The sequence below is a fragment of the Hymenobacter aranciens genome (genome assembly GCF_030580865.1).
Taxonomy (GTDB): domain Bacteria; phylum Bacteroidota; class Bacteroidia; order Cytophagales; family Hymenobacteraceae; genus Hymenobacter; species Hymenobacter aranciens.
In genome coordinates this window covers 1-111,379 of the sequence record NZ_JAUQSY010000009.1, presented here as the reverse complement: position 1 = coordinate 111,379, position 111,379 = coordinate 1, and the positions used below count along the sequence as shown (strand labels likewise).

The 111,379-nt window shown below is 61.2% G+C and carries 111 protein-coding genes (1 of these 111 cut by a window edge); 54 read left to right on the top strand and 57 right to left on the bottom strand.

The genetic code is table 11. The features are described 5' to 3' along the window. From Q5H93_RS14635 to Q5H93_RS14625, 3 genes are all read left to right on the top strand, one after another. Positions 1-178 carry the 3' portion of a patatin-like phospholipase family protein gene (locus Q5H93_RS14635; RefSeq protein ID WP_305007313.1) on the top strand. The gene continues 608 nt to the left of window position 1, outside the view, so the window shows 178 of its 786 coding nt (coding positions 609-786); its start codon lies off the left edge, out of view; it ends in the stop codon at positions 176-178. Positions 179-256: 78 nt separating this feature from the next. Next, positions 257-832: a 1-acyl-sn-glycerol-3-phosphate acyltransferase gene (locus Q5H93_RS14630; protein WP_305007312.1), complete on the top strand. Its 576-nt coding sequence runs from the start codon at positions 257-259 to the stop codon at positions 830-832. Positions 833-979: 147 nt separating this feature from the next. Next, positions 980-1,537, top strand: coding sequence for a hypothetical protein (locus tag Q5H93_RS14625; RefSeq protein ID WP_305007311.1), 558 nt, complete (start codon positions 980-982; stop codon positions 1,535-1,537). Between the two features lie 33 nt (positions 1,538-1,570). Here the strand turns inward: Q5H93_RS14625 and Q5H93_RS14620 are convergent, their stop codons facing one another. Further along, the gene (locus tag Q5H93_RS14620) at positions 1,571-2,230 is read right to left on the bottom strand and encodes a DUF4159 domain-containing protein (RefSeq protein ID WP_305007310.1); all 660 of its coding nucleotides are present in this window, start codon (positions 2,228-2,230) and stop codon (positions 1,571-1,573) included. Positions 2,231-2,374: 144 nt separating this feature from the next. Here Q5H93_RS14620 and Q5H93_RS14615 point away from each other — a divergent pair, with 144 nt between their 5' ends. The 5 genes from Q5H93_RS14615 to Q5H93_RS14595 all read left to right on the top strand — a co-directional run bounded on the left by Q5H93_RS14615 (position 2,375) and on the right by Q5H93_RS14595 (position 6,051). Beyond that, entirely contained in the window at positions 2,375-2,824 is a 450-nt protein-coding gene (locus Q5H93_RS14615) for a DUF4395 domain-containing protein (protein ID WP_305007309.1), read from the top strand. Further along, a complete protein-coding gene (locus tag Q5H93_RS14610) occupies positions 2,825-3,409 on the top strand; it encodes a Crp/Fnr family transcriptional regulator (protein WP_305007308.1) in 585 nt (194 codons plus the stop codon). Positions 3,410-3,488: 79 nt separating this feature from the next. Further along, positions 3,489-4,181 carry a DUF8737 domain-containing protein gene (locus Q5H93_RS14605; RefSeq protein WP_305007307.1) on the top strand — a complete coding sequence of 231 codons (693 nt, stop codon included), beginning with the start codon at positions 3,489-3,491 and terminating at the stop codon, positions 4,179-4,181. A gap of 40 nt (positions 4,182-4,221) precedes the next feature. Further along, positions 4,222-5,652, top strand: coding sequence for an RtcB family protein (locus Q5H93_RS14600; protein WP_305007306.1), 1,431 nt, complete (start codon positions 4,222-4,224; stop codon positions 5,650-5,652). Between the two features lie 39 nt (positions 5,653-5,691). After that, entirely contained in the window at positions 5,692-6,051 is a 360-nt protein-coding gene (locus Q5H93_RS14595) for a hypothetical protein (protein WP_305007305.1), read from the top strand. A gap of 7 nt (positions 6,052-6,058) precedes the next feature. Here Q5H93_RS14595 and Q5H93_RS14590 read toward each other — a convergent pair whose 3' ends face one another. Next, entirely contained in the window at positions 6,059-6,754 is a 696-nt protein-coding gene (locus tag Q5H93_RS14590) for a 16S rRNA (uracil(1498)-N(3))-methyltransferase (RefSeq protein ID WP_305007304.1), read from the bottom strand. Positions 6,755-6,894: 140 nt separating this feature from the next. Here Q5H93_RS14590 and Q5H93_RS14585 point away from each other — a divergent pair, with 140 nt between their 5' ends. Both Q5H93_RS14585 and Q5H93_RS14580 read left to right on the top strand, forming a co-directional pair. After that, complete coding sequence (locus Q5H93_RS14585; RefSeq protein WP_305007303.1) at positions 6,895-7,953, top strand: SDR family oxidoreductase; 1,059 nt, start codon at positions 6,895-6,897, stop codon at positions 7,951-7,953. A 132-nt stretch (positions 7,954-8,085) separates the two neighbouring features. Further along, positions 8,086-8,439: a hypothetical protein gene (locus Q5H93_RS14580; RefSeq protein ID WP_305007302.1), complete on the top strand. Its 354-nt coding sequence runs from the start codon at positions 8,086-8,088 to the stop codon at positions 8,437-8,439. A gap of 73 nt (positions 8,440-8,512) precedes the next feature. Here Q5H93_RS14580 and pckA read toward each other — a convergent pair whose 3' ends face one another. Continuing rightward, a complete protein-coding gene (gene pckA / locus Q5H93_RS14575; RefSeq protein ID WP_305007301.1) occupies positions 8,513-10,138 on the bottom strand; it encodes a phosphoenolpyruvate carboxykinase (ATP) in 1,626 nt (541 codons plus the stop codon). Between the two features lie 226 nt (positions 10,139-10,364). Between pckA and Q5H93_RS14570 the strand changes: the two genes are divergently transcribed. Both Q5H93_RS14570 and Q5H93_RS14565 read left to right on the top strand, forming a co-directional pair. Continuing rightward, positions 10,365-11,273, top strand: a complete 909-nt coding sequence (locus Q5H93_RS14570; RefSeq protein WP_305007300.1) for an AraC family transcriptional regulator — start codon at positions 10,365-10,367, stop codon at positions 11,271-11,273. Between the two features lie 297 nt (positions 11,274-11,570). Continuing rightward, on the top strand, positions 11,571-13,301 hold the full coding sequence (locus tag Q5H93_RS14565; protein ID WP_305007299.1) for a peptide MFS transporter: 1,731 nt from the start codon (positions 11,571-11,573) through the stop codon (positions 13,299-13,301). Between the two features lie 401 nt (positions 13,302-13,702). Here Q5H93_RS14565 and groL read toward each other — a convergent pair whose 3' ends face one another. From groL to Q5H93_RS14495, 14 genes are all read right to left on the bottom strand, one after another. Next, a complete protein-coding gene (gene groL / locus Q5H93_RS14560; protein ID WP_305007298.1) occupies positions 13,703-15,349 on the bottom strand; it encodes a chaperonin GroEL in 1,647 nt (548 codons plus the stop codon). A gap of 51 nt (positions 15,350-15,400) precedes the next feature. Then, positions 15,401-15,697 (bottom strand): co-chaperone GroES, encoded by a 297-nt coding sequence (locus tag Q5H93_RS14555; protein WP_305007297.1) that lies wholly within the window; start codon positions 15,695-15,697, stop codon positions 15,401-15,403. Between the two features lie 294 nt (positions 15,698-15,991). Beyond that, positions 15,992-16,375 (bottom strand): preprotein translocase subunit SecG, encoded by a 384-nt coding sequence (gene secG, locus Q5H93_RS14550; protein ID WP_305007296.1) that lies wholly within the window; start codon positions 16,373-16,375, stop codon positions 15,992-15,994. A gap of 24 nt (positions 16,376-16,399) precedes the next feature. Beyond that, entirely contained in the window at positions 16,400-18,058 is a 1,659-nt protein-coding gene (locus Q5H93_RS14545; RefSeq protein WP_305007295.1) for a DUF8458 domain-containing protein, read from the bottom strand. 53 nt (positions 18,059-18,111) lie between these two features. Continuing rightward, on the bottom strand, positions 18,112-18,624 hold the full coding sequence (lptE, locus tag Q5H93_RS14540; protein WP_305007486.1) for an LPS assembly lipoprotein LptE: 513 nt from the start codon (positions 18,622-18,624) through the stop codon (positions 18,112-18,114). Positions 18,625-18,628: 4 nt separating this feature from the next. Continuing rightward, positions 18,629-19,924, bottom strand: coding sequence for a sigma-54 interaction domain-containing protein (locus Q5H93_RS14535; protein ID WP_305007294.1), 1,296 nt, complete (start codon positions 19,922-19,924; stop codon positions 18,629-18,631). 21 nt (positions 19,925-19,945) lie between these two features. Then, positions 19,946-20,167, bottom strand: a complete 222-nt coding sequence (locus Q5H93_RS14530; RefSeq protein ID WP_305007293.1) for a type II toxin-antitoxin system HicB family antitoxin — start codon at positions 20,165-20,167, stop codon at positions 19,946-19,948. Then, the gene (locus tag Q5H93_RS14525) at positions 20,160-20,444 is read right to left on the bottom strand and encodes a type II toxin-antitoxin system HicA family toxin (RefSeq protein WP_305007292.1); all 285 of its coding nucleotides are present in this window, start codon (positions 20,442-20,444) and stop codon (positions 20,160-20,162) included. Before Q5H93_RS14525 ends, Q5H93_RS14530 begins: the two co-directional genes overlap by 8 nt. Next, on the bottom strand, positions 20,441-21,877 hold the full coding sequence (gene miaB / locus Q5H93_RS14520; protein WP_305007291.1) for a tRNA (N6-isopentenyl adenosine(37)-C2)-methylthiotransferase MiaB: 1,437 nt from the start codon (positions 21,875-21,877) through the stop codon (positions 20,441-20,443). The genes Q5H93_RS14525 and miaB overlap by 4 nt, the downstream gene beginning before the upstream one ends. 290 nt (positions 21,878-22,167) lie before the next feature. Next, positions 22,168-23,454 carry an anthranilate synthase component I family protein gene (locus Q5H93_RS14515; protein ID WP_305007290.1) on the bottom strand — a complete coding sequence of 429 codons (1,287 nt, stop codon included), beginning with the start codon at positions 23,452-23,454 and terminating at the stop codon, positions 22,168-22,170. Between the two features lie 10 nt (positions 23,455-23,464). Continuing rightward, positions 23,465-24,997, bottom strand: coding sequence for a hypothetical protein (locus Q5H93_RS14510; protein ID WP_305007289.1), 1,533 nt, complete (start codon positions 24,995-24,997; stop codon positions 23,465-23,467). A 69-nt stretch (positions 24,998-25,066) separates the two neighbouring features. Next, positions 25,067-25,834 (bottom strand): zinc ribbon domain-containing protein, encoded by a 768-nt coding sequence (locus tag Q5H93_RS14505; RefSeq protein WP_305007288.1) that lies wholly within the window; start codon positions 25,832-25,834, stop codon positions 25,067-25,069. Further along, complete coding sequence (locus Q5H93_RS14500; protein WP_305007287.1) at positions 25,824-26,945, bottom strand: Nif3-like dinuclear metal center hexameric protein; 1,122 nt, start codon at positions 26,943-26,945, stop codon at positions 25,824-25,826. The genes Q5H93_RS14505 and Q5H93_RS14500 overlap by 11 nt, the downstream gene beginning before the upstream one ends. A 24-nt stretch (positions 26,946-26,969) precedes the next feature. Further along, on the bottom strand, positions 26,970-27,653 hold the full coding sequence (locus Q5H93_RS14495) for a uracil-DNA glycosylase family protein (protein ID WP_305007286.1): 684 nt from the start codon (positions 27,651-27,653) through the stop codon (positions 26,970-26,972). 92 nt (positions 27,654-27,745) lie between these two features. Between Q5H93_RS14495 and lpxK the strand changes: the two genes are divergently transcribed. The 3 genes from lpxK (at position 27,746) to Q5H93_RS14480 (ending at position 31,727) form a co-directional block, all read left to right on the top strand. Beyond that, positions 27,746-28,804, top strand: coding sequence for a tetraacyldisaccharide 4'-kinase (gene lpxK / locus Q5H93_RS14490; RefSeq protein ID WP_305007285.1), 1,059 nt, complete (start codon positions 27,746-27,748; stop codon positions 28,802-28,804). A gap of 96 nt (positions 28,805-28,900) precedes the next feature. Next, positions 28,901-30,814 (top strand): putative porin, encoded by a 1,914-nt coding sequence (locus Q5H93_RS14485; protein ID WP_305007284.1) that lies wholly within the window; start codon positions 28,901-28,903, stop codon positions 30,812-30,814. A 322-nt stretch (positions 30,815-31,136) separates the two neighbouring features. Further along, entirely contained in the window at positions 31,137-31,727 is a 591-nt protein-coding gene (locus Q5H93_RS14480; RefSeq protein ID WP_305007283.1) for a MiaE family protein, read from the top strand. Between the two features lie 54 nt (positions 31,728-31,781). Here the strand turns inward: Q5H93_RS14480 and Q5H93_RS14475 are convergent, their stop codons facing one another. From Q5H93_RS14475 to Q5H93_RS14440, 8 genes are all read right to left on the bottom strand, one after another. Next, on the bottom strand, positions 31,782-32,294 hold the full coding sequence (locus Q5H93_RS14475; protein ID WP_305007282.1) for a hypothetical protein: 513 nt from the start codon (positions 32,292-32,294) through the stop codon (positions 31,782-31,784). Between the two features lie 56 nt (positions 32,295-32,350). Continuing rightward, positions 32,351-33,637, bottom strand: coding sequence for a fumarylacetoacetase (gene fahA / locus Q5H93_RS14470; protein WP_305007281.1), 1,287 nt, complete (start codon positions 33,635-33,637; stop codon positions 32,351-32,353). 197 nt (positions 33,638-33,834) lie between these two features. Then, positions 33,835-34,071 carry a NifU family protein gene (locus Q5H93_RS14465; RefSeq protein WP_305007280.1) on the bottom strand — a complete coding sequence of 79 codons (237 nt, stop codon included), beginning with the start codon at positions 34,069-34,071 and terminating at the stop codon, positions 33,835-33,837. A gap of 89 nt (positions 34,072-34,160) precedes the next feature. Next, positions 34,161-35,261 (bottom strand): Mrp/NBP35 family ATP-binding protein, encoded by a 1,101-nt coding sequence (locus Q5H93_RS14460; protein ID WP_305007278.1) that lies wholly within the window; start codon positions 35,259-35,261, stop codon positions 34,161-34,163. 197 nt (positions 35,262-35,458) lie between these two features. Next, a complete protein-coding gene (locus Q5H93_RS14455) occupies positions 35,459-36,238 on the bottom strand; it encodes a hypothetical protein (RefSeq protein ID WP_305007277.1) in 780 nt (259 codons plus the stop codon). Positions 36,239-36,313: 75 nt separating this feature from the next. Beyond that, a complete protein-coding gene (locus Q5H93_RS14450; RefSeq protein ID WP_305007276.1) occupies positions 36,314-38,176 on the bottom strand; it encodes a glycoside hydrolase family 2 protein in 1,863 nt (620 codons plus the stop codon). Between the two features lie 41 nt (positions 38,177-38,217). Next, positions 38,218-39,336: a glycoside hydrolase family 53 protein gene (locus tag Q5H93_RS14445; protein ID WP_305007275.1), complete on the bottom strand. Its 1,119-nt coding sequence runs from the start codon at positions 39,334-39,336 to the stop codon at positions 38,218-38,220. A 74-nt stretch (positions 39,337-39,410) separates the two neighbouring features. Next, positions 39,411-40,688 carry an asparagine synthetase B gene (locus Q5H93_RS14440; protein ID WP_305007274.1) on the bottom strand — a complete coding sequence of 426 codons (1,278 nt, stop codon included), beginning with the start codon at positions 40,686-40,688 and terminating at the stop codon, positions 39,411-39,413. A 233-nt stretch (positions 40,689-40,921) separates the two neighbouring features. Here Q5H93_RS14440 and Q5H93_RS14435 point away from each other — a divergent pair, with 233 nt between their 5' ends. The 4 genes from Q5H93_RS14435 to Q5H93_RS14420 are packed head-to-tail and all read left to right on the top strand — an operon-like array spanning position 40,922 to position 44,212. Continuing rightward, on the top strand, positions 40,922-41,365 hold the full coding sequence (locus Q5H93_RS14435) for a hypothetical protein (protein ID WP_305007273.1): 444 nt from the start codon (positions 40,922-40,924) through the stop codon (positions 41,363-41,365). A 58-nt stretch (positions 41,366-41,423) separates the two neighbouring features. After that, positions 41,424-42,662 carry an ABC transporter permease gene (locus Q5H93_RS14430; RefSeq protein WP_305007272.1) on the top strand — a complete coding sequence of 413 codons (1,239 nt, stop codon included), beginning with the start codon at positions 41,424-41,426 and terminating at the stop codon, positions 42,660-42,662. Between the two features lie 28 nt (positions 42,663-42,690). Then, positions 42,691-43,566 (top strand): hypothetical protein, encoded by an 876-nt coding sequence (locus tag Q5H93_RS14425; RefSeq protein ID WP_305007271.1) that lies wholly within the window; start codon positions 42,691-42,693, stop codon positions 43,564-43,566. Positions 43,567-43,612: 46 nt separating this feature from the next. Then, complete coding sequence (locus Q5H93_RS14420) at positions 43,613-44,212, top strand: hypothetical protein (protein WP_305007270.1); 600 nt, start codon at positions 43,613-43,615, stop codon at positions 44,210-44,212. A gap of 144 nt (positions 44,213-44,356) precedes the next feature. Here Q5H93_RS14420 and mtaB read toward each other — a convergent pair whose 3' ends face one another. Both mtaB and Q5H93_RS14410 read right to left on the bottom strand, forming a co-directional pair. Then, positions 44,357-45,691, bottom strand: a complete 1,335-nt coding sequence (gene mtaB, locus Q5H93_RS14415) for a tRNA (N(6)-L-threonylcarbamoyladenosine(37)-C(2))-methylthiotransferase MtaB (RefSeq protein WP_305007269.1) — start codon at positions 45,689-45,691, stop codon at positions 44,357-44,359. Positions 45,692-45,788: 97 nt separating this feature from the next. Beyond that, the gene (locus Q5H93_RS14410) at positions 45,789-47,654 is read right to left on the bottom strand and encodes an LTA synthase family protein (RefSeq protein WP_305007268.1); all 1,866 of its coding nucleotides are present in this window, start codon (positions 47,652-47,654) and stop codon (positions 45,789-45,791) included. Between the two features lie 394 nt (positions 47,655-48,048). On the opposite strand from Q5H93_RS14410, the gene Q5H93_RS14405 reads away from it, so the two are divergent. Together Q5H93_RS14405 and Q5H93_RS14400 are read left to right on the top strand one after the other, a co-directional pair. Continuing rightward, a complete protein-coding gene (locus Q5H93_RS14405) occupies positions 48,049-50,238 on the top strand; it encodes a glutamine synthetase III family protein (RefSeq protein ID WP_305007265.1) in 2,190 nt (729 codons plus the stop codon). Positions 50,239-50,454: 216 nt separating this feature from the next. Continuing rightward, complete coding sequence (locus Q5H93_RS14400) at positions 50,455-50,748, top strand: hypothetical protein (protein WP_305007264.1); 294 nt, start codon at positions 50,455-50,457, stop codon at positions 50,746-50,748. Between the two features lie 71 nt (positions 50,749-50,819). Here the strand turns inward: Q5H93_RS14400 and Q5H93_RS14395 are convergent, their stop codons facing one another. Beyond that, entirely contained in the window at positions 50,820-51,338 is a 519-nt protein-coding gene (locus tag Q5H93_RS14395) for a hypothetical protein (RefSeq protein ID WP_305007263.1), read from the bottom strand. 187 nt (positions 51,339-51,525) lie between these two features. Here Q5H93_RS14395 and Q5H93_RS14390 point away from each other — a divergent pair, with 187 nt between their 5' ends. From Q5H93_RS14390 to Q5H93_RS14380, 3 genes are all read left to right on the top strand, one after another. After that, positions 51,526-51,891 carry a hypothetical protein gene (locus tag Q5H93_RS14390; RefSeq protein WP_305007262.1) on the top strand — a complete coding sequence of 122 codons (366 nt, stop codon included), beginning with the start codon at positions 51,526-51,528 and terminating at the stop codon, positions 51,889-51,891. 159 nt (positions 51,892-52,050) lie between these two features. Next, positions 52,051-52,479 (top strand): PAS domain-containing protein, encoded by a 429-nt coding sequence (locus tag Q5H93_RS14385; RefSeq protein ID WP_305007261.1) that lies wholly within the window; start codon positions 52,051-52,053, stop codon positions 52,477-52,479. Between the two features lie 78 nt (positions 52,480-52,557). Then, complete coding sequence (locus Q5H93_RS14380; protein WP_305007260.1) at positions 52,558-53,526, top strand: NAD(P)H-quinone oxidoreductase; 969 nt, start codon at positions 52,558-52,560, stop codon at positions 53,524-53,526. Between the two features lie 101 nt (positions 53,527-53,627). On the opposite strand, the gene Q5H93_RS14375 is transcribed toward Q5H93_RS14380, so the two are convergent. The 3 genes from Q5H93_RS14375 to Q5H93_RS14365 all read right to left on the bottom strand — a co-directional run bounded on the left by Q5H93_RS14375 (position 53,628) and on the right by Q5H93_RS14365 (position 54,740). Then, on the bottom strand, positions 53,628-54,248 hold the full coding sequence (locus Q5H93_RS14375) for a thioredoxin family protein (protein ID WP_369811025.1): 621 nt from the start codon (positions 54,246-54,248) through the stop codon (positions 53,628-53,630). 12 nt (positions 54,249-54,260) lie between these two features. After that, positions 54,261-54,464: a hypothetical protein gene (locus tag Q5H93_RS14370; protein ID WP_305007259.1), complete on the bottom strand. Its 204-nt coding sequence runs from the start codon at positions 54,462-54,464 to the stop codon at positions 54,261-54,263. A 108-nt stretch (positions 54,465-54,572) separates the two neighbouring features. Then, positions 54,573-54,740, bottom strand: a complete 168-nt coding sequence (locus Q5H93_RS14365; RefSeq protein ID WP_305007258.1) for a thioredoxin domain-containing protein — start codon at positions 54,738-54,740, stop codon at positions 54,573-54,575. A 234-nt stretch (positions 54,741-54,974) separates the two neighbouring features. On the opposite strand from Q5H93_RS14365, the gene ispG reads away from it, so the two are divergent. Together ispG and Q5H93_RS14355 are read left to right on the top strand one after the other, a co-directional pair. Continuing rightward, on the top strand, positions 54,975-56,957 hold the full coding sequence (ispG, locus tag Q5H93_RS14360; RefSeq protein ID WP_305007257.1) for a (E)-4-hydroxy-3-methylbut-2-enyl-diphosphate synthase: 1,983 nt from the start codon (positions 54,975-54,977) through the stop codon (positions 56,955-56,957). 4 nt (positions 56,958-56,961) lie between these two features. Next, positions 56,962-57,246, top strand: coding sequence for a hypothetical protein (locus Q5H93_RS14355; RefSeq protein ID WP_305007256.1), 285 nt, complete (start codon positions 56,962-56,964; stop codon positions 57,244-57,246). A 2-nt stretch (positions 57,247-57,248) separates the two neighbouring features. Here Q5H93_RS14355 and Q5H93_RS14350 read toward each other — a convergent pair whose 3' ends face one another. After that, positions 57,249-57,776, bottom strand: a complete 528-nt coding sequence (locus Q5H93_RS14350) for a hypothetical protein (RefSeq protein ID WP_305007255.1) — start codon at positions 57,774-57,776, stop codon at positions 57,249-57,251. 390 nt (positions 57,777-58,166) lie between these two features. On the opposite strand from Q5H93_RS14350, the gene Q5H93_RS14345 reads away from it, so the two are divergent. From Q5H93_RS14345 to Q5H93_RS14325, 5 genes are all read left to right on the top strand, one after another. Continuing rightward, the gene (locus Q5H93_RS14345; RefSeq protein ID WP_305007254.1) at positions 58,167-59,048 is read left to right on the top strand and encodes an ABC transporter ATP-binding protein; all 882 of its coding nucleotides are present in this window, start codon (positions 58,167-58,169) and stop codon (positions 59,046-59,048) included. Positions 59,049-59,160: 112 nt separating this feature from the next. Then, positions 59,161-62,835 (top strand): M1 family aminopeptidase, encoded by a 3,675-nt coding sequence (locus Q5H93_RS14340; protein ID WP_305007253.1) that lies wholly within the window; start codon positions 59,161-59,163, stop codon positions 62,833-62,835. A 222-nt stretch (positions 62,836-63,057) separates the two neighbouring features. Continuing rightward, a complete protein-coding gene (locus Q5H93_RS14335) occupies positions 63,058-63,231 on the top strand; it encodes a DUF6728 family protein (RefSeq protein ID WP_305007252.1) in 174 nt (57 codons plus the stop codon). 12 nt (positions 63,232-63,243) lie between these two features. Continuing rightward, entirely contained in the window at positions 63,244-63,597 is a 354-nt protein-coding gene (locus tag Q5H93_RS14330; protein ID WP_305007251.1) for an MmcQ/YjbR family DNA-binding protein, read from the top strand. Positions 63,598-63,861: 264 nt separating this feature from the next. Next, on the top strand, positions 63,862-64,452 hold the full coding sequence (locus tag Q5H93_RS14325) for an RNA polymerase sigma factor (protein ID WP_305007250.1): 591 nt from the start codon (positions 63,862-63,864) through the stop codon (positions 64,450-64,452). An 8-nt stretch (positions 64,453-64,460) separates the two neighbouring features. On the opposite strand, the gene Q5H93_RS14320 is transcribed toward Q5H93_RS14325, so the two are convergent. Next, a complete protein-coding gene (locus Q5H93_RS14320) occupies positions 64,461-65,183 on the bottom strand; it encodes a DUF92 domain-containing protein (RefSeq protein WP_305007249.1) in 723 nt (240 codons plus the stop codon). A 17-nt stretch (positions 65,184-65,200) separates the two neighbouring features. Next, a complete protein-coding gene (locus Q5H93_RS14315) occupies positions 65,201-65,932 on the bottom strand; it encodes an alpha/beta fold hydrolase (protein WP_305007247.1) in 732 nt (243 codons plus the stop codon). 86 nt (positions 65,933-66,018) lie between these two features. On the opposite strand from Q5H93_RS14315, the gene Q5H93_RS14310 reads away from it, so the two are divergent. Together Q5H93_RS14310 and Q5H93_RS14305 are read left to right on the top strand one after the other, a co-directional pair. Continuing rightward, on the top strand, positions 66,019-66,696 hold the full coding sequence (locus Q5H93_RS14310) for a cytochrome b/b6 domain-containing protein (protein WP_305007246.1): 678 nt from the start codon (positions 66,019-66,021) through the stop codon (positions 66,694-66,696). Positions 66,697-66,700: 4 nt separating this feature from the next. Beyond that, positions 66,701-67,471 (top strand): molybdopterin-dependent oxidoreductase, encoded by a 771-nt coding sequence (locus tag Q5H93_RS14305; protein WP_305007244.1) that lies wholly within the window; start codon positions 66,701-66,703, stop codon positions 67,469-67,471. A 71-nt stretch (positions 67,472-67,542) separates the two neighbouring features. On the opposite strand, the gene Q5H93_RS14300 is transcribed toward Q5H93_RS14305, so the two are convergent. After that, positions 67,543-67,935: a hypothetical protein gene (locus tag Q5H93_RS14300; protein WP_305007243.1), complete on the bottom strand. Its 393-nt coding sequence runs from the start codon at positions 67,933-67,935 to the stop codon at positions 67,543-67,545. Positions 67,936-68,036: 101 nt separating this feature from the next. Continuing rightward, positions 68,037-68,195, bottom strand: a complete 159-nt coding sequence (locus Q5H93_RS14295) for a DUF2256 domain-containing protein (RefSeq protein WP_305007242.1) — start codon at positions 68,193-68,195, stop codon at positions 68,037-68,039. Between the two features lie 70 nt (positions 68,196-68,265). Between Q5H93_RS14295 and Q5H93_RS14290 the strand changes: the two genes are divergently transcribed. Together Q5H93_RS14290 and Q5H93_RS14285 are read left to right on the top strand one after the other, a co-directional pair. Continuing rightward, positions 68,266-68,997, top strand: a complete 732-nt coding sequence (locus Q5H93_RS14290) for a class I SAM-dependent methyltransferase (RefSeq protein ID WP_305007241.1) — start codon at positions 68,266-68,268, stop codon at positions 68,995-68,997. Positions 68,998-69,157: 160 nt separating this feature from the next. Then, positions 69,158-69,601, top strand: a complete 444-nt coding sequence (locus tag Q5H93_RS14285; protein ID WP_305007240.1) for an acyl-CoA thioesterase — start codon at positions 69,158-69,160, stop codon at positions 69,599-69,601. A 162-nt stretch (positions 69,602-69,763) separates the two neighbouring features. Here Q5H93_RS14285 and Q5H93_RS14280 read toward each other — a convergent pair whose 3' ends face one another. Then, on the bottom strand, positions 69,764-70,321 hold the full coding sequence (locus Q5H93_RS14280; RefSeq protein WP_305007239.1) for a DinB family protein: 558 nt from the start codon (positions 70,319-70,321) through the stop codon (positions 69,764-69,766). A gap of 51 nt (positions 70,322-70,372) precedes the next feature. Here Q5H93_RS14280 and Q5H93_RS14275 point away from each other — a divergent pair, with 51 nt between their 5' ends. Beyond that, positions 70,373-71,776, top strand: coding sequence for a hypothetical protein (locus Q5H93_RS14275; protein ID WP_305007238.1), 1,404 nt, complete (start codon positions 70,373-70,375; stop codon positions 71,774-71,776). Positions 71,777-71,860: 84 nt separating this feature from the next. Here the strand turns inward: Q5H93_RS14275 and Q5H93_RS14270 are convergent, their stop codons facing one another. The 5 genes from Q5H93_RS14270 to Q5H93_RS14250 all read right to left on the bottom strand — a co-directional run bounded on the left by Q5H93_RS14270 (position 71,861) and on the right by Q5H93_RS14250 (position 77,191). Continuing rightward, the gene (locus Q5H93_RS14270) at positions 71,861-72,361 is read right to left on the bottom strand and encodes a YfbM family protein (protein WP_305007237.1); all 501 of its coding nucleotides are present in this window, start codon (positions 72,359-72,361) and stop codon (positions 71,861-71,863) included. Next, positions 72,362-72,721, bottom strand: coding sequence for a nuclear transport factor 2 family protein (locus Q5H93_RS14265; RefSeq protein ID WP_305007236.1), 360 nt, complete (start codon positions 72,719-72,721; stop codon positions 72,362-72,364). It lies immediately after the preceding gene. A 21-nt stretch (positions 72,722-72,742) separates the two neighbouring features. Then, positions 72,743-73,774, bottom strand: coding sequence for an LLM class flavin-dependent oxidoreductase (locus tag Q5H93_RS14260; protein WP_305007235.1), 1,032 nt, complete (start codon positions 73,772-73,774; stop codon positions 72,743-72,745). Between the two features lie 198 nt (positions 73,775-73,972). Continuing rightward, a complete protein-coding gene (locus tag Q5H93_RS14255; protein WP_305007234.1) occupies positions 73,973-74,956 on the bottom strand; it encodes a pyruvate dehydrogenase complex E1 component subunit beta in 984 nt (327 codons plus the stop codon). Positions 74,957-75,376: 420 nt separating this feature from the next. Then, the gene (locus tag Q5H93_RS14250) at positions 75,377-77,191 is read right to left on the bottom strand and encodes a tetratricopeptide repeat protein (protein ID WP_305007233.1); all 1,815 of its coding nucleotides are present in this window, start codon (positions 77,189-77,191) and stop codon (positions 75,377-75,379) included. Between the two features lie 151 nt (positions 77,192-77,342). On the opposite strand from Q5H93_RS14250, the gene Q5H93_RS14245 reads away from it, so the two are divergent. The 5 genes from Q5H93_RS14245 (at position 77,343) to Q5H93_RS14225 (ending at position 80,686) form a co-directional block, all read left to right on the top strand. Then, positions 77,343-77,561 carry a PspC domain-containing protein gene (locus tag Q5H93_RS14245; RefSeq protein WP_305007232.1) on the top strand — a complete coding sequence of 73 codons (219 nt, stop codon included), beginning with the start codon at positions 77,343-77,345 and terminating at the stop codon, positions 77,559-77,561. A 363-nt stretch (positions 77,562-77,924) separates the two neighbouring features. Further along, positions 77,925-78,485, top strand: coding sequence for an RNA polymerase sigma factor (locus Q5H93_RS14240; protein WP_305007231.1), 561 nt, complete (start codon positions 77,925-77,927; stop codon positions 78,483-78,485). A 5-nt stretch (positions 78,486-78,490) separates the two neighbouring features. Beyond that, the gene (locus Q5H93_RS14235) at positions 78,491-79,411 is read left to right on the top strand and encodes an anti-sigma factor (protein WP_305007230.1); all 921 of its coding nucleotides are present in this window, start codon (positions 78,491-78,493) and stop codon (positions 79,409-79,411) included. A 105-nt stretch (positions 79,412-79,516) separates the two neighbouring features. Next, the gene (locus tag Q5H93_RS14230; RefSeq protein WP_305007229.1) at positions 79,517-80,056 is read left to right on the top strand and encodes a heme NO-binding domain-containing protein; all 540 of its coding nucleotides are present in this window, start codon (positions 79,517-79,519) and stop codon (positions 80,054-80,056) included. Continuing rightward, complete coding sequence (locus Q5H93_RS14225; RefSeq protein ID WP_369811023.1) at positions 80,057-80,686, top strand: TIGR04282 family arsenosugar biosynthesis glycosyltransferase; 630 nt, start codon at positions 80,057-80,059, stop codon at positions 80,684-80,686. Here the strand turns inward: Q5H93_RS14225 and Q5H93_RS14220 are convergent. The 3 genes from Q5H93_RS14220 to Q5H93_RS14210 form a co-directional block, all read right to left on the bottom strand. Beyond that, positions 80,663-82,003: an MptA/MptB family glycosyltransferase gene (locus Q5H93_RS14220; RefSeq protein ID WP_305007227.1), complete on the bottom strand. Its 1,341-nt coding sequence runs from the start codon at positions 82,001-82,003 to the stop codon at positions 80,663-80,665. The genes Q5H93_RS14225 and Q5H93_RS14220 overlap by 24 nt on opposite strands. A 13-nt stretch (positions 82,004-82,016) precedes the next feature. Further along, positions 82,017-83,468 carry a cellulose synthase family protein gene (locus tag Q5H93_RS14215; protein ID WP_305007226.1) on the bottom strand — a complete coding sequence of 484 codons (1,452 nt, stop codon included), beginning with the start codon at positions 83,466-83,468 and terminating at the stop codon, positions 82,017-82,019. A gap of 79 nt (positions 83,469-83,547) precedes the next feature. Next, on the bottom strand, positions 83,548-84,258 hold the full coding sequence (locus Q5H93_RS14210; protein WP_305007225.1) for a glycosyltransferase family 2 protein: 711 nt from the start codon (positions 84,256-84,258) through the stop codon (positions 83,548-83,550). A gap of 129 nt (positions 84,259-84,387) precedes the next feature. Between Q5H93_RS14210 and Q5H93_RS14205 the strand changes: the two genes are divergently transcribed. Next, positions 84,388-84,843, top strand: coding sequence for a peroxiredoxin (locus tag Q5H93_RS14205; RefSeq protein ID WP_305007224.1), 456 nt, complete (start codon positions 84,388-84,390; stop codon positions 84,841-84,843). A gap of 10 nt (positions 84,844-84,853) precedes the next feature. Next, a complete protein-coding gene (locus Q5H93_RS14200; protein ID WP_369811022.1) occupies positions 84,854-85,330 on the top strand; it encodes an SRPBCC family protein in 477 nt (158 codons plus the stop codon). Here Q5H93_RS14200 and Q5H93_RS14195 read toward each other — a convergent pair. The 4 genes from Q5H93_RS14195 to Q5H93_RS14180 all read right to left on the bottom strand — a co-directional run bounded on the left by Q5H93_RS14195 (position 85,305) and on the right by Q5H93_RS14180 (position 89,533). Next, positions 85,305-86,498 (bottom strand): formylglycine-generating enzyme family protein, encoded by a 1,194-nt coding sequence (locus tag Q5H93_RS14195; RefSeq protein ID WP_305007222.1) that lies wholly within the window; start codon positions 86,496-86,498, stop codon positions 85,305-85,307. The genes Q5H93_RS14200 and Q5H93_RS14195 overlap by 26 nt on opposite strands. Positions 86,499-86,500: 2 nt before the next feature. After that, a complete protein-coding gene (locus Q5H93_RS14190) occupies positions 86,501-87,844 on the bottom strand; it encodes a 4Fe-4S binding protein (protein ID WP_305007221.1) in 1,344 nt (447 codons plus the stop codon). An 11-nt stretch (positions 87,845-87,855) separates the two neighbouring features. Next, positions 87,856-88,089 carry a hypothetical protein gene (locus Q5H93_RS14185; RefSeq protein WP_305007220.1) on the bottom strand — a complete coding sequence of 78 codons (234 nt, stop codon included), beginning with the start codon at positions 88,087-88,089 and terminating at the stop codon, positions 87,856-87,858. 100 nt (positions 88,090-88,189) lie between these two features. Next, positions 88,190-89,533 carry an NAD(P)/FAD-dependent oxidoreductase gene (locus Q5H93_RS14180; RefSeq protein WP_305007219.1) on the bottom strand — a complete coding sequence of 448 codons (1,344 nt, stop codon included), beginning with the start codon at positions 89,531-89,533 and terminating at the stop codon, positions 88,190-88,192. 111 nt (positions 89,534-89,644) lie between these two features. Between Q5H93_RS14180 and Q5H93_RS14175 the strand changes: the two genes are divergently transcribed. The 3 genes from Q5H93_RS14175 (at position 89,645) to Q5H93_RS14165 (ending at position 91,869) form a co-directional block, all read left to right on the top strand. Next, positions 89,645-90,415 carry a DUF547 domain-containing protein gene (locus Q5H93_RS14175; RefSeq protein WP_305007218.1) on the top strand — a complete coding sequence of 257 codons (771 nt, stop codon included), beginning with the start codon at positions 89,645-89,647 and terminating at the stop codon, positions 90,413-90,415. A gap of 104 nt (positions 90,416-90,519) precedes the next feature. Continuing rightward, on the top strand, positions 90,520-90,942 hold the full coding sequence (locus Q5H93_RS14170) for a hypothetical protein (RefSeq protein WP_305007217.1): 423 nt from the start codon (positions 90,520-90,522) through the stop codon (positions 90,940-90,942). Between the two features lie 207 nt (positions 90,943-91,149). Continuing rightward, complete coding sequence (locus Q5H93_RS14165) at positions 91,150-91,869, top strand: carboxypeptidase-like regulatory domain-containing protein (RefSeq protein WP_305007216.1); 720 nt, start codon at positions 91,150-91,152, stop codon at positions 91,867-91,869. Between the two features lie 86 nt (positions 91,870-91,955). Here Q5H93_RS14165 and Q5H93_RS14160 read toward each other — a convergent pair whose 3' ends face one another. From Q5H93_RS14160 to Q5H93_RS14140, 5 genes are all read right to left on the bottom strand, one after another. Further along, positions 91,956-93,419 (bottom strand): APC family permease, encoded by a 1,464-nt coding sequence (locus tag Q5H93_RS14160; RefSeq protein ID WP_305007215.1) that lies wholly within the window; start codon positions 93,417-93,419, stop codon positions 91,956-91,958. Positions 93,420-93,524: 105 nt separating this feature from the next. Continuing rightward, on the bottom strand, positions 93,525-94,037 hold the full coding sequence (locus Q5H93_RS14155; protein ID WP_305007214.1) for a hypothetical protein: 513 nt from the start codon (positions 94,035-94,037) through the stop codon (positions 93,525-93,527). Between the two features lie 293 nt (positions 94,038-94,330). Beyond that, positions 94,331-94,714, bottom strand: coding sequence for a hypothetical protein (locus Q5H93_RS14150; RefSeq protein WP_305007213.1), 384 nt, complete (start codon positions 94,712-94,714; stop codon positions 94,331-94,333). A gap of 154 nt (positions 94,715-94,868) precedes the next feature. Further along, positions 94,869-95,414, bottom strand: coding sequence for a hypothetical protein (locus tag Q5H93_RS14145; protein ID WP_305007212.1), 546 nt, complete (start codon positions 95,412-95,414; stop codon positions 94,869-94,871). Positions 95,415-95,485: 71 nt separating this feature from the next. Beyond that, the gene (locus tag Q5H93_RS14140; protein ID WP_305007211.1) at positions 95,486-95,794 is read right to left on the bottom strand and encodes a GIY-YIG nuclease family protein; all 309 of its coding nucleotides are present in this window, start codon (positions 95,792-95,794) and stop codon (positions 95,486-95,488) included. Between the two features lie 243 nt (positions 95,795-96,037). On the opposite strand from Q5H93_RS14140, the gene Q5H93_RS14135 reads away from it, so the two are divergent. From Q5H93_RS14135 to Q5H93_RS14120, 4 genes are all read left to right on the top strand, one after another. Beyond that, positions 96,038-98,764 carry a hypothetical protein gene (locus Q5H93_RS14135; RefSeq protein WP_305007210.1) on the top strand — a complete coding sequence of 909 codons (2,727 nt, stop codon included), beginning with the start codon at positions 96,038-96,040 and terminating at the stop codon, positions 98,762-98,764. A 362-nt stretch (positions 98,765-99,126) separates the two neighbouring features. Further along, positions 99,127-100,071 carry a hypothetical protein gene (locus Q5H93_RS14130; RefSeq protein ID WP_305007209.1) on the top strand — a complete coding sequence of 315 codons (945 nt, stop codon included), beginning with the start codon at positions 99,127-99,129 and terminating at the stop codon, positions 100,069-100,071. A 125-nt stretch (positions 100,072-100,196) separates the two neighbouring features. Then, positions 100,197-101,681: an AAA family ATPase gene (locus Q5H93_RS14125; RefSeq protein ID WP_305007208.1), complete on the top strand. Its 1,485-nt coding sequence runs from the start codon at positions 100,197-100,199 to the stop codon at positions 101,679-101,681. A gap of 74 nt (positions 101,682-101,755) precedes the next feature. Then, a complete protein-coding gene (locus Q5H93_RS14120) occupies positions 101,756-102,310 on the top strand; it encodes a hypothetical protein (RefSeq protein WP_305007207.1) in 555 nt (184 codons plus the stop codon). Positions 102,311-102,317: 7 nt separating this feature from the next. Here the strand turns inward: Q5H93_RS14120 and Q5H93_RS14115 are convergent, their stop codons facing one another. Together Q5H93_RS14115 and Q5H93_RS14110 are read right to left on the bottom strand one after the other, a co-directional pair. Continuing rightward, on the bottom strand, positions 102,318-104,177 hold the full coding sequence (locus Q5H93_RS14115; RefSeq protein WP_305007205.1) for a PAS domain-containing protein: 1,860 nt from the start codon (positions 104,175-104,177) through the stop codon (positions 102,318-102,320). Between the two features lie 111 nt (positions 104,178-104,288). Further along, positions 104,289-104,750, bottom strand: coding sequence for a BLUF domain-containing protein (locus Q5H93_RS14110; protein WP_305007204.1), 462 nt, complete (start codon positions 104,748-104,750; stop codon positions 104,289-104,291). 114 nt (positions 104,751-104,864) lie between these two features. Here Q5H93_RS14110 and Q5H93_RS14105 point away from each other — a divergent pair, with 114 nt between their 5' ends. Next, positions 104,865-106,025, top strand: a complete 1,161-nt coding sequence (locus Q5H93_RS14105; RefSeq protein WP_305007203.1) for an acyltransferase family protein — start codon at positions 104,865-104,867, stop codon at positions 106,023-106,025. 317 nt (positions 106,026-106,342) lie between these two features. On the opposite strand, the gene corA is transcribed toward Q5H93_RS14105, so the two are convergent. Then, a complete protein-coding gene (corA, locus tag Q5H93_RS14100) occupies positions 106,343-107,539 on the bottom strand; it encodes a magnesium/cobalt transporter CorA (RefSeq protein ID WP_305007202.1) in 1,197 nt (398 codons plus the stop codon). A gap of 265 nt (positions 107,540-107,804) precedes the next feature. Between corA and Q5H93_RS14095 the strand changes: the two genes are divergently transcribed. The 3 genes from Q5H93_RS14095 (at position 107,805) to Q5H93_RS14085 (ending at position 111,293) form a co-directional block, all read left to right on the top strand. Further along, complete coding sequence (locus Q5H93_RS14095; protein WP_305007201.1) at positions 107,805-108,749, top strand: GNAT family N-acetyltransferase; 945 nt, start codon at positions 107,805-107,807, stop codon at positions 108,747-108,749. Positions 108,750-109,037: 288 nt separating this feature from the next. Then, the gene (locus Q5H93_RS14090) at positions 109,038-110,297 is read left to right on the top strand and encodes an MATE family efflux transporter (protein WP_305007200.1); all 1,260 of its coding nucleotides are present in this window, start codon (positions 109,038-109,040) and stop codon (positions 110,295-110,297) included. Positions 110,298-110,342: 45 nt separating this feature from the next. Then, complete coding sequence (locus Q5H93_RS14085) at positions 110,343-111,293, top strand: glycosyltransferase family 2 protein (RefSeq protein ID WP_305007199.1); 951 nt, start codon at positions 110,343-110,345, stop codon at positions 111,291-111,293. Positions 111,294-111,379 lie beyond the last annotated feature (86 nt).

The window sequence follows — 111,379 nt, the reverse complement described above, 5'->3', positions numbered from 1 at the left end:
TCACCTGGCGCTGCACGGCAACACCCGGCCCAGTATGGCGCGCTGCCACCTGCTGCTGGAGCCGCCGGGGCTGGCGCAGTTGCGCGTGTTCGATTACCGCCGGGCGCCCCAACTGTTTGAGCTGGGCTACCGTTACACGCTGAGCCGGGCGGCCGAGCTGCATGCCCTGCTGGCGTAGCGCCGCCCGTTTCCCGGTATTTTCCTAGTTTTGACCCTCCGCTGTGGTCTGCTGACGGCGGTTGTCTTCGTTTTCTACATGTCCACTCCCCGTAAAACTTCCACGTTCTGGTATCTTTTCTCGCGCTTCTGGTTTTGGATAACCGGCTGGCACCTGGGCACGCGCGTGGCGCCCGGCGTCAAGAAAAGCATAATGATTGCCGCACCACACACCAGCAACTGGGATTTTATGTACGCCCGCGCCGCGTTTTTTCTGATGGACGTGGATGTGAAGCTGACCATCAAAAAAGAGTGGACTACCATCCCGCTGCTGGGCCGGCTGGTGCAGTCGCTGGGTGGCATCGCCGTCGACCGTAGCAAGAACAACAGCCTCGTCGATGGCATGGTGCGCCTGTTTGAGTTGCACGATGAACTGGTGATTCTCATCACGCCCGAAGGCACCCGCAAGTACCAGCCGAAGTGGCGCAAAGGCTTTTACCACGCGGCTATGCAGGCGGGCGTCCCCATTCAGCTAGGCTACCTCGACTATAAAAACAAGGAAGCCGGCGTGGGGCCCTGCATCTATCCGACGGGGGATTACGAGGCTGATTTGGAAACAATCAAAGCCTTCTACCGCACCAAGCCGGGCCGCTTCCCCGACCAGGGTGTGCGGTAAGGGCTGTAATGCGGAGTTTTATCACGCGCCGGGCTCAGGCATTGATTTGCCCGCGGTTCGCTACCTTGCCGAAGTAGCCCCGGGTGCCGCTTAGGGCAGCTACTGCATATTCACCATTCACGGAATGTAATTCCGCGTTACAGCACTATGGAAAAGGTCTTCACGTTGCTTTGGGTGCTGTTTGCCGTCGTAGCTTTCGTGGTGCGAATGGTGAAGAAAATGCGCGACAATGCGGCCCGCGAAACGCAGGAACGGCCTGCGCGCCCATCCGTGCCGGAACTGCCCGCCGCCAGCTTCCAGGAAATGCTGAAGCAGATGCAGGCGCGCAACGTGGCACCTGCCAGCAGCGAAGCGTCAAGGTCTGAGCAGCAGTCTCGTCCAGCCGTTTCCAATACCCGACGCACGCCGGGCGGGCGGCCCATGCCGCAGGCCAAAGCCCAGCCCGCCCGCTCGCAGGAGCGCACCGACATTCGCCCAAAATCGCAGGAGCGCCCGGCGCTGACGCCGGTTTTTGCCGCCGCGCTGCCCCGCGCTTCCCGCGAGGTGCCGATAGAAGACTACTGGCAGCAGCGCGCCCGCCAGCAAGCCGAGCTGCCGCCGCCAAGTGTGCCGACGGTAGTAGCGGTGCGCCAACTGCTGGCCCGGCCCGAAAGCGTACGGGCGGCGTTCGTGCTGAGCGAGATTTTACAGCGGCGACATTTTTAAGGTACTGACGGCAAGCTAAGGCTTGCTACATAATTAGTTTTGCGTCAGGGCGTAGCTCATCAGATTAGCGCCCATGCGCAGGGCGGCCTCGTGCGTGGCGGGCGAGTCTTCGGGGTAGGTGCCCACGTCTTCCCAGCCGTTGCCAAGGTCACACTCGAAGCTATAGAAGCACACCAGGCGGCCTTTGTAAAGCATGCCGAAGCCCTGCGGGCGCTTGCCATCGTGCTCATGCACTTTAGGCAGGCCGGTCGGGAACTGGTATTTCTGGTGGTAGATGGGGTGGGAATAGGGCAGCTCCAGAAAGTCCAGCTCGGGGAATACCTTCTTCATCTCGGGCCGGATGAACTTGTCGAGGCCGTAATTATCGTCGATGTGCAGGAAGCCGCCGCCAGTGAGGTAGCGGCGCAGGTTACGGGCCTCGGCGGCGGTGAAGCTCACGTTGCCGTGCCCGGTCATGTGCACGAAGGGGTAGGTGAGGAGCTCGGGCGCGTCGAGTTCCACGGTAGCTTCTTCGGGCGCGATGTTGGTTTTCAGGCTCTGGTTGCAGAAGCTGATGAGGTTGGGCAGCGAGGTTTTGTTGGCGTACCAGTCGCCGCCGCCGCCGTAGTGCAGCTTGGCCACGCGAAAGCTGTAGGCCGAGGGACCGGCAGCGGTGAGCAGCAGCGCCGCCGAGAGAAGCAATGATTTCAGCATATTGAGAAGCAGGCGGCCCGGCCGGGAATTAAGCGGGGCGCGGCTGGTAAATAAAGTCGGATTGGCGCAAAGTTCGTTCCCGCCGGGCTAGCGCGCGGCATCCGGAGTTTTAAACAAAGGCGGCTCGTTGACGATTTCAAACGCATGGAGACAGTCAATCAACTGGTCTGCCCGGTTTCGGAGGAGCGGGTCGATGAAAATGCAGCGCGGGTAGCGGCGGGTATCACGGTACTGTGGGTAAGCAGTGCGCTATTTTTCAATAGCTTCTGGCTAATGGCTGTATTGGCGGCGGATTTTGCCATTCGGGCTTTCACGGCGGGCGATTGGAGCTTGGTGCGGTGGCTGGCGCGGCGTATCGTGCGTCTGATTGGCCTGCGGGCCCGGCCCACGCTCGCTGCGCCGAAGAAGTTTGCGGCGCTGCTGGGGACTGTTTTTTGCACGCTGATTGGGCTGGGAATCGCGCTGCAATTCACTTATCTGACCACTGCGCTGGTGGCAGCATTGCTGGTATGCGCTCTGCTGGAAGGGCTCGCGGGCTTCTGCGTCGGCTGCTACGTGTATACGTACGCTATATTGCCCTTCAAAAAGCAGTAAATGGCCGACCGCGCCCAACTTATTCAATTCCTGCAAACCGGCGGCCGTATCACGCAGCCGCAAGCCGAAGAAATAGCCCAGGAATTCACGGCCAAAACCATCGGCAAAAACGAGTTTCTGCTACGCGCCGGGCAGGTGAGCGACGATTACGTTTTTCTTGACCAGGGCTTTTTGCGCGCCTTTGCCTATGATATCGACGGGCAGGATATTACTACCGGCTTCTACGGTCCCGGGCAGGTGGCTTTGGAAGTAGCTTCCTTTTTCCAGCGCACACCCTCGCTCGAATACCTGCAGGCCCTCAACGAGTGCCAGGGTTGGCGCATCAGCTTCACGCAGCTGAACGAGCTGTTTCACAGTCGAAACGATTTTCGCGATTTCGGCCGCTCGGTCCTCGTGCGCGGCTTTGCGGCCCTCAAAAACCGCATGCTGGCCACCATTACCGAGCCCGCCGCTGTCCGCTACGAGCAGCTGCTGCGCAGCCAGCCCGCGCTATTCCAGCACACGCCGCTGAAGTACGTGGCGTCGTACCTGGGCATCACCGATACCTCGCTGAGTCGCATTCGCAAAGGCGGAGGCAAAAGGTAGGCGGGCGTTTCTTGTCATTTGGTAAGTGATGGGGGAGGAGTGGTAACGTCCTTTGCAGCACATTTATCCCGTTCTGCTCATGAAAACGCTGCCACTTATTCTCCCCCTTACTTTTGGGGCCACCACCTCCCTCGCCATTGGCATATTTTATCTGGCCGCCCGACGTTCGGGGCGCACGCTGGCGGTGCTACTGGTGTGGCTGCTGCTGCAGGCGGGCGTGGGCTTGAGCGGATTTTATACCGTTACGGACAGCCTGCCGCCTCGCCTAGCACTGCTGCTGGGGCCGCCGCTACTGCTGATTCTCGGTTTGTTGCTGACGGCCGCCGGTCGGTGCTACCTCGACAGCCTGCGCCTGGAGGTGCTGACCTTATTGCACATCGTGCGCATCCCGGTCGAACTGGTGCTGTTTGGGCTGTACCTCCACCATGCCATTCCGCAGCTGATGACGTTTGAGGGCCGCAACTACGACATCCTGGCCGGACTCACAGCCCCGGTGGTGTTTTATTTCGCTTTTCGGAAAAAGCAAGTGGGCACTACCGGGTTGCTGGTCTGGAATTTCCTCTGCCTGGGCTTGCTGCTCAATATCGTCATCAACGCGCTGCTTTCGGCCCCCACGCCCTTGCAGCGCTTTGCCTTCGAGCAGCCCAACGTGGCCATTCTGCACTTTCCCTTCGTGTGGCTGCCGGGCTGCGTGGTGCCGCTGGTGCTGTTGGCGCACCTGGCAGCGTTGCGCCAGTTATTTATCTCGCATGGTACTCGGCAAGTAAAGTAGCGCCGGCTTAACTTGCCGGCTTTACCTCAATTCCCCTGTTATGGTAACCGGCAAAGACCTCCTCGACCTCGGCTATAAATCCGGCAAGTGGTTCAAAGAAGCCCTGGAGCACATCAACGCCCACGAGCTGAGCGGCGACGAACTCCGCGCCTACCTCGACCAGGTGGGGCCGCCCCCGGCCGTGCCGCTGCTACCCCAGCCGCTGCCTTTTCATGAGAATATCCGCGCCGAAACGGCCGTGGAGCAGGATAACATCGACTGCGTGCGCCTCTCGATGCAGCAGCTTATGCGCACGCCCACGGTGGTGGCCGGCGCCGTGATGCCCGACGCTTGCCCGGCCGGGCCGGTGGGTACCATTCCGGTGGGCGGCGTGGTGGCCACGCGCGGGGCCATCCACCCCGGCATGCATTCGGCCGACATCTGCTGTTCGGTGATGCTGACTAATTTGGGCCAGGCCGACCCGAAAACGGTGCTCGACATTGCCCAGCAAATTACCCACTTCGGCCCCGGTGGGCGCGAGCGGGAGCACCAGTTCGAGCTGCCCGCCGAAATCGAGCAGGAAATGAAATCCAACCCGTTCCTGAGCTCGCTGCGCAGCCTGAATTTTGCCCGCGAGCACCTCGGCACGCAGGGCGACGGCAACCATTTCCTCTACGTGGGCACCTCGCGCAACACCGGCGACACGGTGCTCGTGACGCACCACGGCTCGCGCGGCGTGGGCGCGCTGCTCTACAAGAATGGTATGGTGGTGGCCGAGCGTTTCCGCCAGGTGCTGTCGCCCGAAACCGCCCCCGCCAACGCCTGGATTCCCATTGATTCGGAAGAAGGCCAGAATTATTGGCGCGCCCTGCAAACGGTGCGCAAGTGGACCAAGCAGAACCACTTGGTGCTGCACGATACCATTGCCGAGCGGCTGGGCGCGCCGGTGCAGCAACGCTTCTGGAACGAGCACAACTTCGTCTTCCGCGACGGCGACGTGTTCTACCACGCCAAAGGCGCCACCCCGCTTGACCCCAAATTCCTGCCCGACATTACCGGCCCGCGCATCATTCCACTGAATATGGCCCAGCCCATCCTCATCGTGGAAGGCCACACCACGGCCAATAATCTGGGCTTCGCCCCTCACGGCGCCGGCCGCAACCTCAGCCGCACCCGCCACAAGCGCAGCATCGTGGGCAAAACCGACGAGCAGGTATTTGCCGAAGAAACCCAGGGCATCGACGCCCGCTTTTTCTTCAACCGCATCGACGTATCGGAGCTACCCAGTGCCTACAAAAACGCCGAGGAAGTAAAGCGCCAAATCGTTGAATTTGACCTCGCCACGACGGTGGATGAAATCCAGCCCTACGGCTGCATCATGGCCGGCGACTGGGAGCAGGACGCGCCTTGGCGCAAGAAGAAGCTAGCCAAAGCGGAGGCGAAGCGGCTGGCGGAGCAGGACGCACAGGCGGATGAGTCGGCGCTACAATAGACCACTAAAACGTTCATAAAACCTGCGGTTTCCTATAATATGGCTTTAGCGAAGAAAGGTCTGCGTACTATTCAGGTTGGTGGAGAGAACTTTGTTTGGAAAGTAAGAAGAAGGGTTTCGCATGAAGAAAGGCATGAAGCACAGCTCAATATTCCAATTCAACATGCGAATGGCGGCCAGCTTTTTATTGCTCACATCGGCTATTCACGCACTGGTTATGAGTCTTATGAAATAGAAAGCCTTGGCTATCTGAAGGAAATTACTCCGGCAATTATAGAGCACTGCATCATGCGAGCAATCAGTCTGGGGTGGCAATATAAGTGCAGTGGTAAACCCGTAAGCATAATTGATGGCAGGTTAACCGATAATACATTAGTTGCCAGGCTGCTTGCGGAATAAGCTGTTGTCAGCGGCACAATTGCGCCGCAAACACCGCCGCCAGCGCGGCAGTCTCCGTGCGGAGCCGCGACGCGCCCAGCGACACCGGCCGGATGCCCCGGCCCAGCGCCAGCGCAATTTCGGCGGGCGTAAAATCTCCCTCCGGCCCAATCAGCACGCAGCAGCGTGGCGCGTTGCCGACCACCTGCTTCAATTCGGTGCGCTCGCCTTCTTCCAAGTGGGCAATAAAGGCCGTTTCCGGCTCCACTTCCGCCACGAAGGCGGCGAAATCCGTCATATCATCCAGCTGCGGCAGCCAGGTCTGGCCGCTCTGCTTGAGCGCACTGATGGCAATTTTTTCCAGCCGCTCTAGCTTCAGCTCGCGGCGCTCGGAGCGGGCGCAACGCAGGAAGGTGAGGCGCTCAATGCCCACTTCCACGGCTTTTTCGACCAGCCACTCCATGCGGTCGAGGTTTTTGGTGGGGGCCACGGCTACGTGGGTGTAGGTGGCCCGGGGCGGGCTGGTTTCGTGGGCGGTGATGCGCAGCTGGCAGCGCTTGGGGTTGGCATCGGCTACTTCGGCTTGGTAGCGGCCGCCACGCCCGTCGAGCAGCTCCACGGCGTCGCCGGGGCCGAGGCGCAGCACGCGCACGGCGTGCTTGCTTTCGTCTTCGGGCAGGGTGTGGGTGGGGCCGGCGAGGTCGGGGGCGAAGAAGGTGTGCATGGGCGCAAAGAACGGGATTACGGCCAACAAACGGGCGCCAAAAACCGGGCGCCGAACTCAATCTCGGCCATAACAAGCGCGGGCGGCTGGTCGTACCTCCAGGCATACGTTCCATTTCCCGTTTCCTTTCTTACATGAAAATGAAGCTTAAAAAACTCAATGAGCAGGTTGTGGTCATCACCGGCGCCTCGTCGGGCATCGGCCTCGTCACGGCCCGCCTAGCCGCCAAAGAAGGCGCCCGGCTGGTGCTGGCCGCCCGCAGCGAAGACGCCCTGCGCCAGCTTACCGACGAAATCACCCAGGCGGGCGGCCGGGCCACTTACGTGGTGGCCGACGTGAGCAGCCAAGACGACGTGCGCCGCATTGCCGCTGCCGCCCAGGCCACGTTCGGCGGCTACGACACCTGGGTCAACAATGCTGGGGCTTCCATCTACGGCAAGCTGGAGCAGGTGCCCATCGAAGACATGCGCAAGGTGTTCGAAACCAACTTCTGGGGCCTGGTGTACGGCTCGCTGGAAGCCGCGAAGCACCTGAGAAGCAAGGGCGGCGCCATCATCAACGTGGGCAGCATCCTGTCCGACGTCACGGCCATCCTACAAACCATCTACTCGGCCAGCAAGCACGCCGTGAAGGGCTTCAACGACGGCCTGCGCATGGAGCTGGAAATGGACGGCGCGCCCGTGTCGGTGACGCTCATCCAGCCCTCGTCCATCGATACGCCCTACACCATCCACGCCAAAAACTACATGGAGCGTGAGGCCAAGCACGGCCCGCCCGCCTATGCCCCCGACACTGTGGCCCGCGCCATCATCCACGCCTGCACCACGCCCGAACGCGACATCGTGGTGGGCGGCGGCGGCCGCGCCTTCATCGGCATGAAGCGCTGGACGCCCGTACTCTTCGACCAGTACATGGAAAAAGCCTTCGTGCATCAGGAAAAGGCCGATTACGCCCCGCGCCCCCTCAACCAAAACGGCCTCGACCACGCCGCCGGCAAGCTCAAGGAGCGCGGCAACTACCCCGGCCACACCCGCGAAACCAGCTTCTACACCGAGGCCATCACCACCGGCAGCCCCGCCCTGCGCACCGCGCTACTGGCCGGGGCCGGCGTAGCCCTGGCCGCCTGGCTGGGCCGCGCCGCCACCAAAAAGCCGGCCCAGCCTGGGCCGGATAACCGCCGCTACGGACGCTACTCGTAGCAACTAAATTGCATCTATTGCCAAGAAATGCCGGGCAGCAACTGGGTTAATACTCGGTAGCTGCCCGGCATTAGTGCAATTGAAGTTTTTACATTTGCTGGCAATCATGAATTACAATCCCAATTTGCCAGTATGAAATACCGCGAATCTTACGCTAAGAAAAAGGCAGTCCAGATGTATTGGCTCAATCAAAGCCGGGAAGCAGTTATGGCCATGCTTGTGGAAGAAGGCGCGGGTGAGCAAGCGCCTGCATTAGCGGATGACTATTACCGCAGTTACCAGTTTATTAAGTCAGAGCAAGCGAAGCAGAAACGCAAAGCGGCTGGTATGTACCTGACCGTTGGCATCGTCATTTTAGTGCTAGGTTTGGGATTTATGGTAATTACTTACATTGAGTTAAACCAAACTAGTTTTACTGCGCCTATTGGTATCCTGATGGTTGGTATAGTTGCAATTATCAAAGGATTAAGGGACCGCATGGGATAAGAAGCAAAAAAGCCCCGCCAGCTGCAACTGGCGGGGCTTTCGCATTTGGTGAGTGCCTGAAGCACGGCAGCCTTTACGCTTCGACGGCTACTTTGGGTGCGCCGGCCAGAATTTCTTCGTTGGCGAAGTCGGCGTATTTCTTGAAGTTGGCTACGAATTTATCGGCCAGCTCGCTGGCGGTCTGGTCGTAGGCGTCTTTATCGGCCCAGGTGTTGCGCGGGTCCAGAATTTCGGCGGGTACGCCGGGCACGGCCTTGGGCACCTGCACGCCGAAGATGGGGTGGGCCTGGAACTTCACCTCGTTGAGCTTGCCTTCGAGGGCGGCCGTAATCATGGCGCGGGTGTGGTCGAGCTTCATGCGGTGGCCGGTGCCGTAGGCGCCGCCGGTCCAGCCGGTGTTGATGAGCCACACGTTCACGTCGGGGTTCTCGTCCATCTTGTGGCCCAGCATCTCGGCGTATTTGGTGGGGTGCAGGGGCAGGAACACGGCGCCGAAGCAGGCCGAGAACGTGGTCTGCGGCTCGGTCACGCCCATTTCGGTACCGGCCACTTTGGCGGTGTAGCCGCTCATGAAGTGGTACATGGCGTGCGACTTATCGAGCTTGCTGATGGGCGGAATCACCCCAAACGCATCAGCCGTGAGGAAGAAAATATTCTTCGGCGCGTCGGCCACGCTGGGCTCCACGGCGTTCGGAATGAAATTTAGTGGGTAGGCCGTGCGGGTGTTTTCGGTTACGCTCTTGTTGGCGTAGTCCACGGTGTGGGTGCCGGGCACGAAGCGCGTGTTTTCCACGATGGCGCCAAACTTAATGGCATTCCAGATTTCGGGCTCTTTCTTCGCGCTCAGGTCAATCACCTTAGCGTAGCAGCCGCCTTCGAAGTTGAAGATGCCGGCGTCGGGCGTCCAGCCGTGCTCGTCGTCGCCGATGAGGCCGCGGTTGGGGTCGGCCGAAAGGGTCGTTTTGCCGGTGCCCGAGAGGCCGAAGAAGATGGCCGTGTCGCCGTCCTTGCCCTTGTTGGCCGAGCAGTGCATGCTGAGCGTGTTGTGCTCGTGGGGCAGCAGGTAGTTCAGCACCCCGAAAATGCCTTTTTTCATCTCGCCGGCGTAGCCCGTGCCGCCGATGAGAATCATCTTCTTGATGAAGTTGATGATGGCGAAGTTGGGCTGGCGAGTGCCGTCCACTTCGGGGTCAGCCTCGAAGCCGGGGGCGCAGATGATGCTGAAGTCGGGCGTCCACGACGTATCCGCGCCTTCTTCGGGGCGGATAAACATGTTGTAGCAAAACAAATTGTGCCAGGCCAACTCGTTTACCACGCGCAGCTTCAGGCGGTAGTCGGGGTTGGCGCCGGCGTAGGCTTCGCGCACGTACAGCTCCTTGTCGGCCAGGTAGGCCAGCATTTTCTCGTGCAGCTGGTCAAATTTCGCGGGGTCGAAGGCGATGTTGATGTCGCCCCACCACACGCTGTCGGCGGTGTTTTCGTCTTTCACGACGAAGCGGTCCTTGGGCGAGCGGCCGGTGAACTTGCCGGTGTCGCACATCAGGGCGCCGGTGTCGGTGAGGTGACCTTCGCCGTGGCACAGGGCGCGCTCAACGAGCTCGGCCGGCGTGAGGTTGAGATGCACGGTACCAGCCTGGGAAAAACCCAACGGCCGCAGACGGTCGAGGGCGTTCGGTAGGGGAGCAGTGGGCTCGGACATGAGAGTGAAATGGATGGGTGGGAATGGAAAATAGACGATACAAAGGTACGAAACGCCGGGAGTGGAGTTCGTGAAACATTTTGCACCTTTACTGGGACAAATCAAACATGCCGCCTCCTGTCATGCTGAACGCAGTGAAGCATCCTCTCACGCCGGAACGACTTTTTGTGAGAAGGAATAAATTACTGCTCGTTCGAGCCTGACAAGATGCTTCACTGCGTTCAGCATGACAGGCGAAAAAATAGCCCACTACAACGGCCTCTACGGCGACGACAAAGCCCTCGTCCGCCACGATTACCTCCAGAGCGAGCTAATCCTGCCGCGCAACCGCCTCACCGACTGGGGCCTCAAGCCGCACCTGCACCCCAACCTGTTCCAGCTCTTTTTCCTAGAAGCGGGCCGGGCCATTTTCCACGCCGCCGCCACGCCCATCGAGCTGCGCACGCCCTGCATCGTGCTTATTCCGGCCGGGGCGGTGCACGGCTTCACTTTCAGCCCGCAGGTGCAGGGCCGCACCCTCACGCTGGCCGAGAGCCTGATGGACACCATCCTACAGGCCACGCCCGCCGTGCTGCTCGAAGTAAATACCCTCCAGATTCTCGCCGATTTCAATGCCGAAGTACGCTTTGCCGACCTGCTCGACCTGGAGCAAAGCATTCACACCGAGCTACACTCCGAGCAGCCCGGCAAGCAACTGGCCCTGAATGCCTATTTCAAGCTCCTGTTCCTGAAAATCTACCGCCTGCTGCACCACCAGCAGCGCCAGGAAGCCGACAGCTCCAACCGGGCTCTGCACTATTTCCGGGAGTTTCAGCGGGCCATCGGGGCCGCGCCTTCAGGCAAGAAAATCGCCGAGTTTGCCCAGGAGCTGAAAATTACGCCCGTGCATCTCAACCGCATCTGCCAGGCGGTGAAGGGTAAGACGGCTCAGCAAATCGTGCACGCCAACACGACGCGCAAGGCCCACAACTACCTTATCTATACCTCGCTGTCGGTGTCAGAAATTGCCTATGCCCTGCAGTTTGCCGATGCCGGCTACTTCACCCGCTTTTTCCGCAAGCAAACGGGGCTGTCGCCGGGGGCTTACCGGGCCAAAGCCTACCGGAATGAGGGAGCCGTAGCGCGGACGTTGTAGTCCAGGTTGCAATTCAGCCGCAAAGCGGCGACACGTTGGTAGTATGTAGCAGCCAGAACGACCAGAGCCGCAAAGCGGCGGCACTTGGCGCCGGGTAGGTGCCGCCGCTTTGCGGCTCTGGCTCATTGACTACATCTTCTATCTACCAACGTGTCGCCGCTTTGCGGCTAGTTCGCATAGTCATCGCCGCGAGTTACTGCCAAAACTTTCCTAGATTTACCAACCCCAATTGCATTTTCGGCAACCCCGGGCCCTTTTCTCCACCTTTCACTCCTTATTCACCCCACCATTTCCACTATGGCAACTGCTACCGCCCAGAGCGAGCAACTTCCTTCCGCCAGTACCAGTCACCCCAAGGGCCTGTACGTGCTGTTCACCACCGAAATGTGGGAACGGTTTGCCTACTATGGCATGCGGGCCCTGCTGGCCCTCTACATGGGCAAGGCCCTGATGATGAGCAAAGAAACTTCGTCGCTCATTTACGGCAACTACACTTCGCTCGTGTACCTGACGCCGCTGCTGGGCGGCTACATGGCCGACCGCTACTGGGGCAACCGCCGCTCCATCCTCACCGGCGGCCTCATGATGGCCGCCGGGCAATTCGCCCTCTTCGGCTCGGCCAGCATGTACATGGCGGGCCAAACCGCGCCCTCCTCGGCGCAGATGGGTTTGTTCATCCTCGGCCTCACGCTGATGATTTTCGGCAACGGCTTCTTCAAGCCCAATATCTCCTCGATGGTGGGCTCCCTCTACCCCAAGGGCGATACCCGCGTCGACGCGGCCTACACCATCTTCTACATGGGCATCAACCTGGGCGCATTCTTCTCGCCCTTGGTGTGCGGCACGCTCGGCGATACCGGCAATGCGGCCGACTTTAAGTGGGGCTTCCTGGCCGCCGGCATCGGCATGCTCATCGGCAGCGCCACCTTCGAGCTGTTGAAAAACAAGTATGTACTCACGCCCACTGGCGCACCGCTCGGCGCTAAGCCGGAGCGCGCCGTGGCTGCCTCGCCGGTAGTGCCTGTGGGCACCGATGCCCCCGTGCGCGCCGAAACCATCGCCCAGCCCGCCAAAACCGGCGGCATGAGCATGGGCGTCATCGCCATCGTGGGGGTGCTGATTTACGCCGCCATTGCCTGGTTCATGAACTACGACTGGATTGGGGCCCTGGTATTCTCGTCGATGATTGTCATGCCGATGATTGTGCTCTCCGACGCTTCGCTCACCGGCCGCGAAAAGGAAAAAATCTACGTCATTCTCATCCTGAGCTTCTTCGTGATTTTCTTTTGGGGGGCGTTTGAGCAGGCCGGTGCCTCGCTCACCTTCTTCGCCGATGAGCAAACCGACCGCAACCTGGGCTCGACCGTTGTGCCTGCGTCCTACTTCCAGTCGGCCAACGCCTTGTTCATCATCGCCTTCGCGCCCATCTTCGCCGTGCTCTGGACGGCCCTCGGCAAGAAGGGGCTGGAGCCCTCGTCACCCCTCAAAATGTCCATCGGCCTGATGCTGCTGGCCATCAGCTACCTCGTCATTGCCTTCGGCGTGAAGGGCGTCGATGCCAGCACCAAGGTGAGCATGTTCTGGCTTATCACCATGTACCTGCTCCAGACTTTCGGCGAGCTCTGCCTGTCGCCCATCGGCCTGGCGCTGGTGAATAAGCTGGCCCCCGCCCGCCTGGCCTCGCTGCTAATGGCCGTGTGGTTCCTGGCTACCGCCGCCGGCAACAAGCTGGCCGGCGTGCTCTCGGGCCTCTATCCTCCCGGCCCCGGCGAGTTCAAGAAAGCCGCCGATGCCGGCATCAACCTGCCCGCCATCCTCAACAACGCCGGCCAGGCCTCGGCCGACGTCGTCACCAAGCTCAAGGAGCTGGAAATTCCCTACCAGTGGCCCACCTTCCTGGGCATCCAAATCAACGACCTCTACAGCTTCTTCATGATTTTCGTGGTGCTCTCGGCCGCCTCGTCCATCCTGCTGTTCTTCATCTACCGCCGCCTCACGCGCATGATGGATGAGCCCGTAGCGGCGTAAGCTGTTCCGAACTGACCCTGTAGCAAAGCCCCCGACACGCGTAGTGTCGGGGGCTTTTTGCTTTTCATCATTGTCTTCAGGTTGGTTAGATGTGTCTTTGGCCTAGTCACAACTGTCCCAAGGCAAATCGCAAGCGTCCTTGGGTCGGTCGTAAACGTCCCAAGACAGGTCGCATGCTTCTTTGGGCCGGTCGTATGCTTCTTTGGACAAGTCGCATGCTTCTTTGGGTTGGTCGCATGCTTCTTTGACGAGGTCGCATGTTTCTTTGGACAAGTCGCACACTTCTTTGAGCGGGTCGCATATTCGACACTTGCTCCGTTTTCTAGCATTAAAAAGCCCCGCCGGACCAGGTCCAGCGGGGCTTTTTAATGATAACTGCAAGCGAGCAGCTAAGGGGCTGATTACATCATGCCGCCCATGCCACCCATGCCGCCCATCCCGGCAGCACCGGCGCCAGCGCCGCCTTTATCATCCTCGGGCTCGTCCGAAATCACGGCTTCCGTGGTCAGGAGCAGGCCGGCGATGCTAGCAGCGTTCTCCAGGGCCAGACGGGTCACCTTGGTAGGGTCGATGATACCGGCGGCCACCAGATTTTCGTAGCGGTCCTCGCGGGCGTTGTAGCCGTAGTCGCCTTTGCCGTCGCGCACTTTCTGCACCACCACCGAGCCTTCGCCGCCAGCATTGGCCACGATGGTGCGGAGCGGCGACTCCAGCGCCGTGCGGATGATGTTGACGCCCGTGCGCTCGTCGGCGTTGTGGGTGTCCACGGCCGCCAGGGCCTCAATGGCGCGCACCAGGGCCACGCCACCGCCGGGTACCACGCCTTCCTCAACAGCGGCGCGGGTGGCGTGCAGGGCATCGTCCACGCGGTCTTTCTTCTCTTTCATTTCCACCTCGGTGCTGGCGCCGATGTAGAGAATAGCAACACCGCCCGACAGCTTGGCCAGACGCTCCTGCAGTTTCTCCTTGTCGTAGTCCGACGTGGTCGACTCCATCTGCGACTTAATCTGCGCCACGCGGCCGGCGATGGCGTCTTTCGAGCCCTTGCCGTTCACGATGGTCGTGTTGTCCTTGTCGATGATGATTTTCTCAGCCGTGCCGAGGTACTCCAGGGTAGCGTTTTCGAGCTTGTAGCCCTGCTCTTCGCTGATAACCGTACCGCCCGTGAGGGTGGCAATGTCTTCCAGCATGGCCTTGCGGCGGTCGCCGAAGCCAGGAGCCTTCACGGCCGCAATTTTCAGCGAGCCGCGCAGCTTGTTCACCACGAGGGTAGCGAGGGCTTCGCCGTCCACATCCTCCGAGATGATAACGAGGGGTTTGCCAGTCTGCAGCACTTGCTCCAGCACGGGCAACAGCTCCTTCATGGTGCTCACTTTCTTGTCGTAGATGAGCACGAAGGGGTTGTCGAACTCCACCTCCATTTTCTCGGGGTTGGTCACGAAGTAGGGCGACAGGTAGCCGCGGTCGAACTGCATGCCTTCCACCGTTTTCACTTCGGTTTCGGTGCCGCGGGCTTCTTCCACGGTAATCACGCCTTCCTTGCCCACTTTATCCATGGCATCGGCAATCATTTTGCCGATTTCCATGTCGTTGTTGGCCGAAATAGCACCCACCTGGGCAATTTCTGAGGAGTTCTCGATTTTCTTCGACTGCGCCTTCAGGTTGGCCACCACGGCCTGCACGGCCTTGTCGATGCCGCGCTTCAGGTCCATCGGGTTAGCCCCGGCAGCCACGTTCTTCGAGCCTGCCACGTAGATGGCCTGGGCTAGCACGGTAGCGGTGGTGGTGCCGTCGCCGGCCTGGTCAGCGGTTTTCGAAGCCACTTCCTTCACGAGCTGGGCGCCCATGTTTTCCACGGCGTCTTTCAGCTCGATTTCCTTGGCTACCGATACACCATCCTTGGTGATGCTCGGCGCGCCGAATTTCTTGTCAATAATGACGTTGCGGCCTTTGGGGCCGAGGGTTACTTTAACGGCGTTAGCCAGTTTGTTCACGCCGGCTTGCAGCTTGGCGCGGCCTTCAACGTCGAAGAGAATGTTCTTAGCCATGGGGGCTGAATGTTTAGATTGTTATTAGGTTAGAAGGGCTGTAGGAGGAATCTACAGAACAACAACGAGAAGGTCTTTCTCTGCCAGAACTATGTAATCTTCGCCTTCAAAAGGCATCTCTAAGCCGGTGTATTTTTTGTAGATAACTACGTCACCTACTTTAACACGAGGTGCGATAACGTTGCCAGTATACTCAGATACTTTGCCGTCGCCGACAGCTACAACTTCTCCGCGTTGAGGTTTTTCTTTGGCAGTATCAGGAATGATAATGCCCGATTTGGTTTTTTCCTCGGCAACAGCAGGTTTAATGATTACCTGGTCGGCCAGCGGTTTGATGCTAAGTGCCATTTTGGGTGTGTTTAGGTTAGGTTAAAAGAAGAATTTAACGTTGCCGGCCCTGCGGCACTTCTTGTGCCAAGCCCGAAATCTGCCACAATTGGCAGACTCGGCCCGGGTCGAAGTGACAGAAGCGGGAAAATTTGTCGGGATAGAAGTAGCGCGAACTTTGTAGTTCGCGTCCCCGCGCCGTTTGAAAGTCGTTTGAACGGAGCGGGGACGCGAACTACAAAGTTCGCGCTACAGCAAAAAGCCGGCAGCCCCGCGTTGGGAGCTGCCGGCTTTTCAGAGGTAACAGAGCTAAAATTACTGAGCCGGGGTGGTTGGAGCAACCGGAGTAGCCGCCGGCTCACCAGCCGGAGCAACCGGAGCCGGAGCCGTGGGGGCAGGTGCAACCGGAGCCGGCAGCTTGGTTTCGGCAGCCTTAATCTGGTTGATGCTGCGCGTGGCCCCCCCCGAGGTGTTGCCGATAACTACGTACGAGCCGAGCGACAGCACTACCAGGCCGATAGCGAAGCCCCAGGTCAGCTTTTCGAGCAGGTCGCCGGTGCGCTTCACGCCCATGAGGTTAGCTGCGCCGCCGGCGCCAAACTGGCTCGACAGCCCACCACCTTTGGGGTTCTGCGCCAGCACTACCAAAGCCAGCAGAAAGCACACGAAAATAATCAGGCAAACGAGAGCGTAAAACATGAGTGGGAAAAGGATGCCCGTAAATCAGGCAGAAGGTTGCAATTGTTGAATTTGAGCCGCAAAGTACGCCATTTTTTCCGGCTGTTTCACCATCAGGCGCTCATAAATCTCAATGGCGCGCTCGATTTTTCCCTGCCGGGCCAGGATGCGGGCCAGGCCCTCCGAAATCAGCTCGGGTTCGGGCCGGGTGCTTTTCACGCTCAGGTCGGCCTGCGCGGTGGGCGAAGGTGGCAGCATGGCCGGCCGCGTAAGGCGCGGCTGACGGCGCAGGAAGCTGTTTATCAGCTCCGATGAGCTGGGCGTGGGCGGCACTATCGGCCGGTGCGTGGCCCAGTGCTCCAGCAGTAGCACGTCGGGCTCGAAGAACACGGCGGTGGGGGGCAGCGGGGCGGGGCGGGGCGCGGCCACAATTTCGTGCGCCAGGGTGCCCTCACTTTCCGTTTCGATTTTGGCCAGGAGCGCCTCCGTCAGCAGGCCCAGGCCGAAGCCCAGGCGGCTGCCTTCGTCGAGGGCGTAGCCCAGGTCGGTATCGCCGGTGAAGGCGGCGGCAGTCCATTTCAGGGTGGCCGGTGCGGCCGGGGGAGTGCCCGGCAGCTCAAAGTTCAAATCGTCGGCCCCGGGCAGGGCCAGGGGCGTGGCCGCCGCGGCCCATTCATCCACCAATGGCAGCTCATAATGCGTCGCGGCGGGTTTCGGCTCGTCCTGCAGGCCAAACTCGAAGCGGGCGCTGCCCACTTCCTCCGGCGGCCGGATAGGCGGCGCAACGGGTGGAATCTCTGGCTCAGGGATTTCGAGGGGCGGCTCTTCGGACGCAGTTGGCGTTGGCGTAGCAGGTTGGGCCAAATCGAGGGAAGGTTCCTCCGTTGCGGCGGCGTCATCCACGCTGGTAACCGGACTCTCTTTTTCTGTAGTTATGGCTGGTTCCGGAATTATAACCTTATCCGGAGCAGTCGAGTCTATTTGAATTGCTTCTGAAATAACCGGTTCGGGCTCAGGAACCATTGCAGCCTGCTCAGGCTCTGCATCTTCGGTTACTGCGGGCTCTACAACTGGTGTTTCGGCGAGGGCAGCAGCTTCTGGCTGGGCTTCCGTCTCGCTGTCCTCCGTGCTGTCAGCCTCCGCTACTGCTGGTTGGTTGATGTTGAATTTCTGAATCTTACTAACAATTGGCTCTGCCGCTGCTAGGATTGCCGCCAGCGGCTCCAGCAGGACCGGTGCCTCTATCACCGCTTCCGGCACTGTTGCTACTGTTGCCACTGTTGGCAGCACCACTTCAGGCAGGGGGACGGGTGCTAGCCGGGGCGCTACTTCCGGCGCCGGGCTGGCAGTTTCGGCTACCGCAGGCGCGGGCTCAGGTTGCATTTCCGGCGGCGCAATCTGTTGGGGAGCAACTGTTTCGACTGGTTGAACAACTGGGGCTTGCTCAACCAGCTCAGGCTCGGGCTCCGCCACCGTCTGCTCAATCAGCTGGCGCAGCAGAGTGCGGTCGGCGGCGTAGGTGGCGGCGCGACGCAGGCGCTGGCTGGCCAGCATAGTGCCTTGGTCGTGAGCGGCTTTGGCCAGTAGAAGGTGGGCCGTCTGGCAATAGGGGAAGGCCCGGGCCAGCTGTTCCAGCTCCTGCACCTCGGCCGGGGCAATGGCCGTAGGATGGTCGAGCAGCTGAAGCAGAGCGGTGCGGGTCATTGACTAAAAAACGCGATAGCGGGGCGCAAACTTACGGCAGACCGTCGGCTCGGCTACCAGTTGGCAACCGATTTATTGAAAATGTCGGTGATGATGTTGGTCGTGATTCGGCGCACGGCCGTCTGGTCGTTGTTCACCGTGGCCACATCCTGAGTGGCCGGAAAATCACCGAAGCTCTGGAAGGTCTGGTCGAAGCTCTGCAGCTCGTCCTTGGTGTTGGTGAAGCGAATCTTTACCTGGATGGTCAGGCGGTTGGTGCCGGCCTGCGCCACGCCGTCAACCTGCTGAATGGCAGTAGGAGAGAAGTCGTAGGCAATGATGCTGCCGTCGAATTGCAGGTCGCCGTCGCGCGGTACCAGCGTCAGGTTAGTGTTGCGCTGGAAGTAGTCCTTCAAATCCTCCGTAAACCGCTGGGTCAGAAAGGCCGGCCCCGTCGGCGAGTTGTTCTGAATGGTTTGAATGGAAATCGTCCGCACCGCCGGGTCGATGTTCGTCCCGTTGAACGAATACACCCCGCAGCCACTCAACGCCACCATGCCAAGCACCAGGCACCAGGCACTAAGCACCAATTTACACTTGCTCCAAATCATACTGTTTCAGCTTGCGGTAGAGGGTGCGCTCCGAGATGCCCAGGTCGTGGGCCGCGTATTTACGCTTGTTGTTGTGCTTCTTGAGGGCCTTGAGAATCATTTCCTTTTCCTTCACGTCGAGGGAAAGCGTTTCCTCCTCCGTTTCGTGCGGAATGTCCTCCACCGGCTGGCTGTCATCGTCGTAGTCCAACACCGGCTCCACGTTGAGCGGCGTGCCGGCGGGCTTGGGTAGGAAGTATTCCGCCGCCTGAACGTTGTCGAAGGCCGAATTATTAGCAGCCGGGGCAAATAAATGACTGTTCTGCCGCAGCAGCTCCTGCGCCTCGTGCGGACGCTGCCCGGCCGCCAGCTCCAGCACCAGCTTCTTGAGGTCGGTCATGTCGCGGCGCATGTCGAAGAGGATTTTGTACATCAAATCCCGCTCCGAGTAGCCCGCGGCGGATGCTTCCTGGCCCGCGCCCAGTAGCATCGGCAGCTGGCTGCTCTGCTGCTGCGGCAGGTACTTGGCCAGTTGTCGGGCGTCGAGCTCCCGCTCCAGCTCCAGCACCGAGATTTGCTCGGCGATGTTCTTGAGCTGGCGGATGTTGCCGGGGAAACGGAACCGCTGCAAGGTCTGCACCGCATCGGGCAGCAGCGAGATGGGCCGCACGCGGTGCTTTTCCGAAAAATCAGAAGTGAACTTGCGGAATAGCAGGTAGATATCGTCGCCCCGCTCGCGCAGCGGCGGCACCGTGATGGGCACCGTGCTGAGGCGGTAGTAGAGGTCTTCGCGGAACTTGCCGTTGCGCACGTTCTCCATCAGGTTCACGTTGGTGGCGGCCACCACGCGCACGTCGGTTTTCTGTACCTTGCTACTACCCACGCGAATAAACTCGCCATTCTCCAGCACGCGCAGCAGGCGGGCCTGGGTGCCCAGCGGCATCTCGCCGATTTCGTCCAGGAAAATGGTGCCGCCGTTGGTAACCTCGAAATAGCCCTTGCGGGCTTCATTGGCGCCGGTAAAGGAGCCTTTTTCGTGGCCAAACAGCTCAGAATCAATGGTTCCTTCGGGGATGGCACCGCAGTTGATGGCGATGAACTGCCCGTGCTTGCGCGGCGACAAGGCGTGGATAATCTTGGAAAACGACTCCTTGCCCGACCCGCTTTCGCCGGTGATGAGCACGGTCATATCCGTCGGGGCCACCTGCGCGGCCACCTGGATGGCGTAGTTCAGCGCCGGCGCGTTGCCGATGATGCCGAACCTTAATTTTATACTCTGGATTTCTTGCGGTGTCAAGGTCAGGTAATTTAGTGCTGGTTAAGCGGCTACTTGTAGCCGTTCACGAGGAGCTGGAATGTCTCGGCCCAACTCTTTAGCAGTTTCAATCCACTCCTGGATGATGATGTGCACGTTATGTAGTGCTTCTGCCTGCGTCGCGCCATCGGCCATGCAGCCGGGTAGGTCAGGCACCTCTGCGATAAAAGCATTGTCCTCGGCACTCCAAAACAGGATGATGGGGTAGTGGCTGGTATCAGACATGGGCATCAGGAGTTGACTTGTCAATAAACACGGTCAGATTGTAACGGACCAGTAATTCACGCACCTGTTTGGCTTGGTAAGGTTTAACCATATTTCCCGCAGCTGGTTGCAGATTACTAATTTCTGATACACCGTCTTTGGTAAAAATGTGGTGGCTACCACGAATGCGTTGTTCGAAGCCAAGAAACAGCAGCAGATTCACTAACGCATCAAAATGGAGGTTTGCTGAATTACCAGCAGCCATCAACTGCGCCAGAAATTTCTGCCGCTGACTCATACGGCTTCGCCAATAAGCGCGGCACCGGTTGTGCTGGTGGCCAATACGTTCACATAATCACCCTTCTGGAAATCCCCCTTCGGAAAAATCACCACTTGATTCTGGCTATTGCGCCCGCTTAAATGCTCGGCCGAGCGTTTCGAGGGCCCTTCCACCAGCACCTGGTGCACCTTGCCCACCATGCGGGCGTAGCGGGCACGGGAGTGCAGCTGCTGGCGGTCGATGATTTCCTGCAGGCGGCGCTTTTTCACCTCCAGCGGGATATCATCTTCCAGCTTGCGGGCAGCCAGAGTGCCGGGGCGCTCCGAGTAGAAGAAGTTGTAACCCATGTCGTACTGCGCGAAATCGAGCAGACTCAGGCTGTCCTGGTGTTCCTCCTCGGTTTCGGTGCAGAAGCCCGAAATCATGTCGGTCGAGATGGCGCAGTCGTCGCCCAGGATTTGGCGGATGGCCGTCACACGATTCTCGTACCAGGGGCGGTCGTAGGTGCGGTTCATCAGCTCCAGCACGCGGGTGTTGCCACTCTGAGCGGGCAGGTGGATGTACTTGCAGATATTGTCGTAGCGCGCCATCGTGTGCAGCACCTCGTCGGTGATGTCCTTGGGGTGCGAGGTGGAGAAGCGCACCCGCAGCGCGGGGCTCACCAGGGCCACGCGCTCCAGCAGCTGGGCAAAATTGACGTGCTCGGCGCCGTCGGCCGAGGCCCATTTGTAGCTGTCCACGTTCTGGCCCAGCAGGGTTACTTCCTTGTAGCCCTGGGCCACGAGGTCGGCGGCTTCGCGCACGATGCTGTGGGCATCGCGGCTGCGCTCGCGGCCGCGGGTGAAGGGCACCACGCAGAACGAGCACATATTATCACAGCCGCGCATGATGCTGATAAAGGCCGTGATACCGTTCGAGTTGAGGCGTACGGGCGTGATGTCGGCGTAGGTTTCCTCGCGGCTCAGCAGTACGTTCACTGCCTTCTGGCCACCATCGACCTGGTGGATGAGCTGGGGCAGGTCGCGGTAGGCGTCGGGGCCCACTACCAAGTCCACAATCTTTTCTTCTTCCAGGAATTTGCTTTTCAGGCGCTCAGCCATGCAGCCGAGCACGCCCACCAGCATGCCGGGCTTGCGCTTCTTGTGCGAGTTAATTTGCTTGAGGCGCATGCGTACCGTCTGCTCGGCCTTTTCGCGGATGGAGCAGGTGTTGAGCAGTACCAAGTCGGCGTTGGCCAAATCGTCCGTTGTATCGAAACCCTCTTCAAACAGAATGCTGGACACGATTTCGGAGTCCGAGTAATTCATCTGACAGCCATAGCTTTCGATGTAGAGCTTGCGCTCGCGGCCGGTGCGGGTGGCGGCGCTGATGCGCACTTCGCCGCTGGGCGTGTGCTCCGCGGTAGCCGGAGCAGTGTCAAGAAAATCGAGGGTCAGAAGAGGCTGGGACATGCTAAAAAACCGTGTTGGGACGGATAACAAAGATACGGACAAAATGGCAGGCGTCCGAGAGGAAAAAGAACGAAACTCCCCTCCTTTCCAAGGAGGGGAGTTTCAGCGCAGCTGAAACGGGGGGGGGGCGCCCGGTCGCGCCGTTTGGGTGGGTAGAACAGCTAACGGTGCATTTTGTGCTGCTTCTGGATGTGTGCATTACCTGACGTTCTTTCGGCGCGGGCGGCCTAACCACCCCCGTTTTGCCTGCGGCAAAACATCCCCTCCTTGGCAGGAGGGGAGCTTGTCGTTCAGCCTTCCGCAATTCCAGTTTCCAGCACCGTCAGCATACCCTTGGCTTTCAGCAAACACTCCTCATATTCCCGCTCCGGGTCGGAGTCGTAGGTAATAGCCGAGCCAACCTGAAAGCTCAGGTATCCGGTGTCGCGCCGGTACTGCAGTGAGCGGATAACGACGTTGAAATCGAAGCTGCCATCGGGCCATACGCAGCCGATGCTGCCGCTATAAAGGCCGCGCCGGGTAGACTCGTAGTGCTCGATGAGCTGCATGGCGCGGATTTTCGGTGCGCCGGTCATTGAGCCCATCGGAAAGGTGGCGCGGAGCACGTCCACTAAATTCAAACCGGGGCGTAGCTCGGCCTGCACGGTCGAAATCATTTGCCAGACGTGGCGAAACGGGTAGATGCCGAACAACTCCGGCACGCTGACGCTGCCGGTGCGGGCCACGCGGGCTAAGTCGTTGCGCACCAGGTCTACAATCATCAGGTTCTCGGCACGTTCCTTTTCATCATGTAGCAGAAACTGGCGTTGCGCTTCGTCCTCGGCGGGCGTGCGGCCGCGCCGGCTGGTGCCTTTGATGGGCTGGGAGATGAGCAGCGGCGGCCGGTGCGCCAGAAACCGCTCGGGCGAGGCGCAGAGCAGGAAATGCTCCTGCCAGCGCAGAAAGCCCGCAAAGGGCGCCGGCGACACCTCATTCAGTCGCTGAAAAATATCCACTGGGTCCAGGCTAACACCTTCGTTATAAAACTCCTGGCACAGGTTCAGCTCATATACTTCGCCATTGAGAATGTCGGTGCGCACGGCTTCCACGGCGCGCAGATATTCGGCCTTGGGCAGGCGCGGGCGGAGCGGCGGCACAACTGGTGGCGGCGAAGCCGGTAGCGGCGTAGCCAGAATCGCCGCTAAAATTCCCGTTGTTTCGCCGTGTAGCTCTACGGCGTCAGTATTCCATTGCAGCCACGTTCGGGGCTGAAAGAAATGTAGTTGTGGCCAGTCCAGACCACTAAAATTTGCGCTGTTCAGCGCTTCAATCTCGTTCTTAAGGTCGTAAGTGAGAAAGCCTACGCGGGGGGCCTCCGTAACCTGTTCCAGCCAGGCCTGAAACTCAGCCAGCGAAGCCGGAGCGTCATGAGCCGCCGGGGCTACGGCTAGTAACCGCGCAAAGGCGCCCTGCGGATAAGCCAGGTCATTGGACTCGAAATAGGCGCAATGCACAAAGTCCGCCGCCCAGCGCAATGCCCGCTGCCGGAATTCTTCCGGCGTCAGCTTAAGCTCGGCAAAGGAAATAATTTGCGGCATGATGAATAAGTTATTGCAGCTCGCGCAAAGCCAGCTTGGCCTTGGCATCGGTGCTGTTTTTATACTCGTGCCAAGGAGCATTCAGCGCCTTTTCAAAGTAGGCTTTGGCCTGGGCGCGCTGCCCGGCGGCGCGGCTCAGGTAGCCGAGCTCCAGCGCGGCCTGCGGGGCAAAATAAAACGAGGTGATGCTGCCCAGCATCAAGGTGCGCTCGTAGGCCAGCCGGGCCGAATCGAGGCGGCCGAGGCCCTGGTAGGCGCGGGCCCGGCGGTAGGGCTCCTCAATCTGGTCGCGCTGGAGGGTGTTGCCGGTGGCCTGAAAACCGCGTAAGGTGTTTAGAGCCTGGCGGTAGTAGCCGCCATCAATCTGCAATCGGGCCCGGGTAAGCACGGGGTTCAGGGCCACTGCGTTGTGATAATATTGCTGCGCGTACTTGTCTTCCTCTACATCAGTCGGCCCCGCGTTGTTGATTTGCTCACGGTAGCGGGCTACGGTAGTGGCGGGCTTGCCGCCGAGCCAAGCCGCTAAGTACAGCTTGAAAGCCGCATCCTTACGGTAATACTGGCCCCGGTATTCACTCAGAAAAGCCAGATTTTCACGCTCCGAAGCGGCATAATTGCCCTGGTAAAGCAGCAAATCGGCTACCATGTGGTGCAGGTAGGCTAAGGGGAGGTAAGTGGGGCCAGTGGGGCGGGCACGGTAGGCTGCCAGCGCCGCATCGGCGTGGTGCTGGCGCTTGTTGAGGCTGATAACCAGATAGGAAAACAGCAGGTTATCGGGCTGTTGCTCCCGTAGCCGCTCGGCCAGGCGCAGGGCTTCGGCGGGCTGCTTGTAGTAGCTTTCCCGCACCAGCGCCAGATAAATCTGGCTTTCGGTTTGAAAATCATGCGCCTGGCTGGCCGCCAAGGTCATATTGCGCAGGCCGGTATCAATGTCGCCCGCAAAGCCCAGCAGACGCAGCAGCCAATGGTAGCCCTCGGGCATGGCGCCCACGGCAAACTGGCAAACGCCCAAGGTTTTGCGCGCAGGCATAAACCCCGGATACCGCTTCACCACGCCTTGCATCTGCTGAAAGCCCTGCCGCAGGTGCCAGGAGCCCGCTACCACGTGCTTAAATACCAGCTGGTTAATGCCCAGGTGAAGCTGAATTTCCGCCCGCGTGTAGTCGCGCATTGCCCCGGCCGGGGCTTTATCCAAAGCCGTCAGGCGGGCTTGCTGGGCGGCCACGGTGGCCTCGTAGCGGCTGGCGTCCTGCGTCACCAGCAGCTCGGCAAAGTCGGCACAGTCGGCTACCAGCCAGGTGCCTGGCCCGGCGGGCTCGGCGCGGAGCAGCTGCCGGGCCGTCGTCAGCTTGAATTTCAGCACTTCCGCATACGCCCGGCGGCAGCCGGGGGAGAGGGCCTCCTGTTTGTCGCTGCTGGTTTCCTGCTCGGGGCCGGGCTCCTGCGGGGCGGTGCGGAAAGCCGCGCACAGCAGCGCCACCGCCAGCAGCAGCGCCTGCGCCCCGCTGCGAAACCTTCTGCGTACCTCTGCGGTGAAAAACACGTTGGTGCCGTTAATAAAAAAGGAACGGCACCGGCCGTTCCTTTTTCAAAATAAATAAGTTAACTGCGCTTAGTTCACGCTGGCCCGGCCTTCCACGTCGGCCAGGATGCGGCCGCAGTGCTCACACACGATGATTTTCTTGTGCGAGATGATATCGGCCTGGCGCTGGGGCGGCACCGTGTTGAAGCAGCCGCCGCAGGCGTCGCGGCGCACCAGCACCACGGCCAGGCCGTTGCGCACGTTGCCGCGGATACGGGTGTAGGCCGTCAGCAGACGGTCTTCCACGGGCTTGGTAGCCTCCTCGCGCTGGGTCATGATACCGCGCTCTTCCTCTTCGTTCTCGGCCACGATAGTGTCGAGCTCGCTCTTCTTGGTTTCGAGGTCTTTACGACGCTCGTCGAGCTTCTGCTTGGTACCCGAGATTTCGGCGTTTTTCACGTCAATCTGGTACTGCGCTTCCTTAATTTTTTTGTCGGCAATCTGGATTTCCAAGCGCTGAAGCTCCATTTCCTTGGCAATGGCCTCGTACTCCCGGTTGTTGCGCACGTTTTGCTGCTGCTCGTCGTAGCGCTTGATGAGGTTTTCGGAGTCTTTGCTGGCTTGCTTGCGGCCCTTGATGAAGTCGTTGAGGCCCTGAATTTCCTCGTCAAATTTCTTCACGCGCACTTCGTAGCCCGCGATTTCGTCTTCGAGGTCCCGCACTTCTTCGGGCAAATCGCCGCGCACGCGCCGGATTTCGTCGAGCTGCGAGTCGAGCTTCTGCAGGGTGAGCAGGGCTTCGAGCTTGGCGGCTACGGGAACATCGGCGGGGGCCACGGCGGCACTATTAGCAGTCATACTGAACGGGGTTCGTGTTGGTTTCGGCGAATAAGACCGCAAAAGTACGTCCAAATCCGGCCGTTAGCAAATCGCGGAATATCTCGCCCGTGTACTGCTCGCTCTCGAAATGGCCCACGTCGCAAATCATGAGCCGTCCTTCGGCCCCAAAAAACTCGTGGTATTTCACGTCGCCGGTCACGTAGGCGTCGGCCCCGGCCGCCCGTGCCGCACCAATCAGGAAGGCGCCCGCGCCGCCGCACAAGGCTACCTTTTTGATGCTCTTCCCGAAGGCGGTGAAGCGCACCACCGGCACTTGCAGCCGCTCCTTCAGCAGCTGCCGGAAGGCGGCCGGGCTCAGCTCCTCGGGCAACTCGCCCACCATACCCGCGCCCACGTCCTGGTGCGTGTTCTCTAGTTTAATGAGTTCGTAAGCAGGTTCTTCATACGGGTGGGCATTGCGCAGAGCCCGCAGCACGGCTCCTTGTCGATGCAGCGGCAGCAGCACTTCCAGCTTGATTTCTGCTAAGGCTTTGGGCTGATTTTCGACGCCAATAGTCGGGCGCGAGCCCGCGCCTGGCGTGAACGTGCCAATCCCAAGTGAGCGGAAGCTGCATTCCGAATAGTTGCCTATCCGGCCGGCCCCCGCCGCATATAAGGCATCCGCTATCCGGTCAGGCAGCGGGTACTCTTCGTATTCAGTCGACGAAGGCACGTAGGTGATGAGGCGGGCCAGCGTGCCACTCACGGGGGCCAGAATGCGGGTTTTCAGCAAGCCTAATTTTTCGGCCAGCTTGTCGTTGACGCCGCCGCGCACGTTGTCGAGGTTGGTGTGAGCGGCGTAGATGGCTACGTCGTTTTTGAGGGCCGCGATGATAGTTTGCTCCACTTCATTGGCGCCGGTGAGGCGCTTGAGCGGCCGGAAAATGACCGGGTGATGACACACCACTACGTTGCAGCCGCGCCGTACGGCCTCGGCCACGATGGCGGGCGTGCAGTCGAGGCTGATGAGTACGCCGCGCACTTCCTGCTGCGGGTCACCGCATTGCAGGCCGGCGTTGTCGTAGCTTTCCTGGTAGGCGAGGGGCGCGGTGGCTTCGAGCAGGCGCGCCAGGTCTTGAACGGTAGGCATTTTTTAATTATTAATTAACAATTATTAATTAAGCGTCTGGCCTAATACTTCGGCGTAGTGCGCCACGTTTTCGGCCAGTTCGCGGCGGCGGTACTGCATGAGGTAGCGTGGGTGGTCGAGCACGAGGATTTTATCGAACAGCTGCAACTCGTCGTTCAGCTTGCGCAAAAAAGTAGCATTGCGCCGGCCCAAACATACAACCACGTCCGTTCGCACACCCACCTCCTGCACCAGCCGTTGCAGCGACTGGCGCATGTCGTCCCACAGCGCCCGGGTGACGGCGGGCGAATCGTAATAATTATAGTTGCGGCCTTCGCGCAGCAGCACCAGCGGGTAAATGGAGCCCAGGTAGAAATGCCGGTAAAATTCCGTCGGGCCGCCCAGCTCGGCTATCATTTTGTAAATGAACTGGCTCGATAACTCCGGCTGCTTCAGTGGCAAGTCGTGTTGGATGCCGCAGTGCAGCGTCAGCGCCGCTGGGTCGGTGAAGGCGATGCCGGTGCGGCCGTTGCCCAGGCGGCCGGGGTTGATGCCCAGCACGGCCACGCGGGGCTGCTCGCCAGCGTAGTATTGCTTGGCAAATTGGGTCAGCAACGGATACACAGACGGGTCTTGGTAAGGACTAAGGGTTTGCACCTTATCCGGCAGTGCGACAGGCAAAGGAAAGCTGCGCAGAAAATGCAGCAGGCGGTGGGCAAAATTGGGCATTACCAAAATTAGGAAATCGGACTCCCTGCCAAACGCGCACTGGGCGGCCCGGTTTCATTGCCGCCCGGGCGGGCCGTACTTTTGCGTCACCGATGGCCCAACTCCTAACCTGGCTGCTTCTACCGCTTTCCTGGCTCTACGCCGGCGTGGCGGCTATTCGCAACTGGCTGTATGATATCGGCTGGAAAAAAAGCGAAGCCTTCGCCGTGCCATTGCTCAACGTGGGCAACCTGCGCGTCGGCGGCACCGGCAAAACCCCGCATGTGGCCTGGCTGGTGGCTGAGCTATTGCGCCAGGGCCATCGCCCGGCCATTCTGAGCCGGGGCTATGGCCGCCAAACCACCGGCCCGCGCCTAGCTACCGCTGCCGACTCGGCCGCCACCATAGGCGACGAGCCCTGGCAGTATTTCCAGCAGTTTTCCCCGGCCGCCGTGCCCGTAGCCGTGGCCGAAGCGCGCCGGCTGGGCGTGCGGCTGCTGCTGGCCGCGCACCCCGAAATTACTGTCATCGTGCTCGATGATGCCTATCAGCACCGCGCTGTCCAACCTGCGCTCAATCTGCTGCTTACGGAGCTAGTACGGCCCTTTTACACTGACCATGTGCTGCCCGCCGGCCGCCTGCGCGAAAGCCGGGCTGGAGCCCGCCGCGCCGATGTTGTCATCACGACCAAGTGCCCGCCCGACCTGCCCGAAACAACCCGGGCAGCCGTGGCGCAGTACATCCGGCGCTATGCCCGCCCCGCCGCGCTGGTGCTTTTTTCGAGCTACCGCTACGGCCCGCCGCTGCCTTTGACGCCCGAAACTCCGCCCTGCCCAGCCCCGCCAGCGGCGGCGCTGCTCACTGGTATCGCGCAGCCGGGGCCCTTGCGCGACTACCTCGAAAGCCAGGGCTACCGTATTGAGGTCCATGCCGATTTTCCTGACCACCACGCTTTTCAGCCTGCCGACTTGGAAAAGCTACGGGCGCAGTGGCAGCCAGGCTGGCCAATCTTTACCACCGCCAAAGACGCCACGCGCCTGCAGGCGCCCGCGCTGCAAGCGGCTCTGCGCGGCCTGCCGTTGTATATCATTCCCATCGAAACGGCGTTTCTGGCTGATGGGGCCGTGCAGTTGCGGCAGCGGCTGCCCGCGCCGCCTGCGCTAAATTTGTAAGCTACCCGCTCGGCGGCTGACGACAGCTGCCGGCCTTTTTGTGTTTGTTTGAATCAGTTGGTGACATCTTTTCTTCCATTTCTGAGCCGTTGGCCGTTGGCCGGGCTATTGCTGCTACTTGTGGCGTTGGCCGGTGCGCCCGCCCAGGCGCAGGTGCTCGACGACTCTACCAAAGTCATCTACGGTCCCAAAACCACCAGACTATTGCATGAGGCTGACATTCTGCGTGATTCTACCGAAGGTGCCATCCTCGATACCTCACTCACGCGCTGGACACAGGCGCGGTTCTGGTATCACGACACTACGTTTCAGCAGGATTTGGGGGCCGTGGTAACGGCCTCACGCCCGCTGCTGTATCAGCCTAATATTCAGTTAGGAGCTCGTTTCGGCCGCAATGCGTTCGATAAGTATGCGCGCAATGCGGCCGACATTCCCTACTACGACTCGCGCTCGCCCTACTCGTTTTTCCGGGTGGTGCAGTCGGGCGAAGGCGAGCAGGTGTTTGAAATCAGCTACAGCCGCAGCCTGAAGAAAAATTTTAGTGTTGGCATTGCTTACGAGCGGTTTGCGTCGAATAAAATCCTGGCAGCCAGTGGCCGCGCCGGACTAGTGGAGCATTCCAACCTGCTGTTATTCGGGCGGTATCAAACCGAAAACGAGCGCTACCACTTGCTATTCAATATCGGCAATGCTCGTCACAAAGCCAGTGAGCAGGGCGGCATCAGGCCCTTGGCGGGCGACCAGCCCCGCGACCTCTTCAACTACGAGCGGCAGAGCGTGTACCTGACCAAAGCCCAGAATACCGAGGACCGTGACCAGCTACACCTGTTGCAAACCTACCGGCTACTGGGTCGCGGCCTAACCTTGTACCATGTGTTCGATGTTCATCGTCAGTATAATAGCTACCGCGATGAAAATATTCCGTACGATGGGTCAGCCCTGCTTTTTTACCCTACTACCCTTGTTAATACGACCAATACACTTGACCGCGCCGAATTTCGGCAGGTAGAAAATACACTGGGCGTACTGGGGCGCACCGACCGGGTGGAATACCGACTCTACGCCCGCCACCGTGGCTACGGTCTTACTAGTCAACGGGCTAGCGCCACTAGTACGGTCGACAAGCCTGACTTAGATGAACGCGTATTAAAAAACTCTGACAATCAGTTGTTCGTTGGAGGTACGGCGGCGTTTAATTACCGTAAAATCTACGCGGTGGAAGTAGCGGGGGAGTATAAGTTTTTGGACGAATCGTGGATGCGCGCGACAGTTCGTACCGGCCCCTTGTCGGGTGAGATATTACTGAGTTCATATTCGCCCACTCTTACGCAGCAGGAATTCTATGGTAATCATTACCAATGGCCCGATACCGGACTGGTGCGCAACGAGCGAGCGAGCGGCCGTTTTAGCAATACTACGGCGCTGCACTTCACGGCCCGATTGCGGCAGCGCCTGCCAGGCTTCTCCGACCATCATTTTGAGGCGAGCGGCAGCCTGGTTAACCTTAGCAATCTGGTATATTATGGTACCGATGGCCGGCCCACTCAAAGTACCGGGGTTGATAATCAGCTATTAATTCTGTTTGCCCGCCATCAGGTGCGTTTTGGGCGTATAGCCTTTGATAACCAAGCTACTTATACCCAGGGTGGCGACGTGGCGGGCATTCGCATTCCAAAGCTGGTGGGGTTTTCGCGAGTGTATTACCAGAGCTACATTTTCCGCAAAGCACTGTTTAGCCAGGTGGGCGTCGAAACGTATTTTCAGTCGCGCTACCGGGCGTTCAACTACAGCCCCAGCACCCAGCAATTTTATCAGCAAGACCTGTTCACTATCCGCAATTATGCGATTGCCGACGTGTTTTTTGTAGCCGATATTAAATCCGTGTCGGTATTCCTGAAATTTGCTTACATCAATCAAGGCATTTACCGCGACGGTTATTTCACCACGCCTTACTACACAGGGTATCCCCGCCGCTTTCAGCTGGGTGTGAAGTGGAATTTCTTTAACTAGACCGCAGACTCAAAGAGATTTATTGAGTATAAAGAATGCGTTCGCTGCGCGAGCTGATTATTTTACGTCTTCACGTTTAAATTAATTGCCTTCGCTACGGGAGACGGTTATTTCATGTTCGGTGGCAGCTGAAAAACAATTTCAATTCACCCAACGAGCATATCTGTTCAATCTGCGAATTTTGCCTGCTCTGCAGCCCAACTAGTTTGCCTAAAAGAAGGTGTTCATCTGCTAGATAAAGTTCACCCAAATCTGTCTTAAAAGACAGCTCGCGTAGCGAGCGTATCCGTTCCGTTCGTTAAATCCGTTTGAATCTGCGGTCATGAAAACCATCCTGAAACTCAAGCTCAATACCGACCCGCGCTGGGTGGATATTGCCAGCAAAAACCTGGAAGATATATTGGTTGACCACGCTTGGTGCGAGCAGAAAGCCGCCAGCACCGGCATCAGCATGATTATTCACTACCCCGAAAAAACGCGACTGGTAGAAGAATTAACGGCCTTGGTAGCCGAAGAGTGGGAGCATTTTGACCGCGTGCTGCAGGAGCTGCGCAAGCGCGGCTTTGCCTTGGGCCGCCCACGCAAGGATGAGTACGTAGTGCAACTGCTCACGCACGTGCGCAAAGGCGGTGCTCGTGAGCGTCAGCTCATGGACCAGTTGCTAGTGTCGGCTCTTATTGAAGCTCGTAGCTGCGAGCGGTTTAAGCTACTCTGGAAGAATATTGCCGACCCCGATTTAAGCCAGTTTTACTACGAGTTGATGGCATCCGAAGCGGGGCATTTTGTAAGCTACGTCGATTTGGCGAAGGAATATTGCGACCCACAGGAAGTGGATGCGCGTCTGCAGGAATTGCTGAAAATCGAAGGCGAAATCGTGACCAATCTGCCGGTTCGGAACGACCGGATGCACTAATATCTGGAATTGTAAACCGGCGAGGGTGTAGCACAGTTTGCGCCCGTCTATTACTCAGCTAATCCACCTGTCAAAATACTTTACCACTTTCCATTTTCCGTTCACCTTCCTATAAAGGCTGGTTTCCCCCTGTCCTCCAAGCATGCAATTACAGTCTTGTGTGATTTTCAATAAAACTGTTTGCTGGTCTGGAGAAACTATCGGTACAGAAATCTTATAGATAAAGTCATTTCGGCTATTACAGTTTGGAACAATTTTACTCGCTTGTAATTTATTGGAATTTCGATTGAAGTATCTTATTTCGCCCGGTTTAAATTTATAAAATGCCTGAGTAATCTTCTGGAAATGCACAGATAATTGCTCGTGTAAAGCAAAATCACTCAAATTGTTTTCGAGAATAGATACCCTGTCTGGGTTTGAGCAGACTTTGAAAAGAATTATCCCATTATCCTTTGCAATTTCGCTTACAATCTCACAGCAGTTCTGCTCGCTTATATGCGAGTAGAAATAATAGCAGGCTAAGCCGATAGTAAGCCCAGTAAAAATAATTCGTTTTAAAGGGGACATAAATGTCTGAGAGATATTTCTGGGCTAAGAACGCGCCTCAATTCTACTTATTGTATTTACAGCGCCGGCAGCACCTGCCCGCTAACCTCGCCAAAGCCGATACGCACGCCGTCCTTTTCGGCGTAACCACGCATAGTTACCGTGTCGCCGTCGAGCAGAAATTTGCGCTCCGAGCCGTCGGGAAGGGGTAGGGGGCGGGTGCCGCGCCAGGCCAGCTCCAGCATCGAGCCGAGCGAGTCGGGCGTGGGGCCTGAGATGGTGCCGGAGGCGTAGAGGTCGCCGGCTTCGAGGTTGCAGCCGTTGGAAGCGTGATGGGCGAGCTGCTGAGCCATGTTCCAGTACATCAGGCCGAAATTGCTGCGGCTGATGGTGGTTTCGGTGCCGCCTTCGGGCTGCAGGGCCACTTCGAGGTGTACGTCAAAGTTGTGCGCGCCAGGGAGCTGCAGGTAGGGCAAGGGCGCGGGCTCCTGCACAGGGCCGGCGATGCGGAAAGGTTCCAGCGCATCGAGCGTGACCACCCAGGGAGCCACGCTGCTGCCGAAGTTTTTGCCGAGGAAGGGGCCCAGTGGCACGTATTCCCAGCTTTGCAGGTCGCGGGCGCTCCAGTCGTTGAAGAGGCAGAGGCCGAAAATATGGTCTTCGGCCTGCGCGATGGGCACGGGCTGGCCGAGCTCGGTGCTTTGGCCGACGATAAAGGCCATTTCGAGCTCAAAATCGAGCTGGCGGCTGGGGCCGAAGCTGGGCTGGGTTTCATCGGGGGCTTTGCGCTGACCGTTGGGGCGGCGGATGGGCGTACCGCTGGCCACGATGCTGCTGGTGCGGCCGTGGTAGCCGATGGGAATGTGCCGCCAGTTGGGCAGCAGGGCGTTAGCCGGGTCGCGAAACATGATGCCGACGTTGGTAGCGTGCTCGATACTGCTGTAGAAATCGGTGTAGTTCTGCGGTTTAATGGGGCGCAGCATGGTTACGTCGCGCTGGCGCACGAGGCAGGCGCGCACAGCTTCGGCGTTGTCGCGCAGTTCGGGATTGTCGTGGCGCAACAGTTCGCTCACGCGCTGGCGCACGGCCCGCCATGCCGGCCGTCCCAGGCGCAGAAAGGCATTGAGCGAGCGGCGACGGAATACTTTGGGCTCGACGCCAGCTAATTCAGGAATGTCTTCAAAGAAATGGTACTGATGGGCTGCGTACAAATCGAACGCATAATCGCCAATGGCTACCGTCAGCCGCGGTCCGCTCGACTCGGTGGTAAACACGCCGAAGGGCAGGTTCTGGATGGGGAAATCGTGGTGGGGCGGGATGTCAATCCAAGAGCGCAACGTGGGCGAGTTGGGCGAGGTGGCCATGGGAGAGAAAAGTCAGGATGTGAGGAGAGAATAGAGCGTTGCAGCGCAAAGTAGAGCAATTCACACGAGAAAGCACGTCATGCTGAACGCAGTGAAGCATCTCTACCGCGTCAGTAAACTGAATTACTATGGCGGTAAAGATGCTTCACTGCGTTCAGCATGACGTGCTTTGTTTGCCGAAGACCAGAAAGTAGATTTTACTTCGCTTCAACGGCCGTGATTTCCGGCACGGCCTTGCGTACAGTGTCTTCGAGGCCGGCGCGGGTCATTGGCGACATGGGGCAGGCCCCGCAGGCGCCTTCCCATTCGAGCTGCAGCACGCCTTCTTCGGTGATGTTGGCTACGCGCACGTTGCCACCGTCGGTGGCGAGGTAGGGGCGCAGGCCATCCAGAGCGGCTTCGATGCGGGGCAGGAGAGGATGTTCGGCAATCATTTTCTAACGGGACTAGGGCGCGGTAGCACGCCGCACGGGGAGGGAATCAGGACAAAGAACGGCATAAACGGCGGCTTAATTCCGCGCCGCTACGAGTTCATCTGCACCACCTGCGTTTTGGGGGCGCGGTTGTTACGGATACTGATTTGGCGGGCGATGGTTTCGGCCAGTTCGGCAAACGCCTGACCTACTGCCGACCCGGGGTCGAGCACGGCCGGCTGGCCCTGGTCGCCGTTTTCGCGGATGGACTGCACCAGCGGCAGCTGGCCCAGCAGCGGCAGGTCGTGCTGGGTGGCCAGGCGCTGGCCGCCACCTTCGCCGAAGATGTAGTATTTGCTGTCGGGCAGCTCGGCCGGGGTAAACCAGGCCATGTTTTCGACGACGCCCAGCACCGGCACGTTGATTTGAGGCTGGCGGAACATCTGCAGGCCTTTCTGGGCGTCGGCCAGGGCCACTTTCTGCGGCGTCGTGACGATGACGGCGCCGGTCACGGGCACGGTTTGCACCAGCGTGAGGTGGATGTCGGAAGTGCCGGGCGGCAGGTCGAGCAGCAGGTAGTCGAGCTCCCCCCAATCTACTTCAGTAATAAACTGTTTCAGCGCCGACGAGGCCATGGGGCCGCGCCACACGATGGCCGCCTCGGCCGGAGCCAGGAAGCCGATACTCATCAGCTTGACGCCGTATTTCTCGATGGGCTGGATGAGGTTTTTGCCGTTCGGGCCCTGGAACACGTGCGGCTGCGCGTCTTCTACGCCAAACATCACCGGCATGCTGGGGCCCGAAATATCGGCATCGACCAGGCCGACCTTGGCGCCGGAAGCGGCCAGGGCCACCGCCAGGTTGGCCGTGACGGTGCTTTTACCCACGCCACCCTTGCCCGAGGCAATGGCAATGATATTTTTCACGCCGGGCAGCACGTCACGGTTGTTGCGCATGGAGGTCACGCGCGAGGTCATCTGGATGACCACGTTGGCGTCCTTCTCCACCATGGTGTGGATGGCGCGCTCACAGGCGTCGTGAATGAGTTGCTTGAGCGGGCAGGCCGGCGTGGTGAGCACAACGGTGAAGCTGACGGTGAGGCCGTCGATTTCAATGTTCTCAATCATGTTCAGCGTCACGAGGTCCTGGCCCAGGTCGGGCTCTTCCACGTAGCTGAGGGCTTTTAGTATGGCTTCTTTGGTAATGGACATTGGGGCGGAAAAGCGGAGTGGGCGCGCCGGGGGCAGCGCGGTGCAAAGATACTTCAGCTACAACCGGCAGCGTTGAGTGAGGGTTAGCTCGAAGGCATAAAAAAGCGCCCCGGCAGCTTCGTACCGCCAGGGCGCTTTTCAGGTTAAAAAGGCCATGCTAACCGGCAACCTAGTCGTGATGGCGAGAGCCCCAGCCACTAGAGCTGTACCCGGAAGGTGCCGTTGCTGATGCTGGTAGTACCGGTCGTGTTGTTGAACCCGTCGGCGGTGAAAGCGAAGGTGCCGCTCAGGACGCGGGTAGTGGCGTCGAAAGACGTGATGGTGAGGCTGCCCGTGTCGACGACGTAGAAGCTGGTGGCCGAGGCCCCGCTCGTGGTGTAAAATCCTTCCGACACGCCGCCCGGGCCCGTGGTGCGGCGTAGCTGGTAGGTGTTGGGGGCCAGGCTGGTCAGGTAGTCAATACGGATGTCGACCTGGTTTTGGGTACCGCCGGTGGCTGCCTTGGCTAGCAGCATCAGGGTGTTAGCGCCCGCGAACTGTGGTGCGTAGCTGCCTTGCACGGTTGTGGTCGAATAGGCCACGCCGTCGCGGTTCCAGCTCACGGTGCCACTCCGAATCGAGCCGTCCGACTCTACTTCGACGGTGCCGGCGGCGGCTTTCTGGCCGGCCACTATCGTGATACTACGGGTGCCGGGCTGCAGATAGCCGGTGGCGGGGGTGAAGCTGAGGATATAGACGCCAGGCTTGAGGTCGGCGATGGTGAAGGCGCCGCTGGCTTCGGGTGTGGCCACGAAGGTGAGGCCGCCCGCGTCGGTGGCCGTTACCTTGCTAAGGCTACCGGCGGGATTAACAGTGCCGGCCAGGCTGCCGGTGGTGGGCTGGGGGTCTTCCTTTTTGTCAGAAGAACAGCTGGAAATGGTGAGAAGCGGGCCGCCAGCCAGCGCCAGCAACAGCCCGATACGATATAGAAAGGACATGAAGGTAAAAGGTGGTGAATAAACCGACTTACAAAGTAACGGTAGGATTCACCATCTTTTCTCAAGGTGCGAAAATCAGCTCGCTGGCTGGGCTGTGGGCGGTTCCTCGGGCTCGGAGTGGAGCAGCCCTTCGGGCACCTCCAGCGCGCCGGTCTGGAAATTGATGAGGCCGTTGCGCTCGTCCTCGATGTTGGTAGCCTGGGTGTACACATCGCCGGCAATGGGGCGGCGGCGCAGTTCCTGCTTGAAGGCGCGGATGCTGGCCGTGCGGGCCTCGGCATCCTGCGGCCCGCCGTAGTCGGGGAAGCCGAAGCCGCCCCACTCGCTCACGATGAGCGGTACTTGGCGGCGGTAGAAGAACGGGTCGCCCACCACCAGCGGGAAGGCCGCTGTGCCTTCCAGCTCGCCACCAATCAGGCGGTCGAGCAGTTCGCGCCAGCGGTTCAAGTCGGGCGTGTAGAGGTGGGCCGTGAGCAGGTCCGATTTCAGGCGGCCGGTGTAGGAAATGTGGTGCCAGCCGTCGTTATCCACCACCAGAAACTGCGGGTGCGCCAGCTGCATAAAGTGGTACATCTCGGTGATGTAGGCGCGGGTTTCGGGATTGGTGGCGATGTCCTGGGCGCCCCAGTCCTCGTTATACAAGCTCCAAATAACCACCGACGGATGAGTTTCGATGAGAGCCAGCATGCGCAGCAGCTCGGCGCGGTGGTTTTCGCGGCTGCGCGGCGTCGAGCTATGGGGGCTGGGCACCTCCACCCACAGCAGCAGGCCCAGCTCGTCGGCCAGGTTGTAGAGGCGCGGGTCGACGCCGGCAATGTGCACGCGCACTAGGTTGCAGCCCAGCGCTTTCATGGCGTGAAAGTGCTGGCGCATCTGCTCGTAGCTGGCCGTGCCGGGCTGGTACAGAATACCGTCGAGGTAGATGGTTTCGTTGTTGAGGTACACGTAGCGGCCGCGCGACTCAATCTTGCGCAACCCAAAATGCGCCTCAATACTCGCTACGTAGCCGCTTTCGTCAATCAGCTCGGCTACCAGGCGGTAGCGCACGGGCTCGTCGGGACTCCAAAGACGGGCGCCGGGCACCTCCACCACCAGGCGCTGCTCGTGCTGCCCGGCGCTCAGCGGCAGCGGGAAGTCGGAGAGAGCCCGCGGCGCGGCATCGTCGGCGGCGTGCAGGTCGAACACCCGCAGGCGCACCACGTAGCGGCCGGCATCGTGAATCCGCATGGTGAGGTTGAAGCGCACCAGCTGGTCTTCCACGATGCTCACCACGCCCACCCGCGAGCGCAGGCGGTTGCGCTCCACCATTTCGAGCCATACCGAGCGCACGGCTCCGGTGTAGGTCTGGTACCAGATGCCGCCGCGCTTGTACACGTGCGACTCCTGCTTGCCGCGGGGTACGTCAGCGTCCATCGTGTCGGCAATACGCACCGTGAGACGGTTTATAGGCCGTAGAATGCTCTCATCCAGCTCGTAGGAAAACGAGGTGTACTCGCCATAATGGATTTCCTCACCCTCCACCGTGCGCAGCAGCGTGCCGTTGAGCCACACCCGTGTCTCGTAGCCGCAGGCGCCAAAAGTCAGCTGCAGCAGGTCTTTTTTGAGGTCGATGCCAGCGCGGCTGGGCAGCTCAAATGTGCGCTCGTACCACACCACCACCCGGTCGTGCCACACGGCCGGACTAGCCAGGCCGTGGGCTTCGGCTAAATGGTGTTCTACCGAGCCGGGCCACTGGGCCGTGTAGTCGTAGCGGTGGCCCAAATGCCATTTGTCGCGCAGGCCTATATCATCAGCATCAAGGGCAAAATGCCATTCCCCGTCGAGCAATACGTGGTTAGTGCTGCGTAGCACGGCGCGGGGCAGGGGGTTGGAAAAGTCATCATCGGACTCTTCCTGACTGGCTGAGAGGCCATAATTGGCGTGGGTGAGGTCTTCCATAGGTCTGCTTAACGGCCCCCGCCTTTAATTGATGCACGTATCTACTCGGCAAACGCCGACCAGGCCGGTAGCGCCTTCAGGTTGAAATCGTACAGCGCCTGGTTTTCCCAGCCCGAGCCATTGGTGGCCGTGGGGCCGCGCCAGGCCACCCAATCGGGTGCCCAATAGCAAAATCCCAGGCCGTGCCCGCCCGGTAGTGCCTTCAGCCGGCGGTTGACTTCGCTGAGATAGGCCTGCTGCCCGGCTGGCGTAGCTGAATAATCCGGAATCAGCTGTGAGCTCAATCCCAGTGAGTTGTGCGTGTAATCGGCATAGCCAAGCGAAAACGGATAGGCCGTTTCGCAGAGCAGGACGTCGCGGTTGGTTTGCTGCACCAGCGTCGTCAGCCACTGCTGCCACTGGTCCAGGTCTTTGCCATGAAACTGCGGGTAGTAGGAGAGCCCCAGCACGTCGGGCTGCACGCCCCTTTGTGCCAGCGCCTCAAAGAAATTAACGGCGTACTCGGCCCCGGCGAAATGAATAATGGTACGCATGGGCTGGGTCAGGCCGGCGTTTTCGTCGGCCACCGCCGCCAGCCCCTTCTGCAGCAGCGGAGCCAGTTTGGCATAATCGGCGGCACTGCTTACCCGTCCCTGCGGCCAGAGCATCCCGCCGTTCACCTCGTTGCCGATTTGCACCAGCGCGGGCTGGGCCTGCTGGGCTTTCATCACCCGTAGCACCCGGCGGGTGTAGCCATACACACTGTCCTGCAATGCGCTATACGACAGGTTCTGCCAGGCGCGGGGCGTAGGCTGCTGGCTAGGGTCGGTCCAGGAATCGGCGTAGTGAATATCGAGCAACACTGATAAGCCAGCCTGCTTGGCCTGGCGGGCGAAGGCCGCCACTTCGGCCAAGCCGCTGTGGCCGTCAGTCGGCGTGTGCCACAGGCGCAGGCGCACCAGGTTGCCACCGTGGCGCTTCAGGGTAGCCAGGGGCGTGCTGCGCTGTCCGTTGTCGGTGAAGCCAACGTTGGCAGCCACCAGCTCCGGCGAAAACGACAAATCGGCCCCCCGGTAATAGCCCGGCTCTGCAACGGGAGTGACGGGAGTAGCAGGCGTATCATCCTTTTTACAAGCGGCCAGCACCATTAGTAACGGCAGAGCGCGCAGAATATTTTTCATCTCCATGACAACACAAACGTTTGCGCAAAACTACCTAAAAAAACCTTCCTGGTTGGGCAGGAAGGTTTTTTAAATCAGGTTTTTTGCTTCTTTTTCTTGGCCGCCGGAAACAGCACATTGTTCAGAATCAGCCGGTAGCCGGGCGAATTGGGGTGCAGCGACAGGTCGGTCGGCTCTTCGCCCACCATGTGCTGGTAGTCCTCGGGGTCGTGGCCGCCATAGAAAGTCCAAGTGCCCTTGCCCAGCGTACCGTGCAGGTAGCGGGCCTCGCCGGTCTGCTTGGTGTCGGCCATTATGGTCACGTCGTTCTTGATGAGCGGCTTGCGAAACGCAGTGGTCTGGCCCATGAAGCCTTTGATGACCTTCTCGTGGTCCTGGCAGAGCATGGTGGGCACGGGGTCATACTTGGCCGAGAACGTGAAGAGCTGGAAGTAGTCGTTGCCCTCGCCCAGGCCGCGCTCGCGCGGGTCCATGTCGATGTTGGAGTACTCGTACTGGTAGGGGTCGCGCACGAGCTGGAAGTTCTGGAACGCCAGCGTGCGGTTGAAATTCAGCTTGCTCTGGGCGTTAGGGTCGGCGGGGTCGCCGTCGTACATGCTCTCTACCATGTCGATACCCAGGCCCGCCAGGGCAATATCGTAAGTATCGGTGGCACCGCACATGGCAAACATAAAGCCGCCGCCGGCGATGAATTCCTGCATTTTCACCGTCACCGTACCCTTCATCTGGCTCACTTTGGCAAAGCCGTTGCGCTTGGCGGTGGCTTCGGCGTCGCGCTGCTGCTGCTGGTACCAGGGTGCGTTGCGGTAGTTGCTGTAGAACTTGCCGTATTCGCCGGTAAAGTCCTCGTGGTGAATGTGTAGCCAGTCGTACTTAGGCAGCACACCAGCCAGCACCTCGTCGTCGTAAATCTGGTCGTAGGGAATTTCGGCGTAGCTCAGCACCAGGGTCACGGCGTCGTCCCAAGGCTGCTTGCCTTTGGGCGTGTACACCGCGATTTTGGGCACCTTCTCCAGCTTCATCACGTCCATGTTGGCGTTGGGGTCAGCTATTTCGGAAAGAATACTGGTGTACTGCGCCTCCGAAATCACCTGGAAGGTGATGCCGCGCACGGCCAGCTCGTTCTCGGCGCCGGTCACGGTTTCGAAGGCGAAGGAGCCGCCCCGGTAGTTCAGCAACCAATCGACGGGCACCTCGCGCTGCAGCAGCCAAAAGGCCAGCCCATATGCTTTTAGGTGCTCCTTCTGGGTGTTATCCATCGGGATAAACACGTGGTTGGCCTGGGCCGCGAGGGGCGCCGCCAGCCACGCCAGCGCCAACAGGACGGGAAATAAAAAACGTTTAAAGAGCATAGTTTTTAAGCCAAAGAACCGCACGAGCCCAACGAGGTTGCCACAAAGGTGGTTCAAGTTACGCGCCAGCGGCGAACTTTGGGGTATTCGCCGCGCTACGACCATTTTCAACACCCGCTGCCATGCCAGTAACCAGTTCAACGCATTTGCCCGTTTGGTGGGTTGGGCCCAGCTTCCTGGTTATGGTGCTGGGATTGTACGGCTTGGTCAAAAGTATCGGTTGGGCCATTCGGATGTTCAACCCCACTGAAAATGCCTTCACGATACCCGCGTCGCAAAAGGAATTTCGCTTCGTCCTGACCAAGCGCGGTACCTACGAAATCGGCTGCACCCGACCCAACCAGTTCTCCTTTTTTCAGCTGCCGGAAATAGCGCTGCTGGTTCGCCTGCTGCCAGGTGGGCGCGAGCAGTGGCTGCGCCCCAGCAGCCTGGGCTGGGTGAAACGCACGAATATGAGCGGCGAAACCACCATGCGTATCAGCACTTTCGAGGCAGATGAGCAAGGTGAATACGAACTGCTAAACCCCGATGCCGAGCAGTTTAAGCCCGGCGATAAGCTGAGCATCATGCCCAATACGGGCTTCCGGACGGTACTCTTAGTGCTGGCACTGATAGCGTCGGGCTTTGCCACCATCGGTGGGCTGGTGTTGGGTATTCTGGGGCTGGCAGGGGGCTAAGCCAGCTGGGCAAAGCCCCGGCCGACGGTACTTTTACATTCCCGCTTCCTGTTGACCCATGAACATCTTTGAAAACATCCTGGAAGCCCTGCGCTCCATTCGCGGCAACCTCCTGCGTACGGTGCTCACGGCGCTCATTGTCAGTATTGGGCTTTTTGCACTGGTGGGCATTCTCACGGGCATCGACGCCATGAAAAGCTCGCTATCGGAAACCTTTGCCAGCCTCGGGGCCAATTCCTTCGAGGTGAAGGCCAAGGGCTACACCAACCAGTTTCGGCGTGGCGGCCGGCAGGGCAAGCAGTACCCGGCCATCAGCTACCTGCAGGCCCGGCAATACAAGCAGCAGATGGGCGGCGAAGCCCAGGTGGGTTTGTCGGCCTTCATCGCCGGGGCCGTCGAGGTGAAAGCCAACGGCCAGAAAACCAACCCGAACATGCAGGTAGTGGCCGGCGACGAGAACTACCTGCGCATCCAGGGCTACAACCTAGCGGCCGGGCGCCTGTTTTCCCAGGCCGAGCTCGGCAGTGGGGCCAACGTCATCATTGTGGGCCAGGAAATTCAGCAGAAGCTCTACCCGCGTCAGTCCATCGTGGGCAAATACGTGTCGGCGCTGGGCCGGCGCTTCCTGGTAGTAGGCATGCTCGAAAAAAGCGGCAGCACCATGGGCGGCGGCGGGGCCGACCGCATTGCCTTCATCCCGCTCGAAACCGGCAACCAGCTGCCCCGCAGCCGCGCCCTCACCTACGACATCAAAACCGCCACCACCCGCCCCGAAACCATGCAGTACCTCATGGGCCAGGCCACCGGCACCATGCGCGCCGTGCGCCACGACCCGCTGGGCCAGGAAGATTCCTTCGAGGTGGAAAGCAGCGAGGCCATGGCCAAGGACCTCGACCAGCTCACGGGCAAGATGAAATTCGGCGGCGGCATCATTGCCTTTATTACCCTGCTCGGCGCCAGTATTGCGCTGATGAACATCATGTTGGTGTCCGTCACGGAGCGCACCCGCGAAATCGGGGTGCGTAAGGCGCTGGGCGCTACTTCGAAGCAAATCCGGCAGCAGTTTCTCATCGAGGCCATCGTTATCTGCTTGCTGGGCGGGGCGCTGGGCATTCTGCTGGGCATCCTGGGCGGCAATGCCGTGTCGCTGTTCGTGGGCTCGGGCTCGTTCATCGTGCCCTGGCTGTGGATGGCGCTGGGCTTCTCCATCTGCGTCACCGTGGGGCTGATTGCCGGCTATTACCCGGCCGGCAAGGCGGCGGCGCTGGACCCGATTGAGAGTTTGCGCTACGAATAGGGGCCGCGAATTCAAACGGATTTGACGGATGAAACGGATGCGTGAGGTGGTTTTGGGGTTGGTAGTTTTTTGGATTGGGGTAGGAGAGGTGCTGGCGCAAATAGCGCCCGGCAGCCGGGCGCAGGTGTTCAGCATTACTACTCCCGGCACAAGCCTGCGTTTTCAGGTACCACAGGTGAAGCTGCCGGATGCTGTCGTGACCAGGCGCATCAACCGGACGCTGATGCGACATTTCAGAGCCCGAAGTTTCGGGGAGGTCGATTCGACAGCCAGTCCGCGCCAGCAGTTGCGCGAGGCCGAGCGGCTGTGCTGTTTCGATGAATACACGCAAAGCTGGATGGCTGGTGGCGAAGGCATCACCGATACTGAATATGAGGTGCTGCTGAATCAGAATTATCTTCTGTCGCTGGGCTTCATCAGTAGCTACCGGGGACTGCTGGAACCCTCCGGCGAATACCTGACGTTCGACCTGCGCACCGGCCGCCAACTCACCGTATGCTACCTTGTAGCCGACCCGCCTGACCAACTTGGCCGCCGGCTGCAGGCGGCCGTCAGCCGCCGCCTGCGCGGTAATCTGGCCGACGCGGCCGCCGCCTATGGCGACGACTCGACCCGTATTGCCCGCATGGCTGAAGTGTACCAAATCGAAAACTGGGACACCACGCCACAGCGCGGCCAAGCTATCGATACTGCCGATGGGGCCGAGGCAAGCCTGGATAGTTTTGCCCTGACGCCCGACGCGCTGCTGCTGTTTCACCCGGTACAAATGTCGCGCTTTGACTTTGAGTTTCTGCCCGACGACATGTACACTTTTCCCTGGGCCCGCCTGCAGCCGCGCAGCATCCTGACACCGCTGGTGCAGGCCGCCGCTGCCAGCAAAAAAATGCCCAAACGGCGCTGGTAGCCGCGGATTTTATACATTTGTGGTGTTCTACATTTGTGAAGTTTGCGTGTCTACTACCATTAATCAGCGGTTTGCCCAACTTATCCAGCACCTTGGCATCACCAAGAATGCTTTCGCCATGTCGCTTGACAAGACGGCCAGCGTCATCCAGCACCTGCTTGATGGCCGCAACAAACCCGGCTTCGACCTGCTGCAACGCGTTTTTGAGGTTTATCCAAATGTGTCGCGCGATTGGGTGATGCTCGGCCAGGGGCCCATGCTGCTGAGCGGCGAAAATCCACCGCAACCGCAGCCAGTAGCGGCGCCCAAAATGGCTGCCGCTACCGAAGCTCCGCCCGCTATCCAGCCTGCCGAACCGCAGCCCACACCCGTCGCCGCTCCCGAAATACCGTCGGCTGCCGCCCCGCAATTAGCCCCGGAAACCCCGGTTCCGACTGCCGCCCAACCGGCGCCTACCCCCGTCATGTTGCCCAGCGTAGCCGCCGCCCCCGCCGCCTCACTCTACGCCGACGCCTACGTGTCGGCGGCCCTGCACACGCAGCACCTGCAGCACCAGTTGGCCCTGGCCGAGCTCCGCAACCAGCACCTGCTGGAGCAGCAGCAAATGCTCCGGCAGATGCTGGAGCTGGCCCAGCGGACTGTCTGAACCACGGATGGACACGGATTTTTCGGATTCCACGGATTTTGTAGATGGTACTCTATCCGGGGGATTACAAAAGGAGAAAAGGCCACCCATTCGGGTGGCCTTTTTGGTTTTTAATCGTCCACAAAATCCCTGTCCATCCGTGGTTTAGACAAGAATTCCTACTTCTTCGGCTTCCATTAGCCCCAGCGCATTCACTTGCGTCAGGCGCAGCGGTTTCAGCTCGCCCACCAGCAGCGGGTCGTATTTCGCCGCTACGCGGATGTAGTTGGGTGTGAAGCCCTCAATACGCCCGTCGGTCACGTCGTCCTCGAACAAAACTTCGGTTTCCAGACCCAGATGCTCCTCGTAGAAAGCGCGTTTTTTCTTTTCCGAAAGGCTGCGGAGCTGCGTGGTGCGCTCGTGCCGCACGCGGTCCTGCACCCGGCCGGGCAGGGTGGGGGCCAGCGTATCAGCCCGCTCCGAGTAGGGGAACACGTGCAGGTAGCTGATGGGCAGCTCGTTCAGAAACTGGTAAGTGTCCAGAAAATCCGCCTCCGTTTCCCCCGGGAAGCCCACAATCACATCGACCCCGATGCAGGCGTGCGGCATTAACTCCTTGATGCGGGCCACGCGCTGGGCATACAGCGCCCGGCGGTAGCGGCGGCGCATCAGCCCCAGGATTTTATCGGAGCCGCTTTGCAGCGGAATGTGAAAATGCGGCATAAAGCGCTGCGAAACCGCTACGGTTTCCAGAATGTCATCCGTCAGCAAATTAGGCTCGCAGCTACTAATGCGGAAACGGCGAATATCAGTTACGTTATCCAGTGCTTTTACCAATTGGGTAAAGTCTTCGCGGCGCTCGCGTCCCGGGCCTTGCAGGCCAAAATCGCCGAGGTTGACGCCCGTGAGCACGATTTCCTTCACGCTGGTTTCGGCCAGCTTCTCCACGCGCTCCACCACCGAGGCCACCGAGCCCGAACGGCTGCCGCCCCGCGCCAGCGGAATAGTGCAGAACGAGCAGGAGTAGTCGCAGCCATCCTGCACTTTGAGAAAGGTACGGGTGCGGTCGCCGAAGGAATGCGCGGGCACAAACTCGTTGGCCTCCGAGATGGGCGAAGCGTGCACGGCGCCCGGCTGCCCGGTGGCCGGCTTCTGAAAATCAGCCAGAATATCCACGAGCTGAAATTTCTCGGCGGCGCCCAGCACGGCACTCACGCCGGGAATCTCCGAAATTTCCCGGGGTTTGAGCTGGGCGTAGCAGCCCACGATGGCCACGAAGGCTTCGGGGTTGTGTTTCAGGGCCTGTTGCACCACTTTGCGGCACTTGCGGTCGGCGTGGTCGGTGACGGAGCAGGTATTGATAACGTATAAATCGGCCCCGGCCTCGAAAGCGACTTTCTGAAAGCCCTTTTCTTCGAATTGCCGACCAATGGCCGACGTTTCGGAGAAATTGAGTTTGCAGCCGAGGGTATAAAAAGCAACGGATTGGGGAGTAGGCATAAGACCACAAAGGTACGGCGACCGGGCGGTAACGCGGAACTGCAGTGCGCGCCGGGCCCGGCGCAGCCGGCTCCAGAATAAAAATCCGCGCTACCCATCAGCGCCGCGCAAAATCCTCCATCGTCAGTTGCTCCATGGCCTGGCCCAGCTGCAGTTGCGCATCAGGCACGGCCGGGTCGCGGTGCGTCACCCGGCGGCCCACGTTATCGAAGGTTACCGTGCCGGCCGGGCTCACCGTGCCCAGGCCGTCGGTATAGCAATAGTAGGCAAAGGGCAGCGCCTGCGGGTTCAGCAGGTCGCGGCTCCAGATGTACTGTTGGGCCGGGAGTTGCAGCTGCCGCAACAATGTGGCGGCTACGTCAGTTTGCGAGCCAATGGTATTTACCACCTTCCCCCGGTCTTCCGGCCGCAGGGCGCCGCCCGCCAGCACCAACGGAATGTGAAATTTCTCCGGCACGTCGTTTTTTGAGTAGCCGGGCAGCAGGTGTCCGTGGTCGGCCACCAGCACCAGCAGCGTGTGGGCATACCAGGGCTGTTTTTGGGCTTCTTTTAAGAATTTGCCTAGTGATTGGTCGGTATAATACACCGAATTGCGAAACATATTCGGCTCTTCGGAACCCGGAAACTTCGTCTTCATGGGCACATCAAATGGCTCGTGGCTGCTGAGCGTGAAGGCCGTGACGAAAAACGGCTGCGGCTGCTGGCGTAGGTCGGCGAGTACCTTATTAAATAGGATATGGTCGTGCGCGCCCCACTTCGAGTTCTGCTCGCTGGCCTTGAAGTCGGCTCGCTCGGTCAGCTTCTGGTAGCCGGCCGTGCGCAGGTAGCTTTTCATGTTGGCAAATGCCAGCTCGCCGCCATAATAATAGTGTGAACTGTAGCCCGCCGCCGCCAGCGACTGGCACAGGTGCGGCAGCTTTTCCGTCTTGCGCGGAAACTTGATGATGCTGGTCGTGGGCTGGTTCGGGTAGCCTGAGAGCAGCGAAACGAGGCCCTTCTGGCTGCGGTCGCCGGCGGCATACACGTTTTTGAATAGCACGCCGGTACGCGCCAGGCTGTCGAGCACCGGCGTCACGCCCGGTTCGCCGCCCACGCTGCACACCAGCTTGGCCGTGAAGCTTTCCAAGATGATAAACAACACGTTGGGCCGCGGCTCGGATAGGAGGGAGGCACTGGAGTCGGCCGGCGCGGGCTGGCCCACGGCCAGGGGGTAGAGCGGCGCCACCAGCCGGCGCGCCGTGCTATCGGCCATGAAAGGAGCGAGTGGGCGGGCATCGGTGCGCAGCAGCAAGGCACTCACCAGGTTCCAGGGCGCGTTGATGGCCGCGTGGTTAGCAAACGGCACCTCGGAGAAATAGACGTCACTCTGGTTGAGCGGAATCTGCTGGGTGCCGCCCCGTAGCGGCAGTATTAACAAGGAGGCGTAGAGCAGCCCGGCCAAGGCGGCCCGCAGCCGGCCGAACCACGGCGGCAGCTCGGGCAAATTGCCCAGCAGCTTTTTATACAGCCACCAGCTGGCGCCCAGCAGTCCGCCGAAGCACAGCAGCAGCAGCCAAACCGGCGAGCTGCCCGCCGAGGCCGCCATCTCGCCCGGCGAGCTCAGATATTGCAGCGGCGTATCGTCGAGCCGGAAGCCCCAAGTGCGGTAGAGCTCCAAATCGATGGTGATGAGTATTGCCATCAGCGCGCCGGTGATGGCGGTGTAAACGGCTATAATTCGGCCCAACGGAAAGCGTCGTCCCAGCAGACTACTTACTATAAAAAGTAAAAACGGCACCGCCGACAGGTAAGCTGCTGCCGAAGCATCCAGCCGCAGCCCGTAAAAAAAGGTGCTCGCCACCGTGCCGGTCGAAAGTTGCCGGGCTGCCGCCCCGTGATAAAGCAAAAACAGGCCCCGGCTCAGGCCAAAAAACAGGAGCCAGAACAAAAAATAGCGCGGCTGAAACACGAATCGGTTCTTCACTGGGCAAAGATAGACGCCCCAAACGGCCCTGGTCCGGACTGTTTTTTAACTTTTTTTGGGGTCGACAACTTTTTTTTAGACAAAAACCCAAAAGCATTTGCTGAAAATGGGCCCTGGGAGTTGGAGTGGGGGTAGCCTAAAGCCGCAGAGCAATAGGTAACCAAATGACCGCAAACGTTTGCAGAAACGCCGCAAACGTTTTGGCCGGAGGTGTTGAAGCCATATTAGGGGGGGCTTGTCAGAAAAATCAAGGTTTTTCAGAAGATGCAGCGCATTTTCTTGGGGGTGTTTGGAAAAAAATGCGGTGCTGCCGTACATTTGCCTTCAGAAAACGCACCCTCTTCTCCTCGGTCACCCAAAATCCCGAGGCTTTTTAAAAATACTCCCACCCGCCATGGCCATTCTGCGCTTTAATGCCCTTGAACTCGTAACCAAGCGTCACGCGAAAACGGTAACCCCCAGCACCGTTCGCCGCTCCGACAGCTACGGCAAAAACGTGTTCAATACCGAAGCCATGCGGGCGACGATGCCCAGCGACTACTTTAAGAAGCTGCAGGCTGCTATTAAACAAGGCGCTACTGTGGAGCGCAGCGTGGCCGACGCCGTGGCTTCGGCCATGAAAACCTGGGCCATGGCCAAGGGCGCCACGCACTACACGCACTGGTTTCAGCCCCTCACCGGCGCCACCGCCGAGAAGCACGACTCGTTCTTCGACCTCAATTCCGACGGTCGGCCGATTGAGAACTTCAAGGGCTCGGCCCTCGTGCAGCAGGAGCCCGATGCCTCGTCGTTCCCCAACGGCGGCATCCGCAACACCTTCGAGGCCCGCGGCTACACCGCCTGGGACCCCACCTCGCCCGCTTTCATCATCGAAACGGTAGGGGCGAAGACGCTCTGCATTCCCACGATTTTCGTGGCCTACACTGGCGAAGCCCTTGACTACAAGGCGCCATTGCTGAAGTCGCTGGCTGTGCTCGAAAAGTCGGCCCTCGACGTGTGCCACTACTTCGACAAAGACGTAGCCCGCGTGAACACTACGCTCGGCATCGAGCAGGAATACTTCCTTGTGGACCGCGCCCTGTTCGACGCCCGCCCCGACCTCGTGCTCACCGGCCGTACCCTGTTTGGCCACGCGCCGGCCAAAGGCCAGCAGCTTGATGACCACTACTTCGGCTCCATCCCGGCCCGCGCCCACGCCTTCATGCTCGACTTTGAGGAAGAAGCCAACGAGCTGGGTATTCCGCTGCGCACGCGTCATAATGAAGTAGCTCCCAATCAGTTCGAGTGCGCGCCTACCTTTGAGGATGCCAACCTCGCCATCGACCACAACCAGCTGTTGATGGACGTGATGGAGCGCGTGGCCGAGCGCCACAACTTCAAAGTGTTGCTGCACGAAAAACCTTTCGCCGGCGTGAATGGCTCGGGCAAGCACAACAATTGGGCCATGAGCACCGACACCGGTGTGAACCTGCTGGCCCCCGGCAAGCGCCCCAAGGAAAACCTGCAGTTCTTGGCCTTCTTCATCACCACGGTGAAGGCCGTACATCGCTACGGCGACCTGTTGCGCGCCAGCATCGCTTCGGCTAGCAACGACCACCGCCTTGGCGCCAACGAAGCGCCGCCGGCCATCATGTCGGTGTTCCTGGGCTCGATGCTGGACGGCGTGCTGGACGAGTTGGAGCGCACCGCTAAGCTGCCGCTCGACAAGGGCGACAACATCTACCTCAAGCTGGGCATCGACAAGATTCCGCCCATCCTGCTCGACAACACCGACCGTAACCGTACCTCGCCTTTCGCCTTCACCGGCAATAAGTTCGAGCTGCGCGCCGTGGGCTCCTCGGCCAACTGCGCCTCGGCCATGACGGTGCTCAACGCCATCGTGGCCGACCAGCTGATTGATTTCAAAAAGTCGGTTGACGCCTACATCGAGCAGGGCAAAAAGAAGGAAGTGGCCATTGTGGACGTGCTGCGCGAGTACGTTATCAGCTCCAAGAACATCCGTTTCGAAGGCAACGGCTACTCGGACGAGTGGAAGGAAGAAGCCGCCCGCCGCGGGCTGGCCAACATCCCCACCACGCCGCTGGCCCTCGATGCTTACGTACGCAACGACGCCGCCGAGCTGTTTGCCCGCCACGGCATCTTCTCGCACACCGAGCTACATGCCCGCCACGAAATTCTGCTGGAAGACTACCAGAAGAAAATCCAGATTGAAGCCCGCGTGCTGGGCGACCTGGCCGTGAACCACATCATTCCGACGGCCATCTCGTACCAGACCAAGCTCATTAACAACGTAAAAGGTCTGCGCGAAATCGGCCTGGCCGACGAGTACAGCGAAGTGACGGTGGAAATGATTAAGCGCATCTCGCGCTACGTTTCAACCATCAAAACCAACGTGGACGCCATGATTGACGCCCGCAAGGAAGCCAACAAAATTGAGGATGGCCGCGAGCGCGCAATTGCGTACTGCGACGACATCAAAACGAAATTCGACCCCATCCGCCGCGCCGTTGACAAGCTCGAGCAGATGGTGGACGATGAGGACTGGCCTCTGGTAAAGTACCGCGAACTATTGTTCAGCCGGTAGGCGCCAGAAGTTAGAATCGGGTCCGGTGTTGGGTGGGAATTCTCGCCGCGCCCCGGTTGGGAAAGAGCCGTTCCGTGTGGGGCGGCTTTTTTTGCGTTCGGAAGAGTCGGACTTAGTAGTCGAATTTAACCTTTGGGAACAGCTTGCGTTAAATGCTCCACGCTGTCGGACAATGCCCGGCGGTAGATTCATTCTTCCTTTCCAATTTCTTTTGCCATGAAAACCCTCGTTGTTCTTGCAGCTCTGCTGACGGGTGGTGCCTATTCGGCCAGCGCCCAAACTACTCAAACGACCACTACCAAGCAGACGACCACCGCGCCTGCCACCACCACTACCACTTACCCCACCCAAACCGTGGTAACCCCGCCGGCATCCACGACCACCGAAACGACCACCACGACTACTGACCAAACGCCGATTGCTCCGGCCCGCGCCCGAAGCGAAAAGGCAGTTATCGTACCGGAGGGTGCCAAAGTGAAAAGCAATGGCAAGCGTATCAAAGTGAAGTAGCGCCTTGCTGCTGAATTAAAAAAGCCCGGCTGCACTACTATGCGGCCGGGCTTTTTTGCAAATATGTGTAGCTAATCTGTCTGCGGTTGAGCCAGCAGTAGCTGTTGTTTCGGTTCCTCATCTTCCACCACCTCTGCGCTGCTGCCGGGGTCGGGTACCAGCATTTTCCAGGCGGTGTGGCGCAGCTCGTCGAGCCGGTGCAGGCCTTCGCTCACGGTAGCGTTGGCCTTGAGCTTGTCGAAAACGCCACTTTTGTTGGACACCATGATTAGCTTTTCGATGACGAAAGGCAGTATCCAGCCTACTACGTTGGAAGCCAGGGCACCGCGCAGACCGATACGGGCCAGCAGGCGCACGGTCATGCGCTCAAGCAACATTACCCGGACGGCGGGCAATGCTTTGTCGGCCAGAAAGTCGGCGACCAGCTTGAGGTTGCCTTTTTCGACTTCGGTGCGCAGCACGTCCTGCACCGAATCGAGGGCGCGGGCGGCAAGCTGGTGGAAAAGGCGGCCGGTTTGCCAGGCGGCTAGGCCGGTGAGGCGGGCCGCGCCAGCCAGCGCCGGGAAGAAGCGCGGTTTTTTAATCTTCATAGGGCTGGCTTTCAGGAATCCCAAAGTTATGTACGAATTGCGGGAACGCGGGTGCTACAGTCGGGGTTTGCAGTGGGCCTCGGTTGGGTGAAATCTGCCGGGGCCGGCCGCCTATTTTACGTATTTATTCGTTGCGAAGGCCGGCCGCTGCTCGTATTTTTGAAGCCTGAACACTGTTCGCCCTTTCATGTCTGACCTTCTGCTGGATATTAATCTACAAAACCTGCCCGACGACTACTTCGCCGGTGATTGGCAGGTGGCGAGTCGGGTATTGAATAGCAATGACCCCGGCAGCCCGCTGGCCCAGGCAGCCCGCCTGCGCCTAGAATCGAATCGCCTTGAAACCCAGGCCCCCGAAGCCCGTCATAACCAGTCGGGCCGCTGGAGCGTACTGCGCGACGACCTGCTCAAGCGCCCCTACCTACGCTTCGAGCTGCCCGCTGAGCAAACGCGCGCCCTCGTGACGCGCCTGCGCCGCTCCAGCGACGGTGCCAAAAGCCAATTGAACCTTTATTTTGCGTCGGGCATGGAAATGCAGCTCGAACGCGTATAGCCGGTGCCAAATTTAAATCTCCTGTTCACCCCACTAACCGTTTCTATCCGTGAGTTCTCTTGATTCTACTGGTCCGTCGGCCAATGCCCTCGAAAATGCACCGGAGTTGATTAGTCTGGGGCAGGAAGAGTTTGCTTTTTTAGTTGACAATATTAGCTGGTGTGGATTACCGACCCGGAGGGCAACCATACCTATTTCAACCAGCGCTGGGTAGACTACACGGGCTACACTGTGCCGATGAGCGTGGGCCCGGATATGTGGAACAACCTGCTGCATCCCGACGACCAGCAGCGCGCCCGCCAGGTATGGGGCCACTCGCTGGCCACCGGCGATTACTATCGCATCGAATACCGCTTTAAAAGCCAGGCGGGTAGCTACCGCTGGTTTCTGGGGCAGGCCCTGCCGCGGCGCGACGAGAGCGGGCAGATTGTGGCCTGGTTTGGCACCTGCACCGATATTGAGGAGCAGCGCCAGATGCGCGAGCAGCTGGAGCTGGCTTATTCCGATTTGGAAGCTAAGGTGATGTTCCGCACCCTGGATTTGGAGCGGGAAGTGCAAACGCTGCGGCAGCAGCGCGACGCGCAATAACTTTTTTGCTTAGGCAATGCTTTTTGTAAAACGGCTCTACGGAGCCGTTTTTTGTTTCCATCATTTTCTTTTCTTTCTATGAAAGCAATTGTCATTCAGCAGCCCGGTGGGCCAGAAGTATTGCGGCTGCAGGAGCAGCCTAGGCCCAAGCCCACCGCTCACGAAGTCCTAGTGCGCGTGCAGGCCGCCGGGGTAAACCGCCCCGATGTGCTGATGCGGCAAGGCAAATACGCGGGCAGCGGCGACGTAAGCGGGCTGGTGCCGGGTTTGGAAATTGCGGGCATCGTGGAAGAATGTGGGGCTGAAGTCAGCCGCTGGCAGCCCGGCGCCGCGGTGTGCGCGTTGCTGCCGGCCGGCGGGTATGCTGAATATGCCGTGGTAGATGCCCGGCATTGTCTGCCGGTGCCCGCCGGCTTATCCATGGCCGAGGCCGCCGCGCTGCCCGAAACGGTATTTACCGTGTGGCACAACGTATTTCAGCGGGGCAGCTTGCAGCCGGGCGAAACGCTGCTGGTGCATGGCGGCAGCAGCGGTATCGGCACCACGGCTATTCAGCTGGCGGTGGCGCTGGGTAGCCGGGTGGCCGTGACGGCGGGCGATGCGGCCAAGTGCCAGGCCTGCCGTGAGCTGGGAGCGGAGTGGGCCATTAACTACAAAACCGAAGATTTTGAGCAGGTGCTGCAAGCGGAAGGCGTCGATGTGATTCTCGATATGATTGGCGGTGAGTACATTGTCAAAAACCTGCGCTTGCTGAAGGACGATGGCCGGCTGGTATTCATCAATGCCATGCAGGGCAATAAGGGCGAGTTTAACGCGCTGGAAGTCATGCGTCGGCGCCTCACTATTACCGGCAGTACCCTCCGCCCGCGCTCGAACGAGTTTAAAGGTGCGCTGGCGGCGGAAGTGGAACGGCACGTCTGGCCGCTACTGGCGGCGGGGAAATTCCGGCCAGTGATTCATCAAACTTTCCCGCTGGCGGAGGCGGTAGCAGCGCACCGGTTGATGGAGAGCAGCGCGCACATCGGGAAGATTGTGCTGGCAGTGTAAACGTCTGTCATGCTGAACGCAGTGAAGCATCTTCTCACGCCGGAACCAATCGTTCCAACGTGAGAGGATGCTTCACTGCGTTCAGCATGACAGGCAGGCGCTTACGCCTTTTTCCACTTAATAGTGCAACCAATGGCTTTGGTCGAAGCCGTGGAGGCGGGCTTACCAGCCAGCAACTCGCTCATGGCATTCTCCACGTACTTCGTTTTCACGAGCTTGGCGTCTTCCGAGTTGTCGTCGATGGCGCCGATGTAGGACACTACGAAGTCGTTGCCCTGGCGCGTGAGCACGTAGAGGTGCGGGGTGCGGGTGGCGCCGAAAGTACGGGCTGTCTGCTGGGTTTCGTCGTGCAGGTAGGGGAAGGGGTACTTCTTACTCTTGGCCTGGGCCTGCATGGCTTCGTAGGAATCGCCGGGCACGGTGGCTATGTCGTTGGGGTTGATGGCCACCACGGGGTAGCCTTTGGGCGCGTATTTCTTGTGCAGGGCAATGATGCGGCTTTCGTAGGCCTTGGCATAGGGGCAAGTGTTGCAGGTGAAGACGACGATGTAGCCTTTGGCGGCTTTGTTGTCGGCCAGCGACACCATTTTGCCGTTCACGTTCCGGAGGCTGAAATCGGCGGCTTTGTCGCCGACCTGGTAGCCTTCGTCAGTAGGGCGGAGGGTGAAGCTACTGAATAACAGGGCGCAGATAGCGAGCAGCGGCAGGAGTTTATTCATCATAAAGAAGTTGGGTTAAAGAGGGAATTTCTGGAGGGCGGTGGCTAATTCAGCGGCGGAAAGCTCCTGCTCGAAAGCGCTGCGCTGGCCGGTTTTATTGTTGAAAATAAGCGTGAACGGCAGGGCGCCCGACCATTTGGCATCGACTTTATCGAGCCAGGTATTGGGGTCGGATTCATTTAATAATACAACCTCGGATTTCAGCTGGCGCTGCTTCACGAAGGGCTGAACCTTCCTGGAAAGCTGCGAGGCATAATCCAGACTCACGAGCAGTACTTTAACTTTCTTGGTGGCGTAGGTGGTGTTGAGCTGTTCGAAATCAGGCAGTTATTTCACGCAGGGCCCGCACCAGGTGGCCCAGAAATTCACGACGTAGGTAGTGTCGGTGGCGCGGGCGAGGCGCTGCTGCAACTCTGGAAATTTGATGACGCGCACCTGCTGGGCGAAGCTGGGGGAGGTGAGGAGCAGGAGCGGTAATAAATTGAGGTAGTTCATAGAAAGGTAGTAGTAGAACTGTCATGCTGACGAAGGAAGCATCCGCTCACGCCACAACGATTTCGTTCAGCCCTGATAAGATGCTTCCTTCGTCAGCATGACAGTTCTTACAGCACGATGTGAAATAGACAATCCAAGCCCGCAGAAGTTGCGGGGCCGCAAAGCCAAGCCCCCGAACCGCTTTACCTTTGTGCTCCGGCGCAACTTTCGCCATTTCTGCCGAGTTTTCAGTCTATGAACAAGACCTATTGCCCCAGCCTGACCGAGTACAAGCGCCGCGTGGCGCGCGTGGTGAACATCGGTGGGGTGCCGCTGGGCGGTGATTTTCCCATCCGGGTGCAAAGCATGACCACCGTGGACACGATGGACACCCTCGGCTCAGTGGAGCAGACGCTGCGCATGGTAGAAGCTGGTTGCGAGTACGTTCGCATCACCGCGCCCAGCGTGAAGGAAGCCCAGAACCTGCTGGAAATTAAAAAGCAGCTTCGGGCCCGCGGCTGCAACGTGCCGCTCATCGCCGATATTCACTTCACGCCCAACGCGGCCGAGCTGGCCGCCCGCATCGTGGAGAAAGTGCGCGTGAACCCCGGCAACTACGCCGATAAGAAGAAGTTCGAGGAAATCGAATACACCGACGCCAGCTACGCGGCTGAGGTCGAGCGTATCCGCGAGCGGTTTCGGCCGCTGGTGAAGATTTGCAAGGAGTACGGTACTGCTATGCGCATCGGCACCAATCACGGCTCGCTGAGCGACCGGATTCTGAGCCGCTACGGTGACACGCCGCTGGGTATGGTGGAGTCGGCGCTGGAGTTCCTGCGCCTGTGCGAGGAGGAAAACTACTACGATGTGGTGCTGAGCATGAAAGCCAGCAACACCCAGGTGATGGTGCAGGCCTACCGCCTGCTGGTGCAGAAGCTCGACGAGGAAGGCCTGCAGCCCTACCCGCTGCACCTCGGCGTGACCGAAGCCGGCGAAGCCGAGGACGGCCGCATCAAGAGCGCCGTGGGCATCGGCACGCTGCTCGAAGACGGGCTGGGCGACACCGTGCGCGTGAGTTTGACGGAGGCGCCGGAGGCCGAGGCGCCGGTGGCTAAAGCATTGATTTACCGCTATACTAATCGCGCCGAAGAAGCCCGGCCTATTTTAGCTAGTAACTCTGAAAACCCAATAAATCCCTTCCAGTACCACCGCCGGGCCGCCCGCGAGGTGGCCAACTTCGGGGGGCTGAACGTACCGCGGGTCATCACCGATTTGTCGCGGGTGGCGGCACTGGAATATGCTGATTTGCGTGCCGCCGGGCACCTCTATTCGTCGTTTCTGGACAAGTTTCAGATGTCGGACCTGGGGGCCGACTACATCTACACCGGCCAGACGCCCGCACCCTTTATGCTGCCTAATGGCCTGAAGGAAATGGTGGACTACAGCGCCTGGCTCGACGGCGGCCAGCGGGCCGAGCATTTTCCGGTACTCACGCCGGCCGAGTACGCCGCTGCCGGCCCGCGCCACCCGGCGCTGAACTTTGTGTTTCAGGAGCTGGCGACGCTCACGCCCGCGGCGCTAGCGCAGCTACGTGATGATGCTACGGCCGTTATCATTCTGCACACCAGCAACGCCCACGCCATGCCGGAAATCCGCCGGGCATTTTTTGAGTTGCTGGGTGCGGAGGTGAATAACCCGGTCATCATCAACCGCCAGTACCCGGCCCTCACGCCCGAAGAAACCCAGCTCTACGCCGCCACCGACGTGGGCGGCCTGCTGCTCGACGGCCTCGGCGACGGCGTGGTGCTGAGCACCGAGCTGCTGCCCGAGCGTCCGAAAGCGGACTGGCTGACAACCATCGACGGGCTCAACCAGCTCAGCTTCGGCATCCTGCAGGCGGCGCGCACCCGCATGAGCAAAACCGAGTACATCAGCTGCCCCAGCTGCGGCCGCACGCTGTTCGACTTGCAGGAAACCACTGCTATGATTCGCAAGCGCACCGACCACCTCAAGGGGGTGAAAATCGGCATCATGGGCTGCATCGTGAACGGCCCCGGCGAAATGGCCGACGCCGACTACGGCTACGTGGGCGTGGGCAAGGGCAAAATCGCCCTCTACCGCGGCCAGGAGGTTATCAAGAAATCGGTGCCCGAAGAGCGCGCCGTGGATGACCTGATTGAGCTCATGCGCGAGGATGGCAAGTGGGTGGAGAAGGAAGTGGAGCCGGTGGCGGGGTAGTGCGATGCTGAACTTTTATCTTATTGCTGACGAGCAGCCATTTACTGGTAGCCTCAAGCAAGTTGTCTATGCAGGCGGTATAGAAGAGGAGGAGTTTGAGTTGGCTCAACGGGTTGGCCTAATTGAAACTCATGCTGACTACTACGGCAAGTTTCGGTGGTCAAGCAAACAGGTTAGTAACAAGCTGGCACTGTTAATTAACTGCCCATTCCGGTCTGACTCAATACTCAACGGCTTATTGGCAAGAGCAGAAGCAACTGGAGTAGGTCTGATGGCCTTCGGAGATTGAAATCACCGCGTTAGGAAAAACTGCCGGAATAAATCTAATTCCTCCAGCTCCCGCTGCACGTAGGCCCGGAAAAACGACTCGCCCACCTGCCGCTGCAACACGGAGATGCCCACGTCAATCAGCCGCAAGCCCTGAGCGGTGAGCAGAATGTTGTCGAACCGCTCGCCGGGCAGGTTGGAAGGGCGCTGGATGTCGCGATGCACAAAGCCGGCGGCGTGTAGCGCTCGCAGCTCATCGGTGAAAACGTCTAGCCATAGTTCGCGCATCTCCACCTCGTAGGCTCGAAAATCAAGCGGGTACACGCGCTCCATCACCAGCATGTCGGCGGTGAGGGCGGCGTTATTTTCCAGACGGATAAATTTTACTACCAAGCCGTTGACGTCGTTGGCGAAGCGCATCTTTTCGGCCTCCGAACCGATGTCGGAACGGGTGTCTTCGCTGAACAGCTTGCCCACTTCGGTTTCGGAAATGGCGATGACGGCGTTGTTGGCACCACGGGATAGCTGCCGGGGGTAGCGTTTGGGTTCCATAAAGCCGGGTGTTGAGTTCAGCCAAAAGTAAGGCTTGTAGCTTTGCGCCGTATGCACACTACCACTTTCACCCCCACGCTGGCCGCTCAATTCGCTGTCGGCGGGCGGTGTTGTAAGGAGGGAGATGGCAGAACTGGCGCGAGTTTAGCGCAGCGTAACTCGTGCCGGGCATTCGGGTGAGGCTGCGCCTCGCAACGGAACGTGCTGGCTGCGCGAATGGGGGAGGCCCAGCCTCCCGTAACGGTTGGCACGAGTTACGCTGCGTTAAACTCGCGCCAGTCGCAGTTTTAGCGTAATCCGGCACAAAAACGAAGAAGAAAGCGCGGAAAACGAACCCCGTATTACGCAGAACCCTGCACCTTTGGCCCGGTAAACCAACGGCCTCGCAGCATGGAACTTCGCATCCGCAACCTCTCCAAAACCTACGCCAACGGCGTGCGCGCCCTGCGCGACGTGTCGCTCACCATCCCCAACGGCATGTTTGGCCTGCTCGGGCCCAATGGCGCGGGCAAAAGCTCGCTTATGCGCACCATTGCTACCCTGCAGGAGCCCGACAGCGGCAGCATCACGCTGGGCGACATCGATGTGCTGACCGAGAAGGACCGGGTGCGGCAGGTGCTGGGCTACCTGCCCCAGGAGTTTGGGCTCTACCCCGGCATCTCGGCCGAGGTGCTGCTCGATTATTTCGCCGGCCTCAAGGGCATCCGCGACGCCAGGGAGCGCAAGCTGGCCGTCGAGAGCCTGCTCCAGCAAACCAACCTCTGGGCGGCCCGCAAGAAGGCCTTGGGCGGCTACTCGGGCGGCATGCGGCAGCGCTTCGGCATCGCGGTGGCGCTGCTGGGCGCGCCGCAGCTCATCATCGTGGACGAGCCCACCGCCGGCCTCGACCCCACCGAGCGCAACCGTTTCCTCGACCTGCTCAGCGAGATAGGGGAGAACGTGGTGGTGATTCTCAGCACCCACATCGTGGAAGACGTCACCGAGCTCTGCCCCCACATGGCCATCATCGCGCAGGGCGAAGTGGTGGCCACCGGCTCGCCCACCGACGTGATTGGCGAAATCCGCGGCAAGGTGTACCGCACCAAAACCGAGAAGGCCGCCCTGGCCCAGCTGCGGGCGCAGCACGAGGTCATCTCCTCGAAGCTGGTGGCCGGGCAGCCCGTAGTGCGGGTGTTCAGCGAAACGGCTTTGAATGACGGCTTTCAGCCCGCCGAGGCAACCCTGGAAGACGTGTATTTTCATCGTCTCGCCAGGAAGGAACGGGTAGGATAAGCGTGTCATGCTGACGAAGGAAGCATCCTATCACGGCTGCTTTCGTCAGCACTACTTATTCCAGCAGCGCGGGCATGATAGGATGCTTTACTGCGCTCAGTATGATACTACTATGTTCCTCCACATCTTCCGCTTCGAGCTGCGCTACCGCTTCACGCAGCCCAGTACCTACCTGTTTTTCGGGGTGTTCGTGCTGTTTGCGTTTCTCTCGCAAACCGTGGACGATTTCGGCTTCAACGGCAGCCCCAAGGTGCACGTCAACTCGCCCGATGCGCTGGCACAGCTGTTTTTCATGGCCTCCATTCTGGGCATGTTCGTGACGGCGGCGGTGCTGGGTACGCCCATTTACCGCGACGATAAGGACGGCATGACCGGGCTGGTATACACCACGCCCATCACCAAGCCAGCCTATCTGGCGGGGCGGTTTTTGGGCTCGCTGCTGGCCATCTGGTTTATTTACAGTGGTATTTCGGTGGGCGCTTTGCTGGGCATGCTCGCGCCCTGGGTGGAGGCCAGCAAGCTGGGACCCATTATGCCGCTGGCTTTGCTGGGGCCGCTGGTGGGCGCGGCCTGGGTGAATGCCCTGTTTGCGGGCTGCGTGTTTTTTGCGGCCTACCTGCTGTTTCGCTCGCCGCTGGTGGTGTATTTGGGCGGCATCGTGCTATTTGTGCTCTACCAGGTGTCGCGCATCTTCACCGAGAGTATCAGCAGCGACCACCTGTTTTGCCTGACCGACCCCTTCGGGCTGGCGGCCAAGAATATCGATGCCAACTACTGGACCATTGCCGAGCGCAACACGCGGCTGGTTAATTTTTTTGGTGGCGAATTGATTCAAAACCGGCTGCTGTGGGCGGGCGTGGGCCTGTCGATTCTGGCCCTTGGCTGGGCGTTTTTCCGGCTGGGCCAGCCGCGCACCCGAGCCAGAAAGCCACAGTCCGAAGCCGAAACCGTGACGCCAACGACTGGTGGCCTGCGCCGCTCGCCCCAGGAGTTTGGGGCTGGGCTGGGGCGCTGGCAGCTGTGGCAGCTGGTGAAAGTGCAGTTTATGAACGTAGTGCGGGCCTGGCCTTTCCGCGTGCTGGCGCTGCTGGGCATCATATTCGTGCTCTTCAATGCCTATTATACCTACCAGGACCCGCGCGGTATTCAGATGCCCGTGACCTATCTTATCCTGAAGCTGGTAAACGACAATTACACGCTCTTCGCGCTCATTATCATCACTATTTACGCCGGCGAGCTGGTGTGGCGCGAGCGGGACACGCACCTGCAGCTCGTGTTCGACGCACTACCGTTTTCGACCTGGCTGCCCTTCCTGAGCAAGCTGCTGGCGCTGATGGGCGTGCTGGCCCTGCTCACGCTGGTGATGGATGGGGTGGGAGTGGCCATTCAGCTCTACCGGGCCTCGGCGCTGGTGGAGCCGCTGCTGTATGTCAAGGATTTTGCGCTGCAGTTCGTCAACCTGACCGTGCTGTGTGCCATCGCGCTGGCCGTGCAAACGGTGGTGAATAACAAGTACGTCGGCCACGCCCTGATGATGGTGTATTACGGCGTGGTCTTCCTGCTGGCCGATGTGCTGGGACTGCACCACGCGCTGCTGAAATTCGGGGCCGCCGTGCCCTACACCTACTCCGACATGAACGGCTACGGCCACCTGGTGGCCCCGCTGCTGGCCATTAACGGCTACTACCTGGCCGGGGCGCTGCTGCTGGTGCTGCTCACGGGCCTGCTGTGGGTGCGCGGCACCGAAACTGGTCTGCGCACTCGTTTGCACTTGGCCGGGCAACGACTGCGCACCCCGGGCGTGCGGCCGGCGCTGCTGGCCTCGGCGCTGCTGATGCTGGGAGCGGGCGGCTGGGTGTTTTACAACGCCAACATCCTCAACGAATACCTGACGCCCAAAACCCTGGAAGCCCGGCAGGCCGAGGCCGAGCGCCGCTACAAACGCTACGAAAACCTGCCCCAGCCCAAAATCACGGCCATTGACTTGGTGGCCGATTTATACCCCACGGCCAGCCCCCGCGGCTACCGGATGCGCGGCACCTACACGCTGCGCAATAAGGAAAGCCAGGCCATCGATACGCTGCTGATTTACTATGACAACAGCCGCAGCATCAGCAATAAGCTGGTGCTGGACCGCCCGGCGCAAGTACTCCGCGACGACCCGGACGCCGGCGTGCGCCTCTACCGCCTGCGCCAGCCCCTGGCCGCCGGCGACTCGCTCACCCTGCAGTTCGATATGGACTACCGCGCCCGTGGCTTCACCTCGCGGCTGAAGGGCACCGGCGTATTCGACTGGGCCACCATCTCGCCCGAAGACCGGCTCACGGCCAATGGCAGCTTCCTCAACGACCCCGGCCTGCACGTGGGCTACCTGCCCGCCACCGAGCTGGAAGATGACGAGGCGCGCCAGCGCAATGGCCTGAAACCAAAAGCCCGCGTACTCTCTTTGAACGAACCCCGCGGCCGGATGCAGGCCGATTTCAGCCCCGACGGCGACTACGTGCGCTACCAAGCCACCGTCAGCACCGACCCCGACCAGGTGGCCATTACGCCCGGCTACCTCGAAAAAGAGTGGACTGAGCACGGCCGCCGCTACTTCCGCTACCGCATGGACCAGCCCATGATGCCGATGGTGAGCGTGCTCTCGGCCCGCTACCAGGTACACCGCGAAAGCTGGCAAAACCCGGCGGGCGGGCCACCCGTGGCCATCGAAATCTACCACGACCCCAAACACAACTACAATGTGCGCCGCATGGCCGAGGCCCTGCGTAAAGGCCTGGCCTACTACACCCAGGCCTTTGGCCCGTACCAGTACCGGCAGATTCGCATCCTGGAATTCCCGCGCTACAAGTCCTTCGCCCAGAGCTTTCCCAACACGGTGCCGTTTGCGGAAAGCGCCGGCTTTATCGACGACCTGCGCGACAAGACCAAGCCCGACCTCACCTTTTTCATCACCAATCACGAGCTGGGCCACCAGTGGTGGGGCCATCAGGTGGTGAGTGCCAACGTACAGGGCGCCGGCATGTTGGTCGAGTCGCTGGCCGAATATTCGGCCATCATGACGGCCAAGCATGAGTTTACTCCCGCGCACATGCAGCAATTTATGCGCCGCGAGCTGGACCGCTACCTGCGCGGCCGCCGCCAGGAGCGCCAGAAGGAGCGCCCGCTGATGCTGGTGGAGCATCAGCCTTACATTCACTACTATAAGGGCGGCATGGTTTTCTACGCGCTGCAGGATTACATCGGTGAGGATAAGCTAAATGGCGCCCTGAAAGCTTTCCTGAACAAAAGCCGCTACCAGCACCGCCCATACCCCAACACGGCCGACCTGATGAGCTACATCCGCCAGGCTACGCCCGACTCGCTGCAGTACCTGCTGCGCGATATGTTCGAAACCATCACGCTCTACAAGAACGAGTTGAAAACGGCCAGCTACACCCCGCGCCCCGACGGACGCTACGACGTATCCCTCACCATCAAAGCCGAGAAGGTGCGGGCCGACAGCCTCGGCAACGAAACCACGGTGCCGCTGGCCGACTACCTGGAAGTCGGCGTTTTCGGCCCCGACCAGGAGCAGGCCGAGGCCTGGGATGTGCGCGGCAAGCCGCTGGTGCTGCGCAAAATCAAGCTCACGCAGCCCGAAACGACGCTGCATTTTGTGGTGAATGAGAAGCCCGCGAAGGCGGGCGTGGACCCGTACCAGAAGCTGATTGACCGGTATTATTATGACAACGTGAAGTATGCGGAGCAGAAGCAGTTGGCAGCTAAGCCGGTGGCGGTAAGGTAGAACTGGCTAGAGCTGGCGCGAGTTTAGGCGTAGCCGTAACTCGTGCCGACTATCATGGGGGCTGAGCCTCCCCCGTACCGCGCCGTTTGGTCGTTCTGACGCGAGGCACAGCCTCACCCGAATGTGTGGCACGAGTTACGGCTGCGCCTGAACTCGCGCCAGGGCTCAATCTTTCTGCCGGTACCGGTGTTATCTTCGCGTACTTACAAACCCGCCCGCGCCATGAACGGTAAAAACCTCTTCGATTTCGGCCCCGCCTTCGGCTACTTCTTTCGCAAGCACGACCCGAACCGCAAAACTAATTTCAACCTCAAAACCATGCACTTCATCAATAAGCTGAGCATGGCCATGTTCCTGGTGTGCCTGCTGGTGATGCTGTTTCGCTACGTGCTCTAAGCCGGCTGGCCGATGAACATTGAGGATTTTCACGACTTCTGCCTGGCCTTGCCGGGCACGACGGTCGAGACGCCGTTCGGGCCCGACACGCTGGTATTCAAGGCCGGGGGTAAGATATTTGCCCTCACCGACCTCAATACCTTCGCCAGTATCAACCTGAAGTGCGACCCCGAGCGCGCCGTGGAGCTACGCGAAACCTACGACTACGTGTGCCCCGGCTATCACATGAATAAGAAGCACTGGAACACGGTGCTTATTGGCACCGGCGCTACCGACAATCAGCTCCGGCAGTGGACCCGCGACTCCTACGACCTCATCGTGGCCTCGCTGCCGAAAGCGCAGCGCGGATTGCTGGATAAGGTGTAGATAATTAAGCTGATGATTGACTGAAAGCCCTTGCATCGCAAGGGCTTTTTTTATGCCCTGCCGGGACGGCTCAACGTCACTGTCCGAAAAACTACTGGTTTTCCAGTAGGCGCAAATACTGGCTTCCGGTGAGGCGCGATGGTACTATTCGCCCCCAATTTTGCATCATCAAATCACCCCACACTTTTGACGCCCGCCTTCGGCCCGAAGGTTGCCCGCCGACCACCTTTTTCTGCGAAATCGCTCACCTTTTTCTGTAAAAACATGAAAGCTCTCACCGCCACCACCGCCCAATTTTCCGAAGCCGAGCTGGTAGCCGCCTGCCGCCAGGGCAGCCCCCGCGCCCAGCGCGTGCTCTACGACCAACTGTCTGCCAAGATGATGGCCGTATGTTTGCGCTACCTGCGCCACCAGGAAGACGCCGAGGAAGTACTGATGCTGGGCTTCGTGAAAGTGTTCCGGGCTCTGGAGCAGTACCGCCACGAGGGCTGCTTGGCCGCCTGGGTGCGCCGCATTATGGTGAACACGGCCCTGAGCTACCTGCGCGCCAAGCAGCCCGCTCACCTGGAGTTGGAAACTGCCAGCGCCTACCTGGCCCCCGTGGCCGCCCACGCCGAAACCGACCTCGCCGCCGCCGACCTGCTGCGGCTGGTGCAAAACCTGCCCACTGGCTACCGCACCGTGTTCAACCTCTATGCAATAGAGGGCTACACGCACGTCGAAATCGGCGAGCTGCTGGGTATTTCGGAGGGCACATCGAAGTCGCAGTTTTCGAAGGCGCGGCAGCAGTTGCAGCGGCAGCTGGCGCATCATGCGGCGCGGGGCGAGGCCCGCACACTGGCACTGGCGGCGTAAACAGCCTGTTACGCGCTGGCCCAGCCCAGCGCCGCTACCAGCGCGCCCATGAGGGTGTTAAGTGAGTTCACCGCGTCATTGCCCAGATAGCCCCGCCGCTCCAGCGTGGCCCCCAGCACCGAATCGGTCAGGTTGCCGATGGTGCCAGCCAGTAGCAGCCAACCAAAGGCGGCCACGCCGCCCCCAAAAGTCAGGCAATAAAACGCTGCCAGCCCGGCACTGCCCGCCAGCCCCAGCAGGGTGCCTTCCAAGCTCACCACGCCGTTGAGGCCGCGCTGGTCGGGGCGGAAGGTGAGGATGTTATAGTAGCGGCGGCCATATACGTTGCCCAGCTCCGACGACAGCGTATCGGCAGTGGCGGCGGCCAGGCTGCCGGCCAGCATGAGGCGGGCCAGCGGCGCGTGGGCGGGCCAGTGCCAGGCCAGCAGGCCCAGCCCGGCCGCCACGCCGGCATTGGCCAGTACCTGGCTGGTGCGGCGGCGGCCCCGGTTTTCTTCGGCCAAACCCAGGCGGCGCTTGTCGGCCACCCGCCAGCTGGAAGCGGCCGAGCCCAGGCCAAAAAACAAGGCCAGTAGCCCCAGCCCCGGCAGGCCTGCGCCTGAGAAGATGCTCATTCCCAGCAAGCCGCCCACGGCGGCGGCTGGGGCGGTGAGTTTGCCCGCCCGCCAGCTGTAGGCCATGCCCAGCGCCAGAAACAACAGAGCACAGGTAAGGGAAGCGTGTTCGCTCATAAGCTCGCAAAATTAGCCTATGATGGCCACGCCCAGCCTAATGCCGCTACCACCGCGAGCGGCGCTTCGAGCGGCAATAAGTGCCCCGCGCCGGGCACCAGCTGCAGCATCGTACCGGGTGGTAGTAGCGGCAGCGTGGCCTGCCGCTGCGTGGCCGGGCTGATGGCGCGGTCGTGCTCGCCCACCAGCAGCTGGCAGGGCACGTCGAGCTTAGGCATAAGGGCACTGCTGTTTTCGCGGGAGCCGTGGTCGAGCCAGGCATTCCAGGCCGTTTGCGAGCTGCGGAGGTTGTCGGCAATGACCTGTCCGCGGAGGATTTCGGGCAGAGGCAGATTGGTGATGCTGGTAAAGGTTTTGGCAGCTTCTTCGGGCTTTCCGTAAGCGGCCCGCGCGGCCGCCCGGTCGGCGGCCGACATAGGCTCGGGCGTGGGTGGGGAGGGGGACAGCAACAACAGGCTGCGCAGACCGGCTGGCTGCCGGGCCGCCAGGGCCAGTGCGATTTTGCCGCCCATGCTGTGGCCCAGCAGTGTGTAGCTGGTCAGGCTGTTGCGTTGAATGTAGGCCGCTACCCAGTCAGCATACGCGGCCACGGAGTAGTCGAAATCCGGCGGCGCGGATTGGGTACCGAAACCGGGCAAATCGGGTGCCAGCAGCTGGGTATGTGCGGGCAGGGCGGCGCGCAGCCGGTCGAAGGCGCAGCCTGAGCCGGCCCAGTAATGCAGGGCCACGAAGGTGTGCGAAACAGGCACAGTGGGAGGGAGGAAGAAAACCGATGGCACGAATCAAATACGGGCCGGGCGGGTTTACGTACCTTGCTGCCTCACTAATTTTCGGTATGAAAAGACTTGTCGAGAAGCATCCGCTGGCCATCCGTTGGTTTCATTGGATAAATTTTCCAGTTCTCAGCCTCATGATTTGGAGCGGCTTATGGATTTACTGGGCCAATGACGTGTACCGCCTCGGCTGGGGCGATACCACGGTGCTCAAGTTCTTTCCCAAGTCGTTCTACGAGGCCTTCGACATTCCCTTTAAGCTGGCCAAGGGCATGGCCTGGCACTTCGTGCTCATGTGGGTGTTTTTCGTAAACGGCTTGCTGTATGTGCTCTACACCGCTTTTTCGGGCGAGTGGCGCTACCTGCTGCCCACCCGCCACTCGTGGCGCGAAGCGGTGCAGGTGACGCTGCACGACCTGGGCCTGCGCAAAGCAGCGCCGTCGGCGCGCAAGTACAACGGCGCCCAGCAGATTGCTTACTCGGCCGTCATCGTCATGGGCCTGGGCTCGCTATTGACGGGCCTGGCCATCTACAAACCCACGCAGCTGGCCTGGCTGACCACGCTGCTGGGCGGTTACGAGTCGGCGCGAATTATCCACTTCGTGCTCACTCTCGGGTACGTACTGTTTTTCGTGGTACATGTGGCGCAGGTGGTGCGGGCAGGCTGGAATAATTTTCGGAGTATGGTAGCTGGATTCGAGGTAGTAGATACTGCCGAGCCAGCTTCAAAGGCTAAGTAAAACAATGATGGAAAACGAGGAAACGCCCCAAAGGCCTGCCGCTTCTGATGCCGCTACCGAGGCCGAGGCCGTCCGCCGCTCGCGCCGGGCCTTCATCGGCTGGGGCCTGGCCGGGCTGGCGGGCCTGGGTGGCTGGGGCTGGCTGGTATCGCGCCCGCAGGAGGGCGGCATTCCCGGACCGTTGCGCCGGGTGCTGGAATTCAATGAGAACGTCAGCGGCGCGTATTTTAAAGAAACGCGGCTGGCACCGGAGTTTGCCCGCAGCCGGGCCACTACGCCCCGCGTCAACGGCAAGTATGGCCTGGAGGATGAACTGGACCCGGCCGCCTGGCGCCTGCGCGTGCAAAGCATTGATGGGCAAGCGCGGGAGTTTACGCTGGCCGACGTGCAGGCCCTGCCCAAAATTGAAATGGTGACCGAACTCAAGTGCATCGAGGGCTGGAGCGTCATCGTGCATTGGGCGGGTGCCCGAATGGCCGATTTTCTCAGCCATTACCAGCTGCCAGCCGCCGTGCCTTATCTGTTATTGCAGACCCCCAACGAGAAATATTACGTGGGCCTTGACCTGAAAAGCGCCCTGCACCCCCAAACCCTGCTCTGCTACGAAATGAATGGACGCCGGCTGACGCCTGCCCACGGCGCGCCATTGCGGCTAGTTACGCCGCTCAAGTACGGTATCAAGCATCTTAAGCGACTGGGTAGCATTGCTTTCACGACCGAGCGCCCCAAGGACTTCTGGGCCGAGCGCGGCTACGACTGGGACTCGGGACACTGATTGCAATGAGCAATTGATAATGAGCAATTAGTAATGATGTTCTTGACAGTCATTGTCAATTGCTCATTGACTTAATGCACCACCCGCACTTGGTAGTGTTCGGCGGTATCGGCGGTGGCGGGTACGTGCCAGGCGCCGATGCGGCTGGGGCCGTAGCCGAGGTTGATTTTCACCCACTCGTCGCGGGCGGGGAGCAGGGCCAGTAGCTCGGTGTGCAGGGCGTGAAGTTCGTCGCGGGCGTTTTGCAGGCGTTGGATGAGCTCGTCGTGTGGCTGGTCGAAGCTGCCGGCGGGCGGGCGCTGTTCAAACTGTGTGGCGGCTTGGGCCTCTTGGTTTTGGCGGGCGGGCTCGTTGTGCAGGTTAATTTCGGCCAGGCGCAGAGCGGCTTCGGCATCTACGTAAGCCTGAGCTTTTTCTTCAAGGGGCTGAAGGCTGGGCGAGAGGTAATCGAGGTTGGAGGCCATGAGCGAAAAAAGGAAATTAGGGTAATTGCTTAACGAGGAAAATGGGGCGGGGGATGCGCCGGGGCCGGTCGGTTTATGTAGCGCGAACTTTGGAGTTCGCGCTACTGCTCAGCCTCACCGGGCTTATTACGCCGGCATTTTTCGCTACAGTATTTGACGTCGTTCCAGCAGTCGCGCCACTTCTTGCGCCACTCGAAAGGGCGCCCGCAGGTGCGACAGATTTTGGTGGGCAGCTGGCCTTTGCGTGGGGAGGTAGGCATCGGGCCAAACTAACGCAGGCGCCGGGCGGTAAGTTATGGGTAATTTTCGCCTTCCATTAGCTCCCCGCCCATGCCCACCACCGCGCCCGACATCCTCGGCCAGGCCCTGCTCGACTACCACCACGGCCGCGCCGAGGCCACCCTCACCGTGCACTGCAGCGCCGCCGAGGACGAGCCCCTGCCCGCCAGCTACCTTTTCCGCACCCTCCTGCAGATGCCCGAGCTTGAGCGCCAGGCTCTCGACGAGTGCCGCGGTCGCGTGCTCGACATCGGGGCCGGGGCCGGGGCCCACGCGCTGGAGCTGCAAAGCCGGGGCTTCATGGTGAAGGCGGTGGATATTTCGGCTGGGGCCGTGCAGGTGATGAGCGAGCGCGGCGTGCAGCACGCCGCTCAGCACCGCCTGATGGACCCGCGCCCCGCCACCGAGCCGCCCTACGATACCATCCTGCTACTCATGAATGGCCTGGGTCTGGCCGGCACCCTCGAAGGCTTGGATAAAATGCTGGCCCACGCCCGCACCCTGCTGGCCCCCGACGGCCAGATTCTGGCCACGTCCTCCGACATCCGCTACCTCTACGAAGACGAGGACGGCGCCCTGCTCATCAACCTCAACGGGCCCTACTACGGCGAGGTGGAGTACCGTTTCAGCTACGACGGCCGCACCGGCGAACCCTTCCCCTGGCTGTTTATCGATGCCGCGCTGCTGGCCGATGCGGCGGAGGCCGCCGGGTACACGGCTGAGTTTCTGGGTGAGGATGAGCAGGAGCAGTACCTGGTGCGGCTGATGCCGGCGGGCGGTTGAGAAAAGAAAAACGTCATCCTGAAAGCGCAGCGAAAGGACCTCGCCCGTGCCGATAGTAGCAGTAATCCCAATCGTTTATATCCCTGTAAGGTTACCATTCTACCGGTGCGGGCGAGGTCCTTTCGCTGCGCTCAGGATGATATCCTTTTTTTTGTTCTACATGTCCCAATCAAGCCAAACCGCCGTCACCTACCGCACCCGCTGGGCCGAAATGGACCCCAACGGCCACATGCGCCACTCGGCCTATACCGACTTTGCCGCCGATGCCCGCATCACTTTCCTGGCCGCCGCCGGCTTCGATTTGCGCCGCTTCGCCGAGCTGCGCCTCGGTCCCATCCTGTTTCGCGAAGAAACCCGCTTTCTGAAAGAATTGCACCTGGGTGAGGAAATCAAAGTAGACGCCCGCCTGGCCCAGCTCAACGCCGACGGCTCGCGCTGGAGCATCGTGCACGGCATCTACAAGGAAGACGGCCGCCTGGCCGCCACCGTCACCGTCGATGGCGCCTGGCTCGACCTCGACCGCCGCAAGCTCACCGTGCCCCCGGCCGAATTGACGGAGATGATGCGCGGGCTGGAGCCGTACGTGGCACCGGAGGGCAAATAGCACGTTATCCTGAGCGCAGCGAAAGGACCTCGTCCGCTTTGTTGGAGTAGTAACTTTAATCGTCCAAACGAAAAGAAATTACTACCACAACGAAGCGGGCGAGGTCCTTTCGCTGCGCTCAGGATGACGGTCTTTTTTCTTCGTTCTGTTTACACTGTTCTGCTACGCCGCCATCGTGCCCGGCCGCAGGGCCCTCGTGATGCGTCCCACCTGCTGCTGGTGGTGCAGTACATGGTCGAGCAGCAGTCCCATCACCTGGTAAATAGTAATGCGCCCCGCCCGGGGCTGCGGGAAAACTGCCCGGTTGAGCAGCTTGCCTGGGAAGGCATTGAGCAGGCGTTCGAGCTGGCGGCGCGTGGCTTCCCAGGTGGCGCGCAGCTCGGGCAGGGGCGGCAGGTTGCCGGCGTCGGTGAGGGTGCCCACGCCGCGCGGGGCCTTGTATTTGAGGCCCGGCAGCCGCAGCATCAGGCGCACGAAGCGCGATTTCAGGCGGGTGAGTAAGTCCATTTTCGGCAGGGCCTCGTCGGCCGCCAGCTTCTTCTCGATGTAGGTTACAATGTTGCCCTCCACCAGCAGTAGATGGTGCACCACCTGTGCCGCCGACCACTGGCCGGGGCTGGGTTGGCGGTCGGCCTCGGCCCCCAGGGCCTCTACCGAGGCTAGCAGGCGGGCAGTAGCGCGGTCGAGCTGCTCGAAGCTCAGGTGCAGGCGGTGGTTCATGGGCGGGTGGGGTGCGAAGTGTAGCTTTGGGCAAAAGGTACGCAAAAAGCCATGCAGCAGGTCACCGTTCGGGAAATACTACGCCGCTACGGGCGCCGGCACCGTTGGCTGCTCGGGCGGCTGCTGCTCTCGTTGCTGCTTTACGCCGCGTACCTGCCCCTCAGCGGCTACCAGCCCGCCGACCTGCGCTTCGACGCCGGCCAATACTGGGAATTGGGCCTGAAATTCTTCCGCGACGGCCACTTTTCGCTGCTTAATTACGACGAGCCCCTGCGCGGCTACCTCGGCCCACTGCTGTTGCAGCCGGGGCGGCTGCTCACCCACCTGCTGCACTGGCCGGCGCTCTACGGCGCGCGGGTGCTGGGCGCGGGCTGGGCGGCGCTGCTCTTCGGCCTGGCTCTGCCCGAAACCTGGCAATGGCTGAGCGGCCGGCGCCTCTCGCAGCCACGCTGGCTGCTGCTGCTGGGGGGCACGTTTATTTTTTGGCGCGACTACTTCAACTTCCCGCTCAGCGACGTGCCGGCCCTCACACTGCTGCTGCTGGGGCTGGCGGCCTTGCGCCGGGCGGGCTGGGGCTGGGCGCTGGCGGCGGGTGTGTGCCTGGCCGGGGCTATCAATCTGCGGCCCATCTACCTGGCGGCGCTGCCGGGCGTGCTGCTTTTGCTGGCCCTGCAGCAGCCCCGCGCCGGGCAACTGGCCGCCCTACTGATGGGCGCGGCGCTGGTGCTCACCCCCCAGTTTTTGATAAACCAGCACCACTTCGGCCGGCCCACGCCACTGGTGCTGGCCGCCCCCGGCCCCGCCGCCCGCCCGCTCTACCTGCGCCAGCTGCTGTGGGGCACCAGCATCCAGCGCTTCGAAACCAGCTTGATTCCGGCCTACCCCCGCACGCTCATTTTTGCTGATTCGGCCGGGGCGCGGGCGCTGGCCGCGGCGCCGCCCATCAGCAGCTACGGGCAGTTTATGGCCTTTGCCAGCCAGCAGCCGCTGGCCGTGGTCGGGCGCAGCCTGCGCCACTTGTTCAACGGCCTCGACCTGTGGTTTCCGACGCCCTACCCGCGCCAGCTGTACCCGAACGGTCAGGAAGCTCTGCGCCTGCTGAATTATATGCTACTAGGCGGCGGCGCGGCGCTGCTGCTGGCGGCGGGCGGGCGGGCGCTCCGCCGGCGGCCCCGGCCCACCCTCGCGGCCCCGGCGGCCGGGCTGCTGGCACTGCTGCTGCCGGTGCTGCTGACGCTGCCTACGGCCGTGGAATGCCGCTTCCTGCTGCCGCTGCATCTGCTGCTGCTGCTGGGCGTGGCGGGGCTGGCCGGGCCAGGGGCGTTGCCCCGCCAGTGGCTGGGGCGGCTGGTGGCGGCCCTGCTGTTGCTGGGGTGGCTGGGAGCGTGCTGGCAACTCTCGGCCGCCACGGCGGGGCAGCTGCTGCCACCCGGCACCGCGGTGCCGGAGTACTAACTCAAACTACCAACGTGGCGCCGCTTCGCGGCTACGCCGCTAGTTTGAGTTAGTACGCCGAACAGCTGTGGCGTGATTTGTTGCTTAACTCAAAAACGTAATCATGCCCTCGCCCCGCTGCGCGGCCTCGGCGTAGTGCTCCTGCACCGTCTCAAAGCCGCCCATTACGTACTCAAACGCCTCGTCGCCCTCGTCCCAGATGCCCGGGTAAACGTCCAGCTCCGTCATCTTCGCCGGGTCGAAGCGTTGCTTCAGCCTGGCCACCGTGAGCGCCGCCAGCTGCGGCTGCAGCTCGGCCACCTCCTCGGGCCGCAGGAAGTGCGCCGGGCCATAGCCCAGGTCCTGCTCCGCATCGATGAGCTGCCCGCTGAACAGCACGCGGGCCAGCGGGTGCTGGTGCCCTCCCTGGCTCAGGGCATCGCCGGTCAGCAGGAAAATGATGCCGTCCCAGGTTTTGTCGATATCGGTCAGCGCCCGGTCGGTGCCGGAGTCCTGGTAAAGGCGGGTTTCCAGCTGGGCGCTGTCCGCCAGGTAGGTTTGCAGCTCCGCGTCGGTCACGCGGAGCAGGTTGCCAATCATGCTCATTTAAACGGCTGCTAAGGGTTTGATGACAAAAGCCGTCAGCGCGGCCATTTTACCGGCGCGAAAACGCCAGACGTCACAATACTCAAAATCAGTGGTCCCGCCGCCTTCTTCCGGCAGCGTAATGGTGCCAAGGGCCGTCACGAAATCAGCCTCAGCAATGAGGTGCCGGACCTGAAAAACGGGCGGCGTTTTATAGGCCGTGGCCATCCACTGGCGCACGGCCGCTTTGCCCCGCAGCGTTTGCTCGCCCACAAAGGTCCATTCCGTGTCATCAGTGCAGTGCATTAAGAAGCCTTCGTGGTCGCCCGCCGTAATGGCGCCATTGGCTTTTTGCAGAATCGTTTTGTTGCTGTCGGGCATGAGAAAAAGAGTTGCTGTTGCTTAAACGGCCAGCTGTTCCACCGGCTTGGGCAGGCCGCGCAGTACTTCGGCCAGCACCTCATACGAGTGCACCCGCGCCTCGTGGCTGAAAACGTTGGTCACGGCCATCAGCTCATCGGCCTGCGTGAGCTCCAGGAACTGCTGCAGCTCGTGAGCCAGCGTAGCCGGGCCGCCGATGAAGGAGTAGGCCAGCATCTGCTCCACGTACTGCTGCTGGGCATAGTCCCAGAGGCCGTCCATGCTGTCCACGGGCGGGGGCAGGGGGGCGGGCTTGCCCTTCACCACGCCCAGCATGAACTGTTTGAGCGAGGTCGAGAGGTGCTCGGCCTGGGCGTCGGTGTCGGCGCCCACCACGTTCACGCAGGCCAGCACGTAGGGCTCGGCCAGGGTAGCGGAGGGGCGGAAATTGCGGCGGTAGATGTCGAGCGCGGGCAGCAGCTGGCCGGGCGCGAAGTGGCTGGCAAAGGCGTAGGGCAAACCCAGCGAGGCGGCCAGGTGGGCGCTGTCGGTACTGGAGCCGAGTATCCAGATGGGTACCTCCAGGCCCTCGCCGGGGATGGCGCGCACGATGCTGGAGCTGTTGTCGCTGGAAAAGTAGGCTTGCAGCTGCTGGATATCGCGCGGAAAATCGTGCGGATTGCCGAAGCGCCCGCCGCGGATGGCGGCGGCCGTGGCCTGGTCGGTGCCGGGGGCGCGGCCCAGGCCCAGGTCGATGCGGCCGGGGTAGAGCGAGGCCAGCGTGCCCAGCTGCTCGGCCACCACCAGCGGGGCGTGGTTGGGCAGCATGATGCCGCCCGAGCCTACCCGCAAGGTGCTGGTGCCGCCCGCGATGTAGCCGATGAGCACCACCGGGGCGGCGCTGGCCACGCTCACCATGTTGTGGTGCTCGGACAGCCAGTAGCGGGTATAGCCTAATTTTTCAACGTGTTGGGCGAGGTCGAGGCTTTTGCGGAAGGTATCGGCGGGGGTGGTGCCGGCGGCGATGGGGGCGAGGTCGAGGACGGAGAAGGTGACGGGGGAGGTGGCAGGCATGGAAGTAAGGTCAGAATGGAAGACCTGTACAACCGCGCCGGGCGCGAATTGATTAGAACGAGTGGTAGTACGAATTCCCCGCAGGGGTTCGTACTACCACTCTGACGCTGAACAAGCGGCTTTAACGACAAAGTGGTAGTACGAACCCCTGCGGGGAATTCGTACTACCACTCGTTCTTGTAACGCTCAGCGAAAAACTTACGCCTTGGCGTAGGTCACTTCCTTCACCGCTTTCACCACGCGGGCCACGTTGGGCAGCGAGGCTTCGATGAGGGTGGGGGCGTAGGGCAGGGGCACGTCGGCGCAGGTGATGCGGATGACGGGCGCGTCGAGGTGGTCGAAGGCGCGGCGCTGCACCATGTAGGCAATTTCGCCCGAGATGCTGGCCAGGGGCCAGGCTTCCTCCACCACCACGAGGCGGTTGGTTTTCTTGATGGAGTTGATGATGGCGTCGTAGTCGATGGGGCGAACCGAGCGCAGGTCGATGATTTCGGCCTGCACGCCGTCTTTGGCCAGCTCGTCGGCGGCCGCGATGGCCACTTTCATCATCTTGCCGAAGCTCACGATGGTCACGTCCTTGCCCTCGCGCACGAGGTTGGCCTTGCCGATTTCGAGGATGTATTCTTCTTCGGGCACTTCGCCCTTGTCGCCGTACATGAGCTCCGATTCCATGAAAATCACGGGGTCGGGGTCGCGGATGGCGGCTTTGAGCAGGCCCTTGGCGTCGTAGGGGTTCGAGGGTACTACTACTTTCAGGCCGGGGGTGTTGGCGTACCAGTTCTCGAAGTTTTGGGAGTGCTGCGAGGAGAGCATGCCGGCATTACCCGTCGGGCCGCGGAACACGATGGGGCAGGAGTACTGCCCGCCCGACATCGAATACACCTTGGCGGCCGAGTTGATAACCTGGTCGATGGCGACCAGCGAGAAGTTGAAGGTCATGAACTCGATGATGGGCCGCAGCTCGTTCATGGCCGCGCCCACGCCGATGCCGGCAAAGCCCAGCTCGGCGATGGGCGTGTCAATCACGCGGTCGGCGCCGAACTCGTCGAGCATGCCCTGACTCACCTTGTAAGCGCCGTTGTATTGGGCCACTTCTTCGCCCATCAGGAATACCTTGGGGTCGCGGCGCATTTCTTCGCTCATGGCCTCACGCAAGGCTTCGCGGAATTGGATGGTACGCATCAATGCTAACTAGTGTAAAAGAATGCCGGGGCACACACGCCTCCGGCCGCGCCCCAAAGTTACACCAGCGCCGCGCCGTGGGCAAATGGCGGTTTGGCGTCCGGCGCGGGAAAACAGCATCCGGAGTGCGGGGTGAGCGTCCGGTGAGAAAAACAGCGTCCGGTGGGCGGAATTTTTGTCCGGTGGAAAAAAACGGCGTCCGGTGGCGGGAAAATGACGTCCGGAAATTGAAAACAGCGTCCGGTGGACAAAAACAGCGTTCCGAAGCTGGAAAACACCGTCCGGCGCGGGTGAAACAGCGTCCGGTGAGGAAAAACAGCGAGTTGGTTCGTTTGGACAGCGTCCGGAGCGGTTGGAAGTAGCGCGGACTTTGTAGTCCGCGAGTACAAACGTTCTGACTCGCGGACTACAAAGTCCGCGCTACTTCAGCGCCTCTCGGAACGTCTTGCTCTGCGCGTAGTCCTGAAACTCCAAATCCTCTACGGCGCGCTGGGCGTAGCTGCGGTCGAGGGCCACGGCTTGGCGCAGTAAGTCGCCGAGCGCGGCTTCGTTCTTTTGGCGGGCGGCCACCACGGCCTGGCCGTAGATGGGCGCGGCGGCCGTAGGGCGCAGCTGCTGGGCGGCTTTGTAGGCGTCGGCGGCCGCGTCGTAGCCGCCCTTGAGCACGTAGATGAGGGCGGTATTCAGGTAGTTCTGGTAGGAGAGGCCGGCGTAGTGCAGGCTGCGCAGGGCGTCGTCGGGCTGGCCGGCTTCGATTTCCAGGGCCGCTTTATCCGAAAAAACCTTGCGCAGCAGCGGGCGCGAGCCGCCCAGCTTGATGGCGTAGTCGTAGCCCTGCAGGGCTTCGAGCCGGTCGCCGGCGCGGTGGTAGGCAGTGGCCGCGTAGTAGAATTCCTCGGCCGTGGGGTGGCGGTGGGCGGCCAGGGTAAAGTTGACCCCGGCGCGGCGCAGGTAGGCGCGGCGCACCGAGGGGCTGGACTCTTTTTCACCGCGCTGCAGCAGTACCACGCCCAGGTTGTGAAAGGCCTCCCAGTTGCCCGATTCAGCAATGGCAGCTTCGTAGATGCGCTGCTTTTCGGCCAGCAGCGGCGTGAGGGTGGCCGAGTAGCGCAGCTCCTCGGGCGTGAGGGCGTCGGCCTCGAGCTGCTTTTCGACAATCTTTTTCGAGAGCAGGTATATTTCCGAGTCGTAGCGGTCGGGGGCGGTATAGGTGACGGCCACCGTGCCAAAGCGTAGCACGGGGTACACGTAGTCGTGGATGTAATCGAAGTACGAAAGCGTGTGCAGGGCTTTTTCTTTGTCTTCGTAGCTGCCCCGGGTGTCGTTGATAATGGTCACCACCGAGTCCATCTGCTCGGGCTTGAGGGCCGAGGTCATCACCTTGCTCAGGAAAATATCCCAGCGCCGCCGGTAAGCCAGGGTGTCGAAGGTAATTTTATCGACCTTATTAAGGTAGGAGAACATGCGCACCCGTTCCTTATAATGATGTAGCAGCGACAGCACTCGCTTGCTGGCCAGCGAGGGCAGGGCCAGGTCGGCCGAGTCGGGCGAGTGGCCGGCCACAATCAGCACCTTGCGGGTGCGCTGGTTGGCGTCGATGAGGTCTTCGAGCGCGGCAATGTTGGTGCCCAGGCCGCTGCGGATGTACCAGGTGCCCTCGTCGAAGAAAAACGGCAGCACCCGCGTGCCGCTGGTGCGGTGGCTGGCCGACTCGGGCAGCAACGTCAGGGTGGTGTCTTCGCGGGTCACGAGGCGGGCGGGGTCGGCCACGCCGCGGGCCACCAGCACGTCGGCTGGCGCTTGCAGCACGCGGCCGTTGCGCTTGAGTTCGCGCACCTGCGGGCGGGCCAGCAGCTCGCCGGCGCCGCGGGCCGGGGTGTTGGCGAAGCTGAAGCTTTTGTGCGCCACCAGCACCTGCCCCTTGCTGGAATCGGCGTACACGAACTCGCCCGGCACGAAGCTAAGGCGGCCCAGGGTGTCTTCGCGCAAGCCGTGGTCGTAGCGGTAGCGCAGCAGCAACTCGTAGGCCACCTTTTTATGCAGGTGCTTGGCGGGCGTTTGGGCCGTCACCTCGAAGGGTACGCTTTCGCCCACCGCCAGCAGGGGCGTGGGCGTGGCGCTCACGCGGCGGCCGGCTTCGGCCTGCTTCAGCACCCGGGGCAGGGGGCTGCAGGCCGCGAGGGCCAGCAGCCCGGCGCCGGCCAGTAGCCCCCATTTTCTTTTTATTAAACGCAACGGTAGCAACTTAATTTTAGCCTGCAAACGTAAAAAACACCGCAACGGCTGGCTGCGGCCGCACGAAAGTAGGCAGCGCAGCTTGCGTTGGCCCGCCGGCCGGTTGTATCTTTAGCCCATTCCCACGCTCGCGTCCTTACCTTTACGCCCCATGAAACGCCTCACCGACTTCCTCGAAACGCAGTCATTCGGCTTGTGCTCGGCCCTGGGCCAGCGCTGGGGCTTCAGCACGCGCAGCGTGCGGCTGTCGTTTGTGTACGTGTCGTTTTTCACCTTCGGCTCGCCCATCGTGCTCTATTTCGCCGGAGTATTTTGGATGAACGTGCGCCACGCCATGCGCGAGCAGCGTAGTTCGGTGTGGGATTTGTAAAAGAATAGCCAATCAGCCGCAAAGCGGCGTCACGTTGGTAGTCAACTAATCAGAGCCGCAAAGCGGCGGCACCTAACGTTAGGTGCCGCCGCTTTGCGGCTCTGATATTCACGGCCCCTTCTCAGGCTACCAATGTGGCGCCGCTTCGCGGCTTGCTTATCACGCTGGGGTTCATCAAAGGACTGTTTCCAGAAGCCCGGGGTTTATAACAACCATCATATTGCGGGGCTGAAATCGCGCTGCCCACATTAAACCGCCATTAAACCGTAGGTCGGCGCATCTTATGTAGGAGGGATGGCGTATTTTCGCCACCGTATGGCAGCCAGTCCCGGCTGCTGTCACTTCCACCTATCCGGTATTCCCGTGTCCGATTCTCCCCCAATCTCGCTGCCCTCGGCGGCCGAGGAAGCACTTGTCGAGCGTTTGCGCGCCCGCGACGAAGCGGCTATGACCGAGTTCTACGACCGCTACGCGGCCGCCCTCTACGGCGTCATCTTCCGCATCGTGAAAGCCGAAGACGAAGCCGAAGACGTGCTCCAGGAAGCAATGGTCAAAATCTGGCACGCTTTCGCCAGCTACGACGCCAGCAAAGGCCGTCTATTTACCTGGGTGGTTAATATTTGCCGCAATTTGTCGATTGACAAAATCCGCTCGCGCCAGCACCGCGTAGGTAGTCGCACAATGGGGCTGGATGACAGCTTGACGGCTCAACGCCAAGCCGCTCCGGCGACCTTCCGCCCCGAACACATCGGCCTGCAGGAAATCACCCAAACCCTCATTCCCGAGCAGCGCCAGATTATTGATTTGCTCTATTTCGAAGGCTACACCCAAAGTGAAGTCGCCGAAGAACTCGACCTACCCTTGGGCACGGTGAAAACCCGCGCCCGCACCGCCATCAAGCTATTAAGCAAACTGATTCGCTAATTAACGTGCAAGACATCCAAGCTTATATCGAATCCGGCATCCTGGAGCTCTATGCTTTAGGTGACCTCAGCTCCGCCGAGCGCGCCGAGGTGGAAGCCCAGGCGGCCCGCCATCCGGCGGTGCGCCAGGAGCTTACACAGGTGCAGGCCGCCCTGGGGCTCTACGCCGAAGCCCACGCCATCACGCCCCCGGCTGGCATGCGCGAGCGCGTGCTGGGCCACGTGCTGGCCAATCTGAACTCCCCGGTGGCTGAAACTCCGGCCACACCCGCTTCCCGACCCGCTACCAGTAGTCTCCGCGCCGACGTGGATGAGCTGGTGCAATCCCGTCACGCTGAAACTACTACCAGCACGCCCGTGCTCCCGCTCAACGCGCCCGAACCAGTAGCCCCTGCGCGCTCCTCCGGCTGGGCTATTGCCGCCTCGGTGGCGCTGCTGCTGAGTCTGGTAGGTAACGCGCTGCTCTACAACAACTGGCAGCAGGCCAACGGCGAGCTCGTGGCCCTGCAAAACGACAACGCCCGCATCGCCGCCGCCACCCAGGCCAACTACCGCCAGCAACTCGGCGCCATGCAGGAGCAAAACGCCATCCTGCGCAACGACGAATTCCGCGCCGTGGCCTTGGCCGGCACCAAAGCGGCCCCCGCCGCCAAGGCCCGCGTGCTTTACAACCTCGCCACCAAAGCGGTGTACGTGGACGTGAAGAACCTGCCCGCCCTGCCCGCCGACAAGCAGTACCAGCTCTGGGCCCTCGACAACGGCAAGCCCGTGGATGCCGGCACTTTGGCCGTGGGCACCGCCGCCGGCGACAGCCTGCAGCACATGAAGGACATCGCCAGCGCCCAGGCTTTTGCCATGACGGTAGAGCCCGCCGGTGGCAGCGTTAATCCCACGCTTAGCACGATGACGGTGATGGGCGCCATTTAGAATCAACTAGTAATGAGCAATGGGCAATGAACAATTGGCCGGGTAGAAGCTTTACTTTTGCCCGGCCAATTGTTCATTGCCCATTGCTCATTACTGATTGACATTATGCACGGTACGATTTTCTCGCTCTTAAAACGCTACGTGCAAACGCAGTACGACCACAGCACCTGGGTGCAGCTGACGGAGCTGGCGGGCATCAGCAGCCTTGATTTCAACAGCAAAACGGTGTACCCCGACGAGCACATGTACGCCCTAATTGGCTACGCCGCTCAGCAAACCGGCATCCCGGCGGGCGAATTGCACGAGAAATTTGGCGAGTACCTCGTGCCCGATTTGCTCTATATGTACCAGAAACTGATGCGCCCCGAGTGGAAGACGCTGGAAATGCTGGAGCACACCGAAGCCGTGATGCACACCCACGTGCGCCGCGAGCACACCGAAAACGCGCCGCCGGTGCTTGACGTGAAGCGCGTTAGCGAAAACGAAGTCATTATTGACTACGTCTCGCCGCGCCGGATGGGCGGGCTGGCCGTGGGCATCGTGCGCGGCCTGGCCACGTACTTCGACGAAGCCGACCGCATCGATGTACAGCCCACTACCAGCGAAGATGGCGAGCGGGTGCAGATTCGGGTGCGGCGCAATTAAGTGTTTGGTGACGTGACTAAATTAAGCAATGGCCTGAGTAGGCACCTGATCATTTTTGCCCGCCAGCCCGTGCTGGGGCGGGTAAAAACCCGCCTGGCGGCCGACATCGGCGACACGGCCGCGCTGGCGGTGTACCGCGAGCTGTTAACTATCACGGCCACCGCGGTGGGAGCGGCTGGCATTCCCGCCACCGTGTGGCTGGCCGATGCACCGGATTTGCCCACGGCTGAACTGCCGGAATGGCCCGGCCTGCCCTGGCTGCTGCAGCCGGCCGGCGACCTGGGGCACCGTATGGCTGCCGCTTTTGCCACCGCTTTTGTGGCTGGAGCGTCCGCCGTCGCCATTATCGGTACCGACTGTCCGGGGCTGCGGGCTGCGCATCTGGAACAGGCTTTTGAACTGCTCCAGCACCATGATATAGTGCTGGGACCAGCCACAGATGGTGGGTATTACTTGTTGGCAATGAAAGAGCTGCATATGTTACTGTTTGCCAATAAAGAATGGAGCACGGCTACCGTGCGGGCCGCTACCCTAGCCGATGCGGCGCGGCTGGGTTTGCGCGTAGCGCTGCTGCCACAACTGGCCGACGTTGATACGGTGGCTGATTTACGGGCGTGGCGCGGGGAGTGAAGCGTTGGCAAGGCGGGTAGAAAATAACTCGTAGCCCAGCCAGGCTAGCGTAACGGCATATTCCAAGCTCACCAAGCCCAGGTTTTCGGTGTAAACGGCATCTCGGTAAGCCGCATAGGATAGAATGGCCATCCCGCCCCACACCAGCGGGTAGCGAAAGCGGGTGAAAACACTCACGGCAATCAGCGGCGTGATATACCACGGGTGCACGGTGGTGGCGCACAGATAATAAACGCTTAGAATAAGCAGCAGACTAACGGCAAGTCCGGCTAGTGACCTGCGCTGTAGCCAGACTGCTGTGAGCACCGTGAGTGCCGAAACCAGCGCCAGCCCCGGGCCAATAATAGCAATTTCATTGTAGCCGCTGAGGCGGAAACCAACGGCGCGCAGCAAATAATACAGGCTGGCGTTGAACTCGAAACGGTGAAAATAAAGCCGGAGGCTGTTGCTGATATTGCCAATTAATTCGGTGGAAGCAAAGGGGAGAAACAATAGAACAAGGGAAGCACTGAAAGCGCCCAGGTAAATAATAAACTGACGCCAGCCCAGCCGTTTAATTAATAATGGCAACACAACTACTGGCAGTAATTTGGTGGCAACTGCCAATGCCAGTGCTAATGCAGACCGGTGAGTTTTTTGCCGGGCTAATAGCCACGCAGCTAACAGAACAAGTGCAATGACCAATACTTCAAAATGCAGGTTGCCAACAAGCTCGATAATAACCAGCGGGTGCAATAGATAGTATAGCGCTAGTTTGCGCGGCTGCTTCAGTAGCTCCAGCAGTTGCAGTAGTAGCCAGGCCGAAGCGCATTCGGCAGCTAGCAAAATCAGCCTTAGAGCGATGATAAAACCGATTTCAGAAGCGGGAAATAATTTAGCTGCTGCGCCAAAAATAAATTGGCAAACGGGTGGGTAAACGGAATAATAATCAGGCGAATTTAGTCGGGGAAATAGGTGGGCCAGCGTCGGCTGAAGCCCGGGTTTAAGGGCAACAGCAGGAGCTATTTCCGTTGGGCGAAACTGAAAAGGGTTGATGCCATTAGCAACCAGCAGCCCATCCCAGCGAAAGCGGTAAAAATCATCGGATAGTGCGGGCGTGGCAGGCAGCCACAACAGGCGCAGCAGCAGGGCCAGCCCCAGGCCTCGTTGCCAGGAAATACCACTTCGCAACAGCACCACATAGCTCACCAGCGCTACCCCGAACAGCAGTACCAACTGCAGAAAATCAGCCCGTGGAGTAACGTAAGCCAACACCAGATATGCCAGCCCGGATAGCGCCGCCGCACTCCCTGTAATAACCTGGGGCCGAGGCTTCATTGATTAGCCAAAGTTAGCGGGCGTGGCGAATGGAATAGTAGCACACCGTGCCGAACCCACTAGCCAGAAGCAGGTGGAAGGGCAGCAGGCCCAAATCGTGCGCATACACCCCAGCGGCCATGCCGAAGACGAAATAGACGGCCAGCAGACCTTCCAGCAGCACTAAGGCGTCGAGGCCGCCGGTGCGGTAGCGGCGGGCGCTGGGCTGGCTGCCGGTTTTGGGCGTGCGGATGAAGGGGCTGCGCTGACCCAGCCAGCCCAGCAGCACCGCCCGCGCATTGTGTAGCGCCAAGCCCATCGACACAGACAGAAACAGCAGGAAAAATGCCGGATAGCTGCGTCGTGGGCTGCGCTTGGTCTGGCCCAGACGCCAGGCGGTGAGGAAATAATACACCAGCGGCAAAAACGCCAGCGGGAATATCGCCGCCAGTTGAAACGCCAGCCGCCACTGCGGATGCCCGGCCTTGATGAATACCAACGGCACGCTCAGCAGCGCCATCAACAGAATGGCTACATACACACTGCTATTGAGTAAGTGGAAGGTAGCGTGAAGCTTAGTGCTCAGGCGGGCGCCGGAGCGCCACACGGTGCCAAGGTGCAGGCGGGCGGTTTCGGCGGCACCCTTATTCCAGCGGAACTGCTGCGATTTGAGGGCGTCCATCACGGCAGGAAGCTCGGCGGGGGCTACCACGGCGGGCAAATACGTAAAGTGCCAGCCGCGCAGCTGGGCGCGGTAGCTCAGGTCGAGGTCTTCGGTGAGGGTGTCGGCGCGCCAGCCGCCGGCATCGGCAATGCAGCTGCGCCGCCACACGCCGCCGGTGCCGTTGAAATTGATAAAATGGCCGCCGGAGTGGCGGCCAACCTGCTCTATGAGGAAATGCGCGTTCAGACCAAAGGCTTGCAGACGAGTTAGTAGGGAGTCGTCGGCGTTGAGATGGCCCCAGCGGGTCTGGACTACGCCAATTCGCGGACTGGTAGCAAAATGAGGGATGGTTTGGCGCAGGAAATCCGGCGGCGGCACAAAATCGGCATCGAACACAGCGATGAATTCGCCATCCGTCAGATGGAGGCCGTGGGCCAGAGCGCCGGCTTTGTAGCCCTCGCGGCTGGAGCGGCGCACGTGGCTGATGCGCCGGCCCTGAGTGGTGTGGTGGGCTATGCGGGCGGCCACCAGCGCCACGGTATCATCGGTGGAGTCGTCGAGGACCTGGATGTGCAGCAAATCAAGTGGGTAGTCGAGGACCGCAGCGGCGTCGATGATGCGCTCGGCCACGTTGCGCTCGTTGTAGAGCGGCAACTGCACCGTGACGTGGGGCCAGGCCGTCGGCGCTGGTGGGAGGGGAGTTGGCTGGGCGTAAGCTCGTAGCGCCAGGCGCGTAAGCTGCCACTGCACCACGCTGAAGCCGATGATAAACAGCAAACAAAGGCCGTAAAGTCCCAACAGTAAAAGGGGCAAAACCGGCATCAGCAGAGGGAAGAGGAAATAGCGGGACGCATGGGGAAAGCCAAAGCTAGGGGTATTTTTCGGCCGACCTACGAAAAAACTACCAGTAGCGGAAGATGGTCCACAGAATTTTATAGCCGGCCCCGATGGTGCCGCGCACCGTGCCTGATACTTTGCTCACGCCGATACGGCGGCGGTAGCGCACGGGTACTTCCACGGTGCGCAGTCCCTGCCGGGCGGCCTTCACCTGCATTTCCACGGTCCAGCCGTAGGTTTTGTCCACCATGCCGAGTTGTTGCAGGGCCTCACGGCGGATGGCGCGGAAGGGACCCAGGTCGGTGTGGGTGCCGCCGTAGCGCAGGCGCAGCAGGCGGGTGGCCAGCCAGTTGCCGAAGCGCTGCTGCGGCAGCAGGGCGCCGCGCTCGCGCTCGCCCAGGGCGCGCGAGCCGATGACCATATCGGCCTCGTCGCGCAGGATTGGGGCCAGCACGGCGGGCATTTCGGCGGGGTAGTCGGAGTGGTCGCCGTCGAGGAAAACGATAACAGCGGGCTGCTGCTCGGTGGGTTGGGCAAAGTAATGCGCCATGCCAGCCAGGCAGGCGTGACCGTAGCCGGGGCGGGGCTCGTGCAGCACGGTGGCCCCGGCGGCGCGGGCGCGGGCAGCGGTGTCGTCGCTCGAATTATTATCCACTACCACCACTTCCTGCACCAGTCCGGCCGGGATTTCGGCCAGTACGAGGGCAATGGACTGGGCCTCGTTGTAGGCCGGAATGATGACGCCGATGCGGGGCGCAGGTGGGGCAAGGGACATGCGGGAAAACAAGTGGCGCCGGGAGCGGTTTGGCCAGGCAGGCGCGGAACTACGCGCCCACAAAGATGCCGCTGCCAGCGTAAAGCTCGTCGGTAGCCGACTTCCGGCCATGAATATTCTTTCAAAACTATGCTCCAGGTAGGTCAGTCCGCCCCCGATTTCAGCCTCAAAACCACCACCGGTACCGATTTTCGCCTCAGTGAGCAGCGCGGCCGGCACCTGGTTTTGTTTTTTTATCCCAAAGACGAAACGCCCGGCTGCACAGCCGAAGCCTGCGCCTTTCGGGATGAATACCAGGATTTTCAGGACCTTGGGGCCGACGTTATCGGCATCAGCTCCGACAGCGAGGCTTCGCATCAGAAATTTACTCAGAAAAACCGCCTGCCCTTCCCGCTGCTCGCCGACATGGGCGGCAAGGTGCGCAAGCTCTATGAGGTGCCGCGGGCGCTGCTGGGTTTGCTGCCGGGCCGCGTAACGTTTGTGGTGGACAAGGAGGGAGTTATCCGCTATATTTTTAATTCGTTGAGCGGCGCTACCGACCACGTCAGCAAAACCAAGGAGGTGCTGCAGACGCTGGAAGCCTGAGCCAGGAGCTATGCCGCGCATTGAGATGAGCACGTTTATCGCAGCCCCACCGGCGGCTTGCTATGCGCTGGCATTGAACACGCAAGCACATGCCGAATCAGCTAAGCAAACTGGCGAGCGGGTGTTGGCAGCCCCGCCCGGCGGGCAGCTGCAACTGGGCGACGTGGTGACCTGGGAAGGCCGGCATTTCGGCCTGCGCCAGCACCTGACGGTACGCATCACGGCCGCCACGCCGCCAACGCATTTCCGGGATGAGCAGGTGCGCGGGGCCTTTCGGTGGCTGCGGCACGACCATTATTTTGAAGCCGTGGCCGGGGGAACGCACATGCGCGATGTGTTTGATTTTCAAAGTCCGGTGGGGTTCGTCGGGCGCTGGTTCGAGCAATTGTTTCTGACGCGCTACCTGACGGACTTTCTGCGCCAGCGCAATGCGGTGCTTAAGCAGATGCTGGAAGCTGAGATTAGCGTTTCTGGTTTGGAAAGCTAAGCTCGCACACGCAGCGGAACCCCACCGACGGGGCTGGCCCCGCATAACGGCCCCGCGCCTTGATGGAGCAGGCTTCGAGCGGGTCGAGGTAGCTGCCGCCCTTGGTGAGGCCGGGCTCCTGCACCAGTTCGGCCACGTTGCCAGCCATTTGATAGAGGCCGTAGAAGTTTTGCGGCAGGCCGAAGACGTAACCGGGGGTAGGCAGGGCCAGGAAGTAGGGAGCCGAACGCTGACAATTAAATTGAATGAGCTCCGGTGAGGCTTTATTAAAGGCTTTTACATCGGCACGTACTTGCTCAATGACCTGGGTGCTGCGCGAGCGAGTGCGCAAGTAGTCAGCGGCTTTTAGCTTAATCCGGGCGCGATTGATGGCCTGTGGTACGCCATAAGGCTCGGTGGCCGCATAAATACTGCCCGCCGCGTATTCCCATTCGGCCTCGGTGGGCAGTCGGTAAGTCATTACCATATAGTTGGGGTGAGTAGGGCCAAATTCACGGTAATCACTCAGGGATTTGGTGGTGACGGCTGAGCGCCAGCGACAATACGCCTCAATCTGCGTCCGGCTCAGGCCCACTACCGGGAAGTAGCGATAGAACGGGTCGGTGAAATAAGTGGGGAGTGGCAGGCTGGCGGGAGCTGGGAAATAGCGGGCTGCAATTGCCTGGCCCGAGTCGCGAACGACATAATTCAGAAAACCTTGCCATTCGATGTTAGGTAGTTCTACTTCGTCAATCAGCAGGGCAGAAGGAGCAATCGGTGTTGTACCGGGGGCTTCGAATGGTTGATGAAACGCCGAGTTAAAATAAGTTTTGCGAAGAGCTGCCGGCACTCGCGCAGGATACTCGCTTTGGGCAATAGAGTCAGCCGCAGAATTACTTAGCGTAGGCAATGCCTTTACTGTGGTTATGCGTCGATATTGATGGTACTGCGTGGCGCCCGGCTGCCGACGAAACAATATAACCCGGTGGTCGGGGTAGCCGGTGTAGTCGGAGGGCGTGAATAGCGCGGCGGCGTTGGGCGGGTACAAGGTCAAATCGGTAGCCAAGCTATTCCAGGGCCGCTGGCTGGTGGGCAAATCGGGCTGGCTGTGCCTGTAAGCCGAACAACCGCAGAGTAATAGCAGGGTGAATATGGCCCCAAGACTGGTGGAAATAAATTTGGTTGGCATACTTAACTCAGTATTCGCAGCGAATCGGCGTGAATAAGCGTCGAGGCCAGCAGTCGGCCTTCGCGCGGTCCGTTTTCGAGGTTGAGCACGCCGCGGGGGCACACGGTGCTACACACGCCGCAGCCCACGCAGCTGGCCCGCACGATGGGCGCGCCGCGCTGGGCGTACTGCTGCACGTCGATACCCATCTCGCAGGCATTCGAGCAGTTGCCGCAGGAAATGCATTGGCCGCCGTTGGTGCTGATGCGGAAGCGGGAGAAATGTTTCTGGAGCAGGCCCAGGTAGGCAGCCATCGGGCAGCCGAAGCGACACCACACCCGGCTGCCGAAAATAGGGTAGAAGCCCACGCCCACTACACCCGAAAAAATGGAGCCGATGAAAAAGCCGTACCACTGTGCGGCCTTGCCGGAGATGCTGCCGAGCAATACGTTATGCGTAGCAGTATTCAACCACAGTAAGGCGGTAATAAGAATAATCAGCCCGAAAATGGGGTAAATAATTCGCACTTCCCAGCGCCAGGCGGCGCGGCTTTTGTCGGCGAGGTGGCGGTAGGGGTCGCCGGCGGTTTCGGCCAGGCCGCCGCAGCCGCATACCCAGGAACAATACCAGCGCTTGCCGTAGAAATAAGTGAGTATCGGCGTGGCGATGAAGGACATGGCCGCGCCCCAGAATACCATGAACACGCCCAGCGCCTGGCCGTTATCAATTAAATAACCGACCGTGCTCGGAAATAAATAATCGTACTTCAGCGGCCAGAAATAGCTGAAATAAAACTCTGGTTTCTGGAATAGCTGGAGCAGCCCGGGTAGGATAAATGCAAAGCCAGTCTGGAAAAACATGACTGACAGCGTGCGGATTGCCTGGTAGCGCGAGTGCCGGTATTTCCACAGTGCCCGGGCACCCATCAGCGCCACGGCCAGGGTGTAGAAAGTGCCGTAGAGAAACCACTGGTCGGCAGGCCGGCCGCGCAGGCTGTGGCTGAAGCCATCGAGCGGGCGGATGAGGTGCGTGAGATAGTCGGGAAACCAGTAGAGGATGATGTAGAAGCCCGTCAGCACCAGGCCCGTAACCCAGGCCGCGGCGCCGCGGCTGGTGCTGGCGCACTGCCAGAGGCCATCCTGCCTCACGCCGGCGGGTTGCTGGCCGTATTTCAGCCAGCTCCAGCCTAAGGTGCCGACGCTCAGCAGCCCCAGTGCCGCATAAAACCAGGTTTGTTGCCGGTGCGGGTCGGCATCGGCTAAGGTGAGGAGCAGGCCCAGCAGCCCGGCGGCCACGGCCGTCAGGGCAGCCCTTTCGAAAGGCAGCCGGGCGGGTAGCGGTGGGGCAAGCTGGTAGGCGTCAGGCATCGGTGAGCTGGCTAGTGGTGGTGATGGTGGTGCCCGCTGCTGGGCTTGCCAAAGAGGTTCAGCAGGGAGCCCACCACGTAGAGCCCCGCCCAGCATACGTAGAGCCAGCCGAAGCCGGTGGGCAGCGGGCGCGCCACCAGGTATTTGATAATCAGGTGTGCCGCCCCGCTCATGATGAGCCCGGTCACGGCAATGAACTGGTAGCTGTTGAGGGCCGAGGGGCGGTATAATTTCTCGAAATCCACGGAAAGGGGGTTAAAAGTGAAAAGTTAAAGGTTAAAATCTGCCGGGGAGTGGTTGGGTTTCCGAAGACCTCGTTTTAACTCTCCACTTTTAACTCGTAACTCAGAAAAACAGCCTGCGCTTAGGCCGGATTGCGATGGCCTGTTGCGGGAACTGCTGATTAAATGCCCGTACGATAGCCGCTTCGTGCCGGGGAAAAAACTCGGGGTCAAAATTAGCTTCTGCCAGCCGGGCCAGCACCGTGGTCAGCGGCGTACGCTGCCGAATCCACTGCTCGCAGACGGCGTGGCGCAGGCGCAGGCCCAGCGCATTGAAGCCGGTGACGGCTTGCGAGTCGCTGGTTTCAAAATAAATACGCAGCGCTACTTGCCGCATCGGGTGCTGCCAGTAGAAACTACTGAGGCCGTCAGTCGGGGCGACGGGGGCACGGCCGTAGGTCTGATATTCGAGGTTGAAAAACTTAGCTGAGTTGAACCAGATACCGCGCCGGTAGGGGGCGGGCTGCCCCGCAATGGTGTGGGCCACGGTTTCGCCCTGCATGCGGCCGGTGTACCAGAGCTGTTCGATGGGCACCTCGCCCGCAGCGGGTAGGCGGTGCTGGGCACAGTCGCCGGCGGCGTACACGTGAGGGAGGGTGGTTTTCAGATACTCATCCACTAGAATGCCCTGGTCGGTTTCGAGCGCCGGGGCCGTGCGGGCCAGCGTCAGGTTGGGGCGCACACCAGTGGCCAGGCCCACCCATTGGCAGGCAATTTCTTCGCCGGCCGTGGTGCGCACGGCCCGTACGCGGCCCTGCGCGTCGCCCAGAATTTCGCGCAATTCCGTGTGGTAGCGCACGGGAATTTGATTCTGTTTTATCTGATAATCAACGAGCGCGGCTTCTTCCGGGGGCAGGCTGCTGGACCAGTAGTGGGCGTCACGCACCAGCAGCAGCGGCTCGATGCCGCGCGAGTGCAGCATCTCGGCCAGCTCGATGCCGATGAGGCCGCCGCCCACCACTACGCCCCGCCGGATACCGTGGATATCGCGGCTCAGGGCTTCTAAATCAGAGAGATTGTAGAAACCCTGCACGCCGGCCAGGTGCTGGCCGGGCCAGTCGTGGAAGCGGCTTTCGGAGCCGGTGGCCAGCAATAGTGCGTCGTAACTTAAGGTCAGCCCGTTGCTAAGGCTTACGCGCTGCCCGGCCGGGTGCAGCGCGGTGGCGGTGGTATGCACCAGGTCGAGCTGGTTTTCGCGCCAGAACCAGTCTTCGTAGGGCTTGATGTCGGCCAGGCGCAGGTGGCCCATGTACACGTACATCAGGGCTGTGCGGGCGTAATGGTGCAGGCTTTCGCCTGAGACGATAGTGATGCGGGCCTCGGGGCGCAGGCGGCGCAAGGTCAGGGCGCAACTGATGCCGGCGATGCCGTTGCCGATGATGACGAGGTGGAAGGGAGCGGCGGTCATGAGAGTAGCAAGTAAAGGTAAACCCCGGGCCGGTTCGGAACCCGGAAAAAGCCAATTTTCGGTGCGCCGGTGTTACTTTGTAGTCATGTTTCACTTTTCATTTCTACCCCGATGAAAAAATTTCTGCTACCCCGCCGTTGGTGGGTGCCGACGGCGCTGCTGGGCGCCCTGCTGCTGGCCGCGCCGTTGCTGGCCCTGAAGCCACACGCCCCGCCCACGCCCAACCTTGCGGCGGCCACTACGGCATACTTTAAGAAATTTGTCGATGCCGAGGGCAACGTCAACTACGCCGCCATCAAGCGCAACCCGCTGGAGCTGCAGGCGCTGCTGCGCCGCATCGAAACGTTTGACGCGGCGGCGGCTACGGAAAATGACCGTAAGGCCTTTTACCTCAATGCCTATAATGTGCTGGTCATCGGCGAAGTGGTGGCGCGCTACCCGCTCGAATCGGTGCAGAAAGTGCCGGGTTTTTTTGATAAGAATACCGTGAGCGTGGCCGGCGACAAGCTGACGCTGAACGACCTCGAAACCAAAAAAATCCGCGAGCCTTATGCCGACCCGCGCACCCACTTCGCGCTGGTGTGCGGGGCCAAGGGCTGCCCCCGCCTCAACCGCGAGGCTTACGTGGGCAACCTGCTCGACGCCCAGCTCACGGTGCAGGCCCGCCGGGTGCTGCAGGACCCCGCATTCGTGCGGGTGGATGCGGCGGCTAAGAAAGTCCACCTTTCGGAAATTTTCAAGTGGTACGAGGCTGATTTCAAGGCCAGCGGCAAAACCGGCGTGGCTTACGTCAACCAGTTCAGAGAGGGTAAATTGATTCCGGCCGGCTATGCGGTTAGTTACTACCCCTACGACTGGAAGCTGAATGACGTGAAAAGGTGAGTAGAGGCGGGATAAGGAAATGGAAACGCAAATGATAACGCCCGGCGCTCATTCGCGTAAACCTCTTCACATTCTCACTCCATCACCTCTTCACCCCCAACAATATGCTTCCCGACAACATTTCCGGCGACGGTACCAACCCCGACGAAGGCGAGCACGCCGATATCATCAGCAACGGCAAAGTATCGCATAACGAGCAGCTGGAGAAGGAAAAAGAATACCAGCAGGACCAGAGCAACAACAAAGCCAGCAACGACCCCACGGCCCACCGCAACACCGGCGCCCACGGCTACACCCAGCGCGACAACCAGAAGGACCAGCTCGAAAACCTGCACATCCACGGCTCCGAAACCGAGCCCCAGGGCGGCAACAACCACTCCGATTCCAACGAGCAGTCGCAGGGCCCGGGCTTCGAAACCGAGGGCAGCGTGGACCTTTCGAACGGCGTGCGCAGCCAGGACCAGGACTTTGGGGCCAAGGCGCCCAGCGGCCCGGCCAAGCCGGCTAATGAGGCAAGCGGCCAATAAATCTAACAGTTACAATTGCTCGGCGCGGCCGACTTTGCACCAGCGGAGTCGGCCGCGTTTTTTATTTGACGTCGATGCACCGGAAATTACGCGGCCGCCTGTCCGATTTCACTCGCCAAACCCCTAACTTGCGGACGACTTCCTGCGGCCCCCGGCCCGGTTTTTCTTTATTCTGATTTTTGCCTTCAAAAATTCCCATCTTGCCCAATGGCCCAACAGCTACCCACCCCTGACGACGAACAAATCGACCCCAACGTGGCCGCCGAAGAAGAAGAGCTTTCGGCGGGCAACAACCGGCTGGCCCTCATCCTGGGGGGCATCATGCTGGTGCTGATTCTTGGTTACGTGCTGTTGCCCAAGGGCAACGGCAGCGGCCTGGCCTCCGTCACGCCCAGCTTCATGCTCGACGATGCGGCTGTGACCGGCACCATGCCTACGGCGGCCGACAGCATTGCCGCCGGCCTGAAAAAGGCGCCGGCCACTGAGGCCGCATCCGACGCCCCGACTACTACTGCCCGCCCGGTAGCCTCGGCTGGCGCGGTGGTACCGGCTGCCCCGGCTGCGGCTCCGCAAGTAGCTGCCGAAATGCCCGCCGCCGCCGCGCCCGAGCCTGAAGCCGCGCCAGCCCCCGCCGCAGCGCCCGAGCCCGCCGCTCCCAGCAGCGAAAACCTGACGGGCCGCATCCTCGATGAGAACGGCAAGCCGCTCATCGGTGCCACGGTATTTCTGAAAGGCAGCAGCAAGGCTACCAGTACCGATGCCAACGGTAACTACAGCCTCGAAGTGCCCGGCGGCGCCGACAACACGCTGGTGTATGGCTACGGCGGCTACCAGGACGAAGTGGTTAAATCGCGCGGCAACCAGCCCGTGAACGTGACCCTGACGCCCTCGCCCAGCAGCGGTGGCGGCAAGAAGCGCCGCCGCTAGGCCGTTTCGAGTTATGATGAAAAAATGCCGCCGCTTGACTCAAGCGGCGGCATTTTTTTATTTATGTCGCGGAATTAAATTCCGCCTTACTCGCGCTGAAACTTGCGGCCAAACAGGAAATACACCGGCAGGCCCAGCGCCACCAGCCCCAGCCCGCGCCGCGAAAACTCGGCCGTGTCGGGCGCGATGAGTAGGATAATGCAGAAGGCCGTGGCCAGCAGCACGTAGAGGCCCGGAATGACCGGGTAGCCCCAGGCGCGGTAGGGGCGGTGGGCATCGGGCCGGGTGCGGCGCAGCACGAAAATGCCCACGATGGTGACAGCGTAAAACAAAATCACCGAGAACATGACGTAGTTGAGCAGTTCGCCGTAGGAGCCGCTCAGGCAGAGCAGGCAGGCCCAGAGGCACTGGGCCCAGAGGGCGCGGCCGGGCACGCCGTTGCGGTTCAGCCGAGCCAGGCCGGGGAAGAACAGGCCGTCCTTGGCCATGGCGAAGTAGGCGCGGGCGCCGGAGAGGATGATGCCGTTGTTGGCCCCAAAGGTGCTGAGCATGATGAGCACCGCCAGCACGTAGGCGCCCGCCGGCCCGAGCACCGACTCGGCCACGGCCGTGGCCACGCGGTCGTCCTGCGCATACATGATGCCGCGGCCGGCCACGGTGGTAGCCTCGGGCGAGCCCACCAGCGGCAGCGTGAGCAGATACACCACGTTGATAAGCAGATAGAGCGCCGTGACGATGGCCGTGCCGATGGCCAGGCTGCGCACCAGCGTCCGCTCGGGGTTCTGGATTTCCTCGCCCGCGAAGCCGATGTTGTTCCACGAATCGGAGCTGAAGAGGGAGCCCGTCATGGCCATGCCGATGGCGATGACGAGGGTGGTGCCGCTGATGGGCACGGCGGCGCCGGTAGGGCCGTGGCGCATGGCCGTCCAGAGGTCGTGGAAGTTCAGCTGAATGGCTTCCTGGTTCAGCCCGAACGCCACGCCGAGGATGATGAGCAGCGCCAGCGCCACCAGCTTGGTGCTGCTGAGCACGTTCTGGATTATTTTACCGGTGCGCACGCCCTGGGCATTGAGGGCGGTGATGCCGACGATGAGGATGATGGCCAGCAGCTGCACGCTGCTGAATGGCAGGCTGCCGATACGAAACAGCTCGTGCTTCACGCTGAACCACGGCACGAGCACGCCGGTGAATTTGGCGAAAGCCACGGCCACGGCGGCGATGACACCGGTTTGAATGACGAGGAATAGCGTCCAGCCGTAGAGAAAGGCGGTGAGGCGGCCAAAGGCTTCACGCAGGTACACATACTGCCCGCCCACTTTGGGGAACATGGCGGCCAGCTCGCCGTAGCTCACGGCCGCCGCCATGGTGATGAAGCCGGTAAGCAGCCACACCACCAGCAGCCAGCCCGTGGAGCCCACCTGCCGGGCAATATCGGCCGACACGATGAAGATGCCCGAGCCAATCATGCTGCCCGTGACGAGCATCGTGGCGTCGAAGAGATTGAGCGCGCGCTGGAAATGCGGCGCGGAATGGGGTTGAGGTTCGGCCATAAGGGAGCAGTAAAAGATGATGAAGCGGGGAAGATAAAGCGCTACAGCGCAATTTCCCGGTTATCGTCTTTTGGTCCGGAGTCTCTCATGGCGCTTCGGGCGTGCTCAGAACTCGCTCCGGTCGTACCAGCTGCGCATGCGCCAGGGCTCGGTGCGGGTTTTGCGCACGAGCACCAGCCGGGCCGTGCCGGCGCCCGAAAACCGCTCATCATCGCGCTGCTCGATGGTGAGCAGGAAGGAGCGCTCCACGTAGGCCACGGTGTCGGAGGCCAGGGTATCGGAGCTGGGCAGGTACTGCGTCCACTGCAAATTGGTGCTGCGGGCGGCCCGGAAGAGGCGGTAGGTAGTGTTGGCGTCCACGTCGCGGGTCCAGGAGCGGTCCACGTTGGCGGCGAAGTCGCGGTAAGTAAACACGAATTTCGGGTCGAGCAGTTGGCCGTAGAGCGTGGAATCGCGCAGCTGGTAGGCGGCCCGGAAGCGGTCGAAGAAGCCGCGCACGTACACGGGGTTGCCGAGCAGCTGGTTCTGGTCGGTAGGCACCTCGTCGAGGGCCGGGGCGAAGGGGTTGCAGGCCGCCAGCAGCAGGAGAGGAGCAAGAGTGGCGGCGGGCAGCTTCATGAAGCGAAAGATACGATAGAACGAGAAACTCCCCTCCTTGGAAAGGAGGGGATGTTGCGCTGCAAGCGCAACGGGGGTGGTTGAGTCGGTCGCGCCGTTTGGGGCGGGAAAGGGCTGTTAAAAAGCAAAGTAGCAACCGACTTGCGCCAGTTGCTACTTTGCTTCTGATAAAATAATTCTTTCCTGATAAGTTACTTTGTTCTGTTATCACCCAGACGGCGCGACCGGGCGAACCACCCCCGTTTTGCCTGCGGCAAAACATCCCCTCCTTTCCAAGGAGGGGAGTTTTCGTGCTAGGGACGTACTGCGAGGGCCTCGAACTCGGGCACGAAAGCCGCGTTGGTAGGCAGAGCCTGCAGGGCAGCTAGCTGGTCGGCGCGCAGCACGGCGCGCAGGGCTTCGGTGAGGGTGGGGGCGGGGCCATACAGGGCCGGGTCGGCCTGGGCCAGCAGGTTGCGGTGCAGCACGCACACCTGGTGGGGCTGCAGGCCCAGGGCGTTGGTGAGCTGCACCTGGAAGCGGGCGAGGTGCTCGGCCTGGGTTTCTACTTTCTCCACCGGCGTGTGGCGGCGCTTGAACAAGTGGGGCAGGTCGGAGCCGGCGACGGGGGCGGCGTTGACGAGGCGTACCGTGAGGAGGAACGAGAGGATGTAGAGGAGGGTGAGCAGCTTGTTCATGGTATCGGGAGGGCCGGCGGGGTGGGTTTTGCTTGCCGGCGACGATACAAAATTGGGGGGCTGCGGGAGGGGGTAGGGCGGCTTTCCGATGAACCCGGGTAGATTCACGGCCAATGGAAATTTTCACCCAGAGAATGGTTTGGGGGCCCGGCGGCTAGCGCGTGAAAAAATACCGTTTCAGGTCGGTCCAGCAGGGGGTGGTGCCGGTGCGCTGGTCGCGCCATTCTTTGATTTTCCACTCGTTGTCGCGGCGGCGCACCACCACCAGCCGGATGCTGCCCTGCAGCAGGCTGGCATGGAAGGCGGTGTCCTGCTGCTGCACTTTCAAATCGTAGAGGGCCGTGATTTCGACCGAATCGACGCTGAAAGGGTTGTCGCGCCGGTTGCTGAAGGTGAGCGTGTTTTTGACGCCGGGCACCGAGCGGCGGCTGAGGTTGGTGAAGTACGTGACTTCCTCGGGCACGCTCCAGTTGGCGAAGATGGCGGTGGCGGAGCCGCCCGCGCTGGTGGGGTCGGGGATGAAGCGGTAGTCGGCCCCGCGGAAGCTGCGCTCGTAGTTGGCGGGGTTCACGTTTTGCACGGCCGTCACGAAGTTGCTCAGCAGGATGTCAATCTGGGTGGGTTGCACCCACTCGCTGGCGGTGGTGGCGGGCTCGGGCTCGCGCAGCTGGAAGCAGGCGGGCAGGGCGAGCAGGAGCAAAAAGAACGTCATCCTGAGCCGACCGCAGGGAGGCGAAAGGACCTCGCCCGCTTCGTTGAACGATGTACTGGTTAACCTGTCCATGTTTCTAAATCAATAGCCTGCCACGTTGGATTCAATTGCTCTACCAACGTATTCTTTTTGGCCCGGTTCCAGAGCTTGATTTCTTTTTCGCGGGCAATAGCGGCGGTGGGGTCGGGCCAGTATTCAAAGTAAACCAATAAATAGCATTGGTAGCGGCCGGTGAAGGTTTTGGGGTTGCCGCGGCTTTGAATATGCTGATGTAGGCGGGTGCGCAGGTCGTTGGTAATGCCGGTGTAGAGGACGCTGCGCGTGGCGTTGGTGAGAAGGTACACGCAGTAGCGGTGGGCGGCGGACATAGAGGGGCAAGGTTGGTGATAGAAAGATAATGAATTAATCAGCACGTCATCCTGAGCGCAGCGAAAGGACCTCGCCCGCGCCGGCTGCAGCAGTAATCAATTACCACCACAACGAAGCGGGCGAGGTCCTTTCGCTGCGCTCAGGATGACGTTCTATTTAGCCTCTTGCTGCCACCCCGCGACTTGCTGCCACCCCGCGACGCATTCCGCCGTACTTTCGTCTTTCCGACCACCCTTTGCTGCATGTCCCGCAAGCTTCTACTGCTTCTTTCGACGCTGCTGCTGCTGCTGGCCACCTACGTGTATTACCGCCGCACGCTGGCGGCGGCGCCCATCGACCCCTACGCCCTGGTGCCCGACGATGCCGTGCTGGTGCTCAGCACCCACGACCACCCGACGCTGGTGCGCCACCTGCAGGAGGCGGGCCTGTGGGACAACCTCACGGCGGTGCGCTACTTCCAGGAGGCAGCGGGGCATCTGGCGCTGGCCGACAGCCTGGGCCGCACCACGGCCCGGCAGCGCGGGCTGCTGCAGCTGCTGGGCCGAAAGCTGGTGCTGACGAGCGTGCACGTGACGGGCCCGACGACGTTTGACGTGCTCTATCAGATTCCCTTGAGCCGGGTGAGCGAGTACCGGCAGATGCGGGCGCTGCTCGAAACACTGGGGCGCGACGACCGGTACCGGCTGAGTACGCGCGAGTATGAGGGGCAGGAGTTTACGGTGCTGACGGAGCGCAGCAGCGAGGCCAGCCTGACGGTGTTTAACTACCGCAACCACCTGCTGGTAAGCTCGTGCCCGGCGCTGGTGGAGGCGGCCGTGCGCCGGCTGGCCCACCCCGAGGCGCCCACGGTGCTGGCCAATTTCAGCAATACCGACCTGCTGAAGGTGCGCGACCTCGATGCGACGGTTTTTCTGAATTACCGGCGGCTGCCGAAGTTTCTGGACGTGCTGTTTCGGACGGAGGCACACCGGCAGTTTGATTTGCTGACGGGCATTGCGGCCGATGGGCTGCTGGGGCTGCGACTGAGCGGCAGCCGGGCGGAGCTGCAGGGGTTTTCGAACCCCGAAACGGCACGGGGCTCGCTGCACCAACTGCTGCAGGGGCAGCCCGCGCAGCCCCTGGCCCTGGCCGAGGTGCTGAGCACCCGCACGGCCCTGCTGCTGCACCTGGCCGCCGACCCGGCCCGGACCTGGCCGGCCAGCGCGCCGGTGGCCGACTCGGTGGCGCAGGCGGGGCGGGCGGCGCTGGATAGCCTGCGGGCCAGCCTCGGCCAGGAGCTGACGGTGGCCTGGCTGGCGGCCCCGGCGGCGGGCACGGCACCGGGGCGGCTGGTCTTTGTGCGCAGCCCGCGGCCGGCGCGCACCACCGAGTGGCTGGCCCAGCTGCGGCGTATTAATGGCAGCTCGCCGGCTTTCACCAAGGTGGGCTCTTACCAGATTCACGCGGCGGGCTTTGGCGAGGCGGCGGTGGTGGGGCCGTTGCTGGGCACGCCGGGGCCGACGGACCGCGCCGGGGCCAGCGCCAGCGCGGTGGTGGGCGACTACTTAGTGCTGAGCGATGCCGGGACGCTGGCCGGCTACCTCGCCGACGTGGTGGCGGGCCACACCTGGAGCCAGAGCCCCGAGCAGGTGGCGTTTTTGCAGAAAACGCTGCCCCGCGAGCGGCTGGGCCTGTACGTGGACACGCGCAACAGCTGGCAGGCCCTGCTGGGCGCCCTCACCGAGGAACGCCGCGCCGGGCTGCTGCGCAACGAAACGCTGTGGAAACGCTTTCCGCAAATGGCCTGGCAGCTGGCCCCGCCGGCGGATGAGCGGGCGGCGGGTGAGCAGTATTTTACCCAGCTAATTCTCCATCACCCCAACCAGGAGCCCGGCCAGACGCCCGGCACGGAGGCCGCCAGCGGCCGGCTGCTGACGTTTAAGGAGACGCTGGTGGGCAGCCCCTTGCTGCTGGCCGCGCCCGGCACGCGGGTGCCGACGGTGGTGGTGCAGGATTCGGCCCGGGTGCTGCACTGCGTGAGCCCCGACAATGGCCTGCTGTGGGCCGATACGCTGGAGGGCCGGGCGGTGGGGCTGACGCCGCTGCCCAGCGGGCTGGTGCTGGGGGCGGGCAACCGCCTGCACCGCTTCGGGCCGGATGGCCGCGAGGCGCTGCCCTTCCCGCTGAACCTGCCCGATACGATGCGCGTGACCGACGTGGTGGCTATGGCGGGCAGCGCCTCGCAGCCGGCGCGGCTGCTGGCCCGCACCGCCGGCAATGCCCTGGTGCTGCTGGATGCGCAGGGGCGGCAGTACGCGGGCTGGCAGCCCAAGCGGCTGGAGGTGCCGCTGGCCGGGGCACCGGCGCTGCTGAGCGTGGGTGGGCGTGAGGTGGTGGTGGCGGCGCTGCAGAACGGCTACGTGTATGCCTACGACCAGCAGGGCGGGCTGTTTCCGGGCTTTCCGCTGAGCATGGGGGCGCGGCTGGCGGGCGGCATCGTGGTGCAGGCGGGGGCCACGCTGGCCCGCTCGCGCCTGACGGTGGTGAACCAGCACGGCGAGTTGCTGACCTTTAGCCTGAGCGGCGACGTGCTGAGCCGGCGCCGGGTGGCGACGTGGAGCCGCACGGCGGAGTTCCGGCTGGTGCCGGACCAGCGGCGGGCGTCGTTCGTGATTACCCGCAACGATGGGGGGCGGCTGGATGTGTTTCGGCCGGAAGGGGCGGCGGGGCCGCTGCTGAGCCGGGCCTTCGTGACGAGTGGGGCGAAGGGGGTGCAGTGGTTCGACTTTGGGCGGGGGCGACAGGTGCTGGCCATCACGGAGCCGGGGCCGGGGGAGGTGTATTTGTTTGATGCGCAGGGGCTGCCGCTGGCGGGCGGGGCGCTGCCGAGCACCGGCACGGGGGTGGGGCTGGCCTTTGATGAGGGCTCGGGCACCTACCAGCTGGTGCGGCTGGTGGGGCGCGAGCTGCGGCGGACGGACTTTCGGTAGGGAAGTGTCGGCGGGCGGTAGGAGGGTGCCGGCAGGTGGTAGGAAGGCGGCGGCAGGTGGTAGGAGAATGCCGGCGGGCGGTAGGAAGGTGCCGGCGGGCGGTAGGAGGATGCTGGACGGTGGTAGGAGGCTGACGGGGGGCGGTAGGAGGGCACTGGACGGTGGTAAGGGGCTGGCGGCTGGCGGTAGATTGGTGGCGGTGATTGGTAGGGCGCCGGCACCCGACGGTAGCAGAACTACTGACAAAATGAGGGGCGGCTATTTTATTTTAATCAGGTGCTTGTGGAAAGAAAAATAACTTCTACTTTGGTGGGCCGAATAGCGGTCGGCTAGGAAGTTACCTTTTTTTTAAACCACAAGTCATGGATACCAAACAAGACAACAAAGTGACGATGCTGCAGACAGTGCTACTGTTTCTGGCAGGCGCGGGAAAGAAGCTGGCGGACATCGTGCGGATTGGGAAGGGGCGCGATGCGCTCGAAGGGCTGGTAGGGAAAATTGTGCAGGCGGGCAAGGCCCAGAATAAGCCGACGACGGGAGTAACGCTCACCCGCGAGGAGGTGAAAGCGGATGCAGCCAAGAAGGGGGAAGTGCTGCGGCTGCTGGCCGTGACGCTGACGGAGGATGATACGCTGCGAGCCGAGCTGAAAACGCCGGTGAGCAAAATGGAACAGGGCAAAGACGATGACTACGTGAAATACCTGCAGGCCATTGCGGCGGCCGTGGGCACGCTGGATGCGGAGGCGCTGGAAGAATCGGGCTACGATAAGAAGGTGCTGGCGGGGCTGAACACCGACCTTGCGGCACTGACGGGCACGGCGGGGGCGGCGCGGCAAATTCAGCTGGGCACGACGGCGGCGACGGACGAGCTGCCGGCGTTGTTTGGGCAGGTGGATGTGCTGCTGGAAAAAACACTGGACCCGCTGGTGAAGGCGCAGAAGCTGAGTTTGGCCGAGGAGGTGGCCGGGTATGAGAAGGCGCGGCGCATCATCCACACGGCGGCGCGCAAGCGGGCGCGCTTTGCGGGCACGGTGGCGCCGGGGGCGGTGGTGCTGGTGTATGACCGCCGCACGGCGGGCGTGCCGGACCCCACGCTGGGCAACCGCTCGGGCCGGGGCCGGGCGCTGCGCTTCTACACGGCCGACAGCCCGACGGCGCGCCCCACGGCGGGCCAGGGCGTGCTGGTGAAGCACAAAACCGACCTGCACCTGGAAAGCTACGCCCGCCTGGGGCCGGATGCGGAGGCGCCGTACCTGCTGGCGGTGCTGGAGGGCATCGACGGGGAGGGGCGGTACGTGGTGCAGTAAGTGGGTGGGGGCTCTGGCCGGCCGCTATGCGGCCGGGGCCTCTCGGGAATGGAAACGCCCTGGGCCTGGGAAGGCGCGGGGCGTTTTTTGTTTGTATCATTGATTAACGTTTTTCTTTTGCACTTATGCTGACTCGGCTGAAAGTTTCTGGTTTCAAAAATCTGGTGGATGTGGATGTGCGGTTTGGGCCGTTTACCTGCATTGCGGGGACGAATGGGGTGGGGAAATCTAACCTGTTTGATGCCATTACTTTTTTGAGCTACCTGGCGGAGCATCCGTTGCAGGAGGCGGCGCTGATGGTACGAGGGGGCTCGAATTTGCGGAACTTATTTACGCGTAATGGGGCAGAATACGGTTCGCAAATTCACTTGGAAGCGGAAATGATTGTGCCACCAAGTGGAATTGATGACTTAGGACAAGAGGCCAGAGCGTCGGCTACCTATTTGCGCTATCGACTGGTGCTAGGGTATGAGCAGTCTTCTGTTATTGGAGTAGGTAATAGGCTGGTGTTGCTCTTAGAAGAGCTAACGCACATCAATCGTAGTGAGGCGAGAAAACAGCTCGGTTTTCCTACTACAGTTGAGTGGCGCGAAAGTGTTATTGTTGGACGTAGAACATTGCCCTTTATTAGTACGGAACCTAACGCCACCGGGGAGATTGTTATTCAGCGCCACCGAGATGGTGAGCCTGGAAGGCGTCCGAGCCCTTACATTGCAAGCAGCCTGACCCGGACCCTATTGTCGGTAAGTGATGCAGTGAATGGCACGGCATTGCTGGCTCGTCAGGAGATAAGCTCATGGCGCGTGCTACAGTTGGAGCCTCATGCGCTACGCCTTGCTAGCAGGTTTACGGACCCGCCACGGCTGACTGCTGATGGGGCAGGCCTACCGGCTATGCTATATCGGCTAGCCCGGCAGGAGGGACCGGACAAAGAAAGTATGTACTACGCTCAACTCGGCAATCGGCTGGCTGAATTAAACGAAGAGGTACGACGCTTGCGGGTGGACCGGGATGATAAGCGGGAACTACTGACGCTTGAAATAGAAGACCGCTCGGGAACGTACCACTCGGCAGAGGCCCTGTCGGATGGCACGTTGCGCTTTCTAGCATTTGCTATTATCGAACGAGATGGGCGTCTGGGAAGAATGCTGTGCTTGGAAGAGCCGGAAAATGGCATTCATCCTGCCCGGATTCAGGCGGTACTTTACTTGCTGCAAGATATTTCCACGGATACGACTATGGCAGTTGATTTGGACAATCCCTTGCGGCAAGTCATTATTAATACCCATTCGCCGCATGTTGTCAGTCTGGTTCCGCAAGACTCGCTGTTGGTGGCTGAGCAAGTAACGGCGGTAGCTGCTGGGCGAAAAGTAGTACACCGAGTGCAGTTTAGTGCGATACCCAATACATGGCGGGCGTTGGGGGGAAGAGCGGATGCAACAATCCCGATTGGAAAACTGCTTGGCTTTTTGCGGGTGCTGCCCGGAGAGGAAATTGAGGAGGAGTGGATTGTGGAGCCGTTGGAAACAAAAGGGAAACGACCGATGCGACTTATTGACCGCCCGGATGTGCGGCAACTAACCTTAGCGCTTGATGCCGCGCAGGCTTAAGACAGATGGCAGTACGTATAACGCTGGTAGTAGATGGTAGCTCGGACCGGGCGCTGAAACCCATTATTGAGTGGTTGCTGAAGGAGCACTCGCCCACCGACACAATCTATAAAGTAACGGTAGCCCAACTGCCGGGGCAGCACGACGAAAATGAGCGACTGCAGTTATCGTGGGAATACTTTGAGGGAGATGTACTCTTTGTGCATCGGGATGCCGAGAAGGAGACGTTGGCCGTTCGGCAGGCACAGATTGATGTTTGGGTAACAACAGTGTTTAAGAAACCTCCACCTTATGTACGGGTAGTGCCGGTGCGGATGACGGAAGCGTGGCTACTGCTGAATGAGGCGGCTATCCGGGAGGCGGCGGGAAATCCGAACGGGAGCGTGCGCTTGTCGTTACCAGTTATCAGTCGGCTAGAGTTGTTGCCCGACCCAAAAGAGGTGCTGTTGGAACTGTTGCGGCAGGCTACCGGCAATACGGGGCGGCGGCTACGCTACTTTAATGCCCGCCAAGCTATTCACCGGCTGGCGGATTTGCAGCAGGAATATGGCTTTCACGCCTTGCGAGCCTTGCCGGCTTTTGCGGCGCTGGAAGCCGAAGTAGCAGCCTTGGTGCAGACGCTAGCGTAAGCCGCCGCTACTCCGGCCGCGTCCAGTAAATCGTGAACGTAGTGCCCTCGCCCGGCGTACTGCTGACGGTGAGGTGGCCGCCCTGGCTGCGCACGATGCGCTGCACGAGGTAGAGGCCGACGCCGGTGCCCTCGATGTGAGTGTGCTGGCGGGCGAAGAGCTGGAAGGTGGGGTTGTCGGGGTTGTCGAGCTCCATGCCGAGGCCGTTGTCGCGCACTTCGAGCACGGGCTGGTGGTCGTCGGGGGTGAGGTAGCTGCGCAGGGTGATGCGGGCGGGCCGGTCGGGGTGGGCGAACTTGAGGGCGTTGCTGACGAGGTTATGGGCCACGGAGCGCAGGTTGGCGCGGCTGTAGAGCAGGCCGGGGGCTTCGGTCACGTTGATTTCGACTTCGGCATTGCCGTGCAGTATCTGGGGGCGCAGGCCGAGCAGCACTTCTTCGAGCAGTAATTCGAGGTCGAGCACTTCGACGGGTTCCTGCTGGGCGCGCTGGCTGCGCACGGTGGCGGCGAGGTCGCGCAGGGTGTGCTCCAGGGTGCTCAACTCATCATCCACGAGGCGCAGCATCACGGCCTGGTCGGGGTCGTGGAAGGTGGCGGCCTGGCTGAGCTCGTGGAAGAGGCCGCGCAGGTTGAGAGTGGGCTGCTTGAGGTCGTGGCTGGCGGCGTAGACGAAGGTGTCGAGGTCGTGGTGGGCGCGGGCCAGCTCGTCGTACTGGGTTTGGAGCACCTGGTGGAGGCGGTAGTGCTCGTCGATGTCGGTGCAGGCGCCGAACCAGCGGGGGCCGCTGGCGTCGGCCAGCAGGCGGGCGCGCACCACGTGCCAGCGGTACACGCCATCGTGGCGGCGCATGCGGTACTCGCCCTCGAAGGTGGTGCCGTGCGTCACGCTCTCAACCCAGGCGCGGGCGGCGGCGGGCTGCTCCTCGGGGTAGAGCAGGCTGACCCAGCCGGTAGGGCCCAGCTCATCCTTGGTGAGGCCCGAGTAGGCGGTGGTGTATTGGTTGTAGTAGTCGATGAGGCCGTGGGCGTTGGCCGTCCAGATAAGCTCGGGGATGCTATCGGCGAGGAAGCGCAGCTCGGCCTCGCCGCGGCGCAGGGCCTCGGCCACCTCGCGCTGGTCGTGAATTTCGGTGAGGGCGCCGTGCCAGAACACGGGCGGGTCGGGTAGGTGCACTTCGGGCAGGGCGCGGCTGAGCATCCAGCGGTACTGGCCGTCGAAGCGGCGCAGGCGGTACTCGTGGTTCCAGCCGGTGCCGGCGTGGCGGGCAGCCTCGGCCTGGTAGAGCACGCGCAGGCGGTCGTCGGGGTGAATGAGCAGGGGCCAGATGGCCGTCAGGTCGGCCGTGGGCGGCTGGCCGGTGAAGCGGTACCACTGCGGGCTGACGTAGGTGACGCGCCCGCCGGCATCGAGCGAGAAGCTGATGAGCGGGGCCGTTTCGGTGAGCACGCGCAGGCGGGCGTCGAGGTGGCGGGTGGTGAGGGCCAGCTCGTGGGCCTGCTGGCGGGCTTCCTCCTGGGCCGTTACGTCGAGGGCCAGCAGCAGCAGGCCGGTTACCCGGCCGCGGTCGTCGTGGTAGGGCTCGGCGGCGAGGTCGAAATAGCGGCAGTCTTTAGAACCGGGCAGGGGGCCGCAGGCGCAGGCCTTGGCGGTGTAGGGCTTGCCGGAGGCCAGCACCTGGCTAAGCACGCCGGGCAATGACTCGGGCAGGCTGCCCCGGTGTTCGGCTAGGGGCTTCCCTTCGCTATGCGCGCCCACCAGCTCGCGCATGGCCTCATTCACAAAGCCAAAGCGCAGCTCTGCGCCTTCGAGGGTGGCAACGCCGGCGGGGAGCTGGCGCAGAAGCTGGGCGAAAGGCGGCGTGGGCATACCAGGGAAGAGCAGGAGAAAACACCAACCAACCGGGTAGCAGTCAGTAGTAGCCGCAAGTTACGGCTAAGTTGGTACTTGTGGCTTGCGGTGGCTTCGTCGCTTAAGCAATTATGTCAAAGGCGCGGGCACTGGGTGCTGATAGGGCTGCGAAGGGTCGGGCCCGAACACCGCCAGGCGCACCAAATCGACCAGCAAGGCATCGGCAATGGCCAGCGATTCGGGCACCGGGGGCACTTGGTGAGGTAGCAGGAAGCCCTGTAGGGTGGTGAAGCCCTGGGGTTCGAGCGGATGAAAGGCCATCGACCAGTCGCCGAAGCTGCGGCTGGTGATTGGTTTGTCGACGAGCTTCTGCACGTGGGAGTGACGGCCGTCGCGAGCGATGCGTTCATACAGGTTGTCGGCCACGGCGTCGTCGGCCTCGAATAATTGGGCGATGTTACCGTGGCTGTAGAAAAGGATGCCGGTCACGCCGTCGCGGGCGTTGTTGTGGCGGCTCTGGCTGAGCAGCGCGTTGAGGTCGTCGTCGGAGAGCGGGCGCACGGCCCGGCTGATGTACACGATGTGCTTCATGAGCAGGCAAAGGAAAAGGCAACGGCCGTCGTACGCAGGGCAGCCCGGTCGTGTTGGGCCCGGCAAGGTACTTTTGCCCGCTGCACCACTGCCCGCTGCCACTTTCTGCCCGCTATGAATACCTCCCTGCCTGACGCCTCAGCCACCCCGCTCAACGCCAAGCCGCACTACGCCATCCTCGACGGCCTGCGGGGCGTGGCGGCCCTCACGGTGGTGGCCTTTCACCTCTGCGAAGCCCACGCCACCAGCCACTTCGACCAGCTAATAAACCACGGCTACCTGGCGGTGGATTTTTTCTTCCTGCTCTCGGGCTACGTCATCGGCTACGCCTACGACGACCGGTGGACGCGCATGACGCCGGGCGCATTCTTTAAAGTGCGGCTCATTCGCCTGCAGCCGCTGGTGGTGCTGGGGATGCTCATCGGGGCGGCGCTCTTCTACTTCCAGACGGGCCCGCTGTGGCCGGGCATCGGCCAGACACCGGTCTGGCTGGTGCTGCTGGTGATGGCCATTAATGCCACCACGCTACCCGTGCCGCTTTCGCTCGACGTGCGCGGCTGGCACGAAATGCACCCGCTCGACGGCCCGGCGTGGTCGCTATTCTACGAATACATCGGCAACATTTTGTACGCCCTCGGCGTGCGCAAATTCTCCAACGCCGCGCTGGCCGGGCTGGTGGCGCTGGCCGGCGGCGGGCTGGTGCATTACCTGCTCACCAGTAAGGGCGGCGACATCGTGGGCGGCTGGTCCCTGGAGCCGGAGCAGCTGCGCGTGGGCTTCACGCGGATGCTGTTTCCGTTTTTTGCCGGGCTGCTGCTGCGGCGGCTCACGCGGCCGGGCCACATCAGCAATGCCTTTGGCTGGTGCAGCCTGCTGCTGCTGGCGGTGCTGGCCTGGCCCCGGGTGGGCGGGCCCGAGAGCTTATGGCTGAACGGCTTGTACGAATCGGCCAGTATCATTTTGCTGTTTCCGCTGATTGTGTGGCTGGGCGCCAGCGGGCAGGTGAAGGGCGTGGGCTCGGCGCGGGTATGTAGGTTCCTGGGCGGCATTTCCTACCCCCTCTACATCACGCACTATCCGCTCATTTACACCTATACCGCCTGGGTGGCTCGTCATAAAGTGACTTTGTCGCAGGGGCTACCGATGATGGTGCTCACCTTTGGCGCCAGCGTGCTGCTGGCATATCTCAGCTTGAAATTCTACGACGAGCCCGTGCGCCGCTGGCTGCGGCAGCGTTTCCTGAGCCCAGCATCCCAACCAGCGCAAACGCCGTAAAACAGAGGCCCGAGCCTCGCGGTCCGGACCTCTGTAACCGTTAGCCAACCAGGAGGCGCACGGCGACGGCTATTGCCGCCCGCACTGCTTCCTAGAGAAGCCAGAGCCAAAAACCATTTTCGGTTTTTGGTGGTTTACGAAGCACGGATTTTTTCCGTATCTTCGCCGCACGAACCTTTCTCATAGTTGCTAAGGAGTTAGGTGTGCATCCACCTACTTCTCGAAGCCCCAGTGTTCGCGCACCGGGGCTTCACCTTTTCAGGAGGCAGCCGTGTGGTGAGGTGGCGTGACCGTGCGGTAAAACAAAAGTAGCTCTTCTAGCCGTTGCCGAGCCAGCCTTTGCGCCAGAAATAATACACCTGTCCGCCCACTACCAGCGCCAGAAACAGCAGCACGCCCTGGTAGCCGTAGGGCGAATACAGCTCGGGCATGTTGGCCGGGTTGATGCTGCCGTCGGGGGCTTCGCGCTGGAAGTTCATGCCGTAGAGGCCGACTACGAAGCTCAGGGGGATGAAGATGGAGCTGATGATGGTCAGTACTTTCATGACCTCGTTCATGCGGTTGCTCTGCTCGGCGTAGTACAGCTCGGTCAGGCTGCTGATGCTTTCGCGGTAGCCCTCGGCCAGGTCGAGGGCCTGCACGGCGTGGTCGTAGCCGTCGTTGAGGAAGAGCTTCATGTCGGGCGAAATGATGTCTTCGGGTAAACGTAGCAGTTCGGCAATTTTGTCTCGCTCCGGGTACACCAGGCGGCGGAAGCGCACCATGTCCTTTTTGAGACGCAGGATGCGGTTGAGCAGGCGCGGGTCGCGGCGCGGGGCCACGATGCGCTCCTCGAGCCACTCAATGTAGTCGCCGATGGCCGCCATGGTGGGGAAGTAGTGGTCGAGCACCACGTCGGTGAGGGCGTAGGCGAGGTAGAGCGAGGGCTTGCGGCGAAGCTGGCTGAAATTGGTGCGCAGGCGCTGACGCAGCACTTCGAGGCAATCGTCGTAGTCGTCCTGGAAGGAGAGGACGTAGTTGGGGCCGGTGAAGAGGGAAAGCTGGTCGTCGTCGACTTCCAGGGTGCTGGGCAGGAAGTCAATCATGCGCGAGACGAGGAACAGGCGGTTGTCGTCGAAGGTATCGACCTTGGCGCGCTGGTAGTCGTTGAGCACATCTTCCATCTGGAGCGGGTGGATGCCGAAATCGCGCATCAGGTGCTCAATGGTGGGCAGGTCGCCGTAGCCGCGCACGTCTATCCAGTGCTTGAGCTCGGGATGCTCCCGCAGGTGGCGAATCATCTCGGGATAGTGGTCGGTGTACTCTTTTTCCTCAATGAAATCGTCGTGGTAGGAGAGCATAAACAGCCGGGGCTTGAGGGCGCCGGGGCGGATGTTGAGCGTGCCGGGGCGCTGGCCCACGTTCTGGTCGCGGGCCTGCTGGGTGGCCGCCTGGTCGGCAATGCTGAAGTTGTTGCCGGTGGGCTCAGGGTTCAGGGGCGAAAAATTAGGCGAGGAGGCGGACAGCGGATTCATGCGCAAAACGAAGGACGTGGTCGGGCTTACGCCGCCCGGCCCGGCGAAGATGCCACCCAAAACGTGAAGCCCGGGTGACCAGCGCAGCCGCCAAACGCCGCGCCGTGCCGTACTTTGGCGCTTGGTTGAGTTAAAAGTTAAAAGTGAAGAGTTAAAACCAGTAGCTTTTTTTAACTCTTCACTTTTAACTTTTAACTCTTTAGCAGAAAAACGGGTGACGGAGGCTGAGTTTTCGACGCTTGCGCCAGCACAGGGCCGTTTCCGCGTGTGGCAGGCTCCCGAAGGTCCGGCCGCGCCGCGCCTGCCACTGGCGTTCGAGTCGTTTCTGTATTTGCTGCCCGCGCACCAGCAGCTGGCCCCGGCCGGCGGCCCGGTGCTCAGCTTTTACCTCGAAGACGACGCTCGCCAGCAAAGCGTGGCCCAGCTGCATGTGATGCTGGATGCCGCCGCCGGCTTGGCCCGCAGCCCCGCCCAGGCGCCCTTTGGTGCCGTGCAGCTGGCGGCGGGCGTGAGTTCGGCTGAGCTGCACGCCTTCCTGGATGAGGTAGAGCAGAATCTAATAAACCAAGGAGTTACCCGCTTCACCTTGCGCGGCTACCCCTTCGCCTACGACCCCGCCGGGGCCGCGCTGCTGGCCGAAACCCTGCGTCAGCGCGGCTACCGCGTGCCGCTGGCCGAGCAGAACTACCACCTGGCTACCGGCCGCGACTACGAAGCCCACCTGCACTCCTCGGAGCGGCGCCGGCTGCACAAGTGCCGCCGGCACGGCCTGTTTTTCGAGCAGGAGCCGCCGTATCTGCTGCCCGCGGCTTACGAGTTTATTGCCGCCTGCCGGCAGGAGCGGGGGCAGGCGCTGTCGCTGCCGCTGGCGCGGGTGCAGGCGCTGTTTCGGGCGTTTCCGCGCGAGCATTTCCTGTTTTCGGTGCGCGAGCCCGGCGGCGAGTGGGCGGCCCTCACGGTAGCTATTCGGGTGAGTGGGCGGGTGCTGTACAATTTTTATCCCGCCAGCCCGCTGCGCTACAACTCCCTGAGCCCGGTGGTGGTGCTGAACGAAGGGCTGCATCATTTTGCCGGCGCCAATGGCATGGCAGTGGTGGATTTAGGCACCTCCACGCTGGACTCGGGGCCGAATGCTTCGCTGCTGCGGTTTAAGCGGCACCTGGGCGGGGTGGCGGGGCTGCGGCTGAGCTGGGAAAAGGAACTGAGGTAGAACGAAACTCCCCTCCTTGGAAAGGAGGGGATGTTTTCGCGTAGCGAAAACGGGGGTGGTTCGCCCGGTCGCGCCGTCAGGGCTGTTGTGTGAATTCGTGAGCGTGGTTCTGGTGGGTTTTGCTGCGTTTCCCTAGCTTTTCCGGACGTTTCCGTTTCGGAAGCTATGCGCTGCTTCTCTTTCCTGAACCGCCCCTAATGGCGCGGACGGGCCAACCACCCCCGTTTTCGCTGCGCGAAAACATCCCCTCCTTTCCAAGGAGGGGAGTTGTCGTTCTTTGTAGCCGCAATGCCTTCCCTGACGCGCCCCGCTACTTCTAAAAACATCCGCCAGTTTCTGCGTGGCTCGGTGGGGGCGGGCGTGGCGGTGCTGGCGCGGGCGGTGGGCGCGCTGGTGCTCAATAAGCTGTTTGCCACCTACGCCCCGGCGGGCGGCCTCACGCGGCTGGCGCAGTTTCAGAATTTGATGGCGCTACTTACCACCCTGCCCAACGACGGCACGCACGTGGGCCTGGTGAAATACCTGGCCCCGCTGCGGCCCGGCGGCCCGCGCTACCGGCTTTGGCTGGGGGCGGCGCTGGTGCTCAATGGGGCCGCGCTGCTGCTGGGAATGAGTTGGCTGGCTGTTTCGGGAGCCTTGAGCTGGCGCCATACGCTGCTGTTCGGGCTGGGCATCGGAGCGGTGACGGGGCAGGCGCTGCTGGGGGCGGCCCTGCTGGCAGCCGGGCGGCTGCGGGCCTACGTGAGCTTGTCGGTGGCGCTGGCCGGGCTGGGGCCGGGCGCGGCGGCTGTGGCGTTAGCCCAGGGCTGGCCACTCGATGAGGTGTTGCTAACCTACCTGCTGGCGCAGGGCGCTACGCTGCTGCCCGCGCTGGGGCTGACGGCCCGGGCTGGGCTGCTGCGGCAGCTGCAGCCGCTGGGGCGGGTGAGCCCGGCGGCGGTGCGGGCGCTGGGTAGCTTTCTGTTGATGGCGGTGAGCACGCTGCTGTTTGGCAAGGCGGTGGATTATGCTTTGCGGGCGCATCTGCTAAACACTTATGGCCCGGCCCCGACGGACCTGTGGCAGGCCGTGGCCAAGCTGTCGGATAATTACACGATGGTATTCGGGGCGGTGATGAGCAGCGTATTTTACCCGCGGCTGGCGGCGCTGACGGGGCAGGGCGCGGCCGCCCGGCGCTACGTGCGCAGCATTGCGGGGCTGCTGGCGGGGGCGCTGGCGGCTGGGCTGGGGCTGATTTTTCTGGGCCGCGACTGGCTGCTGCCGCTGCTGTTTGCGCCGCGCCTGCTGGCGGCGCGCGAACTGCTGGCCCCGCAGCTGCTCGGCGACTGGGCCAAATTTCTGAGCTGGATATTTCTCTACCAGCTCATGGCGCAGGCCCGCACCGGGCGCTACGTGGCGGTGCAGGCGGCCTCGGCGGTGGTGTTTGTGGCGCTGCTAACCGTGCTGCTGCCTGCGTATGGCCTGGCCGGAGCGCTGTGGGCCAATGCGGCGCGCTACGGCCTGCTACTCTTGGGCTGCGGATTGATTTTAATGAGGAATCAAGAATGAGGGATGAGAAATGGATAATATCCTTTCGTCCTTTGTGCTTGCCCTATGCCTCATTCCTCATTTCTCACTCCTCACTCCTCAACTCCTGCGCCACTCGTGACGGTGGTAGCGCTGTGCCACAACCACGCGCCCTTCCTGCGGCAGGCGCTGGATTCCATCCTGACCCAAACCTACCCCCACCTGGAGGTGTGGCTGGTGGATGATGCCAGCACCGATGGCAGCCGGGAGGTACTGCGCGAATATGCTGCCGCCCAGCCGCACTGGCACACGCTTTTTCTGACCGAAAACGTGGGCAACTGCCGCGCCTTTAATGCTGCTTTCCGCCAGAGCCGGGGCGAGTTTGTTATTGACTTTGCCACCGACGATGTGCTGCTGCCCCAGCGCATTGCGCAGCAGGTGGCGGCCTTTCAGCTGGCCCCGGCCACGGTGGGCATGGTGTATTCGAACTGCGAATTGATTGACGAAGCGGGCCGCTCGCTGGGCCTGCACCACCGGCTTGATGGCGCGGGCCAACTGGCGCCCCGGCCTGCCAGCGGCTGGGTATTCGGGGAGGTGTTGCGGCGCTATTTCATCAGCACGCCCACCATGCTCATGCGCCGCGCTTGTCTCGAACAATTAGACGGCTACGACGAGACGCTAACCTACGAGGACTTTGATTTCTGGGTGCGAGCCAGCCGCGACTGGCAATTCCTCTACCTCGACGAAGTGACGACCCAGAAGCGCAAGCACCCGCGCCAGATGTCGGCCCGCGCCTACCGGCGGCTCGACCCGTTTCTGGCCTCCACCATCCGGGTGTGCGACAAGGCGCTGGACCTCTGCCAAACCCCGGCCGAGCGAGAAGCGCTGGCCGTGCGCCTACGCTGGGAGATGAAAAAAGCCCTGCAAAACCGTCACATGGCCCAGGCCCGGCAGCTCGATGGGTTGCTGAAATTGACGGGGCACCGGCGGCTAGTGGATAAGCTGCTGGGGGGGCTGGCAAGGTTGCCGATAGGGTAGCGGTGTTGAGAGTTGGGAGTTGGGAGTTGGGAGTTGGGTGTTGGGTGTTGGGTGTTGGGTGTTGGGTGTTGGGTGTTGGGTGTTGG

Bases quoted from the DNA above. Each gene is read 5' to 3' on its own strand.
- Q5H93_RS14630 (WP_305007312.1), top strand. From the start codon at position 257: ATGTCCACTCCCCGTAAAACTTCCACGTTCTGGTATCTTTTCTCGCGC.
- Q5H93_RS14625 (WP_305007311.1), top strand. From the start codon at position 980: ATGGAAAAGGTCTTCACGTTGCTTTGGGTGCTGTTTGCCGTCGTAGCT.
- Q5H93_RS14620 (WP_305007310.1), bottom strand. From the start codon at position 2,230: ATGCTGAAATCATTGCTTCTCTCGGCGGCGCTGCTGCTCACCGCTGCC.
- Q5H93_RS14615 (WP_305007309.1), top strand. From the start codon at position 2,375: ATGGAGACAGTCAATCAACTGGTCTGCCCGGTTTCGGAGGAGCGGGTC.
- Q5H93_RS14610 (WP_305007308.1), top strand. From the start codon at position 2,825: ATGGCCGACCGCGCCCAACTTATTCAATTCCTGCAAACCGGCGGCCGT.
- Q5H93_RS14605 (WP_305007307.1), top strand. From the start codon at position 3,489: ATGAAAACGCTGCCACTTATTCTCCCCCTTACTTTTGGGGCCACCACC.
- Q5H93_RS14600 (WP_305007306.1), top strand. From the start codon at position 4,222: ATGGTAACCGGCAAAGACCTCCTCGACCTCGGCTATAAATCCGGCAAG.
- Q5H93_RS14595 (WP_305007305.1), top strand. From the start codon at position 5,692: ATGGCTTTAGCGAAGAAAGGTCTGCGTACTATTCAGGTTGGTGGAGAG.
- Q5H93_RS14590 (WP_305007304.1), bottom strand. From the start codon at position 6,754: ATGCACACCTTCTTCGCCCCCGACCTCGCCGGCCCCACCCACACCCTG.
- Q5H93_RS14585 (WP_305007303.1), top strand. From the start codon at position 6,895: ATGAAGCTTAAAAAACTCAATGAGCAGGTTGTGGTCATCACCGGCGCC.
- Q5H93_RS14580 (WP_305007302.1), top strand. From the start codon at position 8,086: ATGAAATACCGCGAATCTTACGCTAAGAAAAAGGCAGTCCAGATGTAT.
- pckA (WP_305007301.1), bottom strand. From the start codon at position 10,138: ATGTCCGAGCCCACTGCTCCCCTACCGAACGCCCTCGACCGTCTGCGG.
- Q5H93_RS14570 (WP_305007300.1), top strand. From the start codon at position 10,365: ATGACAGGCGAAAAAATAGCCCACTACAACGGCCTCTACGGCGACGAC.
- Q5H93_RS14565 (WP_305007299.1), top strand. From the start codon at position 11,571: ATGGCAACTGCTACCGCCCAGAGCGAGCAACTTCCTTCCGCCAGTACC.
- groL (WP_305007298.1), bottom strand. From the start codon at position 15,349: ATGGCTAAGAACATTCTCTTCGACGTTGAAGGCCGCGCCAAGCTGCAA.
- Q5H93_RS14555 (WP_305007297.1), bottom strand. From the start codon at position 15,697: ATGGCACTTAGCATCAAACCGCTGGCCGACCAGGTAATCATTAAACCT.
- secG (WP_305007296.1), bottom strand. From the start codon at position 16,375: ATGTTTTACGCTCTCGTTTGCCTGATTATTTTCGTGTGCTTTCTGCTG.
- Q5H93_RS14545 (WP_305007295.1), bottom strand. From the start codon at position 18,058: ATGACCCGCACCGCTCTGCTTCAGCTGCTCGACCATCCTACGGCCATT.
- Q5H93_RS14530 (WP_305007293.1), bottom strand. From the start codon at position 20,167: ATGTCTGATACCAGCCACTACCCCATCATCCTGTTTTGGAGTGCCGAG.
- Q5H93_RS14525 (WP_305007292.1), bottom strand. From the start codon at position 20,444: ATGAGTCAGCGGCAGAAATTTCTGGCGCAGTTGATGGCTGCTGGTAAT.
- miaB (WP_305007291.1), bottom strand. From the start codon at position 21,877: ATGTCCCAGCCTCTTCTGACCCTCGATTTTCTTGACACTGCTCCGGCT.
- Q5H93_RS14515 (WP_305007290.1), bottom strand. From the start codon at position 23,454: ATGCCGCAAATTATTTCCTTTGCCGAGCTTAAGCTGACGCCGGAAGAA.
- Q5H93_RS14505 (WP_305007288.1), bottom strand. From the start codon at position 25,834: ATGACTGCTAATAGTGCCGCCGTGGCCCCCGCCGATGTTCCCGTAGCC.
- Q5H93_RS14500 (WP_305007287.1), bottom strand. From the start codon at position 26,945: ATGCCTACCGTTCAAGACCTGGCGCGCCTGCTCGAAGCCACCGCGCCC.
- Q5H93_RS14495 (WP_305007286.1), bottom strand. From the start codon at position 27,653: ATGCCCAATTTTGCCCACCGCCTGCTGCATTTTCTGCGCAGCTTTCCT.
- lpxK (WP_305007285.1), top strand. From the start codon at position 27,746: ATGGCCCAACTCCTAACCTGGCTGCTTCTACCGCTTTCCTGGCTCTAC.
- Q5H93_RS14480 (WP_305007283.1), top strand. From the start codon at position 31,137: ATGAAAACCATCCTGAAACTCAAGCTCAATACCGACCCGCGCTGGGTG.
- Q5H93_RS14475 (WP_305007282.1), bottom strand. From the start codon at position 32,294: ATGTCCCCTTTAAAACGAATTATTTTTACTGGGCTTACTATCGGCTTA.
- fahA (WP_305007281.1), bottom strand. From the start codon at position 33,637: ATGGCCACCTCGCCCAACTCGCCCACGTTGCGCTCTTGGATTGACATC.
- Q5H93_RS14465 (WP_305007280.1), bottom strand. From the start codon at position 34,071: ATGATTGCCGAACATCCTCTCCTGCCCCGCATCGAAGCCGCTCTGGAT.
- Q5H93_RS14460 (WP_305007278.1), bottom strand. From the start codon at position 35,261: ATGTCCATTACCAAAGAAGCCATACTAAAAGCCCTCAGCTACGTGGAA.
- Q5H93_RS14455 (WP_305007277.1), bottom strand. From the start codon at position 36,238: ATGTCCTTTCTATATCGTATCGGGCTGTTGCTGGCGCTGGCTGGCGGC.
- Q5H93_RS14450 (WP_305007276.1), bottom strand. From the start codon at position 38,176: ATGGAAGACCTCACCCACGCCAATTATGGCCTCTCAGCCAGTCAGGAA.
- Q5H93_RS14445 (WP_305007275.1), bottom strand. From the start codon at position 39,336: ATGAAAAATATTCTGCGCGCTCTGCCGTTACTAATGGTGCTGGCCGCT.
- Q5H93_RS14440 (WP_305007274.1), bottom strand. From the start codon at position 40,688: ATGCTCTTTAAACGTTTTTTATTTCCCGTCCTGTTGGCGCTGGCGTGG.
- Q5H93_RS14435 (WP_305007273.1), top strand. From the start codon at position 40,922: ATGTTCAACCCCACTGAAAATGCCTTCACGATACCCGCGTCGCAAAAG.
- Q5H93_RS14430 (WP_305007272.1), top strand. From the start codon at position 41,424: ATGAACATCTTTGAAAACATCCTGGAAGCCCTGCGCTCCATTCGCGGC.
- Q5H93_RS14425 (WP_305007271.1), top strand. From the start codon at position 42,691: ATGAAACGGATGCGTGAGGTGGTTTTGGGGTTGGTAGTTTTTTGGATT.
- mtaB (WP_305007269.1), bottom strand. From the start codon at position 45,691: ATGCCTACTCCCCAATCCGTTGCTTTTTATACCCTCGGCTGCAAACTC.
- Q5H93_RS14405 (WP_305007265.1), top strand. From the start codon at position 48,049: ATGGCCATTCTGCGCTTTAATGCCCTTGAACTCGTAACCAAGCGTCAC.
- Q5H93_RS14400 (WP_305007264.1), top strand. From the start codon at position 50,455: ATGAAAACCCTCGTTGTTCTTGCAGCTCTGCTGACGGGTGGTGCCTAT.
- Q5H93_RS14395 (WP_305007263.1), bottom strand. From the start codon at position 51,338: ATGAAGATTAAAAAACCGCGCTTCTTCCCGGCGCTGGCTGGCGCGGCC.
- Q5H93_RS14390 (WP_305007262.1), top strand. From the start codon at position 51,526: ATGTCTGACCTTCTGCTGGATATTAATCTACAAAACCTGCCCGACGAC.
- Q5H93_RS14380 (WP_305007260.1), top strand. From the start codon at position 52,558: ATGAAAGCAATTGTCATTCAGCAGCCCGGTGGGCCAGAAGTATTGCGG.
- Q5H93_RS14375 (WP_369811025.1), bottom strand. From the start codon at position 54,248: ATGATGAATAAACTCCTGCCGCTGCTCGCTATCTGCGCCCTGTTATTC.
- Q5H93_RS14365 (WP_305007258.1), bottom strand. From the start codon at position 54,740: ATGAACTACCTCAATTTATTACCGCTCCTGCTCCTCACCTCCCCCAGC.
- ispG (WP_305007257.1), top strand. From the start codon at position 54,975: ATGAACAAGACCTATTGCCCCAGCCTGACCGAGTACAAGCGCCGCGTG.
- Q5H93_RS14355 (WP_305007256.1), top strand. From the start codon at position 56,962: ATGCTGAACTTTTATCTTATTGCTGACGAGCAGCCATTTACTGGTAGC.
- Q5H93_RS14350 (WP_305007255.1), bottom strand. From the start codon at position 57,776: ATGGAACCCAAACGCTACCCCCGGCAGCTATCCCGTGGTGCCAACAAC.
- Q5H93_RS14345 (WP_305007254.1), top strand. From the start codon at position 58,167: ATGGAACTTCGCATCCGCAACCTCTCCAAAACCTACGCCAACGGCGTG.
- Q5H93_RS14340 (WP_305007253.1), top strand. From the start codon at position 59,161: ATGTTCCTCCACATCTTCCGCTTCGAGCTGCGCTACCGCTTCACGCAG.
- Q5H93_RS14335 (WP_305007252.1), top strand. From the start codon at position 63,058: ATGAACGGTAAAAACCTCTTCGATTTCGGCCCCGCCTTCGGCTACTTC.
- Q5H93_RS14330 (WP_305007251.1), top strand. From the start codon at position 63,244: ATGAACATTGAGGATTTTCACGACTTCTGCCTGGCCTTGCCGGGCACG.
- Q5H93_RS14325 (WP_305007250.1), top strand. From the start codon at position 63,862: ATGAAAGCTCTCACCGCCACCACCGCCCAATTTTCCGAAGCCGAGCTG.
- Q5H93_RS14320 (WP_305007249.1), bottom strand. From the start codon at position 65,183: ATGAGCGAACACGCTTCCCTTACCTGTGCTCTGTTGTTTCTGGCGCTG.
- Q5H93_RS14310 (WP_305007246.1), top strand. From the start codon at position 66,019: ATGAAAAGACTTGTCGAGAAGCATCCGCTGGCCATCCGTTGGTTTCAT.
- Q5H93_RS14305 (WP_305007244.1), top strand. From the start codon at position 66,701: ATGATGGAAAACGAGGAAACGCCCCAAAGGCCTGCCGCTTCTGATGCC.
- Q5H93_RS14300 (WP_305007243.1), bottom strand. From the start codon at position 67,935: ATGGCCTCCAACCTCGATTACCTCTCGCCCAGCCTTCAGCCCCTTGAA.
- Q5H93_RS14295 (WP_305007242.1), bottom strand. From the start codon at position 68,195: ATGCCTACCTCCCCACGCAAAGGCCAGCTGCCCACCAAAATCTGTCGC.
- Q5H93_RS14290 (WP_305007241.1), top strand. From the start codon at position 68,266: ATGCCCACCACCGCGCCCGACATCCTCGGCCAGGCCCTGCTCGACTAC.
- Q5H93_RS14285 (WP_305007240.1), top strand. From the start codon at position 69,158: ATGTCCCAATCAAGCCAAACCGCCGTCACCTACCGCACCCGCTGGGCC.
- Q5H93_RS14280 (WP_305007239.1), bottom strand. From the start codon at position 70,321: ATGAACCACCGCCTGCACCTGAGCTTCGAGCAGCTCGACCGCGCTACT.
- Q5H93_RS14275 (WP_305007238.1), top strand. From the start codon at position 70,373: ATGCAGCAGGTCACCGTTCGGGAAATACTACGCCGCTACGGGCGCCGG.
- Q5H93_RS14270 (WP_305007237.1), bottom strand. From the start codon at position 72,361: ATGAGCATGATTGGCAACCTGCTCCGCGTGACCGACGCGGAGCTGCAA.
- Q5H93_RS14265 (WP_305007236.1), bottom strand. From the start codon at position 72,721: ATGCCCGACAGCAACAAAACGATTCTGCAAAAAGCCAATGGCGCCATT.
- Q5H93_RS14260 (WP_305007235.1), bottom strand. From the start codon at position 73,774: ATGCCTGCCACCTCCCCCGTCACCTTCTCCGTCCTCGACCTCGCCCCC.
- Q5H93_RS14255 (WP_305007234.1), bottom strand. From the start codon at position 74,956: ATGCGTACCATCCAATTCCGCGAAGCCTTGCGTGAGGCCATGAGCGAA.
- Q5H93_RS14245 (WP_305007232.1), top strand. From the start codon at position 77,343: ATGAAACGCCTCACCGACTTCCTCGAAACGCAGTCATTCGGCTTGTGC.
- Q5H93_RS14230 (WP_305007229.1), top strand. From the start codon at position 79,517: ATGCACGGTACGATTTTCTCGCTCTTAAAACGCTACGTGCAAACGCAG.
- Q5H93_RS14220 (WP_305007227.1), bottom strand. From the start codon at position 82,003: ATGAAGCCTCGGCCCCAGGTTATTACAGGGAGTGCGGCGGCGCTATCC.
- Q5H93_RS14215 (WP_305007226.1), bottom strand. From the start codon at position 83,468: ATGCCGGTTTTGCCCCTTTTACTGTTGGGACTTTACGGCCTTTGTTTG.
- Q5H93_RS14210 (WP_305007225.1), bottom strand. From the start codon at position 84,258: ATGTCCCTTGCCCCACCTGCGCCCCGCATCGGCGTCATCATTCCGGCC.
- Q5H93_RS14205 (WP_305007224.1), top strand. From the start codon at position 84,388: ATGCTCCAGGTAGGTCAGTCCGCCCCCGATTTCAGCCTCAAAACCACC.
- Q5H93_RS14200 (WP_369811022.1), top strand. From the start codon at position 84,854: ATGCCGCGCATTGAGATGAGCACGTTTATCGCAGCCCCACCGGCGGCT.
- Q5H93_RS14195 (WP_305007222.1), bottom strand. From the start codon at position 86,498: ATGCCAACCAAATTTATTTCCACCAGTCTTGGGGCCATATTCACCCTG.
- Q5H93_RS14190 (WP_305007221.1), bottom strand. From the start codon at position 87,844: ATGCCTGACGCCTACCAGCTTGCCCCACCGCTACCCGCCCGGCTGCCT.
- Q5H93_RS14180 (WP_305007219.1), bottom strand. From the start codon at position 89,533: ATGACCGCCGCTCCCTTCCACCTCGTCATCATCGGCAACGGCATCGCC.
- Q5H93_RS14175 (WP_305007218.1), top strand. From the start codon at position 89,645: ATGAAAAAATTTCTGCTACCCCGCCGTTGGTGGGTGCCGACGGCGCTG.
- Q5H93_RS14170 (WP_305007217.1), top strand. From the start codon at position 90,520: ATGCTTCCCGACAACATTTCCGGCGACGGTACCAACCCCGACGAAGGC.
- Q5H93_RS14165 (WP_305007216.1), top strand. From the start codon at position 91,150: ATGGCCCAACAGCTACCCACCCCTGACGACGAACAAATCGACCCCAAC.
- Q5H93_RS14160 (WP_305007215.1), bottom strand. From the start codon at position 93,419: ATGGCCGAACCTCAACCCCATTCCGCGCCGCATTTCCAGCGCGCGCTC.
- Q5H93_RS14155 (WP_305007214.1), bottom strand. From the start codon at position 94,037: ATGAAGCTGCCCGCCGCCACTCTTGCTCCTCTCCTGCTGCTGGCGGCC.
- Q5H93_RS14150 (WP_305007213.1), bottom strand. From the start codon at position 94,714: ATGAACAAGCTGCTCACCCTCCTCTACATCCTCTCGTTCCTCCTCACG.
- Q5H93_RS14140 (WP_305007211.1), bottom strand. From the start codon at position 95,794: ATGTCCGCCGCCCACCGCTACTGCGTGTACCTTCTCACCAACGCCACG.
- Q5H93_RS14135 (WP_305007210.1), top strand. From the start codon at position 96,038: ATGTCCCGCAAGCTTCTACTGCTTCTTTCGACGCTGCTGCTGCTGCTG.
- Q5H93_RS14130 (WP_305007209.1), top strand. From the start codon at position 99,127: ATGGATACCAAACAAGACAACAAAGTGACGATGCTGCAGACAGTGCTA.
- Q5H93_RS14125 (WP_305007208.1), top strand. From the start codon at position 100,197: ATGCTGACTCGGCTGAAAGTTTCTGGTTTCAAAAATCTGGTGGATGTG.
- Q5H93_RS14115 (WP_305007205.1), bottom strand. From the start codon at position 104,177: ATGCCCACGCCGCCTTTCGCCCAGCTTCTGCGCCAGCTCCCCGCCGGC.
- Q5H93_RS14110 (WP_305007204.1), bottom strand. From the start codon at position 104,750: ATGAAGCACATCGTGTACATCAGCCGGGCCGTGCGCCCGCTCTCCGAC.
- Q5H93_RS14105 (WP_305007203.1), top strand. From the start codon at position 104,865: ATGAATACCTCCCTGCCTGACGCCTCAGCCACCCCGCTCAACGCCAAG.
- corA (WP_305007202.1), bottom strand. From the start codon at position 107,539: ATGAATCCGCTGTCCGCCTCCTCGCCTAATTTTTCGCCCCTGAACCCT.
- Q5H93_RS14090 (WP_305007200.1), top strand. From the start codon at position 109,038: ATGCCTTCCCTGACGCGCCCCGCTACTTCTAAAAACATCCGCCAGTTT.
- Q5H93_RS14085 (WP_305007199.1), top strand. From the start codon at position 110,343: ATGCCTCATTCCTCATTTCTCACTCCTCACTCCTCAACTCCTGCGCCA.